Here is a 115,343-nt window from a genome sequence, read left to right on the forward strand (position 1 = left end):
TCAAGAAGTCCCCGAACTCGCACGGCTTCGTCAACCCGCGCGACATCGAGCAGATGTGGAAGGACCAGTTCGATTGGGTTTACGAAAACATGGACTATGCCGTCTTCCCGATCACCATCCACCCAGATGTGTCGGGCCGTCCGCAGGTTCTCTTGATGCTGGAACGCCTGTTCAAGCACATCGCATCCCATGAGGGCGTCAAGTTCGTGACCATGAACGAAATGGCCGACAACTATGACAAGAAGTTCCCGCGCGGTTGACCTCTGGCAGTAGATGACACAGGACGGACGGGCAGCAGGCCCGTCCGTCACCACGACGACCGGCACAGGAGAACAAGATGTGCTCGCTTTGCGGAATCCTTGGATGCGACGACCACTGGACCAATGCCATCGCGCGTCCCGGTATCTATTCCCGCAACCATAACGTCCGGTCCCGGCGGGCTGAGGAAAGCCGCCGCATGAAGGCGGTGAACGCGATCCTGTCCTATCGGCGGCTGAAGCTGGATATCTGGCAGGGGCGGTCCTATGTCGTCGCCTCGCCCACCGGAAAATCCAGCGTCTTCGAGGCCCTGTCGCATCTCTGGCCCGAGGCCGAGGCCCTGGCCGGACGCGACTTCGACCCGCTGAACGAAGAATTCATGTCCTTCATGGAGGCCCGGCCATGACCACACCCGTTCTGCTGCTGACCGGCTTTCTGGGGTCGGGCAAGACCACGCTTCTGCAACGCCTGCTGACCGATCCCTCGATGCAGGGGGCGGCGGTGCTGATCAACGAATTCGGCGAGGTGGGCTTGGATCACCACCTGCTGGACCGCATCGACGACAATGTCGTGCTGCTGAAATCCGGCTGCATCTGCTGCACCGTCCGCGGAGAGGTGGCCGAGGCGCTGGAAAACCTGAACGGCCTGCGGTCGCGCGGAGAGATCGCTTTCGACCGCGTGGTGATCGAGACCACGGGCCTGGCCGATCCCTATCCCGTGCTGCAGACGCTGACGGCCCATCCGGTCCTGCGGTCGCATTTCGCCAATGGCGGCGTGCTGACCACCGTGGATGCGGTGAACGCCATGCGGCAGGTCGAACACCGCGCCGAGGCCGTGCGCCAGATCGCCGCCGCCGACCGCATCGTGCTGACCAAGACCGACCTTGCCGATCCGGGCGACGAAGCGGCCATGCGTGACCGCCTTGGCCGGATCAACCCCGCCGCCCAGATCGTCAGCGCGTCCGAAAGGATCGAGGCGATCATCGGCGCCTTTGGTCCCACGACCTTCGTGGTCCCTGCTCGCGGGCATGACTGCGACGATCATTGCGATCACGGACACCACCACCACCACCATCATCACCACCACCACGACGAGGCGCTTGGCGTCACTAGCTTTTCGCTGGTCATCGACCAAGCGGTCGATTGGACCATGTTCGGAACATGGCTGACGCTGCTGCTGCACAAGCACGGCGACAAGATTTTCAGGGTAAAGGGCATCCTTGCGCTGGAGGGCGAGGACCGCCCCATCGCCGTGCATGGCGTCCAGCATCTGGTCCATGCGCCCACCCATCTGCAAAACTGGCCCGAGGGACCGCGTCAATCGCGCCTCGTCTTCATCATGGAAGGGCTGTCCCCCGAGGTGCTGCGCCGGTCCTTCGCGGCCTTCACGGGTATCCCGGCGGTCAGGGCGGCTGCATGACCGACCGACCGCTGCGCATCCTGACGACCGAAATCCAGCCCTGGCGTCTTTTGAAGGATCGCGCCGAGGCCGATCTGGGGTTCGAACTGGAATTCATCGAGACGGATTTCAACAGCGCCCAACGGACGGCGGCGCTGGATCCCTCCAGCTATGACATCTATGACCAGTGTTTCCACAATCTGGATATCGTCTGGTACTGGCGCGCCATCCAGCCGATCGAGACGCGGCGGATCCGCAACTGGTCCGATCTGGACGAATTTCCCCGGGTATCCGGATCGCAGGGGCGGACGAGAATGGGCGATGTGCCTGCCTCGAAGCTGTTCGTGCAACATGACATGACCCTGTCGGGCAGTCCGACGGGCCGGGTCTCGATGCTGCCGACATTCCATAATTTCGACAGTTTCGCGGTCGAATCCTCGGATATGGACGTGGATCGCGACGTGACAAGCTGGGCCGATCTGCTGGACCCGAAATGGGCCGGTCGCATTGCCTTGGTCGACGAACCGGCCATCGGTCTTTTCGATCTGGCGCTTGCGCTGTCGGCGTCGGGCAAGATGCAATTCGAGGACATGGGCAATATGTCGGTCGAAGAGATCGACGAGCTTGTCGAACACGCCCGAAACCTGATCCTGAGCGGGCATCTCAGCCCCTTCTGGTTGCGGGCAGGCGAGCCGGTCGAACGGTTCATGTCGGGCGAGTTGAAGCTTGCCTCGATCTGGTCGCCCACCATCGTCGAGATGAAGCGTCTTGGACTGAAGGTTCGGCAGGCCCGGCCCATGGAGGGGTATCGCGCGTGGCATGGCGGCATGTGTCTGTCGCGCAATCTTGAGGGTCGGGCGCTTGATCGGGCCTATGACTGGCTGAACTGGTATCTAGATGGCTATGCGGGTTCCGTGGTCGCGCGGCAGGGCTATTACATGTGCGCGCCCGAGCGGGTGCGCGCGTATCTGTCGCAAGCCGAATGGGACTATTGGTACGAGGGGCTTCCCGCCACCGAGGTCCTGAACGACAATGCGGGTCGCCCGGCGATCCGCGTCGGCGAGGTCCGATCGGGGGGCTCGCGCATGGATCGCGCGCGTCATGTGGCGATCTGGAACTCGACCATGGACGAACACAATTATGTCGTGCGCCGATGGGGCGAACTGGTCGGACTTGCCGCGACCAGATCGCGTCCGAACCGGCGCGCAAGCTGAAAGACGAACCCATGAAAAACGTGATCCTGATTGCAACGGGCGGAACGATTGCATCCGCGGCTGACACATCCGCCGGTGCGGTCAATGCCAGCCTGAACGGGCAGACGCTGCTGGCCAGCCTGCATGCACCCCTGCCGGACGTCACCGTGACGGTCGAGAATTTCGAAGCCGCCGGCAGCTATGCGCTGGACCTTGCGACCATTCACAGGCTTTGCGCGCGGATCGACAAGGTGCTGTCGGATGACGGGGTCGATGGCGTGGTGGTTACCCATGGCACCGACACGATGGAGGAAAGCGCCTTTCTGGCCTGGCTTCTGGTCACCTCGGACAAGCCGGTGGTCTTCACCGGGGCGCAGCGCCATGCGGGTCAGCCCGATACCGACGGGCCGCGCAACATCCATGATGCGATCACCGCGGTTGCCAGCGGGGCACTGACAGGCGTCGGGCCGGTGATCCTGTTCGAGGGCGACATCCACGGCGCGCGATACGTGACCAAGGCGCATACGTCGCGCGTGGATACGTTCCGCTCGGTCGGGCATGGCAAGCTGGCAGAGGTGGATTGCGGGGAAACCCACCTTTATGCGCGTCCGGCCCATACGCGCCCCAAGCTGGCGACGCCAGTGATCGATCCGGATGTGGAAATCATCGCGCTTGGTCTGGGAACGACACCCCGGTTGATGGCATTGGCCGCCGATGCGGGTGCCACCGGGATCGTCCTGTCCGCCTTCGGGCGCGGCAATGCCCCCATCGGCTTTGCCGATCAGGTCTCTCGTCTGGTCGATACCGGATGTCCCGTGATCGTCGCCTCGCGCTGTGATGAAGGCCGGACGCGCGCTGTCTATGGCATGGACAGCGGCGGTGTGACGCTGAAAGAAAACGGCGCGATCTTTGCGGGCGATCTGTCGGCCCTCAAGGCGCGCCTGATGCTTGCGGTGCTGATCGGCAATCAAGCGGGCCTGAACGATATCGAAAAAGCGTTTTTGACGATGTGATGCCCTTGCAGGGCTGGCTTGCCTGTCCGAATCTCGGCGCCGATCACGTTCCGGCCGCGACCTTGTGCAAGGTCGCGGCCAAGTTCGTGCGATCGGACGGACAGGCGGGGATCGCTTGCGCCTTTGGCTGGCCAGCACATCGCGTGATCAGGCCAGCGCCTGTCGCATCCGCTCGATACTTTCGGCGCGTGCCTTCCGTGCCGCCAGCGCCTGATCCATGTTGACGCGCTGGAATTTGACCGCCGCATTCGGTTGCAGCTGGCCGATCAGGTCCATATCGGCCGAGATCACCGCCCCAAGGGTGAAATAGCCGCCCCCCGACACCGCATCGCGGTGCAGCACGATCGGCTCCAACCCGCCGGGCACCTGGATCGAGCCATAGGAATAGCAGCCGTCCACGATGTTCGAGGGGTCCGACCCCGCGCCGAAGGGCTGGGGCCGTTCGATAAACTCCATCGGTCTGCCGCCGCGGAAGCGATAGCCCATGCGGTCGGCCTCGGGGGCGACGGTCCAGGCGTCGTCAAAGAAGGCCTGCTGGCTTGCCTCGGTCAGCCGGTGCCAATAGAGGCCGGGCAGCACCCGCAGCGTGGCGGGCTTGTCAGGATGGCGGCGCAGATCGCGGGGGACGCTGCGGCCCTCGGGCGCGGGGGTGGCCTGTCCCACGGGGATCACATCGCCCGGCTGGACCGGCCGGCCCTGAAATCCGCCAAGCGCCCCGATCGCATAGGTGGACCGCGATCCAAGCGCCATCGGCGTGTCGATGCCCCCCGAAACGGCGATATAAAGCCGCGCGCCCTGTTTGAGGAAGCCGAAGGACAGCACCTGCCCGGGCTTCACGTCGAAACTGGTCCAGGTCTGGCGTGCCTCTCCGTCCAGCTTGACGTCCAGCTCGGCCCCGGTGACGGCCACGGACATGGCGGCACCGAACCTGATCTCGGGGCTCATGAAGACGGCTTCCAGGCAGGCGGCGCCTTCGGGGTTGCCGACCAGCAGGTTGGCCGCGATCAGCGCCTGACGGTCCATCGCCCCGCCTTCGGGAATGCCAAGGTGGAAATAGCCCGGGCGACCAAGGTCCTGAACGGTGGTTGCCAGTCCCGGCTTGACGATCTCAAACGTCATCGAGCGCCTCCATCAGCTTGGCGTTGAAGCCTGTCATGTCGTTGTTGAAGGCATCCAGATCGAATTCCACCTGCGCGATGCGGGGGCGATAGCTGCCTTCCTCGACCTGCTTGGCAATCGCGTCGTGTTCGGCGCGGTCGATGGGCTTCCATTTGACGATGTCGCCGGGACGGAAGAAGACCATGAAATCCTTGAGATAGCTGATCTTCTGTTCCGGATCGAAGATCGGCATGGGGGTGATGCCGAACATCTGGTATCCGCCCGCGCCGCGCACCGAATAGATGCAGGAAAAGCAGCCGCCATAGCCCACGGTCAGCTTCGGCGTGTCGGTCCGGGGGCGCAGGTATTTCGGCACCTGCAACTGCCGTTCCCGCTCGACCAGCTGATAGAGGAAGGGCAGGCCCGAGACGAAGCCCACCATCGACACGAACCAGGGCTGCGAGTGATGCGCGGTGATGAAATCGGCAACGCTGTCGAAACCGTTGATCCGCGCGGCATAGTCCAGATCCGTCCCCGAGGGGTCCTGGTGACGCTCGCGAAAGCGTATCAGCGTTTCATGGGTCCAAGGGTCCTCGTAGAAGACCGGGATCTCGATGATCCGCGTGTCCAGGCGCTTTTCCTGGGCGCGGGCCTCGCCCTCAAGTTCCTTGATGCGGGCCATCATCTGGTCGGGCGCGATGACATCAGGGTCGAAGCGCACCTCGAACGAGGCATTGGCGGGGCAGATCTCGGTCACGCCGGGGATCTCGGCCTCGCGGACCAGTTTTGACAGGGACAGGCCGATGAAGAAGGCGTCCAGCGACATCTCGTCGTCGATCTCGACATAGACATGCTCGTCGCCGCCATAGGTATAGCGCGTTTTCAAGCCGCGTCTCCTTTCGTAGTCAGGTTTCCCGCCTCGAGCCATGGTTCGAGCCATTGGGTATGGAAGCTGCCGGCGCGGACATCGGGGTCGGCGGCCAGCGCCAGATGCAGCGGCGCAGTGGTCTTGGTGCCCTCGATCCGCAATTCGGTCAGCGCAACGACCAGCTTGTCTATGGCCTCGTCGCGGGTGGGCGCATGGACGATGACCTTGCCCAGAAGGGAATCGTAGAAGGGCGGGATCTGGTAGCCCTCGGACAGGAAGTGGTCGAAGCGCACGCCTTCGCCGGTGGGCTCGACCAGGGTCGTCACCTTGCCGGGCCAGGGCATGAAGTTCATGAAGGGGTCCTCGGCGCACAGCCGCACCTCGATGGCATGGCCGCTGCGGGTGATCTGGTCCTGCGTCATCGACAGTTTTTCACCGCCGCAGACGCGGATCATCTCGGCCACCAGGTCGATGCCGGTCAGCATCTCGGTCACGGGGTGTTCGACCTGGATGCGGGTGTTCATCTCGATGAAGAAGAATTCGCCGCTGGCCTCGTCATACAGATATTCCAGCGTCCCCGCGCCGCGATAATTGACCGATTTGGCCAGCGCCACCGCCGAGGCGCAAAGCCCCTCGCGCGTGGCGCCGTCCAAACAGACGGCACCTGCTTCCTCCCAGACCTTCTGGCGACGGCGCTGAAGCGAGCATTCGCGTTCGAAGCAATGGACCGCGTTTTCGCCGTCGCCCAGAATCTGGACCTCGATGTGGCGGGGCGACAGGATCGCGCGTTCGATGTACAGCCCGCCGTCGCCGAAGGCCGCCTCGGCTTCGGTCCGGGCCTGCGGGGCCAGCGATTTCAGTTCGTCCACGGTCTGGGCGATGCGGATGCCGCGTCCGCCCCCACCGGCGGCGGCCTTGATCATCACCGGAAACCCGATGCGTTCGGCCACCTCGAGGGCGCTGGCGACATCCTCGACCCGCCCGTCCGATCCGGGAACCACCGGCACGCCCGCGGCCTCGGCGGCCTGGCGGGCCGCGACCTTGTCGCCCATCCGTTCGATGGTTTCGGCCGATGGGCCGACGAAGATCATGCCCGCCTCCTCGACGGCGCGGGCAAAGGCCGGGCTTTCCGATAGAAAGCCGTAACCGGGGTGAATGGCATCGGCGCCGGTCTTCTTGGCCGCATCGACGATGGCGGCGATGTTCAGGTAGCTGTCTTTGGATTTTGCCGGTCCGATGCAGATCGCTTCGTCCGCCATCTTGACGGCCAGCATCTCGGCATCGGCTTCGGAATGGGCCTGAATGGTGTGGATGCCCAGCACACGGGCGGCGCGGATGATGCGCACGGCAATCTCGCCGCGGTTCGCGATGAAGAGTTCTTGATCGCCATGGCTTATTCCACCTCGGCCAAGGTATCGCCCGCCATGACCGGAGCGGCGCTGTCCACGGTGTATTTCACGAAGGTGCCCGCGGTTTCGGCGGTCACCTGAATGAAGGTCTTCATCACCTCGATCAACCCGATCACGTCCCCTTCAGCCACGGCGTCGCCCGGGGTCTTGTAGGGCGGCTCTTCGGGCGAGGCCTGATGATAGAAGATGCCGGGCAACGGAGATTGAATGTCGGCCATGATGGTATCCCTGTCTGTTGTTCTTGTCGCGCGGCTCAGGCCGCCTGGATCACTGCCGAAGACGGCGCGATCGTGATGTTGTTGGCGGTCAGTTCGCGGCGGATCGCCTGACCGATCTGCACCGCGCCGGGCGTGTCGGAATGGAAGCAGATCGACTCGAACTCGATCTCGATGTCCTGTCCGTCTACGGTTTCCACCTTGCCTTCACGGCAGGCGCGCAGGCATTTGCGCGCGATCGCCTCGGGGTCGGGCCGCCCGACCTTGCGGGTGAAGACGATCGAGCCGTCGGCCCCATAGTCGCGGTCGGCATAGAATTCGCGCACGACGGGTTGGCCCAAGCGCTTGGCGATGGCATAGGTCTTCGAGACATCCATGCAATAGATGATAAGATCGCCACTGATCGCGGCCATGCTTTCGATCATCAGGCGCGACAGTTCCTCGTTTCGGGCGGCCTCCATGTAGAGCGCGCCATGCGGCTTGACATGCTGCAGGCGGATGCCGTGGCGGCGTCCGAATTCCCGCACCGCGCCGACCTGATAGATGATGTCGTTGACCAGTTCCTCGGGGGTGGTGTCGATGAAGCGGCGGCCGAAACCCTGAAGGTCGCGATAGCCGGGATGCGCACCCAGACCCACGCCGTAATGATTGGCCAGCTTGATCACCCGGTCCATCGAGTTGGGATCGCCCGCATGAAAGCCCGCCGCGATATTGGCCGAGGAGATCAGCGCCATCAGCTCCTCGTCGGGGGCCTCACCCAGGGTCCAATGCCCGAAGCCTTCGCCCATGTCACAATTGAGATCGACAATCATTCGCATCACGCATCCCTGGATTTCGTGTTTCGCCAAGGATGCGAAGGGGTGCACGTTTTTGTAAAGTTCAATTATCTGGTATCGCATTATCGGAAAATCAGAACGGATTTCAGCCGCGATCCGCCCGGAATTCAGGCGTCATGCCCAAGAAATATCGCGGGTGTTCGTTTTGGGTGCGATGCGCGATCATGGTATCGAAAAATCCGATAACCGGGCGGCAGGTTTTCCCGAAAGCTGGCAGACCGATGAATGTCGCCCCCGCCACAAGGTCCAGACGATGAACCTCAGACAGTTGAAATACTTCCTCGCGACCGCCGAACTGGGGCAGGTCAGCCGCGCCGCATCCGAGCTTTCGATCTCGCAATCCTCGGTCACCTCGGCCATTCGGGAACTGGAACAGACCCTGGGCGCGACCCTGTTCACCCGCACCGCGCATGGCATGGACCTGACCCCGACCGGGCGCGACCTGCTGAGCGCGGCGCGAGACGTGATGGAAAAGGTCCAGATCGCCCGCGATATCGGCCAGAACCATTCCGAGGTTTCAGGCACCATCAACATCGCCGCCACCTATACCGTCTGCGGCTATTTCCTGCCCTATCATCTGGACCGGCTGGCCCATCGCTTTCCCAACGTGACAATCAACATTAGCGAGCTGAACCGCGAGAGCATCGAGGAGGGGCTGATCTCGAACCGTTTCGACGTCGCGGTGATCCTGACCTCGAACACCTCGAACCCAGAATTGGCGACGCAGACGCTGCTGCGGTCGCACCGACGCTTGTGGGTGCCGCAGAACCACCCGCTGGCAGGCCGCGAATTCGCCTCGTTTGAGGAGGTGGCCACCCATGACTACATCATGCTGACGGTGGATGAGGCCGCCAATACCTCGATGAAATACTGGGGGCCGACGGGGCTGGTGCCCAAGGTCCGCATGCGCACATCTTCGACTGAGGCGGTCCGCTCGATGGTGGCCAACGGGCTGGGGGTGACGATCCTGTCGGATATGGTCTATCGGCCGTGGTCGCTGGAGGGGCGGCGCATTTCGACCGTCGTGATGGAGCGCGATATCCCCTCGATGGATGTCGGACTGGCGTGGCGGCGCAATCAGGAAATGCCGGAGGCGGTGAAACACTTCGTCGATTACTTCCGCCAAGCCTATCTGTCGCCCCAGATCGCAAACACAGTCTGGAGGGGCTGATTTTCCCAAAACCGCTAATGGACCGTCCCTGACCAAGCCTGAGGGTATGGTAGTTTGCTGCCATGCCAGATGCGTCGATCCAGGCGGTCCAGCGTACCCGGTCTGCGCGTATCCTGCCAAGTCAGTCCTGAACTAACGATTGAATGCTGGACGCTATAGTGGCGGTCTTGAAATGCTTCCACAGTTAAGTGCCTCCGTTGAAGTGATCCACCTTTTAAGAGGATGGCGAGGTGCATTGGCAAGCGACAGAAGCCCAAGAATATCGTGCTGAATCTTAGGCAAGTGTCTTGCCGCCAAGGCAAGGTGGTCTGCGGCCTGCACCGCAATCAACTTAGACGGTTGAACAAGCCCGAGACTGAAAATACCCGGCCAAAGCGCATGGTGTCGGATTGGCCTTGCACCATATGATCCGGGCCGAGGCTACAATGGGAAACCTTCAAACCCTTGATGCCGCAGGCAGTGCATTGATCACGTACGGCAGATTGTTAGCGAATTTAAGCGTCGCGTCCTTAGCGCATTGGGTCGCATCGCTTGACGCCGCGCAAACTGTCCCGCTGTCCGGAGAGTTCGGACGCCGTTGATACCGCATGATCATCGGTATGCTGAATAACAGGGTCCGGCATGTAAATCACGTGCGCATCGGACTGATCCGGCGGCGGGAGGGGCCGAAGTTCCGGCAATGCAACCGCAATCTTCGGACTTGGGTTTAAAACCGGTTTGCTGAACAAGTCATTTTGGCAAAGTAGCGGGGTCAACTTTTTCCGCAGTTTCCCGTGAAGGTCGTAGCAGGTTGAAAGTTCGGCAGATCGCTAGCCTGCTGGGTGCTCTGAGTAGGTGGGACGTAAGATCGCCACAGTTCGTTGTTCAGCGATGAGAAAGAACGGACGACTGACCTACTGGTCGGTCTGACCGACGTGGGCATGACGCGGGGATTGGGGTGTGCTTTCTGCATCGGCAATACGTCAACGGTCACCCTCAGAACCAAAGATCGGTCTTTAAGATCCACTGCGCCTTGATGCTCAAGCTGTCGGTCAAGACGCGCAAGGGCCCGTGGTGAGCGGTGCCGAATGTTATAGCCGTGGCCGAGAAGCCGAATGCAACCTTGTCGATGGACTTAATGGCCGATCGTCTGGCTGACGGCCGCGCCTTTGGGTCGCCGAACTTGCTGGGCGACTTGCACAGGGAAGGTTTGGGGGCAGAAAGATGGATTTCTCGTTGCCCGCCGAACGTACGATCCCGAGTCTCGGCCGTGTCATCGGATGGCAAGCCCCAGACTGTCGCCGTTTGGATGCCAGTAGATGCGCGATTGGTTCGGGCACCACTGGCAATGGTCCCGTACACATCAGTCATTGGCTGCCAAGATGAGCAGGGAAACAGGTATTGCTGTGGCACTGATTCAGCCGGGGCTTGTTTCAACAGTACACCCAAACCGGACGCGGTGATCGTACGGCCCGGCATAATTGGCCGAATCTATGCATTATGCAGCAGCATCCAGAACGCCCACCAAGCAGTGCCTCTGGTCTTGCGGCAAAGGCCGCCCGAACATGGGCATCGCTGCCCCTACACCTGCATCAATACCGAATGTTCAGGTTCCACAACAACATCCCGTTGAAACGGGCGTAAGATATCAGCTTTCGTGGTGCTTACGAAATGTCACGCTCTTGGATGTGACCGCAGCGCCAGAGATCCCGCTTTGCAGGATGCCAGGCCCGAGATCGCCATCGATCATGCAGGTCCGTATTCGCGGCAGAGAGTTTTAGCTGCCTTGGGCCAGCTTGTTCTGGGTCTTGTTCCCCGGACGCTCGACGTGACGCGCGGCGGGGCCGTTCAGCGCCTGATACCATGCGGGTTTCTGAGCCGGCTCTTTCCGGGCCGTCTTTGCAGGATTGCGTTTGGCTTTGGGTTTTTTCGACGTGGGCATTGGGTATCCTTTCTGGATCTTGGGCTTCGTTTAGTAGGTTTCCCGGCGGTTGCCTATGTCTGAATGTCGAAAGATGTTACGACCGGTCCGTCGAGGCTGGAACGCCTGATATTTACCATGACGGACCGTATGGTGCTGCGGGGCGGGGCGGGGTGGGGCGATCAGGCGGTGGCCAAACCCTTGCGTGATTTAGACAAGCGCAGGTTGTCCAGCGACAGCAGCGTGTCATGCTGGCGGGCAATGAACAGGCCAAGAACCGCGCCCATGATGGGCAGCCCTGCCATGAACAGCAGGTTCGATCCTTCGGCCAGCGGCATCAGGATCGAACCGGCCGTTGCCACCGTCGAACCAAGGTGCAGCAGCGCGCCTGCGCCGTAGGTGATCGTTTTGAAAAGGCCCAAAATGATGGCCAGTGCCAGCAGGACCTGCAGCCCGCCAAAGATCACCGCGCTGGAGGATGCCAGTTGCTCGATCCCGTAGTATTTGGCGAACAGGCCAGAGGTTGCCTCGGTGTTTACGATCTTGTTTGCGCCCCATGCCATCAGAAACAGGCCGAATGTGACCCTTGTCAGCAGCAATGCCAATCGAACGGTAGAATGCATGATCAACCCTCATCTTCCTTGTGGTCCGCGTTAGGCCACAGCGAACATCCGGGTCGCCCCGAATGTCCAATGTGCCGACATCCACTTCGACAGCGGGATGGCGCGTGTTACAGTCCGTCGGTAAAAATTTGACGCTTGTCTGGTAAGGGAGATGTATTTCGACAGCAGCCCGTCTCCGGCACGGAACAAGGCGAAACCCTGCTGAAGCTGTGAAAACCTCCCTTGGTCGTTGGACCATCAAGGCTTCCTATGGCGCGCCATATCTGTCGATGCACCACGACCAGATGGCATCGACCGCACCGCCCGGATGTGGCGATCGCTTGCGCAGCAGGTAAAATCCGGTGTCGGCATCAAAACCGGCACTGCCAAGGTTGATCAACCGTCCCGCCGCAAGGTCGGCTTCGACGAAGGCCTGGCATGCGATTGCGATGCCTTGCCCCGCCAGCGCCGCGTCCAGCGCCAGGGACGTCTGGTTGAACGTGGCACCCGGCAGCTTTTCTTTGGTCGCGAAGAACCTCGACCAATAGCCATAGGCGTCATGCAAAAGCGGCAGCCGCGCGATCTGGTCAGGGGGCGGCGCGCCTGCCGCCTTGGCGACCAGATGCGGGCTGGCGACCAGAACCAGTTTCTGCGGAAACAGGAAGCGTGCCTCCAGCGCGGGCGGGAAGGGGGGACGGGTTTCGCGCACCGCAAGGTTGACCCGGTCGCGGTCGAAATCCGACACGGCAGTCGTCGCCACGGTGCGAAGTTCGACGGATGGCAGCGCCATCTGCAGGGCGGACAGCTGCGGGATCAGCATCTTGGTGGCAAAGGTGGGCGTGACGCTGATGGTGACCACGCCCGCGCGGTTTTGCAGCCGGTCCGTGGCGGTCGACAGCAGATCGAAGGCGCGCGACAGATCGGCCAGATAGCCGCGCCCTTGATCGGTCAGCGCAAGGCCACGCGGCAGGCGGTCGAAAAGGGTTATGCCCAGATGATCCTCCAGCAGGCGGACCTGTTGGGCCACCGCGCCCTGCGTCACGCCCAGCTCCTCCGAGGCGGCACGAAAATTCAGATGCCGCCCCGACACCTCGAAGGCGCGGAGGGCGTTCAGCGATGGCAGGGACCTGCGGGAAAACGGCATCTTGATCCAGTAGTTTTTCTATAGCTTAGGTCGATTTTATCTTGCGCGTAAGGCCCGTCGTGATCAGCCATGATGTCTGCGACCCATTATGCCCGACCGCTGTTCATCCGTGGGCGGGCGTCCGATCTGAAACAGGACCGCCATGACCGCCCATCGCCAGCTTTTGATCCCGACATCCTATTCGGTCGTCCTTGCCGTCAGCGGCACGCATCTGATCAACGACCTGATCCAGTTCCTGCTGCCGGCGCTGTATCCGGTGCTGAAATCGCAATATGCGCTCAGCTATTTCCAACTGGGGCTGCTGACGCTGGCCCAGCAGATCACCGCCTGCGTGCTGCAGCCGGTCATGGGGCTTTACGGTGATCTTCGGCCCAAACCCTATATGCTGGCGATCTCGATGGCGGTGGTGGCGGTGGGCGTCCTGATGCTGGGGCTGGCCGGTTCCTTCGGAATGCTGCTGGCGGCGTCGGCAGTGCTGGGCATCGGTTCGGCGCTGTTCCACCCCGAGGCATCGCGCGTCTGCCGCATGGCGTCGGGCGGCAGGTTCGGCTTTGCGCAATCCAGTTTTCAGGTCGGCGGCAACACGGGAACCGCCTTGGGACCGCTGGCAGCGGCGCTGTTCGTGTTGCCGTTGGGGCAAATCAGCACCGTCTGGTTCGGTCTGCTGGCCGTCGTCGGGGTGATGATCCTGATCCGCATCGCGGGCTGGTTCACCGAACATCAAAAGGCGCTGAAGGCGGCAGGCACCCCGCGGGTCGAGGCATCGCGGCTGCCCAGATCACGCCTGATCCTGGCGTTTGCGGTCATCGGCGCGCTTCTGCTCAGCAAGTTCGTCTTTATCGAGACCTTCAAAAGCTATTATACCTTCTTCCTGATCGAACGCTTCGGCATGGAGATCCGGCAGGCCCAGACCATCCTGTTCATCTTCCTTGGTGCCGTGGCCTTGGGGACATTCTTTGGCGGCCCCATCGGTGACCGGATCGGCCGCCGCAGGGTGATCTGGGTGTCCATCGTCGGCGCCCTGCCGTTCGCACTGCTGTTGCCCCATGCGAACCTTGCCGGTGTCATCGCGCTAAGCATCGCGGTCGGTCTGATCCTGTCCTCGGCCTTTTCGGCCATCGTCGTCTATGCGCAGGAACTGATGCCTCAAAAGGTCGGCATGGTGGCGGGCTTCGTCTTCGGCTTTGCGTTCGGCGTCGGCGCATTGGGCGCGGCAATTCTGGGGGGGCTGGCCGATATGATCGGCATGCAGCAGGTGTTCAACTACCTCTCGGCGCTGCTGTTCTTGGGGTTCCTGACGGCCCTGCTGCCGGATGTCGAGTAAGACGCCAGATGCCGCGTCGCGAACCCTGTGTCAGCTGTGTTTTCCAATGCGCGCTTGGCTTCATGCTGGGCGAGACCAACATGTTATTGGGGCGATAGGCCAGCAGACAAGGCTCCAGTTCGCCTGTGGTGATCCGAAGCTCGAACCCGGGCCGGTTCAGGATCAGCGAACCGGGGGCGTGGATGGCCGCGTCATTTTCGGACCAGGTGCCGGCGCCCCAGATATGGCTTTCCCCGATCTTATCGTCGCTGTGCTGGGGATAGGTCGTGTTCGGCGCCAAAAGCACGAACCCCGGAACCAGTTGCTCGGCCTGCACGGCACCTTGGGCAGAAGCTTGGTCCATCTCGCGAACTCCGCGCGGCTCAGGTTGCGATCGGGACGACGATACGGCCACGTACGGCCCCCTCAAGGAAGCCCGGCGCGGTCTCGATCACCTTTTCGAACGGCAGCTCGGTGATAATATCGTCCAGTTTGGCAAGGTCGAGATCGCTTGCCAGCCGTGACCATGCCTCAAGCCGGTCGTCGCGGGGACACATGACGCTGTCGACCCCGGCCAGCGTCACGCCGCGCAGGATAAAGGGCGCGACCGAAGCGGGCAGATCTATGCCCGCCGCAAGGCCGCAGGCCGCGACCACGCCGCGATATTTCATCATCGACAGCATGTTCGCCAACACGTTGCTGCCTGCCACATCAATGCCACCGGCCCAACGTTCCTTGGCAAGCGCGCGGATCTTTCCGGTCAGTTCACTGCGGTCGATCACCGAGACCGCCCCCAGCCCGCGCAGGTATTCCGCCTCGGATGCGCGACCGGTCACGGCGACGACCTGATAGCCCTTCGCAGCCAGCAGCGCTGTGGCGACGCTGCCTACGCCCCCCGCCGCACCGCTGACGACGATCTCGCCTTTGTCCGGCGTCACGCCCTGCCGTTCCAGCGCCATCACGCAAAGCATCGCCGTATAGCCGGCGGTCCCGATCGCCGCAGCCTGCCGCAGGTCGATCCCCGCCGGCAGTGGCACCAGCCAGTCGCCCTTGACCCGGCCGCGTTCGGCCAGGCCACCCCAATGGGTCTCACCGACGCCCCAGCCATTCAGCACGACGCGGTCGCCCGGCTTGTAATCGGGGTGGCTGCTTTCGGCGACGATGCCGGAAAAATCGATGCCGGGTACCATCGGGAATTTGCGCACGACCGGCGCGGCACCGGTGATGGCCAGCGCGTCCTTGTAGTTCAAGGTCGAATAGGAGACGTTGACCAGAACATCCCCGTCGGGCAGCTGCGTTTCAGGAACGTCGGTTATTGAAACGCTCTGCGTGTCATCGGGTTTTTCGATCAGGATCGCCTTCATTCAGATATCCTTTCCATTGCCGAAGTCTTGTTTTCAATCAGCTGGATGAACGTGGTTGCAAAGCGGCGCAGGGGGTCGGGGCGCAGTTCCAGCTTGGCGCGCAGCACCGCGCCCTCCCATCCGATCCAGAAGGTTTCGGCCAGATCGGCCGGGCAGTGGTGCGTCGCGATCTGGCCTTGCGCCTGCGCCATGCCAAACAGCCGCGCCGTGCGAAGTTCCCAGCCTTGCAGCACGGCCGTCAGCGCATCACGGAATTCGTCCGGCAGCGCCCCCATTTCCTGACCAAGATTACCGATCAGGCAGCCCCGCCGAAAACCATGCCGTGCCATTCCATCTTCGGCGTTCTGGGTAAAGACGCGGAGGCGATCGAGCGGCTTTCGGCCTTCATCCAGAAAGGCCCGATCCAGCAGCGTGGTTAAATAGGTGTCATATGCACCGACAAGGACAAGGCCGAAGTCCGCCTTGTTGCGGAAATGGTGATAGAAGCTGCCCTTGGGGACGCGCGCTGCCATCAGGATCTGATCGACGCCGACCGATGAATAGCCGCGCTCGGTCAGATGCTCGAGCCCGGCGCGGATCAACTTCCGACGCGCCTCGGAGGCATCCGGCGCAGCGCGCGGGCGGCCACGGAGGGGCTTTTTATCGGGCAACTGAGAGGGATCTGGCTGGGTCATGAATTATTTATTAGACGAAGCGGTCTAACAAATCAATCTTCGCCGTGCGTGGTTGTCGCGGTTGCCCGCGCCCATCATGGCTTGCCTGCCCGACAGTCAGTGGGGAAGGTGCCCAGAAATACTTGTCTGCGTCATACCGGGTGAAGTCATTTGCAAGATCCAAGGGGGCGAAGCGGATCGGTTCGTCCCAAGCGCGTCCCGGCATATGCGGGACTGCAGACCTAATACATGACCGTGAACAGCGTCACGTCAGTCGGCAGTCCAGCTTGGAACCGATTACTGCCGCGGGCGATCAGCCAGCCGTCCTTGCGGGTCATCTGGGCCACCACCTGCAACGTCGGGGAGGCCGCGATATCTGCGGGCATGGGGATCGAGAAGGCGATCTTGCGATTGCCGCCGGTGCTGGTCACCTGGGCTTTCGCGGCGCGACTGCCGGTCAGCTTGGGAAAGGCGGGATCCTCAAGAAAGACCTCGATCCGGCCTTTGGGGATGTCGGCGTCGCCTTCGAACGTCAGGACGATGTCGATGTCGCGGGGTTGCGACGCGAAACTGCCGGCGGCCATCAGGACGGATGTGGCGCCGAGGCCCAGCATCATCGTGCGACGGGTGATCCGGTGGGTCATGGCGCGCGTCCTTCGGTTGCGGCGTAATCAAAAAGAGGGGAGCACGAATGCCCCCCTCTTGTCACTTGTCAGACGATCACGAAATCCGATGCCGACATGTTCAGCGATGCGCTGAGCTGTGCAAACTGGATTGCGGCCATGTCGCCGGTGCCATCGGCATCATAGGACAGCGACCCGGTGTTGCTGTCATAGATGATGCGGTCGTCGGCATCGAAGGACAGCCCCGTGGTATTGCTGACGAAGACATCGGCCGACAGGGCGCCTTCGGCCCCCAGATCGGTGAAGATGAAATCATCCAGCAGGATCAGGTCGTTGCCGTTGCCGAAGTCGGTGATGCGGTCGACATTGTCCTCGCCAAGCGTGGTCGAGAAGCGGAAGCTGTCCGCGCCCGCATCGCCCGACAGCGTGTCCATGCCAAACCCGCCGTCCAGCAGGTCTTTGCCATTGCCACCGCGCAGCTTGTCATCGCCCGCTTCGCCCGGCTGCACCTGCGCAGGCGGGAAATCGACCGAGACGTTCAGCTTGTAATCCGACCCCTCGGGGATGGATTCCGACCAGCCGTCGCCGGGGGCGTCGGGCGACCAGCTGCCTTCCACGATATAATAGGTGCCGGTTTCCTGCGCCACGAAGACGGTGCTGGAATCGCGGTTGCTGTTGGAACCGGGATCGCCGCCGCCGTCGTCGTTCTGGGCGACGATGTTGCCTTCGGCATCCAGCAGCCGGACCCAGCTGTCATGGACATTGGGATCGGCGATGCCGTCGATGTCGATGGTCATGACGGTGCCCGCAGCCAGGTTGATGCTGTAGTAGCCGCCCTGACCGTTGCCGGTGGCATTGACCGTGGTGTGCAGCACCGTGGTCGCGTCGAAGATGTCGGGATCGGCCGCCAGCGAGAAGTTGTCCGAGATGTCGAACGCCGTCTCGATCGAGTTGTTGGCCGCATCCGCGTCAAGCGTGGCATAGCCGCTGCCCATGCCGGGACGTGGCACGGCATCTTCGCGCGCACCGAAATCACCCAGCAGCGTGTCGTTGCCGGCACCGCCCTTGATGATGTCGTCGCCGCCCTGTCCGGTCAGGACGTTCGCGCCGTCATCGCCGGTGATGCGGTCCTTGAAGCCGGTGCCCGACAGATTCTCGATCGAGATATAGCGGTCGCCGCCATTGCCGCTGCGGTCCAGCATCAGGCGGATGCCGCGGTTCGCGTCGGAATAATCTGCCGTGTCGTTGCCCGCGCCGCCGTTCAGGATGTCCGCGCCACCGCCACCGGTCAGCGTGTCATTGCCCGCGCCGCCGATCAGTTCGTTCACCCCTTTGGTACCGATCAGGCGATCGTCATAGGCCGAGCCGACGACGTTTTCGACATCGACGATGATGTCATGGCGGATCAGCGTGCCACGGCCCACGATCTGGACCGGACCATCGGCCTCGCCGCCATTGGCCGTACCTGCGGCCAGATCGACGGTGACGCCGGTTTCGCTGTCGGCATAGACGACGGTGTCATTGCCCGCGCCGCCGTTCAGGTAATCCTGACCCGCGCCGCCGATCAGAACGTCGTCGCCGCCCTCGCCGTACAGCACGTCGCCATCGTTGCCGCCATCAAGGGTGTCGTTGCCGTCGCCGCCGTTGAAGTAATCGCCGCCGCCGCGTCCCCAGAAGTGGTTGTCGGCATCGGTGCCGATGAAGCGGTCGATGCGGTCATCGGACCCGATCAGGTTCTCGATGCCATAGAATGTATCGCCCGAGGCCGTGCCGCCGCTGGCGACGTTGGTTTCCAGGTTCACTATCAGCTGGAAGGGGCTTTCGTGGCTGTAATCGACCGTGTCGATGCCCGCGCCGCCGATGAAGACGTCGATGCCGTCCTGACCGGACAGCATGTCGTCGCCGTCGCCGCCATTCAGGATGTCGTTGCCCGCACCGCCGAAGATGGTGTCATTGCCATCGCCGCCGAACAGCGCATCACCGCCATCGTCGCTTTCGGTCTGATCCTCCAACTGGGACACCGGAATGGTGTTGTTGATGTCGCGGCTGGCCAGGGAATCGCGCCCGCCAATGATCAGGTCGTCGCCGCCCATGCCATAGATGGTGTTGCTGCCCGCGCCGCCGTCCAGCGTGTCGGCGGTATCCTCGCCGAAGATGATGCTGTCCAGCGTCGTGTCGCCGATGATCGGCGCAGGGCCGTCTTCGGACATGCCCGCCGCCTGCAACGAGGATTTATCGGCATAGATGATGTGTTCGACATTGGCGATCTTGCGGATGTTCAGGTCGCGCGACAGCAGGACCACCGTGTCATCGCCGCCGTCCTTCTCCTCGCGCACGATGTCATCCATGGAATCGACGTAATAGACGTCGTCGCCGCCATAGCCGGCCATGCTGTCCGCGCCTTCGCGGCCATCCAGAATGTTGTCGCCGTCATTGCCGATCAGCACGTCGTCGAACTGGCTGCCGATGCCGTTCTCGATGTAATATTCGGTCGCGTCGTCGTTATGGCCCGCATAGATCGAGATGTTGTTGCGGTGGCCGTTGACGCTGGAAAATTCACCGGCGCGCAGGTCAAGGATGGTGCCCGCGGTCGAGCCGGAAAAGTCGATCGTATCCGTGCCGCCCGTGTCGTGGATGACGAAGCCGATGTCATGCTGCATCCCCGACGACGTCAGCAGATAGCCGTATTCGCTGCTGCCGAAGCCATAGGTGTTGTCGCCGGTGTTCAGGTCGATCTTCTGGAACGTCCGCACCCCGTCCTCGTCCACGGTCGAGAAGAAGCGACGGTTGATCGCCTCGATATCGGCCATCAGCGGCGTCACGGCCGACCAGCTGGAGCGTTCGCCCACATCGATGCCGTCGAAATAGGACATGACGCTGTATTGCTGGCGGTCATAGCTCCAGGTGGCGTTGTTCAGATAGTTGATCTGCACGCCGCCCGGGCCGCTGTAATTGTAAAGACCGGGGTGGTTCAGGCCGAATTCATGGCCGAATTCATGCACGAAGCTGTCGAAGACATAGCCGCCGATGTCGGTCTTGTTCGGCTCGGTATCGTGGAAACGCTGCCCGATGCTGACATAGCGGTTGCTGGAAAAGGCGCTGCCGTCGCTCTGCTCGCCCAGTTCGGGGCTGACGACTTCCATCCAGTCGGTCGTGCGGTCGAAGGGCGTGTCATAGACGATCTCGAACGTCATGGGCGTCACCGAGGCCCACATGGTCAGCGCACCCACCGCGGCCGCCTGATAATCGGGGTGATCGTTCAGCTCGGACACGTTGATGCGCAGCGGTTCCGCCGCGATCGCAGGCGTCAGATCGCGCCGCAACGCCCCGACGTAATCAAGGAAAGCTTCGTAATCGTCGCTTTTGCCAAAGGGATCATCCGGAGACTGGTCGTTGATCCACCACTGGTTCTGGGTCTGGCCTGAGTTCGGCATCGTTTCTCTTCCCTGTCTTGCAACCAAAAGTAATTTCGATTGATTTTTTTATGTCTGACAGGGATCGTCCGCACGGCCTGCCAAACTGATGTTTTGCAGATCATGCAACCAAGTTTTTTATCTGTCCATTGATCATTTGATGCCTGCACGGGCTTATTTGCCCCGCAAAATCAGCTTGGTAGGCGTACTTAAAAATTTATCCAATATATTCATGGCCATAGTTTCTGATGATGACCACGCGTCAAGGCAGTCGATCACGCCGCCCCGGTATGGCGCTGCCCAGTCCACTTGAGGTTGAAGCAGGACGACCTGCGGGCCAATCGGTCAGACGTCCATGCCACCCTTGTTCACGCCCGTATCAGTCGCTTTGCTGCACCCTTGCATGTGCCGCGCCGGAAGTCGCGGACCCGTCCGATCTTGGGCTCAGATCCGTTGAAGGGTGGGACCAGACCGCCCCGCGGGCGGTCTGAAATCTTTGGCCTGTCGATGATTACCTTCGCATCGCCAGACGCTCACGCAGGCTGCAGGGCATCCTTTGATATCGGATCTGGCACAGCCACCACATCCGGCCCGGATGCCGCCAGTGAAACAACGCGATCCGCAGTGCGGTTGACCAATGCCGTGTCGTGGCTGACCAGCATCATGGCGCAGCCTTCCGCCCCCAAGGTCTGCGTCAGGATTCCAATGACATCGGCCTGCGTGATCGGATCAAGGCGCGAGGTCGGCTCGTCGGCAAAGACGAAGGCCGGGCGGGTCAGCAGGATGCGCAGGATGGACAGGCGCTGCAGTTCGCCACCCGAGACCGCGCCGGGTCGCCGGTTCAGCAACAGGTCCGGCAGGCCAAACCGCTCCATTAGGTCGCCGATGCGGGCAGGGGGCTGGGCGTGCAGGCCTGCGACATCGGCCAACGTGCGGCGCAAGGTCTGTCGCGCGGGAAAGGCGCTGACGGGGTCCTGATAGAGCTTCTGGAAGGCTGTCGCGCGACCCGTCCCACGCGACACCCGCCCGGATTTCTGCGCATGCAGCCCCAGGATCACGTCGCCCAAAGTGCTCTTGCCGCAGCCCGAGGGGCCGGTGACGCCCAGCACCTCGCCCTCGCGGATCGCGAAGCCGAGGTTTTCGAACAGCATGCGGTCGCCCCGCGCCGCGCTCAGCCCTTCGGCCCGGACGATTTCCGCGCCGGGAACCGCCGGTTCGCGCCGCGGCCAGCTTTCGGGATCGGCGGCGATCAGGCGGGCGGTGTAATCGGCGCGGGGGGCGGTCAGCACGTCGCGGGTGGCTCCGGTTTCCACAAGGCTGCCCTTGCGGATCACCATGATCTGCCCGCCCAACCGGCGGGCAAGCGCGAGGTCGTGCGTGATGACGATCAGCCCGCCGCCACGCGCCATCTCGGTCATCAGCAGGTCGGCCACGTCGTCGCGCATGGCAGAATCCAGCCCCTTCGTCGGTTCGTCCGCGATGACGATCCCGGCGCCACCCGCGCGGGCGGCGGCGACGGCGACGCGCTGTGCCATGCCGCCCGACAGCTGATGGGGCAGCTTGTCGGCGGCGTCCTGCAGCCCCAAGGCCGCCAGATCGGCTTCGGCGCGCTGCCGGGCCTGCGCCCGCGGCAGGCCGCGCACCAGCCGATGTGTCTGGGCCACTTGCGTGCGTGCCCGCATCAGGGGGTCCAGCGACAGCCACGGCTCCTGCGGAAGGACGGCGATCTGGCGGCCCCAGAGGCTGCGGAAGCGGTCAGGCCGGGCCGCATCGAAGGTCTGTCCGGCCACCCTGATCCGGCCCGTGGCGGTCAGATCATCGGGCAGGGTGCCCATCAAGGCCTGCGCGAACAGGCTTTTTCCCGACCCGGTTTCGCCCAGGATGACCAGCGGCTGTCCGGCGTGCAGGTCGATGGAAAGCGGGTCCACCATGGTCGTTCCGCCGTGGCGGACGCTGATTTCAGTTGCACTCAGCAGGGTCATGCGCGGCGGCCTCCGGCCAGAAGGGTCAGGCCCAGAAGCAGGGCAAAGGTGGCGATGACGGGGGCCAGCAGGGCGTGCGGGGCCTCTTGCCAGTAAGGCATGGTCTCGACCATCATCAGCCCCAGCTCGGGGGTTGGCGCCCGCATGCCGACGCTGACGAAGCCGAGGGCCGCGATGGCCATGATGGCGGTGGCGACGCCGAAGGCGCCCGCCGTCAGCATCATCGGGGCGATCTCGGGCCACAGATGGCGGCGGAAGATATAGCCCGGCCCGAAGCCCAGCAGCCGCGTGGCCTGCACCGCGGGCGATGCCAGCGTGTCGCGGACCGCCGCGCGGGTCAGGCGAAAGAACTCGACCCACAGGACCAGCGTCAGCCCGATCCAGAAGCCGATGGCGGTCGAGGGCATGACCGCAAGCACGATCAGCACCAAGAGCAGCCCCGGCAGTGCCAGCAGCGCATCGGCCAGCGTCGTCAGGATGCGGTCCACCCAACCCTTGCGGGCGGCGGCCAGTGTGCCCAGCAGCAGGCCCAGGGTCCCCGCCGTCACGACGGCTGCAAGGGCGATGGCGGGCGACAGACGCAGCGCAAAGGCCAGCCGGTGAAAGATCGAGCGGCCAAGGTGGTCGTATCCCAATGGCGCCCCCGCCTCGGGGCCGGACAGCGCCTTCAGCAGCGATTGCGCATAGGGGTCGCCGGGCACGATCATCGGGCCAAGGATGGCGAAGGCCAGCGTGCCACCGACCAGCGCGGCGGCGATCAGGCGGGCGGGTGCGGGTGTGTTGATGGTTGCAAGCCTCATGCCGTTCCCCTTGGATCCAGTTTGGCGACCAGTCCGTCGATGCCAGCATTCACCAGCACGAACCCCAGTCCAAGCGCCAGCGCGGTTCCCTGAACCATCGGCACGTCGCGGGCAAAGATCGCATGGACCAGCGCATGACCGATCCCCGGCCAGCCAAAGACGGATTCGACGATCACGACGCCCTCGACCAGCGTAACGAACTGCAGGCCAAGATAGGTGACCAGCGGCACCGCGACATTGCGCAGCCCGTGCCGCAGCAGCACCTGCCTGCGCGACAGACCCTTCCATTGCGCGAAATCGTAAAAGGGCATCGCGGCGACCCGGGCCATCGCGTCGCGGGCGATCCGGGCGTTCACCGCCGCCAGACCAAGCGCCAACGTGACGGCAGGCAGCACGAAATGGCGCGCCTCGCCATGACCGGCGGCGGGCAGAACGCCCATCCCGACGGCCAGCACAAGGATCAGCACGAGCGCCAGCAGGAACTGCGGCACCGCGCGCAGCCCGGTCGAGAGGACAAGCAGCACCCGATCAAGGACGCCACCCGGACGCAGGCCCGCCATGATCCCAAGCGGAGGCCCGATCAGCAGCGACAGCGCCAGCGCGATCACCGCCAGTTGCAGCGATGCGCCCAGTTGGTGCGCGACCTCAGCCACGACGGGGTTGCCGGACACCAGAGAATTGCCGAAATCCAGCCGCGCCAGATCACCCAGCCAGCGCAGCAGGGCGGGCAGAGCGGGGCCGTCCAGGGCCAGCTCTTGCCGCACGGCCTCGGCGGCTTCGGCGTTGACCTTGTCGTATCCATAGCGATGGGAGGCGATCCGCCAGGCCATGTCGCCGGGCAGGGATCGCATCATGGCGAAGGTCGCGGTCCCGATCAGAACGGCCACCATCAGCGCCTGCACAAGGCGCAGGGCAAGCGGTCTCATTCCGACCTCTGCAGGTCTTGCAGGCCGAAGCTGCGCTCGAAGGGATCGACGGTCACGCCCCGCAGGTCCGAAGCGGCGGCAAGCGTCTGCTGATACCACGCGATGGGGATGACCGGCAGATCGGACTGCAGGATGCGCACGGCTTCGGCGCGGTCGGCATCCGTGCCACCATCCCGCGCAATGCCCTTGACCAGATCGACGAAGGCAGGGTTTTCCCAATTCATCGCCCCCCAGTCACCCGTCGGTGCGTAATCGGAAATGACCGTCCCGATCGGGTCCGGGATCAGCGAGAAGTTCCGCGCGATCAGCCCCAGATCAAGCGAGCCGTCCTGATGCCCCGCCGGAATTTCCGAGGAATTGGTCGCGTTGATCGTCAGCTCGACCCCGATCTGGCGGAACTGCTGTTCCAGCACCGCGGCGATCAAGGGAAGCTCGGGGCGGTCGGGATAGGTGGTCAGGGTCAGGGCGAAGCGTTCACCGTCGCGCGTCAGGATGCCATCGTCGCCCTTGACCCAGCCAAGCCCCGCCAGAAGCTGCGCTGCCGCCGCAGGATCATAGGCAAGCGGTTCGATGTCGTCGTTGTGCCAGCCCGCGACCGAGGGCGGGAACAACTGGTCCGCCCCTTCGGGATAGCGCAGCACCGCTTGGGCGATCCCCTGGCGGTCGATGGCCAGACTGAGCGCCCGACGCGCCTCGGGCTGCGACAGCGCCGGATGGCCCGCGTTCACCTTCAACAGCAGCGTGCGGGGGATGGCGACCGAATGGACCTTCACCGCATCCGACATGCCCAATCGCGCGACCGAGGCCGGGTCCAGACCAAAGACGACATCCGCATCGCCCGATTGCGCCATCAGCGCCCGCGTCTCGACCCGGCTGACGGCGTCATAGGCGACATCGGCGATGAACGGCTGCGCGCCCCAATAACCGTCGAAGGCCGTCGCATCCAACGACAGCGGCGGGGCGAAATCCGTCACGCGATAGGGCCCGGTGCCGATCACGTCGCGCGCCTGCCCGTCATCGCCATAGGCCGCAGGGGCCATGATCTGCGTCCCGAACTCGGCCAGATAGGCGGGCAGGGCGGCGCGGGGTTCGCGCAGCCGGATGACAACCGCCCCGTCCCCGGCGGCGATACCTTCGATGGGCAATGAGGCAAGCGAGCCGGGCTTGCCCATGGCGATGGTCAGCGCCTTCACGACCGCGTCTGCGTCCATTGGCGTGCCGTCGTGGAACACCACACCCTGGCGCAGGGTGAACCGCCACGTCAGATTGTCGTCCGACACCGCCCATTCGGTCGCAAGACCTGGGGTCAGCCGTCCTTGGGCATCGGCATTGACCAGCGTTTCGGTAATGCCCATCCGGGTGAAGACATAGCCGCTGGTCGAGGGTTCGGCGCCCTGTATCTCGAACTGGGCGGCAACGGTCAGGGGGGCCTCCGCCTGCGCGAATGCCTGCGTCGCCGTTAGAAAAATCGCGACCAGCGCGGAGGTTGTCGATCGTATCATGGTCCTGTCCCATCTTGCCAATGTCGCCCGGAGGCTTTGGCGATCAGGTATGATATATCATAACGTTCAGCAACCGTTTTTCGGGTTTTGGCGCGCTTGATGTCGTGCCCGCCGGTTGGTTCATGGGCTAAGGACGTTCTGACGGAACAGCGACGCGACCGGTCAATTAAAGACCCGAACCTAGCCCGATATCGATGACCGGCATGCCTTTCCCGGCCTGTTTCGGATCAACCGCCCGTCCGGCGCTTACGCAGCTTGGATGCCTTTGCAGGTTTCGGCGTCGTCGGGGCACGGTGACCAGAGGGTCAGGAATTCGAAGCCGCTTAGCGGAAGCGCAGCATCTGCGGCGTCAGTTCGGAAACGGTTTTCACACCCATCAGACGCATGTCGCGGGTGATCTCGGCGGTCAGCTGCGACAGCATCCGTTCGACCCCCGGCTGACCGGCCGCCGCCAGCGCATACAGATAGGCGCGTCCCAGACCAACGGCCTTGGCGCCAAGCGCAAGGGCCTTGAGGACATGGGTGCCCCGCTGGACGCCGCCGTCGATCATGATGTCCATCCGGTCGCCGACGGCCTGCACGATCTCGTCCAGCTGGTCGAAGGCCGTGCGCGATCCGTCCAGCTGGCGCCCCCCGTGGTTCGACAGCACGATCCCCGCGCAACCGATATCGGCTGCATGGCGGGCGTCCTCGGCGCTCATGATACCTTTCAGGCAGAAGGGACCGCCCCATTCGGTGACCATGCGGGCGACATCGTCCCAATTCATCGCGGGGTCCAGCATTTCGGTGAAATAGCGCCCTATGGTCAGCGCGTCGCCCTTCATGTCGATATGCGCATCCAGTTGCGGCAGGGAAAAGCGCTCGCGCAGCAGATAGTTCAGGCCCCATGCTGGCTTCAGCCCGAATTGCGCGATGCCTGCCGGTGTCAGACGGAAGGGGATCGAAAAGCCGCTGCGCAGGTCGCGTTCGCGATTGCCGCCGGTGATGCTGTCCACCGTCAGCATCATCACATTGATCCCGCTGTCCTTGGCCGCCTGCATCATCGCGGAATTCAGACCCCGGTCGCGGTGGAAATAGAACTGATAGACCTGCGGGGTGGAATGCCGGGCCGAGAGCTCGGCCATGGACACGGTCCCAAGCGAGGAGACCCCGAACATGGTCCCGAAACGCTCGGCGGCGGCAGCGGTGGCGCGTTCGCCCTGATGGTGGAACAGCCGCTGCAATGCGGTCGGCGACAGATAGACGGGCAGGTCGATTTTCTGGCCCATCACCGTGGTCGAACAGATCGACCTCGGACACGCCGCGCAGGACGTTGGGCACCAGATCGCAGCGCGCAAAGCTGTCGCTGTTGCGACGCAGGGTCAGTTCGTCATCGGCGCCTCCGTCGATGTAATCGAAGATGGGCCGGGGCAAGCGTCGCTGCGCAAGGCGCCGGAAATCATGGAAATTATGGCAGTTGTTCAATCGCATTCGAGGTCTTTCACATGCTGTGCCCATCGCGCCGCATAGGCGCGTATCGGTGCAGGGTCGGCACAGGTGACGGGCATGGTTCGGGGCAGGGGCGCATCAAGTCCCGACAGCATCGCCGCCCCGACGCTGGTCCCCGTGGCCGAGGCCGCGATGCGGACCCCGGGTCGCAGGGCGGCCAGCATGGCGGTGAAATCGGTGTTGCGGGCAAAGGGGCCCTCGACGATGACCGGCCCTTGGGCGCCGACCAGCGACAGGCAGGTATCGGTCATCAACGCCAGATACCACGACAGCGCCAGCATCCGCGCGCCATCAGTCGTGGGCTGGCGGGTCCAGGCGTGGTGGCGGGCCTGGAAGGGTCCGCTGTCATTCACGACCGCGGGCAGCAGGGCGAGGCCCGACAGAACCTCGGCGCGGTCGGCGGGGGTGGGGATGGCATCGCAGCCGTCGCGGATGATCTCGTATTCGCGGCCCCCCATGAAGCGGGCCGAGGGCACGGGCTGCCCAAGCGCGTTGACGTTCACCAAGGTGTCGCGGGCGGGGTCCAGGACCGGCGCATCGCCCCCAACCGCCATCGCGATCACCCAGGTCCCGGTCGAGACGACGGAAAACGGCGCCCGCTGCGACAGGATATGCGGATAGAGCGAGGCATTGCTGTCGTGGATCCCGCAGGTGACCGGAACCTGCGGCGACATGCCCGTCCGCGCGGCGATCTCGGCGCTGATGGTCCCCAGCACCGCATCCGCGCGACGGGCGGGTGCGATCTTGCGGGTCAGATCCAGCCGTTCGACCAGCGTGGAAAACGCGCCCCGCTGCGGGTCCCACAGATCGGTGTGACAGCCAAGCGAGGTCACATCTGTCGCCAGCTGCCCCGTCAGGCGAAAGCCCCAGAACTGCGGATAGGTCACGACATGCGCCACGCGATCCCGCAGCGTCGGGTCGCTTTCGAACTGCCAGAACAGCTGCGCCCCAAGGTTCAACCCAAGCGGCAGACGCGGGGAGCCGGTCTGTGCAAAGGGCGGGCGGATGGCGTCATAGGCCGCGGCCATGCCGTCCGGTCCGTCGTGTTCGTAATCCAGCATGGGCACGGCCAGCCGGCCATCGCGATCCAGCAGGACCGCACTGGCGCCATGGGTCGTGACCGCGATGGCGTCGATCCCGTATTCGGCCTGAAACGCGGTCAGGTGGTCAAGGAAGAATGCCCAATGCCCCTCCAGGTCAAAGCTGGGCCAGGGCGGGCCGGGTAGCACCCGGTTGGGGCGCGTGACGACCGCGATTTCGCGCAGCGTCAGGCCGTTGACCAGCGCCAGCTTGGCATTGGTCTTGCCGACATCGATCACCGCGACATGGCGGGAATGGGGATCGGTCATGGCATCATGAAGACGGTTTCGAGGTCGATCTGACGCGGGCGGTTGTCGGGGTGCGTCTGCATCAGGTCGGCCATGTGATCCCACCAGCGCCGCATCACCGGCGCGTCGGCCAAGGCAGCCATGCCGTGATCGGCCCTGCGCCACAGGACGCCGAACAGCGCATTGCTTTCGGGGTCGTGGTGGATCGAGTAATCCTGCACCCCGGCATCCCGCAGCAGCGCGACCAGTTCCGGCCAGATGGCGTCATGGCGACGGCGGTATTCGTCAAGGCAGTCCGGGTTCAGGACCATGCGAAAGGCGTATTTCTCCATCACCTGCTCCTCAGTCTGGACCACAGCCGCGGCAGGGCGATCACCCCGATCAGCAGCAGGCCGATGAAGATCGACATGACGATGCCCGGCACGTTCAGCAACCCCAGCCCGAAGGTCACCAGCCCCATTACGAAGGCCGCGATCACCACGCCGCCGATGGTGCCCGACCCGCCCAGGATATTCACGCCGCCAAGGACGACCATGGTGACGACCTCCAGCTCCATCCCGCTGGCGATGGACGACCGGGTTGACCCGAGCCGCGATGTCAGGCAGACCGCCGCCAGCCCCGACATCAGGCCGGTCAGCAAGAACAGGATCATCTTGACCCGCGCCACCCGGATGCCGGAAAACAGCGCCGCCGTGGGATTGTTGCCGACCGCAAAGACCGCGCGGCCAAAGTTCGTCCGGTGCAGGATGACGGCATAGACCACCGCAAGCAGCGCGAAGATCACGAACTCGACCGTGATCACCCAGAAGGCATAGCCCTGTCCGAAGACCGCGAAGCTGTCGGGATAGCCGCGGAAGGCACCGTCGCCCAGGATGATGAAGCTGATCCCGCGAAACAGGCTCATGGTGCCGATGGTCACGACGATGGATGGCAGGCCAAGGCGCGTCACCATCAGCCCGTTGAACCCGCCGCAGATCAGGCCGGTCGCAAGCCCCGTCACCACGATGACCGGCGTCCCGAAGCCCGCCTGCATCGCAAGCCCCATCGCCGTGGATGCCAGCGCGATGATGGCGGCGACCGACAGGTCGATCTCGCCCGCGATGATCAGCAGGGCCATGGCAAAGGCGATCATCGCCTTTTCTGTGAAGTTGAAGGTCGCGTCCGACAGGTTCCAGGGATCAAGGAAATAGGGCGAGGCGAAGCTGTTCAGGATGAAGATGCCAAGGGCCACCAGCAGCAGCAGGCTCTCCCAGCTTTTCAGCACGCGGCTGATGGGCGTGGACAGCTGGTCGGGGATCTTGCGGCCCGCGTTCGTGGTGATGCTCATGTCGCCTGCCCCGCCGATTTCAGGATGATCCGCCCGCGCGAACGGCCCGACCTTGAATTGAATGTCACGGCGATCAGGATCGCGGCGCCCGAAATCGCCAGTTGCCAGAAGGGCGAGATGTTGACCACCGGCAGCGCGTTCTTGATCACGCCAAGAAACAGCGCCCCCAGAATGGTGCCAAGGACCGTGCCGACGCCGCCCGCGATGGATACGCCGCCGATGACGCAAGCGGCCACGACGTCCAGCTCGAACCCGCCGGCAATATCGACATAGGCGACCGCATAGCGCGAGATCCATAGATAGCCCGCCAACCCCGCCAGCGTCCCCGAGATGACGAAGGCACGGAACTGCGCCCGCCCTACGTCGATGCCGGTATAGACGGCGGCATGGGGGTTGTTGCCGGTGGCATAAAAGCTGCGGCCCATGGGCGTGCGCGCCATGATCAGCGCCATGCCTGCCGTGACAAGGATCGCCAGCCATCCCAGCACCGGCAGCCCCAGCATCTGGGCGCGCGGAAAGCCGGTGAAGGCTGGCGACATCTCGTGGCTGTTCACCCATGCGCCATCCGACAACAGGAAGATGATGCCGCGATAGATGGTCATCGTCCCAAGGGTTACGACGATGGGCGGGATGGCCAGCTTCCAGACCAAAAGACCGTTCACCGCCCCCATCACCGCCCCGCAGGCCAGCGCGACGATCAGGATGACCGCGACGGGCAGACCGGGAAGGGCGACGTTCAGCATGGCGCAGATCATGCCGGTCAGCGCCAGATTGGCCGCCACCGACAGATCGATGCAGCGGGTCAGGATGACGACCATCTGGCCAAGCGCCAGGATCATCAGCGGCGAGGTGTCGTTGAAGACGGCCATCAGGTTCGCCGGGGCGACAAAGCCCGGGAAGCGCGTGGCGATCAGCGCCAGCAGCAGCAGGATGGCGCCCGTCAGGATCGCCTCGCGCGATTTCAGCATGCTCATGCGGCTTGCCCCCTTGCGCTGTCGGTGATGCCCGCCGCGTGGCGGACAAGGGTTTCGGGGGTCAGGTCGTCGCCCTGCAGCTGGGCGGCGATGCGGCCTTCGCGCATGACGATGACGCGGTCGGACATTCCCATGATCTCGGGGATCTCGGACGACACCATGATCACCGACAGCCCCTCGGCCGCCAGCTCGGACATGAAGTCGTGGACGGCGGCCTTGGACCCGATGTCGATGCCCTTGGTCGGCTCATCCAGGATGATGACCTTGGGACGCGTCGCCAGCCACTTGGCGATGACGACCTTCTGCTGGTTGCCGCCCGACAGCGCGCCGACGCGCGTATCAAGCGAGGCCGCGCGCAAATCCAGCCGTTCGACATACCGCCGCGCCAGCGCGAATTCCTGCGCCATCCGGGTAAAGCCCGACCGCGATGTCTGTCCCAGGGACGGCAACGTCACGTTCTGGAAGATCGGCATGTCCAGGATGGCCCCCTGCTTGCCGCGATCCTCGGGGACATAGACGATGCCTGCCGCGATCGCATCGGCGGGGGATCGGATCACCCTGATGGTCCCCTCGACCCGCGTGACGCCCTTGGTGGGCCTGGTGATGCCGATCAGGCTCTGCATGAATTCCGACCGGCCCGCGCCGACTAGGCCATAGAAGCCCAGGATCTCGCCCTTGCGGAGGGTGAAACCGATGTCGTCGAATTCGGTCGGATGGCAGTACCCCACGACCTTCAGCACCTCGTCGCCGATGACCGAAGCGCGCTTGGGATAGATCTGGTTGACCGAACGGCCCACCATCATCTGGACCAGCCTGCCTTCGTCCATCTCGGACATCAGGCCCTGCCCGACGAACTGCCCGTCGCGAAAGACGCACCAGCGGTCGGCGATGCGGAAGATTTCGTCGAACTTGTGGCTGATGAACAGGATCGCCTTGCCCTGCGCCTTGAGGGTCTCGACCAGAACGTAAAGCTCCTCGATCTCCTTCTGGCTCAGCGCAGCGGTGGGTTCATCCATGATCACCACGCGTGCATCGACCGACAGGGCACGCGCGATGGCCACCAGATGCCGCGATGCGATGCCGAGGTCCTTCAGCCGCGCACCGGCATCGATTTCGGCGCCGATGCCGTCCAGCAGGGCTTGGGCCTTTCGGCGCATCGCCTTGGTGTCGATCAGGCCGAAACGCCCGCGCGGGGCATGGCCCAGAAAGATGTTCTCGGCCACGGTCAGCTCGTCGAACAGCACGGTTTCCTGATGGATGGCGGTGACGCCCTGATCCGCCGCCGCCTGCGCGGAAGGGAAGCTGACCTCGGCCCCGTCCATCAGGATGCGCCCGCCGTCGGGCTGATAGATGCCGGTCAGGGTCTTGACCACGGTCGATTTGCCGGCCCCGTTTTCACCGACAAGGGCGGTGACCTGCCCCGCATGCAGGTCCAGATGCACGCCGTCCAGCGCCTTGACGCCGGGAAAAGTCTTGGTGATGGCATCAAGCGCCAGCAGGGGCTGCCCGGTCGCTGCCACAGAGCGTTCGTTCATCTGAACCTCGCTTACCGTCAGGGTGAATGGCTGGAAAAGGGCGGCGCCATGACGCGCCGCCTCGACGCAAGGATCAGAAGATGTCCTTGAATTCGTCGATGTTGCTTTCGTCATAGACGAAGGGGTCCGCCATCGCGGCCGAGTTCGTCTCGTCCAGCGTCACCGATCCCATGCGCCCGATCGGGATCTCGGCGCCGGGTTCGGCCTGGGCATCGCCCTTGGCCAGGTGATAGGCCATCATCGTGGCGGAATACCCCAGATCGATCGGGTTCCAGATCGCAAAGCTTTTCGAGGCCCCGCTTTCGATGGCCCCGGCCATTTCCGAAGGCAGGCCCAGACCGGTGACGTTCACCTGACCGACCTTGCCCGCATCCACCACCGCCTGCGCGGCAGCCACGATCCCGACCGAGGTCGGCGCGATGATCGCGTCCAGATCGGGGTGCGATTGCATCAGGCCCTGCGCCTCGCGATAGGACTTATCGGCCAGATCGTCGCCATAGACGGTGCCGACGACGTCGATCCCCGGATAGTCGCCCATCACCTTCATCATCTCCTCGATCCAGATGTTCTGGTTGGTCGAGGTGGTGGTGGCCGACAGCAGGCCGACCTGACCGCCGTCGGGCAGTTCATCGGCGGCCAGCTTGATGATCATATTGCCGATCAGCGGGTTCGACGAGGGGTTCAGATGCGCCATCCGCCCGTCTTCGGCCACGCCGCTGTCCCAGCTGATCACGGTGATGCCGCGCTGCATGGCCTTCTTCAGCGTGGGGACCAGCGCATCGGTGTCATTGGCGGAAATCGCGATGGCATCGACGCGTTGGGCGATCAGCGAATTGATCACCTCGATCTGGCCTTCCGCAGTTGTGTTGGTCGGGCCGGTATAGATGATCTCGACACCGCCCAGTTCCCCGGCGGCCTCCTCGGCACCCTTTGCGGCGGCCTCGAAGAAGCCGATGCCAAGCGCCTTGGCCACTACGGCGATCCGCATGTCTTCGGCGGCGGCGCCTTGCGCCATCAGTCCGGTTGCCATGGCAGCCGTCATCGTCAGTTGCAAGATACGGTTCATGGTGTCCTCCCTTTGAACCTCCCAGTTCGAAAGCCGGTCAGCCGGCTGTCGTGCTCTCCCTTGTCGGGGCGGATGTCGCCACGATCAGCTTCACGTCCGCGCTTTCCACCATCGCGGCGGCGCGGTCGCTGATCCCGTCGTCGGTGATCAGCACATTGATCCGGTCCAGCCCGCACAGCACCAGCGAGGACCGATTGTCGAATTTGGTCGAATTTACCAGCAGCACCAGCTCATCCGCCTGACCGATCAGCTTCTGCTCGGCCTGGATCAGCAGCGGATCGGCCTCCATCAGCCCAAGCGGGCCGACGCCCTGCGCGCCCATGAACATGCGCCGCGCATAGAAGTTGCGGGTCACATCGTTGTCGAAGGGCGACAGGATGATGTTCTGTTCGCGATAGATCGTGCCCCCCGAGAGGGTGATCGTATTGCGCGAATGCTTCAGCAGATGTTCCGCGATGGGAAAGGAATTGGTGAAGACCTGCAGGCGGCGCGATGCCAGCGGATGCACCATCTGAAAGGTCGTCGTCCCGCCGTTGATGATGATCGGGTCGCCGTCCTTGCACAGTTCGACGGCCGCACGGGCGATTGCGCGCTTCTGCTCGATCATGATCGTTTCGTTGATCGAGAAGGGCTTGCCTGCCAGCGCCGGAACATCGTTGGGGTTCAGCGCCTCGGCGCCCCCCCGGACGCGGCGCAGCTGTTTCATTGTGTCGAGCGCAGCGATATCGCGTCGGATCGTCGCCTCGGATGCGCCTGTCAGGGCACAGAGTTCCGCCACCATGACGACCGGCCGGTCCTCGATGGCTGACAGAATGATCCTCTGGCGTTCTTTCTCGTGCATTGCGCTCCTCATTTGGGAACATTGCGAAGATTTCCGCTCAGTGTCAATCATTTTAAATCAATAAATGACTATTACGCCTGTGTATGATCGCTAATGATTGAAAATGATTGACATGGGGCGGCATCGGCTTCAGTTTCGCGAAGAACTGTTCTTACAGAGCGCCCACCCGGAGGAGAATACCGATGACGACCATGGATCAGAAGCTGCACGGCCAGTTGCATTCGCTGTGGGACGACAAACGTGCCGCCGGCATGAGCGAACCTGAGAAGCTGCTGTATCGGTCGAACCTTCTGGGGTCGGACAAGCGCATCACGAATTACGGGGGCGGCAATACCTCGGCCAAGGTCATGCAGGCCGATCCGCTGACGGGCGACCAGACCGAGGTGCTCTGGGTCAAGGGGTCGGGCGGGGATGTCGGCTCGATCCGGATGGAGGGCTTCGCGACGCTGTATATGGACCGGCTGCGCGCGCTGAAGGGCAAATACCGCGGCGTCGAACATGAGGATGAGATGGTCGCCCTGCTGCCCCATTGCACCTTCAACCTGAACCCCCGCGCGGCCTCCATCGACACGCCTCTGCACGCCTATGTGCCCAAGGCGCATGTCAACCACATGCACCCCGATGCGATCATTGCCATCGCCGCTTCTAAGAATTCGCAGGACCTGACCCGCAAGGTCTTCGGCGATCAGATCGGTTGGCTGCCGTGGAAGAAGCCGGGCTATGAACTGGGGCTGTGGCTGGAAAAGTTCTGCATCGACAATCCCGATGCCAAGGGCGTCATCCTTGAGTTGCACGGGCTGTTCACTTGGGCCGATGACGCCAAGGATTGCTATGAGCTAACGCTGGCCATCATCAACCGCGCCATCGATTTCTTCGACAGCGAAACCAAGGGCAAACCGGCCTTTGGCGGGGCGGTTCACAGCGCGCTGACCGCCGATGCGCGCCGCGCCGTGGCGGCCCGGCTTATGCCCGCCATTCGCGGCTTCGTGTCGGGCAATCAGCATATGGTTGGCCATTTCGACGACAGCGATGCGGTTCTGGAATTCGTCAATGCCCGCGACATGCCCGATCTGGCCGCCTTGGGAACATCCTGCCCGGACCACTTCCTGCGCACCAAGATCCGTCCTCTGGTCGTGCACTTCGATCCGGCCCGCGAAAATCTGGATCAGGTTCTGGCGGGGCTGGCCGAACAGATCGCCGCCTATCGTGATGATTACGCGGCCTATTACGACCGCTGCAAGCATGACGACAGCCCGGCCATGCGCGACCCGAATGCGGTGGTCTATCTGGTGCCGGGCGTGGGGATGATCACCTTCGCCAAGGACAAGGCTACGGCCCGCATCTCGGGCGAGTTCTATGTCAATGCGATCAACGTCATGCGGGGCGCCTCCAGCGTGTCGGAATATTGTGGGCTGCCCGAACAGGAAGCCTTCGACATCGAATACTGGCTGCTCGAGGAAGCCAAGCTGCAGCGGATGCCCAAGCCGAAATCGCTGGCGGGGCGGGTGGCGCTGGTCACGGGCGGGGCGGGCGGCATCGGCATGGCCACCGCCGAACGCTATCTGTCCGAAGGTGCCTGCGTGATGCTGGCCGACATCAACGATGATGCCTTGGAAAGCGCGGCGACGGCGTTGTCGGGTCGCCACGGCGCGGACGTCGTGCGGACCGTCCAGATGAACGTCACCAGCGAAGCGGCGGTCGCCGCGGCCTATGACGATCTGGCGGTGGAATATGGCGGCATCGACATTCTGGTGTCGAACGCCGGCATCGCCTCATCTGCGCCCATTGAGGAGACCACGCTGGATCTGTGGAACCGCAATATGGCGATCCTGTTGACCGGGTATTTTCTTGTCTCGCGGGCGGCCTTCGGCGTCTTCCGGACGCAGGGCATCGGCGGCGCGGTCGTCTTTGTCGCCTCGAAGAACGGTCTGGCCGCCAGCCCGAATGCCGCCGCCTATTGCACTGCCAAGGCGTCCGAGATCCATCTGGCCCGCTGCCTGGCGCTGGAAGGCGCCGAGGCCGGTATCCGTGTCAACGTCGTCAACCCCGACGCCGTCCTGCGCGGCAGCCGCATCTGGGAGGGTGAATGGCTGGATCAGCGCGCCTCGACCTATGGCACCGACAAGGACGGCCTCGAGGAGATGTACCGCCAGCGCAGCCTGCTGAAACGCCCGGTCCTGCCCGAAGATATCGCCGAGGCCGCCTATTTCCTGGCGTCGGACCGCTCGGCCAAATCGACCGGCAACATCATCAACGTGGACGCGGGCAACAAGGAAGCCTTCACGCGCTAGGCCGATAACCCGCAGCGGATGGGGGCAGGGAGGCAGCGCCCATCCGCGCCGTCGCATGATACGAAATAGGGCCGGCGCACTCATAATCGCGCCGATGGGAGGATCACATGATTTCCAAGGACATCATCGCCGCCGAAAACGCGGCCCGCAGTGCCGATTTGCGCGCAGATTACGACGCATTGGGCGCAAGGCTGGCGCGCCGCGGCATCGACATCGAGGCACTGACCGAAAAGGCCGCGCGCTTTGCCGTGGCAGTGCCCAGCTGGGGCACCGGCACCGGCGGCACCCGCTTTGCCCGCTTTCCGGGGCGGGGCGAACCCGCTAACATCTTCGACAAGCTGGACGATTGTGGCGTCATCCACCAGCTGACGCAGGCCACCCCCAACGTTTCGCTGCACATCCCCTGGGACAGGGCCGAGCCTTCGGATCTGCTGGCCAAGGCGCAACAGGTCGGCTTGGGGTTCGACGCGATGAATTCCAATACCTTCAGCGACACGGGCGATGCGCACAGCTACAAGTTCGGCTCGCTGTCGCATGTCTCGGCGGAAACGCGGGCGCAGGCGGTGGAGCACAACCTTGAATGTATCGAGATCGGGCGCAGGCTGGGGTCTAAGGCGCTGACGGTCTGGATCGGCGACGGTTCCAATTTCCCCGGGCAGACCCATATGGGACGGCAGTTCGACCGCTATCTGGCATCGATGAAGCAGATCTATGCCGAACTGCCCGAAGATTGGCGGCTGTTTTCGGAACATAAGATCTATGAACCGGCGTTCTATTCGACGGTGGTTCAGGACTGGGGCACATCGCTGCTGACCGCGCAGGAATTGGGCGAAAAGGCGATGTGTCTGGTCGATCTGGGCCACCACGCCCCCAATGTGAACATCGAGATGATCGTCTCGCGCCTGATCCACGCGGGCAAGCTGGGCGGCTTCCACTTCAACGACTCGAAATATGGCGACGATGATTTGGATGCCGGCACGATCGAACCCTATCGCCTGTTTCTGGTCTGGAACGAGCTGGTCGATGCCGAAGCCAAGGGACTGGACCTGTCGCATATGATCGACCAGAGCCATAACGTCACCGACCCCATCGAAAGCCTGATGATTTCCGCCATCGAGATCCAGCGCGCCTTCGTGCAGGCTTCGCTTGTCGACCGAGCCGCGCTGTCGGGGTTCCAGGACGACAACGACGCACTGATGGCCTCGGCGACGCTGCGGGCGGCTTTCCGCACCGATGTCGAGCCGATCCTTGCTATGGCACGCGAACGGGCAGGCGGGGCGATCGACCCGGTCGCGACCTATCGCGCTGCGGGCTATCGGGCCAAGGTGGCTGCCAAGCGTCCAAAGGTTCAGGGCGGCGGCGGCGGGATCGTTTAAGGGCGATCCGGCAAAGGACGCTTTGGGGGCAGGCGGGTTGCGTCAGTGGTCAATGTTTGACAGATGGCGCGGGGCAAACGCACCATCCCTCTCCGGTTGGACCATCGCGGGGACAGCTATAAAGATCGATGCGGGAAACGGTCTTTGAAACCGCCAAGGTCGGGTTGATCCGGCCCGTCACTTGGCAGGCCCGCCTGCGTGCCAAAGCTGCCGTCGCCAAAGTGCCATCGCCCTTGGACGAAAGACGTGCGATGTGGTTTGAACGCTCTTTGCCAAGGCCAATGGTGCGGGTGGCCGGGCTGCGGCGCCACCAGCCCGTCGTCATCCCACGGCTGCAAACTGCGGCCATGGATGGTCGGAACGCAGCAGGCAGAGCCGCATCCCAATATCTCTATCCTTTGGGGGAAGAAATACGCGGCACCGCACCCGCCTTTCGCATCGTTCACTCCCTATGCGGAGGGATAACTGACTTTCATGGATAAAATCTGATACTTGATATGCAATCGCACAGTTGTGCTCCGCTTTTTGTACGTAACAGGTTCAGGTGACGATATGCCCATGTCCTATAGTGATCAGTTCTACCTGATCGATCCGTTTGCGCCACCAGCAGCTGGCACTGCGTTGAATGTCCTATCCCTCGAACTGACCGATCAGAATGACGATGGGACCATTGGCAGAGGCCAAGGCGATATCGTTGACGGCTCGCTTGTGACGGCATCGTTTCCCGGGGATACCGTGACAGTCAGCATTGCCGGATCAGGCAATGTGACGGTTATCGGCAGTACGTTCTATCTGGAAGATGGGCGGAGGGTGTTCACCCCTACCGATGGCACGGTGCTGCAGCCGGGCACCTTTGTCTCGTCGACGGCCGTCAGCGGTAATACCCCGACTCCGGTATTGTCACTGGGGCCCCCCTGTTTCGTCGCAGGTACGATGATCCAGACGGAAGACGGTGAAAAACCCGTCGAAAGCCTGACACCTTCGGACGTCGTTCTAAGCCATGAAGGCGAAGGAATTTCGCTGCGACTTCTGCTGAACAGGACGATCAACGCAGGTGAACTGGCCAGAAATCCCAAGTTGCGGCCGGTCAGGATCATGGCAGGTACGATGGGCAATGGATTGCCCAAGCGTGATTTGCTGGTGTCCCGTCAGCATCGTGTGTTCATGAAGTCGAAAATCGCCAAGCGGATGTTCGGTCGCGCCGAGGTGCTGATCCCGGCGATAAAACTGACCTCGCTTCCCGGCATCTTCGTCGATGAAACGGTTCAAAGCGTGGAGTACTATCACATCCTGTTCGATAAGCATGAAGTCATCATCTCCGAGGGCGCCCCGACCGAAAGCCTCTTTACCGGTCCGGAAGCGTTGAAGGCGATTAGTCCGGAAGCGCGCGACGAAATCATCGAATTGTTTCCCGAAGTTCAGGACATTGATTACAAAGCGGAACCGGCCTTCTACATTCCCACCGGCCGCGAGCAGAAACAACTTGTCGCCTCGCATCTTGCATCGGAAATTCCAATTTCCTGATGGCTCCAAATCGCCGGAGTTGGGCGGTCAGGTTTTGGGAATTCTGACGGATAGGGAAATGCCTTGCGGTATGCCGCGCGGTTTATAACCTTACCTTAGGTAGGGTCTAAAATGGGTGCTGGGGCTGCCAACAAGCGCAACGAACGTCACCGGCGCGGCTCAGTTCGGCAGGGGTCAATAGGCTGTCGGCGCGGACCTGCACCGTCTCGACAGCGACAGCCGGGGTGAAGGCGTCGGGACGTTCGTTGCGGATGTTGGTGGCTGCGCTGACAGCGACAGGGCGAGGTTGTTCATGGGCCTGGTCTCCGGTTTTGCATCTGATGGGGACGTTCCTCCCGCCCCCATGTAGCGTTGCTTGTGCAGACCGATACGCAGCACCAGACCCCTTCATTCCAGTACCATGATCAAGTTTCTGAAAATGGCAGGTAAGTCAGCCAAGCAGGCGGATCCGAAACACGGGGCTATTCACGAATACCGAGGTGGTCCCCAAAAACCGAACACGAGCATAAGCTTGGATTTGCTGTCTGCTGATCTTCATCACGGGGAGGCACCTCAGATACCTTTGGGTTTCGCGATCTTGGGAAGTTCGATGTTGATCTCAAGGCTGGACATCTGATCGCCGCGCTCCATGCGGACGTTGACGTCGGTATCCCCGATCGGCACATACTTTCTGATCGCCGCGACGATGTCGCGCTGCAGCATCGGCAGGTAATCGGCCTCGGCCGCGCCACTGCTGCTGCGTTCATGCGCCAGAAGGATCTGCAGACGGTCTTTGGCCGTCTGTGCGCTCTTGGGCTGCTGTTTTTTGCGGGCGAAACTGAACAGGCTCATGATGCACGTCCAAACAGTCGCTTGAACAGACCGGCGCGACGCTCTCCCTGGATGCGCATCTCGACCTGTTTCCCGGTCAGGCGCAATACCGCATCCTCATAGGCTTGGGCCGCAGCCGACGGTCCGTCCAGCACGACCGGCGTACCGACATTCGAGGCCTTCAGGATCGCCTTGCTTTCCGGAACAACGCCCAGCAGCGGCACTGCCAGAATTTCCAGAACGTCCTCGATCGTCATCATCTCGCCGTTGTTGACGCGCGTCTCGTCATAGCGCGTGATCAGAACCTGCGCCTTGATGGGATCGGATCCTTCGGTTTCGGCCCGTTTGGTCTGGCTGCTCAGCAGGCCCAGCACGCGATCGCTGTCGCGCACCGAGGACACTTCGGGGTTGGTGACGACCACGGCCTCATCGGCGAAATGCATGGCCATCTGCGCGCCATGTTCGATGCCGGCAGGGCTGTCGCAGATGATATAGTCGAAATCGGACCGCAGTTCGGTCAGCACTTTTTCGACGCCGTCCTTGGTCAGCGCATCCTTGTCGCGGGTCTGCGAGGTCGGAAGGATGAACAGGGTATCCAGGCGCTTGTCCTTGATCAGCGCCTGCTTGAGCTTTGCATCACCCTGAATGACGTTGATGAAGTCGAAAACCACGCGGCGCTCGCAGCCCATGGTCATATCCAGGTTGCGAAGCCCCACGTCGAAATCGATCACGACCGTCTTGAAGCCCTGCTTGGCAAGCCCTGCCGAAATCGCCGCGGAGGAGGTCGTCTTTCCAACGCCACCCTTCCCCGAGGTAATCACGATCACCCGACCAAGTGGCGGGTTGCTCTTCGGTTCTGTCGTCATGCGATCACCTCCATGCGAAGTTTTTCATCCTCGAGATAAATATGCGTGCAGCCTTGGCCTACGGCAGCGTCAAGCGTCTCGCTTGTCTGATAGAGCCCGGCAATCGCGACCAGTTCGGCATTCAGGCTCTGGCAGAAGATATGTGCGTTCTCATTGCCATGACAGCCCGCCATGGCGCGACCGCGCAGGCGGCCATAGACATGGATATTTCCCGCAGCAATCAGCTCGGCCCCGGAAGCGACCGATCCGATCACCGTCAGGTCGCCATGTTCCGCCACGATCATCTGACCCGAACGAACCGTGGAGCGGATCACCTTGTTTTCCACCGCGCGCGGCGCCTCGGTCGCTACTGCGACCGCAGCCGCAGGGCCCGCGTCGCGCGGCAATGGCGCATCGCGCCCCGTCGTCACATTGATCAGACCCAGTGTCTGCAGCATCTCCGCATCAAGGTCGTTCGCGTTCTGGACGCCGAAGACCCGCAATTCGCGCCTGCGCAGATTTTCCACCAGATCACGGATGGCGTCGATGTCGCGAAAGCCTTTGGAATTGCCAAGATCCAGCACCATGGGCGCGCCAAGGAAGAACTGAGGCGTTTTCAACAGCTGTTCATCGACCTGCCCGAAGAACTGGTCGCCCGCGCTTTCACTGTCGATGCGAAGAACCAATGCCGTCAGGAAGCGGCCCCGCACCTGAAACGCGGCGACGCTGGCCGGCATCGGGTTATGCCTGGACCGTGGGTTTCGAACTGACACGGCGAACTCTGCTCCTGCTCTTTGGGCGGATCGCGACTCGGGGGCGCACCGCTCTTGTTTCATGTCCTTTTTCACGAACTGATGCCGGGTGGAAGGAGCGGTTCGCATTTAGAGCAGGAACTTGCCATTTTCAAAGCGCGAAGGGCCTGTTGGCCACCTTGGCACCGGACAGGCTGCCAAGGCCTTTCCCGCAGGCAACAGGGCGGGTCGTGACATTCAAGGTCACGACCCATCGACGTCAGGCTCCGCGAGGCAACCTTGGCAATAGGCAACCTGTGCCGGTCGCCAGATGTGCAGATGCCGCGTCAACTTCCCTCAAAAGCCATCGCCGTCCACATGTGGATGATCTGCGCATTTTGATTGGTGTATCTTCATCCACTGCAAAGGTTTGGATATGAATGCTGATCTGCCCCCCATCGGTCCCTCGGTCATAACGAGAGTCTGCGGGTTCGTGCATTGCAGCCCTGATTGCCACCGCAAAGGTCAACAGGGTTGAGCCCTTTGCCTACGTAAAGGCTACCTTGGAAGCCGTGGCCGCCGGTCACCCGCAAGCGAGGATCGACGATCTGCTGCCTCGGAACTTTAAACTATCAAGCTAAAAACAAGTGAGGCGGCGCTGCCGCTTACGGTTCAGTGGGAAGATGCCCAGAATCTGCACGGTAGCCATTGTGGAAGGGACACAAGAGCCTTGCACGCTGACAGCATTCCTCAAAATCTGCTATCTTGGCTTGCAGTTAATAATCTGAGTTATGACATATAAATATCAAGGTTCGTCACGTGGCATAGACCAGCGGATATTTTGCACAAGCATGGTATCCACTGGTGCTTCGAACTTCATACGCGTGTGGCGTTCAAAGAGTGAGATGTGGAAACTATAAGTTGTAACCCATGATCATCCCAAATGCGAAAAATGCGTTCCGACGCAAACTGGCCGAATTTGCAAAATGGTCGGCTATTTGATCCACCACCTTGATACAGATCAATATGCGGAAATGGGAATGCGTTATACCTGACGGGCAACCTGATCAAGGATGACCCCGATGAAGAACGCAACTGTTCTGGTAGTGCTGGGACGCACCGCCAAGCCTGCCGATCTTGAGCCGCTGACCGAGACAGCGCGCGACCGCAATCTGCACCTGATCGTGTTGATGCTTGGGGTGATGCCGCAGATCCCGATCTACACCTTCGGCATCGGCGAAAGCGGATCCTTTTCGTTGCCCCTGGGCTGGCAGACCGAAGTGGATGAGGCGAACGCCCGGCTGGAGGTGCTGCGCAACCAGATCTCAGACTATCTGGCCGATCAGGGGGCCAGCGCCGAGGTGCGCGTCGCCAGCGGTCAGGCCGCGATCCTGCCGGGCGCCGTGTCGCATGCCGCGCTGACCTGCGATCTGATCGTCATCGGCGACGATCTGCGTCAGGATGCCCCCCTGTTCAACGATGTCATCCGCGCCGCCCTGTTCCGGTCGGCAGGCGGGGTGATGCTGAACGCGATGGGGTCGGCTAAAGCCCTGCAACCCGCCTCGGTCTTCGTGGCGTGGAAGGCGGGCATTCCCTCGGCCCGGGCGGTGCATGCGGCCATGCCGATCTTGCGCACCGCGAAGAATGTCGAACGTCGCGCTGTTCGATCCGGTGATGAACAAATCCGGCGATGGGGAAAACCCCGGCTCCGACGTGGCTGCCTGGCTGACCCGTCAGGGCTGTCATGTCGCGGTCCAGCAATATCCAAGCGGCGGCGAGGAGATCGGCAAGGTCATCATGCAGCGCACCAAGGAAACCGGTGGCGATCTGATCGTCATGGGTGCCTATGAACATTCCCGCCTGCGAGAAGTGGTCTTTGGCGGAACCACCCGCACGCTGATCGAACAGCGCGACTGTCCGGTGCTGTTGTGCCACTGATCCCGAACGGGAAACCGTCGGCAGAACAGCGGGCACGCTGTCCGTTCTGAGGCCGCCGGTGTCGGATGCCGCCGCGCGGAAGGCTGGCAAATGTGGCCGATCGTCGGGCAGGCCAGCCATCCGTCTGCACGGTCATGGAAACAGCGCGGGACCGATCTGTTCTGACACATGCTGCCGCACGGTGGTTCAAACCGGATGGGGATACGGCCCGGGGGTTGATCCAGATCAAGGCGTGTGGCGCACTCGGGTGCCATCTTCCGGGCAGGACAGACCGAGCCGGAACGACCTTTATGGATGCTGCCCCCGCCACCCTTCGCCGCAGGTCATCCATGATCCAGCCTTCGATGCATCTGACCGTCTACCAAAAGGGCGATCTTGTCATCCTGTCAGGCGATCTGGTTGTCTGGACCTTGGGCCAGTTACCGGTGCTGCAGGAAGCCCGGATCGACCTGTCCGCCCTTGCCCGTCTGGACACCGCCGGCGCGTGGGAGCTGGCGCGCCGGCGCGCGGCGGGGGCGGCACTGATCGGCTTGTCGGCACAGCATGCCGACCTGCTGGCCACGGTGACAGCCGCGCTGCCTGTTGCCGACCCGCCGCCGCCCGCCTTTCCTGCATGGCGGCGCGTGTTGCAGGCGACGGGACAGCGGGTGACCGGCGCAGGCCTCTATCTGGTTCATCTGGCCGAATATCTGGGCCGGACGTTGGCCGCGCTTGCACGCGCGCTGCGCCATCCGACGCGGTTTCCGCTGACTGCTCTGGTCCATCACGCGCAGGAAACCGGCCTGCGCGCGGTGCCCATCGTCACCGTCATGTCGTTTCTAATCGGCGTTGTGCTGGCCTTTCAGGGGTCCGACCAGTTGCGCCAGTTCGGGGCCGAGGTCTTTGTGGTGGACCTGATCGCGATCTCGATCCTGCGGGAACTGGGCATCCTGCTGACCGCCATCGTGGTGGCAGGGCGCACGGCCTCGGCGCTGACGGCGTCCATCGGGTCGATGAAAATGCGGCAGGAGATCGACGCGATGCGCACCCTGGGGCTGGACCCCGACATGGTGCTGATCTTGCCTCGCGTTCTGGCGCTGGTGATGGTGCTGCCGATACTTGGGCTGATCTCGGCTGTGGCGGGGCTGCTGGGCGGTGCGGTGATGGCCTGGGTTGAACTGGGCATATCGCCCGCCGTGTTCCTGGCGCGGCTGACGGATATCAGCGTGACCCATGTGATCGTCGGGCTGGCCAAGGCACCGGTCTTTGCGCTGATCATCGGGGTCATCGGTTGTCACGCAGGCATGCAGGTGGGCAAGGACGCGGAATCCTTGGGACGGATGACATCCTCGGCGGTGGTCAGTGCGATCTTTGCGGTGATCATCGCGGATGCGGCGTTCTCGATCTTCTTTGCGCGGGTGGGGCTGTGAGCAACGCCGTCGTCCGGGTGCGGGGTCTGCGCACGCAATTCGCCACCCATGTCGTCCATGACGGCCTGGACCTGGACCTGAACCGAGGAGAGATCCTGGGCGTCGTTGGCGGGTCCGGCACGGGCAAATCCGTCCTGCTGCGCGCGATCGTCGGGCTGGACGCGGTTCAGGGGGGAACCATCGACGTGCTGGGTAATCGCATCGGCGCGCTGTCCGGTCCCGACCGCAGCGCGCTGGAACAGCGGTGGGGGGTCATGTTTCAGGACGGCGCGTTGTTTTCGTCCCTGACCGTGCGCGAGAATGTCGAGGTTCCCCTGCGCGCCGTTCCCGGGCTGACCGATGCGCAGCGCTGCGGTCTGGCGGAACTGAAGATCGGCATGGCGGGCCTGCCGTGGAAGGCCAATGACGACATGCCCGCCGATCTGTCGGGCGGCATGCGCAAGCGCGCCGGACTGGCCCGCGCCTTGGCCCTCGACCCCGAGATCCTGTTTCTGGACGAACCTACCGCCGGTCTGGACCCCATCGGGGCATCGGCCTTCGACCGGCTGATCGTCACGCTGCGCGATGCGCTGAACCTGTCGGTGTTTCTGGTCACCCATGATCTGGACACGCTGCATGCCTGCTGCGACCGGGTTGCGGTTCTGGCCGAACGCCGCGTGCTGACCACCGGCACGATGGCGCAGATGCTGGATGTCGATGACCCCTGGGTCCACGAATATTTTCACGGACCGCGTGCGCGCGCCGTCACGGCCAAGGATTAGACGCATGGAAACCAAGGCCAATTATGCGCTGATCGGCGCCTTCACCATCGCGGGCTTTCTGGGGATACTGGGGTTCGTGCTGTGGTTCGCGCAGCTGCAGCTGGACCGGCAATTCGCCTATTACGACGTTTATTTCCCCGAAGTCTCTGGCCTTGGTCCCGCATCCGAGGTCCGCTTTGCGGGCCTGCCGGTCGGGCGGGTCGTGGACATGCGGCTGGCGCCCGGCAACCCCCTGCCCGTGCGCGTCCGCATCGAGGTCATTCTGGACACTCCGATCCGCAGCGACAGCACCGCCGCGCTGGAGGTGCAGGGCGTCACCGGCGTGGCGCTGGTCGCGATCACCGCGGGCTCGGCCCGAACGCCCCTGCTGCGCGACGCCGAAGGTACCGAGGTTCCGGTCATCGCCTCCAGCCGGTCGGCGCTGCAAACGCTGACGGATGAAGGCCCGCAGATCATCGCGCGCCTCAGCCTGGTGGCCGAACAGCTGACGCAGATCCTGGGACCGCAGAACCAAGGGCGGGTGGCGGCGATCTTGGACAATGTCGAACGCTCCAGCGGCAATCTGGACCTGGCGCTGGCGGATATTGCGGCGGCGACCGACGCGATCGGGGTGGCGGCGACGGGCATCGCGGCTTTCGGGAACCAGATGGAGGGGTTGGGCGACAGTGCCACCATCACGCTGGACCGTTTTACCGATGCCGCCACGCAGGCGCAGACGACGCTGGACCGGGTGGACGGCTATGTTCAGGGCGATCTGGCCACCCTGACGCAGGAATTGCAGCGTGGCGCGCAAGGCCTCGGCGATCTGGTCGATCGTGGCCGATCCAGCCTTGACGGGTTGGACAAGGCGCTGGCCGCAGGGACCGGGGCCTTTGACACCGCACAGCGCGTGATGGGTGATCTGACGCCCGTGGCCGCCGACCTGCGCACCACCCTTGGCGCGATCACCACCGCCATGGCGACCCTGCCCGATGATCTGCCCCGCATCAGCGCCAGCCTGCGCGCGGCATCCGACAATGCGGCGGCGGCTTTCGCGTCCCTGCGCGGCGTGCTGGACGGCGCACGTGGACCGGTCCAATCCTTTGCCGGCGACACGCTGCCGCAGATCACCCGCCTGTCGCAGGACATGCGCGCGCTGGTTCAAAACATGGATCAGCTTGTCTCGACCCTGCGGCGCAACCCGGCGCAGCTGCTGTCCGGCCCCCGCACCCCCGAATTCCGCAGATGAGGTTCCCCATGCGCCTGCCCACCGCCCTTCTGATCGCCGCCACGGCCACTCTGCCCGGATGCGGCGCGCTGTCCGCGCTGCAGGGTGAACCGGACCGCGACCTGTTCGAATTGCGCGCCCCCGCGGCGCTGTCCTGCCCCCGGTCCCGCGTGGGCGAATTGGTGATCGAGCCGCCCAAGGCGCGCGGCACGCTGGACAGCAATCGCATCATGATCCGCCCCTCTGTGCTGCAGACGCAATATCTGCCCGATGCGGAATGGGGCGACACGGTCCCCGCGATGCTGCAACGCCTGCTGGTGGAAAGCCTTGGCGCGACCGGCAGTTTCGACCATGTCGGTCGCGCGCCCCTGGGCCTGTCGGGCGACGTGGCGATGATCAGCGAGATCCGGGATTTCAACGTCAACCTTTCCCCCGACGGCACGCTGATCCGCCTGAGCGTCGAGGCGCAGCTGGTCGAGGAGATGGAGGCAAGGGTCATCGCGCGCCGCAGCTTTGCCGCAACCGTGGCTGCCGCCAGCACCCGCACCTCCGATCTGATCCCGGCTTTCGACGCCGCCACGCGACAGCTGATCGGCCAGATGACCGCATGGACGCTGACCACCGCCGGCGTGGACCCCGACACATGCCGCCGGTCGTGAACACGTACCATCCTCCGCGTTTGCCTGCTTGCACCGGCAGGGCGTCGGAAGGATGCTGATCTTGGTCCGGGATCGTCTGAAAACCGCCCTGCTGGCCATTGCCGCATTTGGTCTGGTCGCCGGTCTGCTGCTCTGGACGGCGGGCTTGGGCGATATGGCCACACTGGTCTGGTCGGCGGGCGTCATTCCCGTATTGGCGGCGCTGGTGGTCGAAATCATCCGCAGCCTTGCGCGACGGGAGGTCGGCCTTGATATCGTGGCCGCGCTGTCGATGTCGGCGGCGCTGGTCTTTGGCGAAACGCTGGCGGCGGCGGTGGTCGCGCTGATGTATTCGGGCGGGACGTTTCTGGAAAGCTTCGCCCAGGGCCGCGCACAGCGCGAGATGTCGGCCCTGCTGTCGCGCGTGTCCCGCACCGCCACCCTGCACCGCGACGGCCAGCTGACCCAGGTGCCGCTGGACGACATCGTCCCCGGCGACCTGCTGCTGATCCGACAGGGCGAGGTCGCACCCGTGGACGGCACCGTAGCCTCGGGGAACGCGATGATGGATCAATCCGCCCTGACAGGTGAATCCCTGCCCGTCCGCCTGTCCCAAGGCGCCACCGTCATGAGCGGCGCGACCAACGCGGGCGAGGCTTTCGATCTGCGCGCCACCCACCGCGCCGCCGACAGCACCTATGCCGGGATCGTGCGGCTGGTTCGGGCGGCGCAAAATTCGCGGGCACCGATGGCCCGGCTGGCGGACCGGTATTCGCTGCTGTTTCTGGGGGTGACGGTTGCTCTGGCAACCGCTGCGTGGTGGTTCACGGGCGATCCGATCCGCGCGGTGGCCGTTCTGGTCGTCGCCACCCCATGCCCGCTGATTTTGGCCGTGCCGGTGGCGCTGGTGGCGGGCCTGTCGCGCGCGGCACGGTTCGGCGTGCTGATCAAGGGCGCCAAACCCCTGGAGGCGATGGCCCGCATCAGCACGCTGATCGTGGACAAGACCGGCACGCTGACCGATGGGCGGCCCCGGATCGTATCAATCCATGCGACGGGCGGGATGCCCGAAGATCAGGTCCTTTATTTCGCGGCCGCGCTGGATCAGCTGTCCCAGCATCCGGTGGCACAAGCCGTGGTGGCCGCCGCCCGCGCCCAAGGGGCGGCGCTGCCCGTCCCCGCCGATGTGGTCGAAACCCCGGGCGAGGGCGTGACCGGCACTGTCGATGGCCGCGCGGTCGTGGTCGGCGGCACGGGCTTTGTGGCCGCGCGGTCGGGGGGCGCGCCATGGGATATGGCGGCGCAGGAACCCGGGGCGGTTCTGGTTGCAGTGGCGGTCGATGGGCGACCGGCGGGTTGGCTGGTCATGGCCGACAGCCTGCGCGCGGGCATCGGTGATCTGCTGACGGGGCTGCGCCATCAGGGCATCGCGCGCATCGTGCTGGCGACAGGCGACCGGCACGCAGTCGCAATGTCGGTCACCCAAGGCCTGCCGCTGGACGCTGTCCATGCCGATCTGACGCCGGATCAAAAGGTGCTGCTGGTACTGTCGGAACGCAAGAACGGGCCGGTGATGATGGTGGGCGACGGCGTGAATGACGCCCCCGCGCTGGCGGCCGCCGATGTCGGCGTGGCGATGGGTGCACGCGGTGCCGCAGCCAGCGCCGAGGCCGCCGATGTCGTCCTGCTGGTCGATCGACTGGACCGGCTGCCGCCCGGCCTTGCGGTGGCACGCGGCGCGCGCCACATCGCGCTGGAAAGCGTCATCGCCGGGATCGGCTTGTCGGTCATGGGGATGATCGCGGCCGCCTTCGGATATCTGACGCCCGTGCAAGGCGCCTTGTTGCAAGAGGTGATCGACGTGGCCGTCATCCTGAATGCCTTGCGGGCGCTGGCCATCGACACCGGACAGCCCGCCGAAACCGTCTGATCCCCCTGGAAAACGCGGCAAGGCTGCTTTGCATCAGTCCGCGCCCCGCGGAACCCTGTCAGCATGGGCGCATGCCTCTGGATCGGAGCCGCACCCTTTCCAAAGGCCCCAGCCCTGACAATTACCACAGACCGGTCGCACCCGTCGTTTTCAAGACGGTGCCCGCAGGGGTGGATTGCCGGGCCAAGATCAAGGGACCGCTGCGCATTGCCGTGATCGCGCTTCACGGCGGCCACAGCGCAATCCCGAAACCGACAGGATGCCGTCATGTTCCAAAACGCCTTTGCCCCCCGCTCTGTCAGGGGCATGTTCTTTACCCCGAAACTGCGCGCAAACCGCCCGCCATGGTCGGACACGGCACCGGTTCGCGCGGAACTGTTCGGGTTCGAACGGCTGGAACAACATGCGCTGACCCTGGCCGCCGATCAGACCGTGACCGATCACCCGCCCCGGGTCATGTCGCTGCACAAGCGCCTGTCCGACAATGCGCGCGCCCTGAGGGCCGCCTATCGCGACAACGCCCAGGACGCCGCCGCCGGTCGGCCGACCGTGCCTGCCGCCGACTGGCTGCTGGACAACTACCACCTGGTCGAGGCGCAGATCCGCGAAATCCGCATCGATCTGCCCCCGCAATATTACCAGCTGCTGCCCAAATTGGAGACCGGCCCCTTCGCGGGCTATCCGCGCGTCTTCGGGCTGGCCTGGGCCTTTGTCGCCCATACCGACAGCCATTTCGACGCGTTGGCCCTGCGCCGCTTTCTGGTCGCCTATCAAACCGTCCAACCCCTGACCATCGGCGAGCTGTGGGCTGTGGCCATCACCCTGCGCATCGTGCTGGTCGAGAATCTGCGCCGTCTGACCGACCAGATGGCCTGTGGCCGAGACCAACGGCAAAGGGCCGATCTGCTGGCCAACCAGATCCTTCGGCCCGGCCAGACCTATCGCAACCTGTTCCCCGATCCCCCCGGCGCCACGCCGATGAACGAATTGTTCGCCGCCCAACTGGCCGAGCGTCTGCGCAATCTGGACCCCAGAACCACCCCGGCCATCACATGGCTGCAGGACCGGCTGACCGCGCAGGGGGCCTCGATCGACAGCGTGGTGCGCCATGCGCAGGAACGCTTGGGGGCCTCGAATGTCACGCTGCGCAATGTCATCACCGGATTTCGCAGCCTGTCCTCGACCGATTGGAACGACCTGTTCGAGGATGTCAGTCTGGTCGAGGCCCGCCTGCGTCAGCATCAGGGCTATGCGGCGATGGATTTCGCCAGCCGCAATCTTTACCGCAGCGCGATCGAGGAATTGTCGCGCGGCAGCGACCGCCCGGAAACGCAGCTGGCCGACATGGTCGTGGCGCTTTCCGCAGACGCCACGCCCGCGACGCCGGCCAGTGATCCCGGCTGGCATCTGATCGACCGTGGCAGGCCGACGCTGGAACGCGCCATCGGCTTTCGGCCTCCGCCACGGTTGTGGTTGCGCAGGCTGGGAAAGACCGCGGGGCTGCCGGGCTATCTGGCGCTGATCGCGGGCGGGACGACGGCGCTGTTGGCCGTGCTTGCGTGGCTGATGCAGGGCGGTGTCATCTGGCCATGGTTGCTTGCGATGGCGATGCCGCTTTGCGGGCTGGCCATCGCGCTGGTCGATCTGATGGTCGCACGTTCGGTCGGCGCGGCGCTTTTGCCGGGGCTGGACCTGCGCAAGGGCGTGCCCAGGCACCTGCGCACGCTGGTGATCGTCCCCGTCATCATGACCGACCCCGAAGATCTGCGCCGCCATCTGGACAGTCTTGAAATCCACCACCTGTCCGGCACGGGCGGTGATCTGACATTCGCGCTGTTGACGGACGGGGCCGATGCGCCAAGCTGCCGGATGCCCGCCGACGACGAACTGCTGGCGCTGGCCACGCGCCGGATCGCGGCACTGAACGTACGCCACGCGGCAGGCCCTGCCGGTCCGCGTTTTCTGCATCTGCACCGCGACCGCCAGTGGAACCCGCATGAGGGCATCTGGATGGGCTGGGAACGCAAGCGCGGCAAACTGGTCGAGCTGAACCGCCTGCTGCGGGGGGCGACCGATACCAGTTTCACCCCCCATCCGGCCCTACCCGATGACGTGCGCTATGTCATCACGCTGGATGCCGACACCCGCCTGCCCCGTGATGCCGCAGCCCGTCTGATCGGCAAGATGGCGCATCCCCTGAACCGGCCCCAGATGGATGCGGCCCAAGGGGTCGTGACCGCAGGCTATGGCATCTTGCAACCGCGCGTGACGCCAGCCCTTGGGGCGGGCACGACCGCCTATCTGCGGGCGACATCGGGGCCGGGGGGGATGGACCCCTATGCCTCGGCGGCGTCGGATGTGTTTCAGGACCTGTTCGGCCAGGGGTCGTTCACCGGCAAGGGCATCTATGACATCGATGCGTTTCAGGCGGCGATGCAGGGCCGGATCGAACCCGACAGCGTCCTCAGCCACGACCTGCTGGAGGGGGTCTTTGCCCGCGCGGGCCTTGCCTCGGATATCGAGGTGGTCGAGGCCTTCCCCCCCCGCCATGATCTGGCCGCCGCCCGCCAGCATCGCTGGACGCGGGGCGACTGGCAACTGGCGGGGCGCATTATCGACCCCGCCACCCCGGTGCTGGGACGCATCAAGATCGCCGACAGTCTGCGCCGGTCGCTGATGGCACCTTTCGTGCTGGCGGCGCTGCTGGCGGGATGGATGACGCCGCATCCGGGGGCGGCGACGCTGCTGCTGTTGGCGGTGATGGCCTTGCCGGTGATCCTGCCCGCCCTGCTGGGCATGGTCCCCCGCGGCCCGGCGCCCGATCTGCCCAGCCATGCGCGGCAGTGTCTGGATGACGGGCGCGCAGCATTGGGGCAGTTGGCCCTGACGGTCAGCTTTCTGCCCGACACGGCGTGGCGCATGGGTGATGCGATCCTGCGCACCCTTTGGCGGCTGCGCATATCGCGGCGGCATCTGCTGGAATGGACCACCGCCGCGCAGGATCAGGTCGGCCCCAAGCCGGACCTCGGCATGCTGGCGCGTCGCATGTCAGGGGGGCTTGTGCTGACCCTGGGCATGGCGATCGCCGTGGTTCTTCTGGCCCCCGCTGCAGTCCCGCTGGCGCTGCCATTCGTGCTGCTGTGGCTGTCCGCCCCGCTGATCGCCCGCGCCACGGGGCGCGCTTTGCCGACCGCCACCAAACCCCTGACGCCTGACGCCGCACGTCACCTGCGCCTGACCGCGCGCCGCACATGGCACTATTTCGAGACCTTCGTCACCGCACGTCATTCCCACCTGCCGCCCGACAACCATCAGGAAACGCCCACGCCCCTGACAGCCGCGCGGACCTCGCCCACCAATATCGGTCTTTATCTGCTGGCCTGCGTGGCGGCGCGGGATTTCGGCTGGATCAGCCTTCGCGATGCCGTCACCCGTCTGCAGCAGACGCTGGAAACCGTCACGCAGCTAGAGAAACTGAACGGCCATCTGTTCAACTGGTATGACACGACCGATGGCAGCGTTCTGGCGCCACGCTATGTCTCGACCGTCGACAGCGGCAATCTGGCCGGACATCTGATCGCCCTGTCCCATGCCTGCGAGGAATGGGCCGCAGACCCCGCACAAGACGACCGACAGGGTCTGCTGGACACGCTGGAACTGGCGCATGGCTGGACCGATACCGCCCTGCTGGACCAGATCGAGGCTGCGATCCGCGCGCCCCGTCCGGAATGGGCCGCCATCCAGCGGCTGACCGGCAAGGCGGGGCGCGATTGCGTCTGGCTGGCCGCCCTGCATGACCGCGCGGTGGCGCATTTGGCCGATCCCGATCCGGACCTGAGCGCCCCCTTGCACGACCTGGCCGTGCAGGCCCGCGCGCTGGCTTGGGGCATGGATTTCACCTTCCTGCTGGACCCTGAACGCAAACTGTTGTCGATCGGCTTCAATCAATCGGACAACACGCGCGACGAAAGTTGTTACGACCTTCTGGCCTCCGAGGCGCGGCTGGCCAGCATGTTCGCCATCGCCAAGGGCGATATTCCCGCAACCCATTGGTTCCGGCTTGGCAGGCCTGCGGTGCCGTTGCGCGGCGGGGCGGTGTTGGGATCATGGTCGGGGTCGATGTTCGAGTACCTGATGCCGATCCTTGTGATGGATGAACCCCCGGGCAGCCTGCTGGACCAGTCGAACCGCCAGTCGGTCGTGGCCCAGCAACGCTATGGCCTGCGTCGGGGCGTGCCTTGGGGGCTGTCGGAATCCGGCTTCAACGCGCGCGATCTGCAGATGAATTACCAGTATTCCAGCTTTGGCGTGCCCGAACTGGGCCTGAAGCGCGGGCTGGAGGCCAGCCTGGTCGTCGCCCCCTATGCGACCGCGCTGGCGGCCATGGTGGACCCGCAGGCCGCAGCCCGGAACCTTGACCGGCTGGCGGCCCTTGGTGCGATGGGGACCTATGGCTTCTACGAGGCGCTGGATTTCACCCCCCTGCACCGGCCTGCGGATGAACCCGTGGCCGTGGTGCACAGCCATATGGCGCATCATCAGGGCATGACCATCGTGGCCATCGCCAATGTCCTGCAAGACGGTCGGATGCGCCGCCGCTTCCACGCCGAACCCGCGATACGCGCCGCTGAACTGCTGCTGCAGGAACGCATTCCGCGCAATATCCCCACCGTTTCGGACCGGGTCGAGGCCAGCGCCGCCCGCGCCGACACCCTGTCGCAGGATATGCAGCGCATGGCCGTGATCGAGGGGAAGACGACGGGGCCCGCGATGACCCATATCCTGTCGAACGGCCGGTATTCCGTCACCCTGACCGCCACGGGCGGCGGCGTCAGCCAATGGGGGCCGATGGCGGTCACCCGCTGGCAGGGCGACCCGAACCGCGATGATGGCGGCACCCGCATCTGGATGCGCGATGTGAACACAGGGCGACTGACCCGCATCGGCGGCGCGGACCCCGCCGATCACCACCGCGTGGAACTCTATGAGGATCGCGCCCTGTTCCTGCGTCAGGATGGCCAGCTGTCAACCAAGCTGGAGGTTCTCGTCTCGGGCGAGGATGACGCCGAGGTGCGGATGCTGACCCTGACCTCGGCCTCGCAGGTGCCGGTGACGCTGGACCTGACCTCTTATGCCGAACTGGTTCTGACCACGCCGCAGGCCGATGCCGCCCATCCCGCCTTTGCCAAGCTGTTCGTGCAGACCGAATACATGCCCGAATATGGCGCGCTGATCGCCACCCGCCGCCCCAGGACCCCCGATGAGCCGGGCATCTGGGCCGCCCATTTCGCCGTGGTCGAGGCGACCCAGCAAACCCCGATGCAATATGAAACCGACCGCGCGGCCTTTCTGGGCCGCGACAACGACCTGCGCCACGCCGCGGCCCTGCAACCTGGCGCGGCGCTGAAGGGCGGCATCGGCACCGTGCTGGACCCTGCCTTTGCGCTGCGCCACCGGATCGTCATCGCCCCGGGCGGGGTGGCGCGGCTGGCCTTCTGGACCGTCGTGGCCGACACGCGGGCAGGTCTGATCGACCTGATCGACCGTCATCATGATCGCAACGCGGTGGATCGCGCGCGGACGCTGGCCTGGACGCAGGCGCAGGTCCAGCTGCGCCATCTGGGCATCACAACCACGCAGGCGGCGGCATTCCAGGCGATGACCGCGCCGATCCTGCATCCCGATACAAGGTTCCGCGCGCCTGCCAGCGATGCCGCCACGGGCAAGCAATCGGTTCTGTGGTCGCAAGGTATTTCGGGCGATTTGCCGATCGTGCTGCTGCGTATCGGGGATCAGGCCGATATGGCGCAGGTCCATCAGCTGCTGCTGGCGCAGGAATACTGGCGCATGAAGCGGCTGCCCGTCGATGTGGTGATCCTGAACGAACACCCTGCATCCTATGTTCAGGACCTGCAATCGGCGGTCGAATCCGCCCTGCGCGGAGCCCGCCCGCGCGCCTTGGCCGATGCACCCGGCGGGCAGGTCCATGCCCTGCGCCGCGACCTGCTGCCCCCCGAGGTGACCGACCTGCTGCTGGCCACCGCCCGTGTGGTTCTGGTCGCCCGCCACGGGCCGTTGGCCGATCAGGTGGCGGCCTTTGCGACGCGGCCTACCCCCGCCATGCCCATGACACGCCCGCCGCAGCATCCGCCCCCTGTGGGTGATGCGGCTGCAGGGCTGGCGGAAACGCTCGAGTTTTTCAACGGCACCGGCGGCTTTGCCGATGACGGGCGCGAATATGTGACCATTCTGGAACAGGGCCACGCGACCCCTGCGCCATGGATCAACGTCATCGCCAATGACGGTTTCGGGTTTCATGTCTCGGCCACCGGCGCGGGCTGCACATGGGCCGAAAACAGCCGCGAGAACCGCCTGACGCCCTGGTCCAACGACCCCGTCACCGATCCCGCGACCGAAGCCTTCCTGATCCGCGACGACGAAAGCGGCGCGCTTTATTCCCCCACCGCGCGCCCCTTGCGGGCCAAGGGTCGCCATGTCGCGCGCCACGGCATGGGCTATAGCCGGTTCGAACATCAGGCCGGCGGTCTGGCGATGGATCTGCTGCAATTCGTGCCGCTTGATGCCCCCGTCCGGCTGTCGCAGCTGACATTGCGCAACCTTGGCACGCAGCCGCGCCGCCTGACGGTCATCACCTATGCCCGGCCCGTCATGGGCGTCACCGAAGGCACCTCGACGCCCTTCGTGGTGACGGCCCGCGACGACGAAACGGGTGCCTTGATGGCCCGCAACCCGTGGAACGTGGCCTTTCCCGACCGCGTGGTCTTTGCCGATCTGATGGGCGCACAGACCGCCATCAGCGGCGATGGCGCGGGTTTTCTGGGCAGGGAGGGCGATCTTTCTGCCCCCGCCGCCCGCCTGTCGGGCCGCTTGGGCGCGGGGCTGGAACCCTGCATGGCGCTGGAATGCCCGGTCGTTCTGGCGCCCGGCACATCGGTGCAGGTCTGCCACATGCTGGGGCAAGCCGCCTCGACCACTGCGGCCCGCGCCCTGATCAACCGGATGCGTGTTATCGATCCCGCAGACCTGCTGGAACAGGTTCGGGCGCATTGGCAGACCGTCACCAATACGATCAAGATCAAGACCCCGGACCGCGCGATGGACATCATGGTCAACGGCTGGCTGCCCTATCAGACGCTGGCCTGCCGCATCCAGGCCCGCGCGGCCTTCTATCAGACCAGCGGAGCCTATGGCTTTCGCGACCAACTGCAGGACGGCATGGCAATGACGCTGGCCCAGCCTGCGCGGGTGCGCGACCACCTGCTGCGCGCCGCCGCCCGCCAGTTCCCGCAAGGCGACTTCCAGCATTGGTGGCTGCCCCATTCGGGCGCGGGCGTGCGGACCCGCATCTCGGACGATTGTGTGTGGCTGGCCTATGCGGTGGCCGAATATGTCGGGGTGACGGGCGATCTGGCGGTGCTGGATCAGGACCTTCCCTTCCTTGAGGGACGTCCCCTGAAAACCGGCCAGCATGATGCGTTTTTCCAGCCCGATATCTCGGCGACGCGTACGACCCTTTGGGGGCATGTCGCCTTGGGTCTGGACCGCGCAATCGCGTTCAGCGGCACCCTGGGCCTGCCGTTGATCGGCACGGGCGACTGGAATGACGGCATGAACCGCGTGGGTCAGGACGGGCGCGGCGAGAGTGTCTGGCTTGGCTGGCTGCTGCTGGATACGCTGCACCGGATGGCGCATCTGGCCGATACCCGCGACCCCACCGCCGCCACCCGCTGGCGCGCCCATGCGCACGCCCTGAAACAAGCGCAGGAGCGCCACAGCTGGGACGGCGCGTGGTATCGCCGCGCCACCTTCGACGATGGCAGTTGGCTGGGGTCGGACAGTTCGCCCGCCTGCCGGATCGATTCCATCGCGCAAAGCTGGGCGGTGCTGTCGGATGCCGCCGATCCCGAACGCGCCGCCCGCGCCATGCAGTCCCTGCAGGAACAGCTGGTCATTCCCGATCCGGGTCTGATCCTGTTGTTCACTCCGCCATTCGACGGGACGGATGCGGGCGGCGATCCGGGCTATATCGCGGGCTATCCCCCCGGCCTGCGCGAAAACGGCGGGCAATACAGCCATGCCGCGATGTGGGCGATCATGGCCCATGCGCGGGCGGGAAACGGCACCGAGGCCGCACGCCTGCTGGCCATGGTCAACCCGATCAACCATGCGCTGACACCCGATGACACCGCCCGTTATCGGGTCGAGCCTTACGTCGTCGCCGCCGATATCTATTCGGTCGCCCCGCATCTGGGGCGGGGTGGCTGGACATGGTACACCGGATCATCGGCATGGATGTATCGCGCCGCGACCGAAGGAGTTCTGGGCATCCGGCGTCGCGGAGGCCATATCGTGATCGCACCCTGCCTGCCCGACGACTGGCCGGGGTTTTCGGCCCGCCTGCGTATCGGCGGCACCGAAATTGCGGTGACCCTGCGCCGCGACGCGATGCAGGACGGCCCGGATGTCCGGGTCTGCGCCTTTGTTCCATTGGACGGGGGGCATCATGACGTCACCCTTGTCTTGCCGGTCAGCCCGCGGGTGACCATGTGACGGCAATGCGAGGCCAAAAGATCAAGGGGCCGCAGGGTGCCCCTTGTCCCCGACCGGCCGCGCGGATGCGGCCCTTGATACGCATCCCAGGTCGCATGCCGTCATTCAGCCCGTGGGCATCGACGACCTTGCCGCCGTGACCCGCGGCATCGTCTCAGGGTCAACGCACCGAATTGCCGCCGGCAATGATGTTGTTGATCAATTTTGCAACGGCCCGGTGGTCTTCGGTCGCGGCCGGCGGGCCGGTGACCTTTTCGTGGGCGGCGGCGGCATCGCGCAGGATGCCCATGATCTCGTGTTCGGGCAGCAACTTGTGATCGTTCATCGCAAGCAGCAGTGCCTCGCAGATCGACAGGGCGGCCTGACCTGCGTGCTCGTTTGCCGTGGACATCCGGGTATTCCTTTCATGGCATCGTGAAACGGTCAGATGCTTGGGTACATCTTGCAGGAACTGTCCTATACTGGGCTGATTGAGAGTAGTCTTCGGTCCGATTTCGTATCGATCAACCCGTTGGGGCCAAGAGCGATGACATCGATCCACGACAGCCCCCTGGTCCGCAAGCTTTCGGCTTTTGTCGCCTTGTCCGAGAATGAGCTGGGCGTCCTCGAACGCTTGCACCAACGGCGCCGATCCTTCGTGGCGGGGCGGGATATGGTGCATCAGGGGCAATCCGAACAGACGGCCTATATCCTGTCGCAGGGTTGGGTCTGTTCCTACAAGATCCAGCCGGATGGCACGCGCCAGGTTGTCGATTTCCAGATACCCGGAGATTTTCTGGGACTGCGAAGCGTCCTTCTTCGCACCTCGGATCACAGCTTCGAACCCATTGTGGATATCGAAGCCGCCGAAGTGTCGGCAGAGCATCTTCTTGATGCTTTCGCACAAACGCCCCGTCTGGCGACGGCCATTCTCTGGGCCGCTTCCCGCGATGAGGCGATGGTGGTCGAACATCTTGTGGGAATAGGCAGGCGGAACGCCGACGCCCGGATGGCGCATTTCCTGCTGGAACTCTGCGCACGGCTGTCGCTGGTCAACATGGGAAGCAGATCGGGATACGATTGCCCGCTGACGCAGTATCACCTTGCCGATGTGCTGGGACTGAGTGCGGTCCATGTCAACCGGGTGCTGCGGCATTTGCGGGAACAGGGGCTGGTCACATTCCGCAATGGCGAGGTCGCCATCCACGATTATCGCGGGCTGGTGGCGCTGGCCGAATTCGATCCTGCGTATCTGGATCAGGCGGGACCGTTGCTGAAATGAAAATGCGCCACTGCGTCAGAGGCAGGCAGCCCCGGTGATGGTATAGCGGCACATGCTGTCGAACGCACATTTGCTGCGACTTGAGGACATTTTTCAGGGGGATATCGTTTGTTGCGACCCACGCCTGCTGAATTGCCGGGAAATCCTCGAAAGGGTGCCTTCCTCAGTGGGCGGAAGATGCCTTGATCCGATCACATTCAACCAAGATGCGTCATACGTATCTTAGCCTTTATGCGCAGGTCGCACCGAAGACCGTTCCTTGGTGTACGTTCGGGGAAAAAAGAAGCGCGCAGAGATGGTTTCTCGGTGTGAAACAGCACGTCCACACGCTTCTCGCGTCACTCGGAACAATCACCGCCAGATACGCGACGGATGGGCCAATCTAATGGCCAAGACGCCCATGGCGCACTGATGCAGGTAAGCCTGGTGACGATACGTGAAATACTGCGCTGCATCACCGCGGGACGGGTCGAAAAGCCCGACGATTGACGCCTTGACCGACATGCTTTCAGACGGAGGGTGCCTGTTGGTGTGATATCCGAAGCCATCTGCCCTCATCCTGAAGATAGGTGGACGCGCATAGAGCCTCATAGATGGGTATGGCGGGCTTTTCCGCGGAAACCTGATAGGTCAGGATGACAATATCACCATGGCGCACCGCGCTGCGTTCAACCATGCTGACAGAACGCCAACCGGTGTTGCGTTCAAGATGATCCCAAATCAGGTCACCTTGCAGAATACCCGGTGGATAAGGGACGATCATGACGGCATTTGCTGCCGTCGTGGCGCGCGCATTCTTCAGCCCGTTGGTCCAGAAGCCTTCCTCAAGGTTCCAGAGATCCGTTTCCTCGGCCTCCGACAGGATTTCGGTCTGCTGTCTTTTCCGGTCCGCGGCTTTGACGCGCAAGGTGGACATTGTCATTCGCCCGATCCCGAACTGATGACGAACGCCAGCCGGATCATTACGAAAATAAGCAGGGGAACCAGCCAGATCAGCCCGCTGTTTCCCCACCGGCCATCGGTGATCAGCGACGTGGCCCGCTTGATGGACTGGGTTTGCGGGTTTCGGGGCAGCAGTCGGCTAAGATTGCGGGCCATCTGGGCGCGATCGTTTTCCAACGCCGGAACATCCCACGAGCGCGCCAACAGCAACCCGATCCTCAAGCGTGCGGCGTCATGCCCAAGCGCCACAAGCTCGGCAGTTTCGGTCCATGGATCAAGATTGAGACGCGCCAATGTTGAAAGCACGGTGACCGACTGACCATTTCGATCCTCGCCGACTGGCGCATAAAGAAATTGATCGAACTCTGGCGGATGAGGATTAAGACGATTTTGGCGATCCATCGGCGTTCCTTTCAGCATGTGCCGGAACGTCCCGTTTGCCTTCGTCGCCTTCGGGCAGACACGGCATAAGGCCATGAGAGAAACATTCAGGGCATTCCCCTGTCTTAACCGCCGTCGCAATGTGCCGCGCTGATACAGGTCAGTACCGTAGGTTGTCTTGCCAACACCGCGGATTCACATCAGGCTTTTGGCATGAGACCTCATGTCGGACGAAGAACAGGCCTTCTTAAATGGGTTCATCCTCGCCATCCGCACCCCGAACGGAGGCAAAACCGTCTCGTACCTGATGGCATATTCTGCATCGCACAAACCGGGGCTACATGGCACGATCTGCCCAGAAAGTTCGGCAAATGGCCGAGCGTCTACCGCCAGTTCCGGCGCCGGACATTGGCCGCGCTCTGTGAGGTATCATGGAAGCCCAGAAACAAAGCGCGGCCATCCACACCGTTAATGGCGTTCCAATGCTTCGGCGGTTCCCCCCCCCCGAAGGCTTTAGCTTTTGCAAAAAATGAGCTAGCGGCCGCCAGTTCGTCCAGCTTTGCGTAGAGCTTCTTCACTCGAACCGCGTCAATCTCGGGCTTCTTGCGGTCCCCGTGCCGGAACACCCTAGACGCAGTTGCAAGCAGGGTTCGCTTCCACTGATGGACTATCGTCGGATGCACACCGAACCGGCTGGCCAGCTCAACCTTGCCCTTGAACTCATGCGCATGCTGCCTGCGTTTCGACATCTTTGACCTCCTTCTCGTAGAAGACCAGCAGACTGCAAATCGTAGCTTTTATCAGTGTCCGAATTTCCAGGGGTAGCTCAATCCAAAGTAATCGTTATCGACGTTTGACCAGCCTTTCGGCGGCTGTGCAGACGACCGAAATGCCTTTGGATCATGCTCAAGCCGATGAATGAAAGTATCTGCGGTCCAGGAAGCAACACCAACAGCGCAGGCTTAAATTTCGACGCATGCCGTGCATTAACGGGATGCAGGGATCCAAGAGCCCTCTTGTGATAATCCGACGTGCCTGGCGTTTGGAAGGAGCGGCAGCGAATCCGTCAGTCCTTTCAGCAATCACGTATAATTCTGACACCGCTTTGACTTGAACTTAGCAGGATCGATGTTTCGCTTTAGGTGATGCCGGGAATGCCGCGTTCCCTGCTTCAGGTCGCTGCCTCGGTCGTTATGCTTTGTCCGCACCGCTCTGCGCCCGATACCGAAAGGGGGCAGGACAACCTTTCCAGACGACCGCCACCGCGAATACCGCGACCGTCTCAAACGTGGGTTTTGCCGAAGGTGAAGCGCGCCCCGGATTTGCTGCAACCAGCAGGTATGCTGCCGCGCCACCGCCCGTAAATCTTATTTGCGAGGATCGCCTGGCCCTTCGTCGGCTTTCACCCTCCGCACCATTCATAACCCCGACATTTCGTGACAACTCACGATGCGTCAAGTCGCCTGATCGCTGCTTCGAAAAGACCTGTCACGCCTTTGCATCGGCATCCTTCAGATTTGCAGCATTGCCGCGCAAGGGTCCAGGACGTGGTTACTGCACCCTTGCCCGTTCCGTCTGTCGCAGCATTTCCGTGAAGACCGAGACCTTTGCGGCGCGGAACTTCGATGCAGGCAGAACCACGAAGATGCCCCCTTCGGGCAGCCGCCATTCGGGCAAGACCTTTGTCAGGGTGCCTGACATCAGATGGTCGCGCACCAGATAATCCGGCAGGATCGCCAGACCCGCACCCTCTTTCACGGCGGCCATGATGGCGGGGGCACTGTCGATCGAAAGATCGCTTTGCAGTCTTGCGGAAACCGTGTCGCCGGAAGCGCTTTGGAACACCCATTGCAGCGGGTCCGAGAGCGCCTTGTTCGCGATGAAGGGCCGGTCGGCAAGATCGTCCGGATGTCGGATATGATCGAACTGACCGAAGCTGGCGCCGACAAGCAGCTGCCTGAAACCGCCCATCTTGCGCGCCAGCAGGGTGGAATCGCGCAGCCAGCCGATCCGAATGGCCAGATCAAGATCCCCTGCCATCAGATCGCTATGATCATCGCCAAGATACAGCTCGACCTGACAATCAGGGTATTGGCGCCGGAACCTCGCGACAAGCGGAGCTATGACGGCCGTGCCGTAATCATGCGGGGCGGTCATGCGCAATACGCCCACGGGATGTTCCGAAAGCTGGGACATCTCGCTGAAGGCCTCCTCGGCCTGATTCAGGATCGACGTGCAGCGCGTGTAGAACAGCCGACCCGCCCCCGTGGCGCTGACCTTGCGCGTGTTGCGCACCAGTAGCGTGGCCTTCAGCTCCTGCTCCAACTGGGTCACCTGGCTGCTGACCACGGCCTTGGTCACCCCAAGGCGGTCTGCGGCTTTGGTGAACGATCCGGTTTCCACGACCGCCGCGAAATAGGCCAGCCGGTTGAGGTTATGGGTTTTCGACATGCGCCCACTGTTACGCTTTGGCATACGATCTGTCAAAATAGTTTGTCTTATCGCAGGTAATCGATGCGCCTATATCTGGGTCCAAGGAGACAGACCATGACACAGACTGCGATACTGCATTACCTTTTCGACCCGCTTTGCGGATGGTGCTATGGGGCGTCCGCAACCATCGGCGCGCTGGCAAAGCACCCCGACATCGACCTTCGACCGCATGCGACCGGGCTGTTTGCCGGCAACGGCGCACGCCCGATGAAAAGCTTTGCAACGCAGGCTTGGGCGAATGACCAGCGCATCGCAAAGCTGAGCGGTCAGCGGTTCACCGAGACCTATCGCCAGCAGGTGTTGGGCGACGACGACGCGTCATTGGACTCGACCGTGACGACGCTGGCTGTCGCTGCCGTCGCCGACAGCGCACCCGATCGCATGATCGAGGCACTGTCGGTCCTTCAGGCGGCGCGCTATGTTGATGGCAGGGATGTGACCTCGGCCACGGTCGTGGCGGAGGTGCTGGCGGATCTTGGGCTGGCGGATGCCGCGGCGCGCGTGCTGGCCCCTGATGCGGGTCTTGCCGATCTGGTTCGCGCGCAGACCGCCGAGGCCCGCAGTTTGATGACGACCCACGGACTGCAAGGCGTTCCTGCCCTTGTCGCCGAGGTCGATGGAGCTCGCCGTGGATTGGACGCCAGCGTGCTTTATTCCGGACCCGACGCAGTATTGGCCGCCCTCGGGCGTGGCTGATCCCATCATATCGAAAGGACAACCAAGATGAACCGCAGAGATCTTCTGAAACTGACCACCGCGGCTGGCGCAGCCGCCCTGATGGTACCCGGCATCTCGTTTGCAGGGGCGAACGGCCTGACCTGGACCCATTTCCCCGCAGGCGAAAACGGCTTCTTCCGGGCGCCTGTTCTGGTGCAGGGCGCGACCGAGGCCGTGCTGATCGACGGCGGCTTCACCCTGCCCGATGGCCGCGCACTGGCTGACGAAATCAAGTCCACCGGCAAGACCCTGACCACGATCTATATCACCCAAAGCGATCCCGATTTCTATTTCAGCCTGCGCCCGATCACCGAAGCCTTCCCCGAGGCCCGCGTCGTCGCAGCCAGCGAAACCGTTGACGCCATCAATGCCAATGTGGCGAAAAAGGTCGAAACCTGGGGCCCGCAACTGGGTGAAAGCGGTCCGGCGACAGTCGCGGATGTGGTCATTCCCGAAGCGGACGACACCAAGACACTGACAGTTGACGGCCATGCGATCGACATCGTCCCCGTCAACGGGCTGGCCAACCGCCGCTACCTCTGGGTCGAGGATCTGCAGGCCGTGTTTGGTGGTGTGATGGTGTTCTCGGGCACGCATGTCTGGACCGCGGACACGCCGACCAAGGAACAGCGCGCTGCATGGATCGCCAATCTGGACGCCATCATCGCCCGCAACCCGAAGGTTGTCGTGCCCGGCCATATGACGCCCGAGGCGCCGATGGGGCTGGACGCGGTAGAGTTCACCAAGGGCTATCTTCTGGCGATCGAGGAAGAGCTGGACAAGGCAGATGGTTCGGAAGATCTGATCGCCGCGATGACCGCCCGCTATCCTGATCTGAAAATGGATGTCGCGCTGAACGTTGGTGCCAAGGTCCTGACCGGCGAGATGGACTGGGGCTGACCCGTTTCGCGGCCTGCGCCGTCCGTAGAGCCTGACGCAAGAGTGCGGCCAAGTCATTCTGGCCGCACTCGCTTGGTTTCGGATACGCGCGTTTTGCCGAACCGAGCCATTTATCGATCCAGTTGAAAATGTGCGCTGCATCGATTTCCGAACATCCGCGTGTGCCTGTGGCCTGAATTCCCCAGCATGCAGACAGAGGCACTCGCACTTTCAGGTCAGCGACAGACGCTTGATGAAGACGTCATCCATATGGTGGCCCCTGCCGTTCATCGAAATGCGGATGCCGGACCGGCACGGGCGGTCCGTTCAAGCAATAAGCTGATCTTGAATCGCTATCGACAAACGGCCCTGTGGCCGGTGACGATCCGGAACGGATGCCGCCCCGTTGCCGACGCGGACAGGCGACATTGTGGCGTTTCGCCGCCGTGATCACATCATGGCAGGCAGCCAGAGCGAGATTTGCGGCAGGGCGACCAGAATGGCCAGGCTGACCAGCATCGCGATCCAGAACGGCATGACGCCCCGGAAGATATCGATCAGCGGGACGTCCTTGGCCACGGATTTCACGATGAAGACGTTGATCCCGACCGGCGGAGAGATCAGCCCCATCTCGAGCGTCAGAACCACCAGCACCCCGAACCAGATCGGATCGATGCCCAGTTGCAGCACGACGGGCATGAAGATCGGCAGGGTCAGGACCAGCATCGCCAACCCCTCGAGGAAGCACCCCAGGACCAGATAGATCGCAAGGATGATGATCAGTGTGCCGTAAAGGCCCAGATCCAGCGCCACTAGCAGGCGGCTGACCTCGGATGGCAGATGGCTGAGGGCGACGAAGGGATTGATCAGATGCGCCGCGATCAGGATCAGCATCACCGATGCCGTCGTGACGATGCTGCTGCGCGCGGCCTGCCAGAAGTCGCGCAGGCTCAGCGTGCCGCTGACGGCCCCGATGACGATGACCAGTGCCGCCCCCACGCCCGCCGCCTCGGTCGGGGAAAAGATGCCGCCATAGATGCCGCCGATGGTGATCAGGACCACGATCAGGATCGGGATGGCCCCGACGAAGGCGCGGCCCTTTTCGGCCATGGTGGTGGCCGGTCCCTTCGGCCCCAGTTCGGGCCGGATGGTGCACAGGATGGTCACGGTCAGCAGGAAGGCGGTCAGAAGCAGGATGCCCGGCAGGATACCGGCCATGAACAGGCGACCGATGCTTTGCTGTGTCAGGATCGCATAGATCACAAAGCCGGTTAACGGCGGGATCAGGATGCCCAAAGTGCCGCCCGCGGCGACGACGCCGGTGGACAGGCGCGGGCTGTAGCCGAAGCGGTCCATCTCGGCCAGGGCGGTGCGGCCCATGGTCAGCGCTGATGCGACGGATGATCCCGAAAGCGCCGCGAACCCGCCGCATCCGATCACGGTGGCCGAGGCAAGCCCGCCCCTGACCTGACCGATGCAGGCATAGGCCGCATCGTAAAGCCGACGGCTCATCCCGGTGATACTGGCGACATTGCCCATCAGGATGAACAGCGGCACCACGATCAACTCGGCGTTGGAGGCAAGCGAGAAGGTCTCGGATGCCAAAAGCCCGGTGGCGGCCTGCAGCCCGTTCAGGATCCATATGCCGCCAAAGCCGACCGCGAACATGGCGAAGGCGACCGGAATGCGGACCAGCAGCAGCACCAGAAGCAGGGCAAGCCCTGTGGTCCCAACGAAGACGGGGCTCATGGCATATCCTTTGCGGGATGCGTGTCGCAGGTTTGCCCCCTCGCCAGCATGACCGCACGCAGCAGCATGGCGACCGAGGTGATGACGGCGAATGCGCAAAGCGCATATTGGAACCACGCCGTCGGCAGGCGCAGCAGGTTCGTCGACAGGTTCAGCATCTGGCTCAGCCGTGCGCTTTGAAAGACGGTATAGGCGATCAGCATGAAAATACCCGATCCCAGCAGGGCCGACAGGATGTCCAATGCGCGGTTCAGCGCCGCCGGAAAGGAACCTTCGAAAATGTCCACGATGATATGACCGCCGACCCGGTCACACAGCGCCATGCCGCCAAAGACGATCAGCACCATGGTCATGGTGATCAGATCCTGCGATCCGTAAAGCGGATGCCCGAAGTTGCGGCCAACCACGTCGAGGATGATCACGCCCACCACGAACAACAGCCCCGCAGTGCCGATGAAAGCGGACAGGCCGATCAGCCTGTCCGTCAGTTTCCGAAGCGCGGCCAGCATCAATCGCCCCGCATGGCCGTCAGTGCGGCATCGCCACCGACATTCTGCACATAGGTATCGGTCACTTCGGTCAGGGCGTCGTCAAATGCCTTGGCATCGTCGCCTTCAAGGTCGATGACAGTGGTGTCCGCCGACTGACGCGCCGCTGCCAGTGCGGCATCCGCAGTCGCGACCCAGGCCTCTTCGGTCAACTTCGAGATCTCCTCGCCCTTGATGGCGTCGATCGCGGCCTTGGCGTCGTCGGACAGACCGTCATAGGCGGATTTGTTCATGACCGTATAGAAGGTCAGGCGGCCAAGGTTGGGCCCGGTCGTGACGCTGCCCACGACCTCTTGCAGCTTGAAATCGGACAGGACCGAGGCACCGCTGATCACGCCGTCGATCAACCCGGTCTGCAGACCGTTATAGACCTGCGTCATCGGGATCTGCACCGGCGTTGCACCCAGGGCTTCCATGGCTTCGGCGGAAATCGTGCCCGCCACCCGCATCTTCAGGCCGCGCAGATCCTCGGGGGTGCGCACCTGCTTGTCGCGCATCATCAGGATGTTCGGCTCGGCCCCCCAAAGGGCGATGACCTCGGTCCGGGGATATTCGGCGGCAAGTTCCGTGTCATAGGCGCGCCACAGGGCGGAATACCCCGGCTGGCCCAGTGGCAGCGCGCCGGGCAGTTCGGGGATCATGCTTTTGGGAAACTGCGACGAGGTATAGCCCTGCAGCCCCCACCCCATGTCGGCCGTCCCCTGAATGACGCGGACGAACTGATCCGCAGGCCCCGCGCCCAATTCGCCGCCATGGAAGGCGCGCAAGGTGACGGCACCATCCGTGCCCTCTTCGATGGCTTTGGCCAAGGGCTCGATCTGGGCGGCGTTGATGGTGTGCATGGGCGGTGCCCAATTGGCGTATTTCAGTTCCTGAGCCTGAGCGGCGCCACCGATGGCAATGGCGACGACCGGTCCGAGGACAAGCGACTTCGAGTTCATGGTTTCTCCCTCCCTGATGCGCCCCCGCCTGTCGCGCAGAGGTCGCGTAGCATGTTCATTGCAAGGCGCGCGGTCACGCTGCGGCAAGTTCCTTCACCTGTTCCAGACTGACCGACGCATGACCTGACAAAAGCCGACGCGTTTTCATGTGAACGCCAGCCTTGTCGATTGTCTCGACGGCCGCAACGCCCTTGGCGTCCAGCCGCGCCACGATGCCGTCGGATACGACCTCCTCCGTCGCCTCCGGACCGGCAAAACCCGCGATCTGCAGTTTCTTGTCGCCCTGATCCGACCAGAACCACGGCACTGCGGCATAGGTGGCATCCTGCCCCTTGGCGATCCGCGCCGCGATCAACCGCGCATGATCGGTGGCGGCCTGCACGCTTTCCAACCGGATGTGGCGTCCACTGCGCGGATCGGGGAAGCTGGCGCAATCGCCAAGCGCCGAAATGGCCGGGTCCGAGGTCCGCAGGCTGGCATCGACCCGGACGCCATTGTCGACCGTAAGACCCGCTTCGCTGGCCAGTCCGGTGTTCGGGCGTACCCCTGCGGCCACCAGAACCAGATCGGCGGCGATGGTGGTCCCATCGGCCAGCGCCACTCCGCCACCATCGACCCCCACGGCGGGTTGCCCCATGTACAGCGCGGTCCCCCATTCGCCGTGCAGCCGGGCGAAATGATGCGACATCAGTGGCGACAGAACGCGCGACATCAGACGCGGCGCGGCCTCGATCACGGCGACCTTGTGGCCCTGCTTGCCGGCAGCCGCGGCGAATTCGAGGCCTATGAAGCCGCCACCGATCACGGCGATCCGCCGTTCGGTCCGCAACATGTCGCGCAAACGGCCCGCGTCCTGCAGGGTCCGCAGGTCGCAGGCCAGATCCAGCCCGTCGATCGGCGGGCGCAGGTTGCGCGTCCCCATCGCAAGGATCAGGTGGTCATAGGGCAGGCGCCTCGGCCCGTCCGCGCCATGAACGACGACCTGACGGGCGGGACGGTCGATCTGTTCCACGACGGCTTCCGGCAGATAGGTGATGTCCTTGGCGGCAAAGAAACTTTGCGGGCGCAGCGTCAGCGCCTCGGCGTTGCCATCGACCAGATAGGCCTTGGACAAGGGCGGGCGTTGATAGGGCAAACCCGGCTCGGCGCCGATCAGCGTGACGGGATCGGCAAAGCCTTGCTGGCGCAGACTGATCGCGGCCTGCAGGCCCCCCTGCCCCGCGCCGACGATGATGACGCCGGCGCGGGTCAAATCTGATCCTCGGGCAGATGGACGACCAACCCGTTCAGATCGGGCGTCAGCTTGATCTGGCACGACAGGCGCGACCGGTCGGTCAGCTCGGATGCGGCGCCTTCCAGCATGTCGTCCTCGCCCTCGGCCCGCGGGCCGGTGCGGTCCTGCCAATCTGCATCGACATAGCAGTGACAGGTTGCGCACATCATCGCCCCGCCGCATTCGCCGACGATCCCATCGACGTCATGGGTCACGGCGGCATGCATGACCGATGTGCCTTCGCGCGCATCGACATCCGTGCGGGTGCCGTCGGCGGCGACATAGGTGACCTTGACCATATCTTTCTTCCTTCCTGTCTGCCTTGGCCTGCGCGCTCAGTTCAGCACGACGGGCAGGTTGATCGGCCCGCGAAAACCAAAGCCCTTCCATTCGACCGCCTCGGGGTCGGTCAGGCGCATGTCGGGGAAGCGGTCGAACAGCATCGGCAGGATGATCTTGCCGACGGTGCGACGCGCGACATGGGCGCCCGCGCAGTGATGGGGGCCGTTGCCAAAGGCCTGATGCGGGTTCTTGTCGCGGAAGACGTGAAATTCCTCGCCGTTTTCATACAGATCCTCATCCCGACAGGCCGAGGCCTGGACGGTCATCACGGTATCGCCCTTGGGAATGTCGAAACCGCCCAGTTGCGTATCTGCCGTCACCAACCGGGAACTGACCTGAATGGGCGCGACCCATCGGATCGCCTCTTCGAAGGACTTGCCCCAGGCTTCTTCCGCGCGGACCTGTTGCAGCTGGTCGGGGTTGGTCAGCAAGCCGAACAGCACGGTCGCCAATGCGTCGCGCGGTTCGTTGATGCCGCCGCCGATGGCGATTTTCAGGTTCGCATGGATCTGGCTGATCGGCAGGGGATCGGCTGCGTTCAGCATCACGGAAAATGCCGATCCGTCAGGGTCTGCCATCCGCTGCGGGCGCAGGGTCGCAAACAGCGCGTCCATTTCGTCATTGGCCTGGTCCGAGGCCGCAAAGGGTTCGGGGCTCCAGCCGAAATTTCCCGCGCCGTCGATCAGCCGTTGCGACCAGCGCTGCATCTGTTCGTCGGTGGCCTCGGGGATGCCCAGAATATGCGCCAGGATGCGCGCGGCCAAGGGACCGCAAAGCTGGGTGAACAGATCCACTGTTTCCCCCCGTGGCAGGCGCGCGATGTATTCCGCCGCCAGCCGTTCATAGAGCGGACCCCAATCGGTCTGGATGCGCTTGGGCGTCAGCGCGGGCATGATGGCCTTGCGCTCGGCCATGTGGGCGTCGCCGTCCTTGCGCATCAGGGTATGGGCACGGAACGCCGGCTTCATCGGCGTTGCGGGATCATCGCTGCTGAACAGGACCGGATCGTCCTTGACCTGCTTGGTCAGCGTCGCCTTGGTCAGCAAGGTGCGCTTGACGGAGGCCACCCGCAGCACAGGGCTTTGCGCGCGCAGCCTGCGATAGACCGGATAGGGATCGGACGTCAGCCGATCCAGCGAAATTTCCGTATCCAGCGGTGCCAGCGGCATTCTGTTCCTCCTCATGCTCCCGCCGGTGACGATATGGGGAAGATGATTGCCGAACCAGCAGATGAAACTATTATATGCCATCAATGAATTTGATGGAGCTGCTGTGTCCACCGACCCCCGGAACCTTGATTTCATCGCTTTGGAAACGCTGCGGCTGGTGCATGACCTCGGGTCCTTCACCGCCGCGGCCGAACGTCTGGACGTCAACCAGTCGGCTGTCAGCTATACCATCGCCAAGTTGCGCAGCAGCTTCGGCGACCCGCTGTTCGTACGCGAAGGCGGCAGGCAGGTGCCAACGCAGCGCTGCGAACGCTTACTGGCGCAGACATCGCAGATGCTGGACCTGCTGGACCAGATGGCACAGCCTCAGGTCTTCGATCCGCAGGTCTCGACGCAGTCGGTGACGATTGCCTGCAACTATTACGAACGTATCCTGCTGATCCCGCGGATCATCGCAGAACTGCGGCGTCAGGCACCGAACATCTCGGTGAATGTCATCAACGCATTGGGCGACGGCCATCACCGTTTGTTGCAGCAAGAGGCCGACGTGCTGGTCGGTCCCTTCACCCGTTCCGGAAGCGGCTTTCATTCGCGGCGGCTCTACTCTGAAGAATACGCCTGCCTGATGGACCCCGGACATCCGATAGCGGGTCAACGGCTGACGGTCAACGAATACCTGTCACTGAGGCATGTGCTGATCAACTATGGCGGCGGCTGGAAATCAGCCTATCTGCAACAGCTCGAGGCCGCAGGTCACCAGCTGGTCCCGACGCTTACCGTTCCCAGCCCGGCTGGCCTGGCCGAACTGATCGCAGGCTCGAATTTGGTCGCAACCCTTCCCCGCCGCCTTGGCCAGAGAATAGCCGAACAGCTGGCCATCAGCCCCTGCCCGTTCGGTGGGGCCTTCGATCTGTCGGTCGTCTGGACGGCGCGCACCCATGCATCGGCCATGCACATATGGCTGCGCAGTGCCATTCTGGCCGCGATCTGACGCTGCTGTCCCATCTAGGACATCCCGCTTTATCCATTAATTCTAGCAATTTATGATAAAAACCTCTTCGTTAATGAAAGGGTGGTTTACGGGTTAGTTTCGTCATGGAAGCGCCATGACCAACCATGCCGTCAAAGCCGCAATGATGAGGGCCAGCCCGACATCGATGGTGTGGATGGCCCCGCCATTTGCATCGACTTTGCGAAGGGGGGACCGTCAAGCGCGCACCCAAGGGGAGCCATTTTTGGACACGGCCATCGTCATCAACACCGATCGGGCAAAAAGTGCGGAACTCTCTGGTTCGGACTGCCAACCTTGGCCCGTTCCCGCAGCGTGAAGGAAATGTTCGGGCGGCGCTGGAAGGTTGGCAACCGGTATCGCGCAGGCTCTTTGACCTATGCGCCATGGCCGGGATCAGCGCGCGACCGGGGGGCGTAGAAAGGTTGCGTCAGATCCGGCACCGGATTGGCTTGCCCTTATGCTTGCCCGCTAGGGCTTGTTGACGTTCAGGATTTCTATCTGACGTGAGTTCTGATTTAAGGTTGCAACCAGAGGAGAGCAACCTTGTCTCGACGTGCCCCGACCGACGCCCATTGAATCCTTGTACCTTGGCAAGCAAACCGACCCCGGCCTGACAGGACACGATCCGCGGTTGTTCGTGAAAGCGGTCGTGCGGATCGTGCGAACAGGTGCGCAGTGGCGTGAATTTCCAGCTGGAGTTCGGGCATTGGAACTCGGTCTTCAAACGCTTCCGACGGCAAGTCAAGGCCGATATATTTTATAACGATTTTAGGGATTTATCTTCTGCCCCAACCTCGAATACGCGCTGATCGACGACTCCATCGTCAAGGTTCACCGCTCGGGCCATGGCGCTGAAGGGGGACCCAGAGGCAGGCCATAGGGCACTCGCGCGGCGGCGGTATAACCAACAAGATACTGGCGTTGACCGACAGCTTGGGTAACCTCGTCGACTTCAGCCTCATGGCCGGGCAGCCGCATGACATACGCGCCGTGCCGGAATTGATCGAAGGTCATGCAAAACAGATCAGAGCTTCGCCGCCTTCATCTGACTCGCGGCGACAATCAACCAACTCCGATGGACGTCAATAGGCCCTAGCTTTTGAAATGCTCACCATTGCTTTGGTCCTCTGCGTAGCGCAAATGATCCGGAGTTGATTGCCCGAGGCGACAGTTGCAGGAAAACCTTTGCCTGAGACGGAAGTGACCAGCCGTGCCGGTATCAGGCCGACACAACTCCGAGATGCTCGGGCTCAATCCGAAGTGATGGCACAGAGACGGCATCACTGTGGAACGGGACAGCCAAGACAAACCCAACTGCCCGGTGACTTCATCAAGGCGCAGCCGCAAACTGGTCGCATTTCCATACCGTATGCAAAGTCGGGCGTTCTTAAGCACTGCCTGACAGAGCCAGTTCATCCCCGGACGATGGCGATGTAGAGCGGATGAACCGTCGGATCCAATATGTCACGGTCAAATGTTCACAGGACGGCGATCCACTCTTGGCGATCCCTGATCGAAAGCATGGAATTTTCAGCCGTATCGCTAGTATGCGCACAGGTCAGCCACCTTCGCGCAGAGGATAGATCACCTGTCCGTCTTCCTGCCCACGTGGCCATTGGCCGTCGCGGCGCAGCCTGACCTGATCCTGCCAGCCGCGCGGGCTGATGCCGATATGGCGCTTGAACAGCCGCGAGAAATAATAGCTGTCGGAAAACCCCAGCCTGTGCGCCGTCTCGGTAACCGAGAACCCGCCTTCCAGGAATTGCATCGCCACCTCCATCCGCTTGAATTCCTGGTATTTCGCCGGGGTGCTGCCCAGCTTGCGGCGGAACTCTCGGCGGAAGTATTCGGCGTTATAGGGGGCGGCGGCCACGACCCGTTCGGCCAGCCCCGGTTGCAGCGGATCGGCGGCGATCTGGGTGGCGGCCATGGTGATGGCCATGGAAAGCCCCTCGGCATCGTCCAGCGCGGCATCGCCCGGTGTGCTCCAGGCGATGAAGGCATCCTCGATGAACTCGGTCAGGATGACCATGAAGGCGTGATGCATCATCAGCGTGGTCGAGCCCGAGGGCGCGGTGGCACGGTAATGCCGCACAAGCGGGCCGATCATCGGCCAGCGTGAAAAGCGAATGACCCGCCGGTGCCGCATCCGCCCCAGCAGGTCGTGGCGCCCGAACAGATCCAGCCGGAAGTGCTGGGCAAGGCCCGCATAGACCTTGTCGGGGTCGGGGTTGCGCCCCTGGAACCGCGTGCCAGCGGGGATCAGCATGGCCATGCCCGGCGCCAGGCGGATGCGTTCGTCCTGCACGATGTATTCGCCCGCCCCTTCCAGACAGACGACCAGATCGTGGACCGTGTTGACCTTGTCGATGGACCAGCTGTGGGAATGCAGCATGCGGATGGCCGAGCGCGTCAGCGTCAGGTCCAGCGCGCGGGGCGGAATGCCCGCCAGCACGCCCGCCCTGATCCCGGCCACCATCTGATCATGTTCGGTTTCGTCCATCATTTTCTGCATTATCGTCAATTCAACCCGGGACCATTTGCAGCATACTAGCAGATCAGATCGCCCCTGTCGCGGTCACCGCCGTTCGAATCGAGGGAGGAGCGATTTGATGACGCAACCAGAACCTGGCCCCCGCGCCCATTCCGGAGGGCTGTGATGGAGAGCCCGCGCATGGGTCTGCTGTACCTGGCCCCCTATCTGATCGGCCTGCTGGTCTTTACCGCGATCCCCTTCGTCGGCTCGCTCTACCTGGCCTTCACCGATTACAACCTGATCCAATCGCCCGTCTGGTCCGGGCTGGACAATTTCCGAGAACTGCTGAACGACCGCACCTTCATGCGGTCGCTGCGGGTGACGCTGCTTTACGTCTTTATCACGGTGCCGCTGAAGCTGGCCTTCGCGCTGTTCATCGCGGTCATCCTGAACTATCGGCTGCGCGCCATCGGCTTCTTCCGGACGGCCTATTACGTGCCTTCGATCCTGGGCGGTTCGGTCGCCATCGCGGTCCTGTGGCGCTATATCTTCGCGGATGCGGGGATGGTGAACATGGTGCTGTCGGGCATCGGGCTGGAGCCGCTGAACTGGTTCGGCGATCCTGTCAACGCGCTCTTCACCATCAGCCTGCTGCGCACCTGGCAGTTCGGCTCGGCGATGGTGATCTTCCTGGCCGCCCTGCAGGCCGTGGACAAATCGCTCTATGAGGCCGCAGCCATCGACGGTGCGAACAAGTGGCACAGCTTCGTCCACATCACCCTGCCGCTGATCACGCCGGTCATCTTCTTCAACCTGATCATGCAGATGGTCCAGGCGTTCCAGGAGTTCAACGGCCCCTACATCATCACCGGGGGCGGGCCGCTGAAATCGACCTATCTGCTGCCGCTCTACATCTATGATGAGGCCTTCAAGAACTTCAACATGGGCTATGCCTCGGCGATAGCCTGGGCGCTCTTCGTGATCATCATGGCGCTGACCGTCATCGCCTTCTGGTCGTCGAAGAAGTGGGTCTATTACGCCGGCGACAAGAGGAGCTGACATGGCCGATATCACCACATCGCTTCCCGAAACCGCCACGCCCGCCGCGGAAATCCGGACCATGCGCCTGCAGGCCGTCATCCGCTATACGCTGCTGACGGTGGTGGGACTGGTCATGCTCTATCCGCTGATCTGGCTGATCGGGGCGTCCTTCAAGACCAACTCCGAGATCTTCGGCTCGATCGGCTTCATCCCGCGCGAACCCACGCTGGAGGGTTACGTGAAGGGCTGGCAGACCTCGACGCCTTATACCTTCGGGCGGTTCTTCTGGAACACCTTCCTGATCATCCTGCCCAAGACCGTCTTCACCGCCATTTCCTGCGCGCTGGTGGCTTACGGCTTCGCCCGGTTCGAATTTCCCTTCAAGCGCGTGCTGTTCGCCACGCTGATCGCGACGCTGCTGCTGCCGAATGTGGTCACGCGCATCCCGCAATACATCCTGTTCCGGGACATGGGCTGGCTGGACAGCTATCTTCCGCTCTGGGTGCCCTCGGCCTTTGCGGGCGATGCCTTTTTCGTCTTCATGCTGGTCCAGTTCCTGCGCGCCATCCCCCGCGACATGGAGGAAGCCGCCCGCGTGGATGGCGCCAACAGCCTGCAGACGCTGATCCACATCGTCGTGCCGATGCTGTTCCCGGCGCTGATCTCGGTGATGCTGTTCCAGTTCATGTGGACCATGAACGACTTCCTTGGACCGCTGATCTATCTGTCCTCGGTCGAGAAGTTCCCCGTCAGCCTGGCGCTGAAACTGTCGATCGACACGACCGAGGCCTTCGACTGGAACCGCATCCTGTCGATGTCGGTCCTGGCGCTGCTGCCCGCGCTGGTCGTCTTCTTCATGGCCCAGAAATACTTCATCGAAGGCATCTCTGCCGGTGGGGTGAAAGGATAATCCGATGGCTCGTCTGCAGATCCGCAATCTTGAAAAGACCTATGGCAACAGCTTCAAGGCCGTCCACGGGATCAACCTGGACGTCCGGGACGGGGAATTCATGGTCCTCGTCGGCCCCTCGGGCTGTGCGAAATCGACGACGCTGCGCATGATTGCGGGGCTGGAAAGCATCACCGGCGGGCAGGTGATGATCGGCGACACGGTCGTGAACCGCCTGCAACCGGGCAAGCGCGGCATCGCGATGGTGTTCCAGAACTATGCGCTCTATCCGCATATGAAGGTGCGCAGGAACCTGTCCTTCGGGCTGCGCCTGCAACGCGCATCCCGATCCGAGATCGAGCGCCGCACCGCCGAGGTCGCCCGCATCCTTGAGATCGAGCCGCTTCTGGACCGCCTGCCCAAGGAACTCTCGGGCGGACAGGCGCAGCGCGTGGCGCTTGGCCGGGCACTGATCAAGGAACCCAAGGTCTTTCTGTTCGACGAACCGCTGTCGAATCTGGACGCCAAGCTGCGGGCCTCGATGCGGGTCCGGATCACCGAATTGCACCGCCGCCTTAAGGACGAGGGCATGCCCTCGACCGTGGTCTATGTCACCCACGACCAGACCGAGGCGATGACCATGGGCGACCGCATCTGCGTGATGAAGGACGGTCGCATCATGCAGGTGGCCGACCCCAAGACGCTGTACGACCGCCCCGCCAACGCCTTCGTCGCGGGCTTCATCGGCAGCCCCGAGATGAACCTGATCGAGGGCCGGCTGGAGGGGTCCACCTTCCGCGTGGGCGACCAGAGCCTGACCCTGCCTGCCGAGCTGATGGACCGCCTGCGCGGCTGGTCCGGCGCGGCAAGGCTGGGCATCCGCCCCCAGCATCTGCGCCTGAACGCCGGGCCGGGTCTGCTTAGCCGCGTCGCGGGGGCCGAATTCATGGGCCATGAGGTCGTGCTGCACCTGGACGTGGCGGGCACGCGCATGGTCGCCGTCCTGCCCGCCGCCGATTACGCCGCGCTGGACCGCGGCGCCGAGGTGACGCTGAGCCCGGAACCGGGCTGCGCACATGTCTTCGACAGCGCGGACGAGAATGTCTCGCTGCCCGTGCTGAACTGAGGGAGGGGAACCCGATGAAGCTTTTGACCACGACGATCCTTGCGGCCGGTCTGCTGACAGGCGCAGCCCATGCCGAAGACCTGCGCATGTCATGGTGGGGCGGCGACGCCCGCCATGCCCAGACCCGCGAGGCGCTTGCCGTCTGCGGCGAAAAGCACGACCACGATGTCGCCGCCGAATTCACCGGATGGGCGGGCCACCAGGAACGCATCACCACCCAGATCGCAGGCCGGACCGAGGCCGACATCATGCAGATCAACTGGCCGTGGCTGCCGCTGTTCTCGCCCGATGGTACGGGCTTTGCCGATCTGCGCGACCATGCTGACACGATCGACCTGTCGCAATGGACCGACGCACAGCTGGCCGGAGGCGAGATGAACGGCGTCTTGAACGGCCTGCCCGTGGCTGAAACGGGCCGGGTCTATTTCTTCAACAAGACCGTCTTCGATGCGGCGGGTCTGCCCCTGCCCTCGACCTGGGACGAGGTCCGCGCCGCCGCGGGCAAGCTGGGCGAGGGCGTCACCCCCTTCGAGGCGCAGGGGCTGAACGCGATCTTCCTCGTCTCGACCACGGTGACGCAGATGACCGGCAAGGATCTGATCGACCCCGAAACCACCACCGTCGCCTGGACCCCCCAGGAACTGGCCGCGGGCATCCGCTTCTATCTGTCGCTGGTCGAGGATGGCGTGATCCGCAGCTGGCAGCAGGTCGCCTCCGAAGGCAACATCGAGCTGTTCGAGATGCGACCCTGGGCCGAAGGCCGGATCGCGGGCACCTATGAATGGGACTCGGCCTATGCTAAATACGCCGATCCGCTTGGCGATCAGGAACTGGTCCCGGTCCCCATGCTGCAGGTCGAGGGCGCGGTGAACGACGGCACCTATCGCAAGCCCTCGATGCTGTTCGCGATCTCGGCACGGTCGCAGCACCCCAGGGCCGCCGCCCAGATTATCGACTGCCTGCTGAACGACGCGGATGCCATCGACATCCTGTCGGATTCGCGCGGCATTCCCGCCAGCCGCACCGCCGCCGAGCGTCTGGCCGCAGAAGGGCTGATCGACGCCAATGTCGTCGCCGCCCACGATCTGGTGCAGCAGGGACAGGGGCCGGTACCCTCGCCCCTGAGCGAACACCCCAAGGTGCGCAGCATCTTCGGCGACTACCTCGAGGCGGTCGCCTATGACCAGATCGGCCCCGAAGACGCCGCAGCCGAGATGATCGACGAGATCGACCGCGCCTTGCGCAGCTTCCGCTGATCCCCGTCACCCGAACGATCCGGCGGCCGCGCGCCGCCGGACCCCGCAAGGAGCCTCCGATGACATTGCACCTCGTGGCGGCGACGCCGCGCTCGGTCGCCCTGCGCCTGTCGGTGCCGGGGGGGCTGTATCACCTGCCCCGACCGCTGGAGTGGCATCTGACCGGACCGGATCTGGACCGGCGCGGCACGACCGACCGCGTGGTGACGCCCTTCCACGACCTGCCCCCCGGCACCCCCCTGCGCATCGCGGTTCAGGGTTTAGTGTCCCTGATGCTGACCACCCCACCCTGCGCGGGTGCGGTCACGCTGCGCGACCCAGCCCACGCCCAAGCGATGCTGGACGCGCTGCCCGATGGCGGCACGCTGATCGTGCCTGCGGGGCGCTGGCAGGTGGCGCCGCTGCTGATCCCGTCGCGCCGCCATCTGTATCTGGCCGAGGGGGCCGAGCTGGCCGCCCCCGACCATCGCGACGGCTGGCCGCTGCTTGACCCCGCCCAAGGCGGCAGCTGGGAGGGTCTGCCCGACATCTGCCATCGCGCGATCCTGACCGCGCTGGACGCCCGCGACATCACCATCACCGGACCGGGCCGCATCGACGGCGGCGGGTCGCGCGGCGACTGGTGGAGCTGGCCCAAGGACACCCGCAACGGGGCACGCCGCGCAAGGCTGCTGCATCTGGTCGGCTGTCGGAACGTCACCGTCCTTGGGCCCACCGTCGCCAATTCGCCCAGCTGGACCATCCACCCCTTCCGGTCGCGCGACCTGACCTTCGCGGCCATGACGGTCGAAAACCCGCCCGACAGCCCCAATACCGACGGGCTGAACCCCGAAAGCTGTCAGGACGTCACCATCGAGGGGCTGCGCTTTTCCACCGGCGACGACTGCATCGCCATCAAGGCGGGCAAGCGGGGCGACGACGGCAATGGCGACCACCTTGCCCCCACCCGCAACATCGCCATCCGCCACTGCCTGATGGAGCGGGGCCACGGCGGCGTCGTCATCGGATCCGAGATGTCGGGTGGCGTCACCGATGTCCACGTCAGCCATTGCCGGATGGCGCAAACCGACCGCGGCCTGCGCATCAAGACTCGCCGCGGGCGGGGCGGAGAGGTGGCGCGCATCACCCTTGCCGATTGCCATATGACCGATGTCGATACGGTGCTGGCGATCAATGCGCATTACTTCTGCGACCACGACGGCCATGATCCGCAGGTCCAGTCCCGTGCCCCCCTGCCCGTGACGCCGCTGACCCCGCAGATCCGCGACATCACCCTGACGCGCCTGCATGCCGAAGGGGTGCGCCTGGCAGTCGCCGCCTGCCTCGGCCTGCCCGAGGCGCCGGTGCAGGGCGTCACCCTGCGCGACATCACGGCCAGCTTCGCCCCCGCGCTGCCCGCCCCTCCGCTGATGGCCGATGGCGTCATGCCCGTCAGCGGCGCCTTCATCATGGCCGAGCATTGCGCCATCGACGCCCCGTCCGACATGCCCCACGGCCCCCTGACCGCCAAGGATTTCGCCCCATGCTGAGATATTTCGACGCCTATGCCACCCGTTACCGCCCCTACAAGGGCGGCGCTTGGTGCTATGAGGACGGCTGCATCTATCGCGGGCTGGAACTGCTGTTCGAGGCAACCGACGAGGACCGCTGGCGCGACCACCTGCTGCGGCTGGCGCTGGCGCAGGTCGATGCCGAGGGCCAGATGGCGGGCTATGACCCGACCGATTACAACATCGACAACATCCTTGCGGGGCGGGTGCTGTTCGCGCTGGACCGCTGGACGGGGGATCCGCGCTGGATGCGGGCGGCGCGGCGCTTGGGCGATCAGCTTGCCGATCATCCCCGCACGGCGGGCGGCAGCTATTGGCACAAGCGGATCTATCCGCATCAGGTCTGGCTGGACGGGCTGTACATGGGGCTGCCCTTCCAGATCCAGCTGGGGCTGCATCAGGGCGACCAGCGTCTGGTGCAGGATGCGCTGTCGCAGCTGCGTGATGCCCTGGCGATGACGGCGCGGCCCGACGGGCTCTACGCGCATGGCTGTGACACCTCGGGGGCGCAGGATTGGGCGGACCCCGTCACCGGGCAGTCCCCCGCCGCATGGGCGCGGGCCATCGGCTGGCAGGCGATGGCGCTGGTCGATACGGCCCGTCTGATCGGCCCTGCAAGCTTTGCGGCATCCGGGCTTCTGGCCCCCACCCGCGCGCTGCTGACCCGCATCATTGGCCTTCAGCGCCCCGACGGCGGCTGGCTGCAGGTGATCGACCAGCCGGAGCTGCCGGGGAACTACACCGAAAGCTCGGCCTCGGCGATGTTCGCCTATGCGCTGAACGCGATGGGCGATCTGCCCGGCGCAGGGGATGCGGCGGATCGCGCGATGGGGTTCCTGGCATCGCGCCTGCACCATGACGGCGCTGGCGCGGGCTTTGGCGGCATCTGCCTTGTGGCGGGCTTGGGCGGGTTTTCGGGTGTCTATCGTGACGGCACCCCCGCCTATTACCTGACCGAGCCGGTGGTCGCCGATGACGCCAAGGGCACCGGCCCGCTGATGATGGCGGCCGCCAGCAACACCGCCGCCATGATCGCGCTAAACCACTCCGGTATCGGAAAAGCCGAAATATCAGAACAACGCGAATGACCACCAGAACGCGATCGCCATCCATTAAACGACTATCAACAGATCAAAAAACAGCGCTGCCAGGGGTCTGTTCAACCGATGCAGCACATCGGCGTCGTTCGACCTCTTTGCCTGATCTTCGCGCCACCCTGCCATTAGGTCATCTGAGCACATGCTTGTTCCCGTGATCAGCGCCTGACCGCCGACATGATGCTGGTTCGGTGCAATTCCGATCTGGTTATCTCACAGGCATGCCTGACGGATTCCGGATCAGATCGAGGGCGTGAGCTCCATCCGAGATGCCATGCCGTCGGCCCACATACGATGCGTCACAACCGCGATCCGGCGTACTGATGCGACCATGGCTCTCTTCCGGCCCCGGGGTTCAGCAGCGCGAGCACCCTACCTTCTGGGTCATGGCCCTGGGCCCCGGTTGATCATGGCCGTCGCGGCCTGACGAAACCTGCGCGTCAGGTTCGCTCACCTGTCCTGGTGAAGCTGACGAATACATCCCGGTTGCTAGACCGATTGCGCGACGGCGTTAAGTCCACTCAACGGCTACCGCACTATCAAAGATGTAAAGCGGGGGCGTAGGCTGGCGGGCAAGCCAAACAGCGCGCGCAGGCTTCCTTGTCAACGTCCTAGAGCAGACGTCCCATGATCGCCGCAAAGCTAAGAGGGCGAGGCTGGTTCATCATTCCGACCGCGGGTCGCAATACATGTCGAACAATTACAAGGAAAGGCGGGCATGCGGGCATCAAGCCCTCCGTCGGCAATCGTCAGCGACAGCTGTGACAATGTTCTGGCGAGGACCATCAACGGTCTTATCAAGGCCGAGGTCATTCATCGTCGAGGACCGCGGCGCAACTTTCGAGGCTGTCGAATACGCCAGGCTGAACCGGGCGGATTGTTCGAACGACCGCCGCCTGCCCGAGCGGCTTTGGAACGTCCCTCCGGCGGACGCAAAGGCAAAATTCTACGCATCTTTGCAACCCGCATAGGTGGTTGCGCAACTGATCGTCATCACCCACCGGCAACCGCGGTGTGGTTCAGACCACCGTTCGAAGTTTACGGAGCGCTGAATGTGCTTGGTGCCCGTCGATACCTTCAACCGATAGGCAACCGGGCATGAACCCGCGGCAGGCTACAGTGACAGATCCTCGATGATTTCACCGCGGACACCTTCCAGCGGCCCATCTTCGGTGTGTCGAACGAGATAGTCGTAGGCGGCATCATGGGTGTCGAAAGTCATGGGGGCATCTGTCGCGCTGAACTCTCGGCCGTGGTGCGACAGCTTCATATGGGGCGCTGCGCCCATGGCTATGACAAATCTCGGCATCTGTACTCTCCTCGGTTCGGGATGGCCGGCAGCGGACATGGCCGCACGGTCACCCTGCCCTCGGCAACGCGGAACGGTGCCGAAACGACCCATCTGCTTGAACGACATTTTTACCGGACCTTCCATGTTCGATGCGCTTGTGCCCCGAAGCAGATAGCCTGCTGCAAACTGGCCAATCAGTGCATGATCGGGACAACGGTGCAGTTTTCCCCAGGCGGAGGACGCAGCATCGTTGACCAGGCGTCGCCTGATCTGCGAATAATGGCGCAGCTGCGATGTCAGCCTCTCTGGCTATTTCCAATTCCGGGACATGATACGATGACGATCACGCATCAGGACGAACTGGATGGCCTGAGGAGGATCGGCCGGATCGTTGCGAACACCATGCACAGGATGGCTGCGGCCATGGAGCCCGGCATGACCACCCGTGAGCTTGACGGCATCGGTCAGGACCTGCTTGAGCGGGAGGGCGCGCTGTCAGCCCCCAAGGCCACTTACGACTTCCCCGGCGCGACCTGCATCAGCGTGAACGAAGAGATCGCCCATGGCATCCCCGGCGATCGCAGGCTTGTTGCGGGTGATCTGGTCAACATCGATGTCTCGGCCTCTCTGAACGGCTATTTTGCCGATACCGGAGCCAGCTTTTGCCTTGGGTCGGTGCCGCCGACCCTTGACCGGCTCTGCCGCGACGGAAAGCGCGCGATGCGGATCGGCATCGCTCAGGTGGGCCACGACAAGCCGCTGGCCGGGATCGGTAATGCCATCGGCGCTTTCGCGTCCAAGCGCGGCTATACGCTGATCCGGAACCTGGCCAGTCATGGCGTGGGCAGGGCCCTGCACGAGGCCCCCGAAGAGGTTCCGACATGGCCCACCAAAGGCGACAGGCGCCGGATTCACGACGGCCTGGTGCTGACGGTCGAGCCGTTCTTGTCGCGGGGTGGACAATGGGCGATCCAAGGGGCAGATGACGATTGGACCCTCCATAGCCGGCCAGCCGCATCCGTCGTGCAATACGAACATACCGTTGTCGCAACCCGCCGCGGCGCCATCATTGTCACCTTGCCGGGCTGACCGCGCAGCCATTCGATCACCGACAGGAGGTGCCCCCTGCCCTTGCCCCAGCCATCTTCCGATCAATGCATCGGCGTCATCTCGGACACGCATGGCTTGCTTCGACCCGAGGCTTTGGCGGCGCTCGATGGCGTGAACCGCATCCTGCATGCGGGTGATATCGCGGATCCTACGCATCTTGAAACGCTGGCGCGCATCGCCCCGGTGACGGCCATCCGCGGCAACATCGACCGCGGTGACTGGGCCGAAGCGCTGCCCGAAGCCGTGACCCTGACCATCGGCGGCCTGCGGGTCCACATGATCCATGACCGCAAGACCTTGCGCGCCGATCCGGATGCCGAAGGCTGGGACGTCGTGATCTCGGGCCATTCCCACAAGCCGGGCATCGAGGACAGCGGCAGCACCCTTTGGCTGAACCCCGGCGCGGCCGGCCCTCGCCGCTTTCGCCTGCCGATCACGCTGGCCTACCTTTGGGAAGAGGCCGGCCGCCCCCGCGCCTTGATCCACACCCTGTCGGTTTAAGGCGCTTCCGGCCGAGCCAGTGCGGGTCAATTCAGCCGTCAGGTTTCCAGGGTACCAGCCACCAATTCAGAACCCGATCCCACCGCCTTGGGTCAGGATTGCGCCTTCCCATCGTTGCCCATGCCGTTCGTTTTGCAGACGAAAACAGCTTCACCTGCGTGGCCAATGGCCGCATCTGTGAACGCAATGCCCCGCACGGCGTTGTTGGTCTTCGCGCGTGTCACGAAAGGCCTGCCATTGTCCCCGATCATTCTTGTCGTCTCAAGCGAGACGGTTTCGCAGCAGAACGAGCGCCGCAGCTATGCCGGTCAGGCCTCGCATGAGAGTTATGCCGCCGCCCTGCGCCGCCTGCGTCCCGGGATCGCGCTGGAGACGGCCTCCTGCTTCGAGGCGGGTGACATCCCTGATCCAGAACACCTCGGCGGCATCATCTTTGCCGGCTCTCCCATCCAGATGCACAAGGACAGCGCCGAGGCCCGCGCTGCAGCACGGTTCATGTCGCAGGTGTTCGACGCCGGAGTGCCCGCCTTCGGATCCTGTGCCGGTCTGCAGATCGCCGCGGTGGCCGCAGGAGGCGAAACCGGGCCGCGCCGCCCCGGTGCAGAGGTCAGCTTTGCCCGCGACATCACCCGCACCGAAGCGGGCGTCCGGCATCCGATGCTGGACGGCAGGCCCGCCACATGGACGGCGCCCGCCATGCATTCCAGCGTCGTGACCCGTCTGCCCGCCGGAGGGACCAATCTGGCCGCAAACCCCGACACGCCGATCGAAGCCGCCGAGATCCGTCACGGAAGGGGCATCTTCTGGGGCGTCCAGTATCACCCCGAACTGTCGTTGAGCGAGATTGCCGCCTCGACGCTTCATCAGGCGGAAGATATCATCGATCAGGGTCTGGCCCGCGATCGGCGTGACCTCGACGACATGGCGGCCCGACTGCGTGACCTTGACGATGCGCCCGCGCGGGTGGACGTCGCTTGGCAGCTGGGCCTGAACGCCGAAATCTCGCTTTTCGAACGTCGCACCCGCGAGATCGACAATTTCCTGAACGCGGTCGAGAAAGACATCCTCCGACCCACCTGAGGGCAAGCCAACACATCGGTTGCCGGGGCGCGTACCCGCCGCTGATGCCAGCCCGAACGCATGAAGCAACCCCATCCCGGGGGACATCAACACCGAGGGACAAATGACAAAACGCATCATCTTTACAGGCGGAACAGGCAAGGCCGGCCGTCATGCCGTGCCCCATCTGCTGGACAAAGGCTACCAGATCCTGAACATCGATCTGAAGCCACTGGACCTTCCCGGGGTGAACACGCTGATCGCCGACATCACCGACAGTGGTCAGGTCTTCAACGCCTTCACCACCCATTTCGGCTTTGACGGCTTCGACAAGGGCACACCGCCCAAGGCGCCGGACGCCATCGTGCATTTCGCCGCCGTGCCTCGGGTGATGATCCACCCCGACAACACGACGTTCATGCAGAACACCATCGGCACCTACAATGTGCTGGAAGCGGCGATGAAGCTGGGCGTGCGCAAGGTGATTTTTGCAAGTTCGGAAACCACCTATGGCGTCTGCTTTGCCGAAGGCGACAAGGATTACCACGCCTTCCCGCTGGAAGAGGATTACGACAGCGATCCGATGGACAGCTATGGCCTGTCCAAGGTGGTCAACGAAAAGACCGGCCGTGCCTTCGCGATGCGCTATGGCGCCGATGTCTATGCCTTGCGGATCGGCAACGTCATCGAGCCGCATGAATACGCGAACTTCCCCCAGTATCTGGCCAACCCGATGAGCCGCAAGCGCAACGCCTGGAGCTATATCGACGCCCGCGATCTGGGCCAGATCGTGCATCTGTGTCTGCAGAAGGACGGGCTTGGCTATCAGGTGTTCAACGCGGTGAACGACACCATCACCGCCACGATGCCGACAGCAGAGTTTTTGGCGAAATATGCCCCAGATACGCCGATCAACCGGCCCATGGGTCAGGATGAGGCCCCCATCTCCAATCGCAAGATCCGTGAGATGCTGGGGTTTCAGGAAGCGCACCCTTGGCGGAACTATGTGAAGATCTGATCCGATCTTCTGTCCATCCCAATCGGTCGCAGCGGCGACGCTGCGGCTGACCAGCCCGCATTAAATCGCCGCAATGTCGTGGCATCGCTGGTGGCAGGAGGTGGGCGCATTCAGCCCGGTCGTCGGAAGCTATCGATCTTCCGTGGTGCCGAATGTCGCTGTGTCTTTGACGAAATCTGCGGGGGATGCAGAGCCGTGCCGGTCCTGCCGAAGGTGGTGGATGGAACTTCGGTTCCTTTATCCGGATCTCGTCTGCTTTCGATGTGCTAAAAAACGCGTGCCGCGCGTGTCTTGTTTCTCGCGGTAGCAGGCGATCAACCACGCTTTCGGCCCAAGGCAAATGCTCGCATCGCCAATCCGTGGATGGTCCGGAATGGCGCCGTGCAGCCTTGGCATCCGCGCTGCATGGAACTTTCATAAGTCGCAAGAGGCGTATGTGATGAGCGGCCAGCCTGGACAAGCCAGCCGCCGACCAGGTCACAGCCTCAGCTTGCGCCTGCTCTCGATACTGCGCACGGCAAAGCTTGTCGCCTGACCGATCGTCATCCCAAGCGCTATGCAAGTCACGACGATCGACCTCGCATCGCGGGCATCCTCGGTCAGGGAGGCATCGCCGGAACCATGCGCCTCGGTGGGGTGACTCATTTTCCGGCCCGTGCGACCGCGTTGGACACAACATCTTTCGTGCTGGGTGCAGCGGCGGTTGTCTTGGGCTTTTCCTTCTTGGGCTTTTTCTCGTCGCGTTTACGCTTGTTCATGCCCTTGGCCATGGTCGGCTCCTGTAAAGCCGTCGAATGTTCGACGGACTCGCCACATTAGACCTTTCCCGGAAGATAGATATGAAAATCATTCAGGGCGGACATTGTGACGATGGTATTGCCGACATCACGTCTTTTCTGCGTGGTGACCAACCCTTCACGGACAGCTTCATGTTCCGGTTCACGACGTGCCGGCCATGGCCAAGGTCAGGGCCGGCGCCTCGGGAAGCTGGCCCAGTTGAGCCAGAACGGCGGCCTCGGTGACATCATCGGCAAGTTCATCCGTCCACACCCTGAGCGTTTCCAGCGTGTAGTTCCCGAAGGAGGTGACCATGGCGCCATCCGCCGCGTCGCGACCACGCACCATCAGGATACGGCCGATCCGCGGGGTGTTGTACCGGGCATCGAATGTGTACCAGCGATCCTCAAGATAGACCTCGAACCAGGCGCAGAAATCGCCGGGTCCCGATGGCGGAACGCCGATATCCCCCAGATAGCCGCTGGCATAGCGCGCCGGGATGTTCATGGCGCGGCACAGCGCGATCGCCAGATGTGCGAAATCCCTGCAAACGCCCGTCGCTTCGGTCATCGCCTGAACCGCAGTTTTCGTAGGACGGCCGAATTTGTATCCGAAGGTCAGATGATTGTGGACGAAATTGCAGATCTCCTGCACCCGCGCCCAGCCAGGCCGTGTCGTTCCGAAAAGATCCCAGGCCTGCTGCATCAGAACATCGGATTCGCAGTATCGGCTGGCCGTCAGGAACGGGAGCGTTTCGGGCGGAAGATGCGCGATCTCATGCTGGCGTGCGTCCCAATTGAAGACATCGGGCTGCCCGTCGATCTGGATCACATCGTCGGACCATAGCCGCGACTGGCCTGCCGACGGTACCAGCCGTGCCCGGCGATTGCCGAACGGGTTGACAAATTCTTCGACTGGCATCTGTGGTTCCGTCAGGACCTTGTTCGCACCAAGAATACGCCCGGCCACCGAGGGGTGCGGCGAGAGTGCAAGGATAAGCGGAACTGGCGTCGGAGAGTTGATGACGATTTCGAAACCGAAGCGGATGAACATGTCGTGCCTCCTTACGAGGGGCAATTACGGGATGCGGAGAGTGCTCCGGTGCAGCCTCGGCAAGCACCGGATCAGGCCATCCACGACGATAAGGCCAAGTGTCGATGTTGAACGTCCTGCACCGCGTCCAGTCTGTTTTTTGGGCCGACAGTTTTCGGGTTTGGCTGCAAGACGATACGTCCCCGGGACGGGCACGATGGGCGGTTTTGCTGTTCCAGAAGATGCTTGCCCTTGCTGCCAAACGGCAGTTTGACACGATCGGTAACGCCGTGGCTCGGGGGTCGTTCCCCAAACCTCTGGATGAACTCGGAATCACCAGCGAATTGAAGGTGCATCGCTGTGGTTATGAAGTACCGGACAGCTTCATGGCATCATGCGCAGGTCATCAACGATTCCCATATGGGCTGGATGAGCAGATGAACTCATTCCACCGCTATTGTCAGCCTCCCGGCTGCCAAAGGGTACGTGGCTATCCAGTCAATACGATCGTAGGGCGGCTGTAGGCAGTCACGCATCGCCGCTCCGGCATTCGCTGTCGCAACCACCTATGTCGGCGGTAAATTCCCGGCTTTGGTCCACAACCGTCGGGCGTGAGAGCGGCGCCATCTGCGCCGGGATCGACGCGACCGGCCCATTTGCGGCTGGCCGTGCTCGTATAGCAGCGCCCGCAACGCATTCACATCTGCGGTCCGGTGATGCACCAGGCGCTCCTAGGCACGGATGACCGCTATTCGACTGTTTTGGGTTCCATGAAACGCATCTCGGGCTGGCGTACCACGATGACGATCGCCGCTGCATTGAACGCGTCAATTTTTCTCCCGCGACACAACGGGGTGCGCGTAGTGCGGTGCGATCAGCCTCACTTCTAGCCCAAGAGTTCCAATCTCACGGGCTCAAAAATATGCGCCGCCGCACGCCTAAAAGATTACCATGCCGGTCTCTTGCTGCGTCATGAACACGGGGAATTGCTTCCGCCACAGCGTCTTGCGGAACTGGATCTTTACCTGTCGAAGGGCGCATGAACTTGAAAAACTGCCTTTGCCAGATCGACCCCGATCATCATGTTCTTCATCTTGCCGTCCTCCTCGGCGCGTGGCGTTGAACACCACGACCTTGGGATATTGCGATGCCGGCAAAAGAGGAAGCCATCCGACCCGTCCTGCCGATATGAAGAACCGGACAGCTTTGCATTCGGCAGACAAATACCATCGGCGGCGATCAAGCCAGCGGAGCCGCTCAGTCCCAGTAAGCAGCCGCCAGAAAGTCCCGCTTGGCGATACCGCGTGCAAGAAGATGCTTGCGTGCCTGGCGGGCCAAAGGCGAACGACCCGCGAACCAGACAAAGCCCTTGGGCGGCAGGTCGATCAGAACCAACCTTTCCAGCAAATCCTGACAACGGGTGATGCGGGGATCACCTGCAAAGCGTTCCAGATCCGCGATGTCTGCATCGACATAGGCGCGCACGGGACCATCGATGACGACATCCGCCAGATCAAGTATACGGGCGATCGCCGGCAGTGCGGTCTGATCCCCGAACAAGGTCAAAGCCTGCGCCTCTGGGCACCATCCGCCGCCCGGTCCGATGATGGCAACCTGCGTGCCGGGCTTGACGGTCTCGGCCCATTGGCATGTCGGACTGCCATCGTGGCGGAAGATGTCGAAATCGATCCAATCACCCCCCTGCCCCGCCACGGTATAGACGGGCCGATGCAACTGATCATCCCCCGTCGGCCAGATCGTCCGTCCGGTCGGACCGACAAACGGCCAGACGGGTGCACGACCTTCAGGTGGCAGCAGCAGGCGGAAGTGCAGGCTGTCCTGACCAAAGCGCGGCGCATCGGGACCGTTCAGACGCACCCGCAGGAAGTTGGGGCTAATGGCGCTGATGCTGGACACCTGCATCAGCGACAGACCAGGGGCCAGAGCGCCTTCGTCGACATGGTCCCATGTGATCTCCAACCCGGCTTCGACAAAGATCTCGGTTGCACTGTCTTGCAGATTACCGATCAGCCGCGCCTCGGGAGCCAGCAATTCGACCTGCGCACCATCGGTTTCGGCAGTCAATCGCAGCTCGCATCCCCAGACAAACAGGCTGAGAACGCCCGGCGTTTCGGTCAGGGGTGCATCCCATGCACTGGCGCGGGCCTTCAGCGCCGCAGCCGCCGCCCCCGATGCGCGCGGGATGGTGCCCACACGGCGATGACTGGACATGAATGACATGAGGCCCCTTCCTTTGTCTCCGTATCTGCGATTTCAAAGTAATTTTGTCAACTAATATTGGAGGCCTGCTTGGCGGCTTTGCAATCTGAAAATTGCATGGATGTTCCGGACATCTGCAAGGAATTTGACCGTGATATCGGATCGTGGGCCGCGATGGCCGAAATCCTGACCGCATGCTCTTCGACAGACGACACATATCTTCGGACCGGCGCTCCTCAAGAGCAGGGATCGCCACGACCCTTCGATCACCCGCCTGCCGACCAGCGACCGCGCGGCTGTCGACGGTTGTTTTTGCCTTGGCAAATGGTCGCGTTTGGTACCGAAGAATTACGAGCCTTGTTCGGAGTTACAGATGTTGGGCGGTTGGTATCTGGTCAATGCGCCCTTCCGTGTCTCGACACAGAAACCCATGTCCATGGCGTGTAAGGGCTGTCAGCTGAGCGCCTTGCGATTGTGCCGGCCCATGATGAATACCAGATGCAGGACCTTGGCGCATGTGGATGTGGCTGATGTGGGGATAGCAAGCCTATCGGTAGAGGTGATGGACCGGCCTTCAGGAAGTGAACGTAAATCTTGCTGGTCCTGGGGTTTCAGGCCGGATCGGCACAAGATGCATGCGCTTCATTAGCCGACGACCTTGGCGGCGTCCGCCTTGAAATCTCTCGCGTTGCATATGGCGGGCCATTTGCCGTTAGGCTGGCGATAAGGAACTGGGCGCGCCAGCAACAGCCACTTGCATCGCCGTCATACGGATCAGCCCTTGGACAATGGCCGAAGCTCAGCCACCGGTCCGAATTCCTGCCTCTGCCTCTGACAGCCCGTGTCGCCCCAAAGGCAGCATCAGTGGCCTGCCCGAAGCGGGGTCGCATATGACCATATTGTCCAGACCGAAGACCGCCCTGACCATATCCTGCGTCAGCACCTGAACCGGGGTGCCTGTGGCGTGGATCGCGCCCTTGCACATGGCGACCAGATGATCGGCATAGCGCGCCGCAAGGTTCAGGTCGTGCAGCACCATCACCACCGTCGTTCCGCGCGCGCGGTTCAGATCGACCAGCAGGTCCAGAACCTCGATCTGATGGCAGATATCCAGATAGGTCGTCGGCTCGTCCAGCAGCAGCAGGTCGGTCTGCTGCGCCAGCGCCATCGCGATCCAGACCCGCTGACGCTGTCCGCCCGATAATTCATCCACCGCGCGGTCGGCCAGATCCTGCGTGCCGGTCGCCTGCAAGGCCTGCGCGACGGCCTGATCGTCGCGGGTGGTCCAGCGTGACAGCATTCCGTGATGGGGGTGGCGACCGCGCCCGACCAGATCGGCGACGGTGATACCCTCGGGGGCGATGGGGGTTTGCGGCAGCAGGCCCAAGGTCTGCGCCAATTGCCGTGCAGGCATCGCATGGACCGATCGACCGTCAAGCAGCACCTGACCGGCACTGGGCTTCAGCAGCCGCGACATGGTGCGCAGCAGAGTGGATTTTCCGCAGGCATTCGCCCCGACAATCGCCGTAATCTGCCCCGACGGGATGGCCAGATCCAGCCCCTGCATAATCAGCCGGTCGCCATAGCCCGCCGAAAGATCATGCGCCGAAAGTAAATGCTGGGTCATCAGTTTGCTCCGGTCTTGTTGGCGCGGATGATCAGGAAAATCAGATAGGGTGCGCCCACCGCGCCGGTGACGACGCCGACGGGGTATCTGCCGGGCAGCAGGAATTGGCCCGCGTAATCGCCCGCCAGAACCAGAAGCGCGCCGACAAGCGCGGCAGGGATCAGCACCGATCCGCGGGTGCCGATGATCCGCACGGCGATGGGGCCGGACAGAAAGGCCACGAAGGCGATGGGGCCGGTGACGGCGGTGGCCACCGCGATCAGCCCGACCGCCGCCATTGTCACCACCAGCCGCGTGCGGGCCACATCCGTGCCGAGCGCTGTCGCGGTATCATCGCCAAGGCCCAGCATGCCCAGATTGCGCGTCTGCCCGATCAGGATCGTGCCGAAGACCGCCAGCGCCAGCGCCAGCCACAGGGCCTGATCCAGCGTGGCGCCATTCAGGCTGCCGGTCAGCCAGCGCATCGCCTGTTGCAGATCCCACGACGGCGCTTGCGTCAGCAGATAGGCGATGGCGCTTTCCAGCATCGACGATACGCCGATGCCGACAAGGATCAGCCGCGCGCCCGATATGCCATTGTTGAATGACAGGCCAAAGATCAGCGCCGCGACACCCAGCCCCGCGATGACCGCACAGGCCGCCACCCAGGGACCGTCAAGCGATAGCGCGACGATGGCAAAGACCGCCGCCGCGCTGGCACCGGAATTGATGCCGATGATATCGGGGCTGGCCAGCGGATTGCGCAGCATCACCTGAAACGCCGCTCCGCCCAGACCGAAGCTGAAGCCCGCCAGCACCGCCAGCACCGCGCGGGGCAGGCGCAGATGCCCGACCGTGAAGGATGCACCGGGCACATCCGCGCCCAGCAGGACGCGCAGGACATCCTGTGGCGGGGTGAAGGATTGTCCCAGCATCAGGCAAAGCGCAAAAAGGGCGGTCAATATGGCCAGAAGAGCGGTGACGACCCTCCGGTATCCGGCAATGCGGAGCCTGCGCGACAGGCGCAACTGATCATGGGTCGCCTGCATGGTCACAGCCCCCGGATGCGCTGACGGCGCACGATCCAGATGAAGAAGGGTGCACCGATCAGGGCGGTGACGATGCCGACCTGCAGCTCGGCCGGGCGAACAAGGATGCGGCCAAGCGTGTCGGCCGCCAGCAGCAGGCCCGCGCCCACCAGCGCCGACATCGGCAGCAGCCAGCGGTAATCCACGCCGGTCAGCATGCGGCACAGATGCGGCACGACCAGCCCGACGAAGCCGATCGGCCCGCAAATCGCCGTCGTCGCGCCGCAAAGCAGAATGGCCGACAGCGCCGCCAAAGCCCGTGATATTGCGGTGTTTTCACCCAGCCCGCGGGCCAGATCCTCGCCCAGTGCCAGCAGGTTCAGACGGCGAGCGGTCGGGATGGCCAGTGCGAAACCCACGATAAGAAAGGGCAGCACCTGCGTGATGCCTGCGAAGGTGGCACCGCCGACGCCTCCGATCTGCCATGAACGGACGCCGCCCGCGATATCGTTGCGCGGCAGGACCACGGCGATCACCATCGATGACAACGCGACCGAGGTCGCGGCCCCCGCCAAGGCCAGCTTCAAGGGGGTCGCGCCGCCACGCCCCAGTGATCCGACGGCATAGACCAGCACCGCCGCTGCACCCGCGCCAAGGATGGCCGTCCAGACATAGGCGCCAAGTGTGGACATGCCGAACCATGCGATGCCGATGACGACGGCCAGTGATGCGCCCATGTTCACGCCCAGGATGCCCGGATCGGCCAGCGGATTGCGGGTGACGCCCTGCATGATCGCACCCGCCAGCCCAAGCGCCGCCCCCGCCAGAACGGCCAGCACCGTGCGGGGGATGCGGGCGGCAATGGCAGCCTGCGCGATATTCTGGCTTTGCCCGCGAAGGGCCGCCAGCATGTCGTCCAGTCCGACATTGCGGGTGCCGATGGCGATGGACAAGGCGCATAGCAGGGCCAGCACCAGCAGGGCCGCGCCCAGCCAGAACCCGCGCCCGCGCTGCGCTGCCGTTATGTCAGCCGTAGTCGTCATTGCGATTTAAGCGCGGCTTCGGACAAGCGCGCGACATAGTCCGGCAGCAGATAGGGGATCGCCAGCGGCGTGGGGTTCGCGGCGGCGGCTTGCGGGCCGCTGCCCAGCATCACGACCGCATCATTGGCGACGGCAGGCATGCGCGATAGCAAGGGATCGGCCTTCATCAGGTCCAGCATATCCTGCCCGCCGTAGGTCACAATGATATCCACATCGTCGAAGATATCGACCCGTTCGGCGCTGACCGACCCCGAGAACTGGCCCGGCTTGGTCGCCTCGACGACGCTCTCGGGTGAGGTCAACCCAAGGTCGCCGAAGAACTGCACCCTCGCGTCATTGCCATTATAGAAATTGACGACGCTAAGGTCGGTGGGGTCTAGATGGGTGACGAACATGGCCGTCTTGCCCGCGATCTCGGGGTGGGCGGCGGTGGCGTCGTCGATCAGGGCCTCGGTCCGGGCGATCAGGGCGTCGCCTTGGGCGGCCATTCCCATGCCGGCGCTGTCAAAACGGATCATGTCACGCCAATCGGTCGTCCATGCCGATTGCGGATAGGCGACCACGGGGGCGATCATGGATAGCGTGTCATAGTCGGACTGGCTCAGCCCCGAGTAGGCCGCCAGAATGACATCGGGCCGTGATGCGGCAACGGCCTCGAAGTCGATGCCCTCGCCTTCGTCGAACAGGGGCGGAGCGTCGGCACCCAATTCCTTCAGCCGTGCGCTGACCCACGGCAGGATCCTGTCGTCGTCATCGTCACCGAACCCCGCACCTGCAAAGCCGATAGGGATAACACCGAGGGCCAGAGGAACCTCGTGATTGGCCCATGCGACGGTGGCGATGCGTTGCGGTTTGGCGGGGATGGTCGTTGTGCCAAGCGCATGGTCGATGGTCATCGGGTAACCGGTATCCTGCGCGGCAGCGGGCAGCGGGATCGCCTGCATTGTCATGGCGGCCAGGATCATCGCACCAATAGGGAATTGAACTAACACTGACGATACTCCGTTGAAACCAAATGCTTTAAGATTACGATTATGCGATAGCGCAACCGTTTGCGTCGCATTTTAGCGACAGTTGCAGAGTTTCTGACAAAAATGATAAGAATAAGCAAGACGATTGCTTGGCCCAAGTCTAGAAGGTCTGCACAGCGACCCGTTGGGGCGCGTGCAGACTCTGCGCAGTCAGCCGCCGGCCGGTAGCCAGCACAAACAACAAACCAGATTTGCGGAACTTGAACATGTCGATCATGACGAAAAGCGGCCCTTTCACGGGCATGCAGGGCAGGATGCTGATTGCGGCACTGCTGGGGTGCAGTTCGGTCATTGCCGTGTCGGCCACGGGCGCGTGGGCGCAGCAGACGGATGACGGTGTCATCATCTTGGAGCCGATCGTGCTGCGGGCCGACGGCGATCAGCCGGGGTCGATCGTGGCGATGCAATCGGCGGGGGCCGGCAAGATACAGACCCCCTTCCTTGACAGCGCCGCATCCGTGTCCGTCATCACCGAAGCCGAAATCAAGCAACGCGGCGCGGAAACCGTCGAAGAGGTCCTCTCGTATACGGCGGGGGTCGTCACCGACCAATATGGCGCGGACGACCGCTTTGATTACTTCAAGGTGCGCGGCTTCTATCCCAATGCCTATCGGGACGGATTGTCGCTTGGAAACCCATTCGGCAGCGTCCGCGAAGAGGCCTATGCCTTTGACCGGGTCGAGGTTCTGAAGGGCGCGAACTCGACCGCCTTCGGCGTGTCCGACCCCGGCGGTTCGGTGAATTACAGCACCAAGCTGCCCAAGACCGAACGCTTTGGCGAGGCCTATGTCACCGGCGGATCGAACGACCGCGCCGAGGCTGGTTTGGATGTCGGAGACAACCTGACCAAGGATGACACTCTGTCCTATCGCCTGACGGCGAAGGTCCGCGATGGCAAATCGGAATACGAGGCTTCGCGCAATGATGAGAAATTCCTGATGGGTGGCCTGACGTGGCGCCCGACCGATGCCACCAAGCTGAGCGTTGTCGTCGATGTTCTGGACCGCGACGCGGTTCCGGGCAGCGGCGGTTTCCCCATCGGCACGGATTTCGACCGGAGCGAGTTTTTCGGAGAGCCTGACTTCAACTATCGTGGCACAGATCGCACCACGGCCAGTGTGATGTTCGACCATGATTTCGGCGGCGGCCTTAGCGTCGGTACGAACCTGCGCTACAGCGATACGGCCAGCGATTTCGGCTATGCCTATGTCTCGGGGAATTCGGGTGTGGGCACCATCGCCAATCGGGCCTTCTTTACCAGCGACAACAAGGGTCATCAGCTGATCGTGGATGCGCGGCTGCAATATGACACCTATTTCGCGGATGTGGACAGCCGCAGCCTGTTGGGTATCGAATACAGCAAATCAAGCCAGTCCGAGACGCTTGGCTTCGGCGCGGCCCCCGATATCGATTGGGTGAACCCCGTCTATACCGGTGCGCCCGACAGCGTTCCGACCATCACAGATACGTTCACCAGACAGCGAGGCAGGGCGATCTATGCCCAGCAGGACCTGACCTTTTCCGGCAGATATATCGCTTCGGTCGGGTTGCGGCATGACTGGCTGGACAGCACGGAAACGAACCACCTGTCGGGGGTCATTGGCAGCAGCGACATCAGCGAAACCACGGGGCGCATCGGTCTGACCTATAAGGCCACGGATGAGGTTTCGGTCTATGGCAGCTTTGCCCAATCCGTCGCCCCCGCCGAGCTGGGCCTGGAACCCGAACGCGGCGAGCAATACGAGCTGGGCGTCAAATACGCCCCCTTGGCCAATCGTGCCATCTTCAGCGCGGCGATCTATGACCTGACCAAAGATAACATCACCCGCACCGACCCCGCCACCAACCTGCAGTCCACCATCGGAGAGGTTCGCGTCCGCGGTCTGGACCTCGAGGCGAAGGCCGAAGTGACGCCCAACATGACGCTGACCGCGGCCTATTCCTATATGGACAGCCAGATCGTCCGGAACGGTACGGCCGGAAACGAAGGCAACAGTCTGGCGCTGGTTCCGGAACATTCGGGGTCCGTCTGGATGCATTATCTGGTCGATGGCAACCAGACCCGCGGCGACATGACCTTCGGTCTGGGGGCGCGCTATGTGGGTGGTTACGAATATGACGACGCCAATACCGCATCGACGGGCGGTCATGTGATGCTGGATGCGTCGTATGCCTATCAGGTGAATGAACAGACACAGCTGTCCGTGCATGTCAGCAACCTGACGGATATGAAATATTCGGCCTATGGCGGGTTGTACGCGGATTTCTATAACGCGGGCCGCGAGGTATCCGCCACGCTTCGCCGCAACTGGTAAGTAGTTTCGACCCCACCCGTCTTCGCGGATGGGGTCGGAACGCCAGGATCCGGACATGGTCTTGATTGCAGCCAAAACAGGACGGTTACTCCCGGTGTTATACCAGAGAAATAGGTTTTACGACGCCTGTTGTAACGCGTAGCGACCCGTCTCAAAGCTTTCAGACAACGGAACAAGATCTTGATATGATAGCGCCTTTTATGGCGGCGCTGATCATATTTAGCAGTCTTTTTGCAGGGCGTCCGGCCGGGATGCATGCTTTCATCGCTCTGTCTTGCAGCGCTATTCCCAACCGGTCGGCCTATGGGGGGGGTGTCAGGAAAAGCCGCTGCGGCAGTATCATTACTGACCTGTCCTGCCGGGATTGAGAAAGGGACAGGTTCAACCTTTGCCATCTGTGATGGCGTGCAGCTTTGCATTCCATTCTCGGGACAAACTCTCCCTCTGGCAGTTTTTCCGAGAACCCTTTTGTTCGACCCATCTGACGATCACGCCCCCACCTGTGCACGCAGACTGCAGGCCGCGGGGTGCATCTTCCGATAGGTCACATCGATTAAGACAATCTTCTTAACAGCGTTCTTGACGGCCAGGACCACCGCGATCCGGGCAGAGACCCCGTTATCGCTCCAGGGCTTCCAGCGACTATGAAGCATTTTCGCTGGCCCTTATTCTCTGTCTCGGCATTCTCACAACCAATGGCATTTATGCCCGCAGATCGTGAACGCATGAACGTCCATGGTTCGTATGAAGAAAGGCAAGGAAGGCCAGCCGTCTGTTCTTCGGTCAACCAGAAAAGGTTGCACATGGATCAGGTGTCCTTCCGAAGCCTGAATCACACAAAAGGACCGGAACCGATGGGTCTGGGGTCTAATCGACGGTGGACGAAGAATCCTGTTGCAGGGTGTTCGCCTCCAATTCCAGAAAGTAGTCGAATATTTCGGGCACGTTGCCATTGCCCATCCCCGCATCGACAGCAGCCTGCAAATTGCTGGATGTGCCCTCGGCGATCATGGCGCGGGTGCCCAGGCTTTCCGTCATCTTAAGGAAATAGCCAAGATCCTTATTGGCATTGCTGATCGAGAAACCCAGATCGCTGACTCCGTCCACTGCATAGTTCTTGCAGAAGGTCATGAAGGGCGAATTCGAGGGCCCACTGGACATGATGTCGTAAAGCTGGGCACGGTCCACACCCGCGCGTTCGGCCACGGCAAAGGCTTGGCTCATGGCGCAGACGGTGGTCATGCCCATGAAGTTGTTGATCAGCTTGGTCGTGTGACCTGCGCCAAGCGCGCCAAGGTAATAGACGTTCTCGCCCTGCTGATCCAGGACCGGCTTGACCTTGTCGAAGGTCTGCTTGTCGCCTGCGGCCATGATGTTCAGCAAGCCGTCGGTGGCATGGGCCGGGGTGCGGCCAAGCGGGGCATCGATCATGCCAGCGCCCTTTTCGGCCAGTGCCGCGCCGATCTTGCGGGTCGAGTCCGGGATCGAGGTGCCGAAATCGATTAGGGTCGCGCCTTCGCGGATGCCAGCCAAAATGCCGTCGTCACCATAGACGACCTTCTCGACGACCTCGGATGTCGTCAGGCACAGCATGACGATGTCGCTGGCCGCCGCCAGTTCGCGGGGCGAGGATGCCGCACTGGCATTGCCGCGGGCAAGGACCGCCTCTACGGCATCCTTGTTCAGATCCATGACGACAAGCTGGAAGCCCCTGCGCTGCAGGTTTTCGACCATGTTGCTGCCCATGAGGCCAAGGCCGATGAAGCCGATGACAGGTTTGTTCATGTCGGAATATTCCCCATTTTGCTGGCTTTGGGTGGAATGGTTCACAGGAAATCCTCACGGTGGGGGGTGAAGATGTCCAAAAGCGTCCCAGCCTCAAGGCAGGTGGCGCCATGTTCGATATCGGGCTGCTTATAAAGCGAATCCCCCGCCGAAACGGTGTAGGTCTTGTTGCCCACGGTGAATTCGAAGCGCCCCGATATCACATAGGTGATCTGTTCATGCGGATGGTGGTGCAATGCCGCGACGGTTCCGGTTTCGAAATGCACCTCGACGCACATGACGTTGTCGTTGAAGGCGGCGACCTTGCGCGTCAGCCCGCCCCCGGCGTCGAAACGCCTGTTGTCCTGCGCGGGGAAATAGTTCTGGACGGTCATCATGGGTTTCCTTGATTTGCGGCGCGGCATGCGGGCGGGCGCCTCATGTCTTGGCCAGTTTCTTCATCACCACGCGGAAGGTGTTTTCATCGGCGTCGGTGAAATAGAGGTCGGCGTCATAGCCCTGATCATCCAGGAAGTGGAAAATCCGCTTGGGGCTTTTCAAGCCATAGGGCACCAGCAGCGTGGCAATGCGGTGACGCGTGGCCTTGGGATACTGAACGTGCAGGCAGGTGCTGACGGGCAGGCCCTCGATCTCGGCGGGGTCCACGTCGGGAAAGCCGGTTTCCTGCGTCAGGGTGGGCTTGCCAGCCTCGGACCAGATGACCTTGCCATAGAAACCCGCACGTTCGCCGGTATAGCGGAACGAACTGTTGCCCAGATCATAGCGGCCATTGGCATGCAGCAGCCAATCCACGCTGACAGGCGTATCGGCATCGACGCTGTTGACGATGACGAAATAGCTGTTCTGGACGAAATAGACCTCACGCTCGGCCAAGGTCACTTCGGGAGAAAGCGAACGATAGGCCGCCGTGGCATCGCCCTTGATATAGACGTGATCGCCGCGGTCTTCGGCAGTGATGATCCGGCCCGATGCGGCCATGGCGCGGGCCTTGTCCTTTTCGGCGTATTGGCCTTTGCCGTCGATCAGAATGGCGTTCTTGGACCGTGTCTGGCGGCGCCAGTTCTGGTGCATGGTCGAATTGAAGGCGACGTAATAGCCGGACTGGATGGCCAGATCCTCGCCAAAGCCGGCCATGCAGAAGGCGTTTTGGTCGCCATGACTGTGACTGACCGAACCGAAGCGGCTGGACTTAAAGACGAACTGGATGTGGTTGTCGGGGTCGGCCATCGCGTGCTGAATGCCCACCCAGCCAATGCCCTTGAACCAGCGCATGCCGCCTTCGGGCACGGTGGGTTCGACAAAGGGAAAATCGGTGCGGAAGGTCAATTCATCGAAATTCGTGTCCCACCAGCCCCAGTTATAGAAGGCCCCTTCGGTCCCGGGGTTCAGTGCCAAGTTGCGATCGCAATACCACTGATAGGCGCCATTGCCGGTCACGCCCGCAAACTGGCGCATGTTCAGGCCGGTCTTGATGCACGGCAGATCGCCTTGGGTGCTGTCGTCGCCGAAGGTCGCGCGACGGGTATTGGGTGCCTTGCAGAACAGTGGGAAATCACCCGTGTTCTGGAAGAAGGGCCGCTTGTACAGATCCAGACCTGCAAAGGATTTCAGGCGGTTGGCGGCCTCGATCAGATAGGCCATGCCCATCATCCAGTAGTTCGTGCCCTCGGCCCACCCGCCATCATTGTCGCCCCAAGGCGAATAGACGGTGAACAGGAACTCGATGCAGTAATCCAGCCATTCGCGGGCCTCGTCTGCATCGTCATCCCCAAGCAGCGCGATACAGGCAGGCACCAGCGTCAGCGACACGGAACGCACCGCGTGGCTGTCATAGGGGAACAGGTGGATCTTGGCGTTCAGCATCGCATGGTCGGCGATGTCGCGGGTGCGTTCCAGCAGCGCCGCGCGCACGGTGGCGCGCTGGTCGTCATCCAACTGGTCGTGCAACCAGTCATAGCCCCACGCCAGCGCATTGGTGACGCGATATGCCCACTCATCCGTATAGGCGCGCGAGGTGACGCCCATCGGGTCCCAGCTGGCGATCTCCAGCAGCCATTCCTTGGCGCGGGCCAGCATCTGCGCGTCATCGGTGACCTTGCCGCCGATCGCCAGATGGCGTGTGGCATAGATCGCCTCTTGCAGGTCGATATAGGTCTGGCGCCAGACCGGCGCGGTGCGCTTGTGATCGGGATAGCCTGCGGGTTCGGACATGACCGGACGCTCCATCCACGGCAGCACCGATTTCGCGTAGAAGTTCGACCATGTGCAGTGATCGGGATCGGCGGCGACATCCTTTTTGAACTGCGCCAACCGGTCGGCATCCAACCACAGACGCGGATGGCCCTTGGGCGCATCGGCAAAGCGGCCGGCGCGCCCAATCAACGGCGTCTGCGGCAGGTCCGCACTGATCTGGAAGCTGCGAGTGCTGCCCCAGGCACTGATCGGCGCGCCGGTCTCCGGGTCGCAAACGGCATAGGACCAGTGATAGCTGCCCGTTTCCAGCGCCTTGTCGGGGGTGAAGAAATTCACCGGGATGCGGCTATAGGTGATGGTCTTTCCGGCCGGAAAATCCTTGTCCGGCGAAATGCGCAGGACATAGGTGGCCTCATCCTCGATCACCGGGAGCCATGTGAAACGGGGGGGATTCTCGACGACATCGCTGTCGGTTTCGGGCGCATATTGAATGGTCAGGCGTCCCGCCTTGGGCTCATCGAGCATGGGTAATGACTTGCCGGGCATCGGGCAACTTTCTGATTGAACTATCTGAGAATTCGCGCGGCCATGGCGCGGGCCGCGCAGGATCTGTGTACGATCTGGCTGTTGGGCCTAGTTATACTGACGCTGATAGGCCGTATTCATGACCTCGATGACCTGGGGGTAGCCCATCTTGTCCAGCGTGCTGACATAGCTGTCCCATTCGGCTTCGACATCGCCCGACCCAAGGATCCACGCCTGTTCGCGTTCCAGCATGTAGGTGCGGATCGATGGCCAGTATTTGTCATAGACGGCCTGTTCTTCGGGGGTGAAGGCCACGCCCAGAAACTGGTCGATCAGCAGGTCGTTGGCGGCATAAAGCTCGATCCCCTTGCGGGCTTCTTCCGACGTCCACTGCAATTCATAGCGGTAATCCATCCAATAGCCGCGATAGATCTGCGCGCCTTCCAGATACATCTGGTTGTTGACCGGCATGTCGCTGTTCAGGACCTCGGGCTTGAAGGTCGGCTCTCCGTTGACCATGTCCCACGTTTTTCCTTCGACACCGAAGTTAGACAGGTTGCGGCCTTCTTCGGTGAACCAGAAATCGAAGTATTTCACCGTCTCGACCGGATGTTCGTTCATATAGCTGATTGCCCAGCCATCGGGTTTGACCGGCGTGCGGCGATGTTCCTCGACCCGCTTGCCCGATACCGATGCGGGGGGCAGGAAGGGCACGAAGTTGAAGCCCTCGATCAGTTCGCGCAGCGGCACGTTGTACCCCGAGGTCGAGGCGAACCAGTCATGGGTCATGCCGCCCAGGTTTTCCGACAGCAGATAGTCGCGCGATGACGATCCGCGGGTAAAGATTTCAGGGTCGATCAAACCTTCGGAATACCACTGCGCGATGTTCTTGATGCCGGTGCGATAGGCCTCTTGCGCATAGGGGTGAACGACCTTGCCTTCGTCATTGACGTAGAAGTCGTGATGGGTGTCAGAGCCTGACGAACGACCGTCCCACAGCGTCAGAAGGCGTCCGATTTCTTCCCATTCGCGGGCGAAGAAGGGGATCTCGTCCTTGCGGCCATTACCGTTGGGATCGTCATTGCGGAATGCGGTCAGCACGTCGTGCAGTTCATCGACGGTCTGCGGCTGCTCCAGCCCCAGTTTGTCCAACCAGTCCTGACGGATATACCACGCTCGCCCGAATTCCCCATCGGGCAGATAGGGGATGTAATAGTAATTCCCGTCTGCCGCCGTTATGGATTCCAACAGTTCGGGGTGTTCGTCCCAGAATTTCTGGATGTTCGGCGCGTGTTCGGCCACCAGCTCGTTCAGCGGCACGAAGGCGCCTTCAGGACCGTATTGGTTCACGGGCTGCTGGATCAGGTTGCCGCCCACGATGTCGGGCAGATTGCCCTGCGCGATCATCAGGTTCATCGCCTCGGCGGCGTCGGTCGTGTTGCGGCCTGCGGTGGCATCCTTCAGATGGATACCGGTCATTTCACGGGCGGCTTCCTCGACCGGATAGACATCGCTTGGCGAACCGCCAACGCCATAACCCTGCGCGCGGGGCCAGTGCATGTGGATGGTCAGTTCCAGCGGTTCGTCGACGACGCGCAGGTGATCGTCGGCAAAGGCCGGTGCGGTCATGGCCGTGGTCGCAAGCAGGGCCAATGCGGCTTTCGGAATACTCATAGTCTCCTCCCGTTTGAACGTATGGGTCATTCCTTCACGCCTCCCAGCAGGATGCCCTTGTTGAAATATTTCTGCATGAACGGATAGATCAGCAGCACCGGGATGATCGAGCAGACGATAATCGCCGCGCTGACCGTCTCGAATGAATAGCTTGAGGTCAGCAGCGTCGATGCGAATTCCTCGTCATCCGACAGTTCCGCAATGACCTGGCGCAGATAGACCTGCAGCGGGATCTTGTCCTCGCTTTGCAAAAGGACCATCGCCCAGAAAAAGCCGTTCCAGCGCGACACGATGCAGAACAGTGCAACCGTGGCGATGGCGGGCTTGGAAAGCGGCATATAGACCTTCCACAACACCTGGAATTCATTGGCACCGTCCATCCGGGCGGCCTCTTCGAAGGATTGCGGAATGCCCTCGAAGAAATTGCGCAGCAGGATGATGTTGAAGCCGTTGACCGCGAAGCCGATGATGATGCCCAGATAGCTGTCCAGCAGGCCAAGATCGCGCATGTTAAGGAAGAAGGGGATCAGGCCGGCGTTGAACCACATGGTGAAGGCCACCATCAGGTTCCAGAACCGCCGCCCGTAAAGCTGGGGCCGCGACAGCGCATAGGCGCCGGGGATGATGAAGGCCAGGCTCATCAAGGTGCCGAAGATCGTATAGATGAAGGTGTTCTTGTAGGAACTCCAAAACAGCGGTTCCGACAGGACGCGCTTGTAGGCCTCCAGCGTGAAGCCGACCGGTGTCAGGATGACGTTGCCGGCGCGCGCCTCGAATCCGGTGCTGAACGACAGCGAGGCCATGTAGATGAACGGGTACAGCGTTGACAGCGCGAAAATGCCCAGCAGCACCATGTTCATGATGACGAACATCCGGTCGCCGCGGGAATAGAGGTTCATGTTCTTCATGATCAGCTCCTGTTCACCAAAGCGAGGTGCGCGAATAGCGCTTGGCAACGGTGTTGGCAGTCATCACCAGGACAAAGGCCACGACGGCGTTGAAAAGCCCGGCGGCGGCGGCAAGGTCGTATTGGCCGCCCTGAAGGCCCTGGCGATAGATGAAGGTGTTCACCACATCCGCCGTTTCATAGGTGGCGGGCTGATACAGCAGGATGATCATCTCGAAGCTGACTTCCAGCATGTTGCCGATGCGGATGATCAGCATGATGATGATCGTCGGCAGGATCGAGGGCAGCGTGATCTTCCAGACCATCTGCCAGCGCGAGGCCCCGTCCACGACCGCGCTTTCGTAAAGCGTGGGTGAAATACCCGCCATGGCCGCAAGATAGACGATCGACTGGAAGCCTGCCTCTTGCCAGATGCCGGTGCCGACGAAGATGGGGCGGAACCATTCGGGCTTGGTCAGGAAATAGACCGGATCGACCCCGAACCATCCCATCACCGTGTTCACGATCCCCGCCGATGGCGAAAAGGCCGTGATCACGATCCCCGCGATGATCACCGACGAGATGAAATGCGGAAGATAAACAATGGTCTGCGCGGTCTTCTTGAAAGTCGCGTTGAGGACTTCGTTGAACATCAATGCCAGCAAGATCGGCACCGGAAATCCGAATAACAGGCTGTAAAAGCTGATGATGACGGTGTTTTTCAGCGCCCTCAGGAACTGGTCGTTGCCAAACAGCGTGTAGAAATGTTCCAGCCCAATCCAGGGACTGCCTGCCACACCGCGGAAGATGCTGTAATCCTTGAAGGCAATCTGCAGCCCGTACATGGGCTTGTACAGGAAGACCAACAGCCAGATGATCGTGGGCAGCAACAACAAGTACAGCTGCCATTCGCGTTTCAGGTGGTCGCCCACACGCTGGACACGTCCGGGGCGGCGATGACGTTGCGCCTCGCGCGCCTCGATGACCAATTCCTCGGTGCGGGCTCCTCCGACTTCGGGATCGTTGCTCATTCTTCCAACCTCTGTCCCGACAACGCCCGTCCGGTCTGCGCGTCGAACACGCGGATCAGATGGGGCTGGATGGTAAAGCCGGAAAAGTCGCGCAGGACCCGCATCTGGCCCACGGTTTCCGTGCGAACGACAAACGGTTGACCGGCCAGCGTGGTGTGGATCAGCGCCTCTGAGCCGAGCGTTTCAACCAGTTCGGCCTGCAGGTTGACGCGGTCGGTCTGTTCGCTGCTGGCGGCTTTGACGAATTCCGGGCGGATGCCGATGATGATCTCTCGGCCTTCGGCATTTTGCAGATCGGGCAGCGGGGACAGTGCGATGCTCTGGCCATCGAATTCGGCGCGCGGGCCATCGGGACCTGCCGCCACGCGGGCCTTCACCATGTTCATCGGGGGCGATCCAAGGAAGCCCGCGACGAAGGTGTTGACCGGGTTCAGGAACAGCTCCATTGGGGAACCCACCTGCTCGATCCGGCCGTCGTGCATGACGACGATGCGGTCTGCAAGGGTCATCGCCTCGACCTGGTCATGGGTGACATAGATGCTGGTCGCGCCGAGGCGTTTGTGCAGCCGCTTGATCTCGGCGCGCATCTGGGTCCGCAGCTTGGCATCAAGGTTCGACAGCGGCTCGTCGAACAGAAATACCTTGGGGCGGCGCACGATGGCACGACCCATCGCGACCCGCTGGCGCTGACCGCCCGACAGATCCGCGGGGCGACGCTCCAGATAGGGCGTCAGGCCCAAAATCTTGCCGACCTCATCGACCGAGGCGGCGATATGTTCCTTGCTTTCCTTGCGGATACGCAGGCCGAAAGCGATATTGTCCGCGACGTTCAGATGCGGATAAAGCGCATAGTTCTGGAACACCATCGCCACATCGCGATCCTTGGGCGCGACGCGGTTCACATGGCGGCCATCGATAGTCAGATCGCCGTCTGTGATCTCCTCCAGCCCTGCGATCATTCGCAGCGTCGTCGATTTGCCGCAGCCGGACGGCCCGACCAGCACGACGAATTCCTTTTCGGCGACCTCAAGATCGATCCCGTGCACCACGGTCACGGCGCCATAGGCCTTGACGATACCTTTTAGGTTAACTCCGGACATTGTGTCTCCCCTGATGCGCCGCCTCCCCGCAGCACATTGACGCCTGAAGGCTGATTCGCCTGTCTACCAAACTGGTATACTAGTAATTGCACTGGTATACCAGTATTGATCGCGCTAGTCTGGGTCAAATCGCGGTCCGACCCGCTGCCGACAGGATTCGCCGCGCCGAGACGGCCCGTCCCAAGGCAGAGGTCTGTCGGGCTGATATGTTCAGGAAAAACGGAGACCATCGCATGGCTCAGCCACATCACGAAGAAGGGCGCCGTCCCCGTGTGGACGACATCTTCGACTTTCTGCACCAGGAAATTCTGGCGCTGAACCTGCGCCCCGGCGACAAGATATCCGAGGCCGATATCGCCGCCCGGTTCAATGTCTCGCGTCAGCCGGTCCGCGACGCCTTCAGTCGCCTTGCCAACCTGGACCTGATCCTGATCCGCCCCCAACGGGCAACCGAGGTCAGGCGTTTTTCCATGCGGGAGATCGCGAAATCACGCTTCGTGCGCCTGTCGGTGGAAACCGAGGTTCTGCGGCGTGCAGCCCAGCATTGCGACAAGACCGGCGCATCCCGCCTGACGCGCGCGATCTCGCGGCAAGAGAAAGCCGTCGCGGACAGGGATGTCGAAAAATTCGGAGAGCTGGATTACGATTTCCACCGGATGCTGTGCGACATCGCCCATGCCGATTTCGCCTTCGATGTGATCATGGCCGAAAAATCCAAGGTCAACAGGTTGTGCATGCTGGGCCTGTCGAAAGAGGACCGGATGCCCGAACTGGTCGATGATCATCGCGGCATCGCCGAGGCGGTGATCGATCATGACGCCGATCTTGCGATCCGGATCGGCAGGCGTCACCTGTCACGTCTGGACGACACCATCCGCAGCATCACGGCGTCGAACGCGAATTATTTCGAACCCCCCGAGGCATAGGCGCCCGACAGGCGCTGTTGCCAACGCCTGCGCTGCCGTTTCCCGGCCAGCGCCTATTTTGAATGTCCCTTGCCAATGTCCCCCATATCCCCCTGCCCGCCCGTCAGCACCGGCCCCACCGCCCGAAATGTCTTTGCCTTGGCGTGGCCCATGACGATCAAGGCGATCTTCCTGCATGGAACGGTCGTGATCGATACCTATCTGGTTGCCGCCCTTGGCGAAACGTCGCTGGCCGCGGTCGGGCTGGCCGCGGCCATCGCAGGTTTCGCCCTGGGGGCGATTCAGGCGTTTTCCAGTGCCATGCAGATCCGCACGGCGCAGGCATTCGGCACGGGCAATCAGGTCTTTCTCAAGTCGGCACTTGCCTCGGGGATGGTCGTCAACCTTGCCGTGGGGGTGCTGGGCCTTTTGGCCATCCTTGTCTTCGGCGCGCCCCTGATCAACGCCCTTGCCCCTTCGACCGAAGTCGCAACGTTGGCGCGCAGCTATCTGGGCATCTTCCTGCTGGTCATTCTGGGCGAGGCGGTGGGGCAGTGCATCTCCAGCTATCTGAATGGCTGCGGCGAAACCAAGGTGCCGCTCTACAGCCTGTGCTTGTCGGTTCCGGTCAACATTCTGACCAGCGTCGCCTTGATCCATGGATATTGGGGGCTGCCAGCCTTGGGCGTGTCCGGTGCCGCAATCGGCAGTGTGGTTGCGGTTGCGGTGCAGGTGTCGTTTCTGGGGGTCAGGCTGATCATCGCGGCAGGGCATCTGCGCCATATTGCCGGGTGGCGTGAAAACGGCTTTCCGCGCAGCCTATTGCGTCATCTGGGATTTGCGCTGCCCATCGCCGCGACCTTTCTCAGCGCCGCCATTTCGACGCAGGTTTGCGCGTTGATCTATGTCCGCATGGACCTGAGCGATTTCGCCGCCCTGACCTTGATCGCGCCATGGATCCAGGTAACGGGGACCATCGGCATGCAGTGGGCCATTGCGACAGGCATCATCGTCGCTCAGCTTTTGGGTCAGGGATGCGAAGCCGCCCGGTTGCAGCATTTTCTGTCCCGCGCATGGCGCGCGTCTTTCGTCGCCTCGGCCGGGGTTGCGCTGCTGTTGCTGATCCTGTGCCTGTCGGCTGACATGCTCTATTCGAACCTGTCGCTTCAAACACGCGACATCGTGCTGGCATTCCTTCCCATCGTCATTTTGCTTCCCTTCCCCAAAGGATCGAACGCGATCTGCGGCAACACGCTGCGGGCCAGCGGCGACACGATCTATGTCATGAACCTGTTTGTCGCGGCGCAATGGCTGTTCCGGGTTCCCGTGACGGCGATTGCGGTCATCTGGCTTGATCTTGGTGCCGTTTTGGTCCTGTCGATCCAGTTGTGGGAGGAGATCATAAAGTTTCCCGCGTTTCATCGCCGTATCCTGAGCGGGAAGTGGAAAAATCGCTCATGGTGATTTGCCCCGCTGCAAAATGATCGCTGTCCGGTGTTGCAGCCTACTTCGATTGTTCCAAGGGCCGCCCGTCTTGCGCGACGATATTGAAGTCCTCATGCCAACGGCGATGGGGGTGGATCGCCACGTGTTGTTAACCCGCCCGAAGCCTGTGAAATCGACCGCAACGGTTACCGCGCTGGCACCACACCAACGACCGCGCATCTGTGGGCGGCTATTTATGCCAACCATGCACAGTTCAGCCGCCTGCGGGCATTTTAGCTGGGAAACAGGATTGCTCAGACCATTTATTTCTAATAAACATGAAATATGGAAAAGCATCGTGCCCTGAACGCCTTGTCTGCCCTATCCCATGATCTGCGTCTGGATATCTTCCGTCTGCTGATCAAGGCCGGTCCGTTGGGCATGGCCGCGGGCCAGATTGCAGACCGTCTGGAGGTGCGGTCGAATACCCTGTCCAACAACCTGACGATCCTGACTTCGGCCGATCTGATCCGTTCCAACCGCGAAGGGCGGTCGATCCGCTATTTCGCCCGGATGGAGACGATGCGCGGCCTGCTGGCTTTCCTGATGGAGGACTGCTGCGGCGGCCATCCGCATCTTTGCCAGCCGGTTCTTGACCAGATCGCCTGCGATTGCTGATCGCCCCCCCGATTCACCACATGCCAAGGCACGATCAAATGACAGATATGACAGGTCCCAAGGACAGCCCGATGGGCATATTCGAACGCTGGCTGACGCTTTGGGTCGGGCTGGCGATGCTGGCGGGGCTTGCGGGGGGTGTGCTGGTACCGGGCTTGGTGCAGGCCGTCGCCGCAGCCGAGATCGCATCAGTCAATCTGGTCGTCGCCGTGCTGATCTGGGCGATGGTCTATCCGATGATGGTCAGCGTCGATTTCGGCGCCGTGGCCGGGGCGTTTCGGCAGCCAAAGGGTTTGGTGATCACGCTGGTGGTGAACTGGCTGATCAAACCCTTCTCCATGGCGCTGCTGGCGGTGCTGTTCTTCGATTACGTCTTTGCCCCCTGGATCGCGCCGCAGGACGCACAGCAATATATTGCCGGACTGATCCTGCTGGGTGCGGCGCCCTGCACGGCGATGGTCTTCGTCTGGTCGCAGCTGACGCGCGGAGATGCCACCTATACGCTGGTGCAGGTTTCGGTGAACGACCTGATCATGGTCGTGGTTTTCGCACCGATCGTGGCGCTGCTGCTGGGCGTGACCGAGATTGCGGTGCCGTGGCAGACGCTGGTGCTGGCCACCGTCCTTTACGTGGTGCTGCCTCTGACAGCGGGACTGGTGACGCGACGCTTGCTGTCTAACGCCGCGCGGATCGACGCATTCGCGGCACGCGTCAAGCCGTGGTCCATGATCGGGCTTGTTGCGACGGTCGCGATCCTGTTCGGGCTGCAGGCCGGGACCATTCTGAACCGGCCCGTCGTCATCGCGATGATCGCAGTGCCGATCCTGATCCAGAGCTATCTGATCTTTGCCATCGGCTATGGTGCCGCCTTTCTGCTGGGGGTGCCCCATCGGATCGCGGCCCCCTGCGCGCTGATCGGAACCTCGAACTTCTTCGAATTGGCGGTCGCAGTCGCCATCAGCCTGTTCGGCCTCGGGTCGGGGGCGGCGCTGGCAACGGTGGTGGGCGTGCTGGTTGAGGTGCCGGTGATGCTGTCCCTTGTCGCCTTTGCCAATCGCACGCGCCGCCGCTTTCCCCAGACCCACCCATGATCGTCATCCATCACAATCCCGCCTGCGGCACCTCGCGCAATGTGCTGCGATACATTCGCGCGGCAGGCATCCAGCCCGTCGTGATCGACTATCTGTCCGAAGGCTGGACCCGCCCGCAACTGCTGGCGCTGTTCGCGGCAGCGGGCCTGACCGCACGCGAGGCACTGCGAACAACGAAATCACCCGCCACCGAACTGGGACTGCTGGAAGCTGGCGTCACCGAGGAACAGATATTGGACGCAATGTTGGTCCATCCCGTTCTGGTCAACCGCCCCATTGTGGCCTCGCCCAAGGGTGTCCGCCTCTGCCGCCCGTCCGAGGCTGTGCTGCCATTGCTTGATCGCTTGCCGACCGGCCCGCTTTACAAGGAAGACGGGCATATGATCCTGAACCAGAAGGGTGAAATCCTTGACTGACCTGCCGAACCTTGAACCCACCTGCTTTGACGCCATCGACCCGCAGCAATTGTTCCCCGCCACGCGCAGCACCCATGCGCCGCGCATCCTGCTGCTCTATGGCTCGCTTCGCGAACGAAGCTTTTCACGCTTTTCGACAGAGGAGGCAGCACGCCTTCTGACCGCTTTCGGGGCCGAGCCACGCATCTTCGATCCAACCGGCCTGCCCCTGGCCGATGCGACCGAGGCCGACCACCCCAAGGTGGCCGAACTGCGCGACCTTGTCGGCTGGTCCGAGGGCATGGTCTGGTGTTCCCCCGAACGACACGGCGCGATGACCGGCGTCATGAAGACGCAGATCGACTGGATCCCGCTGTCACTTGGCGGCGTGCGCCCCACGCAGGGCAAGACGCTGGCGGTGATGCAAGTTTGCGGGGGCAGTCAAAGCTTCAACACCGTCAACCAACTGCGCATTCTTGGTCGCTGGATGCGGCTTCTGACGATCCCGAACCAGTCATCCGTCGCCAAGGCCTGGGACGAATTTGATGAGGCAGGCCGCATGAAACCCTCGCCCTACTATAACCGGGCCGTCGATGTGATCGAGGAACTGGTGCGCTTCACCCTGCTGACCCGTGATATCAAGGACCACCTTGTGGACCGCTATTCCGAGCGCGTGGAAAACCACGAAGAATTGTCAGCGCGCGTGAACCAGTCGAAGGCAGTCTGACGGCGGCAGGCCGTCAAAGACGTGGCGAAGCGACCGACAGTTTGGTCCCGCCTCTCTGCCGCATCGATAGCCTTCTTGGGCCCGCGGGGCGGCATACATTAGGGATAAAGTCGGGCGGAGCGGATCACGGCACGAGAGGCGAGATGGAAGCGGATGCTATTTAGTCTGAAATTTCATATGTATACGTCTTCTACTTCATGCCACGCAGATCCCATCAGCGAGACAGTGATCCCGTCCCGACGCAGGCTGATCGTGGCACCTTGATGGCGGCTGAAGACCCGCCCGTGTACGATCATTCGTGTCTACGGTCAGTCAAGTTGATCTCGAATTTCACGCGACTGCGCCGATCGCCTCACAGGCCACCTTTGCTATGCTGATAGGGCCAAAGACGCGCGAAACTTCGATCCTCGACGTCCAGCGGGACAACAGCAGGCGCTAATTCCAAAGTCCCTCTGGTCGCAGATCGCCTCTGTGGTACCGTCCTCAAGGGGGGGTGCATATGGTAAGGGATGCTCGGCATGTCGAGGAAATCGGACGGGTCCTAGAGGGCAGCCATACGAACCGCGACAGCTTCATTTCCGCATCGTGGCGGCGATGTGTCGAACTGTACGGCATGGACCCGATGCGCAGTGATCCGGCGTATATCGTAACCGAGACCGAGCTGCGCGACCATCGCAAGCAGGCCGAATGGCTGATCGCCGCGGCACGCTCGGGTCTGCAGTCGCTGTTCCGGCAGGTTGCCGGGCAGAATTACGTGCTGCTTCTGACCGACGCCAAAGGGGTCTGCGTCGATTTTTTCGGCGATGATCTGTTTACGGACGACCTGCGCCGTTCCGGTCTTCACCTTGGATCGAACTGGTCCGAAAATCTTGCCGGCACCTGCGGGGTCGGCGCCTGCATCGTGACGCAAGCACCGGTGACCGTGCATCAAGACGACCATTTCGGGAATGCCCACACTGCCTTATCCTGCACGGCCGCGCCGATCTTCGACAGCTTGGGACAACTGGCGGCGGTTCTGGATATCTCTCTGTTGCGTTCGCCCGCACCCAAGACAAGCCAGAACCTGGCGATGACCCTTGTCACCGCCGCCGCCCGCCGCGTCGAAATGGCCAACCTGATGGCCGAGAGCCCGCGGGATTGGGTCCTGCGCCTGTCCTCCAGCCCCGAGTTTCTGGATGTCGACCCCGAGGCCGCAATCCGGCTGGACGGGTCGGGCCGCGTTCTGGGCTATACCCGTGCGGCCCGGCACCTGTTCCCCGAGGGCAGCGTGATCCTTGGCAGTCGGATCGATCAGGTGCTGGACGTCAGTGTCGATGATCTGCCCGACCTGATGCGCGACCGTCCGACGGAAGAACGCGTGATCCAGATGCGCGACGGCGGCGGCCTGTTCGGTCACGCCATTGCGCCCAAGGCGCCCCGCACCCCCTTGCAGAACAACCGCAGAGACGGCGCATTGGCCGGATTGACCGGCGGCGATCCGGCCATGACCCAACTGCTGTCCCAGGCCGAGCGACTGGCCCCGGGTCGGGTGCCCCTGCTGATCACCGGAGAGACGGGCACCGGCAAGACCCGGCTGGCCCGCGCGATCCACATGACAAGCAAATCGCAGGGCTTCATCTCTCTCTCCTGTGCCGGATTGGAACCGCAAACGCTGGCCGAGGCCTGCGGGAACGTCGTCGATCCCACCACCTTGCTTCTGCGCCGGATCGAGGATCTGCAACCGGACACGGCTGCCGCCTTGGGTGGCCTTCTGGACCAGCAGCCGGATTTACGCACCATCGCCACGACCTGCGTCGATCCGGCGACGCTTGGCCTGACGCGGCCGGTCTTCCACCGTCTGGCGGGCTGCACCCTGACGGTGCCACCACTGCGGATGCGCCGCGATCTTGGTTGGCTGATGTCACGCCATCTGGTCCGTCATGCCGCGGGCGCGATGCGTCTGTCGCCCTCGGCGCGGGCCGAGCTGATGGGGCGGCGATGGCCGGGCAACATCCGCGAACTGGAGCAGGTTCTGGATGTCGCGGCGGCCTTCTGTGTCGGTCCGGTCATCGACCTGCCCGACCTGCCCGACACCGGCCCCATCCCGCAGCACGACGATCCGCCCGCGCTGGCGGGCACATCGGAATGTCTGGAGGATGTCCTCGAGGCCTGCGCCTGGAACATGGCTTGCGCCGCGCGTCGCCTTGGGGTGAACAGATCCACCATCCTGCGACGGATCCGCAAGGCCGGTTTGCGCGCGCCCGGCTGAGCGGTTGCGCGGATGTTGCGCACGCAACATGCCGCATCGCAGCGGTCTTATTTTCCCGACCATTCCGCTTTGCGATGTAGATCGCGCTGCCTCCGCATGGCGATACTTGTCCCAAGCTGCGCACAGAGGAGGAGTTGCAATGCTTGATTCAACGACGACCACACAGACCCAGGACATGCTGGACCGCCTGAACGCCGCATTGGAGGGTGGCGATATAGACCGGGTGGCAGCTCTCTTTGCGACCGACAGCTATTGGCGTGATCTTGTGGCGGTCAGCTGGAACCTGAAGACGGTCGAGGGCCCTGCCGGTGTGACCGACATGCTGCAGAACCAGCTGGAACATACGCGTCCGGGGAAATTCGCGATCCAATCGGGCGAAATGCCCGCCGATGAGGGCGGCGTCATCACCGCATGGACAACATTCGAAACCCGGGCGGGCCGTGGGTGGGGTCTGATGCGGATCCGCGATGGCAAGATCTGGACATTGCTAACCGCGCTGCAAGAGCTGAAGGGGTTCGAGGAAAACCGCGGCACAAGGCGCCCCATGGGCGCAGAACATGGCGCCGCCAAAAACCGCAGTTCATGGAAAGAACGCCGCGAGGCCGAAGAGGCCGATCTGGGCTATGGCACGCAGCCCTATGTTCTTGTGATCGGCGGCGGACAAGGCGGGATCGCCCTCGGTGCGCGACTTCGTCAGTTGAACGTGCCCACCATCGTTCTGGACAAGCATGACCGGCCCGGCGATCAGTGGCGCAGCCGCTACAAGTCGCTCTGCCTGCATGATCCGGTCTGGTACGACCACCTGCCCTATCTGAAATTCCCGGACAACTGGCCGGTCTTCACGCCCAAGGACAAGGTGGGCGATTGGCTGGAAATGTATACCAAGGTCATGGAGATCAACTATTGGACGCGGTCCGAGGTGACCAAGGCCACCTATGACGACGCGGCCGGCAAATGGACGGTAAAGGTCAACCGCGACGGCAAGACCGTCACCCTGCAACCGACGCAGCTGGTTCTGGCCACCGGCATGTCGGGCAAGTCCTTCATGCCGCAATTTCCCGGCATGGACAGCTTCAAGGGGACAATCCAGCATTCCTCGCAGCACGACGGGCCGGATGACTGGGCCGGCAAGAAGGTCGTGGTGATCGGCTCGAACAACTCGGCCCATGACATCTGTGCCGCGCTTTGGGAAGGCGGCGCCGATGTGACGATGGTCCAGCGATCCTCGACCCATATCGTACGCTCG

At 62.9% G+C, this 115,343-nt stretch carries 102 protein-coding genes and 4 pseudogenes (2 of these 106 only partly in view); 46 read left to right on the forward strand and 60 right to left on the reverse strand.

Going from position 1 to position 115,343, the window contains the following annotated elements:
* The 5 genes from SJY40_RS16315 to SJY40_RS16335 form a co-directional block, all read left to right on the forward strand.
* Positions 1-260, forward strand: partial view of a polysaccharide deacetylase gene (locus tag SJY40_RS16315; protein ID WP_378949216.1) — the 3' end only. 619 nt of this gene lie to the left of the window's left edge; only the last 260 of its 879 coding nucleotides appear in the window; the start codon falls outside the window, past its left edge; its stop codon occupies positions 258-260.
* Positions 261-337: 77 nt separating this feature from the next.
* On the forward strand, positions 338-664 hold the full coding sequence (locus tag SJY40_RS16320) for a hypothetical protein (protein WP_378949218.1): 327 nt from the start codon (positions 338-340) through the stop codon (positions 662-664).
* Positions 661-1,677, forward strand: coding sequence for a CobW family GTP-binding protein (locus tag SJY40_RS16325; RefSeq protein ID WP_378949221.1), 1,017 nt, complete (start codon positions 661-663; stop codon positions 1,675-1,677). Before SJY40_RS16320 ends, SJY40_RS16325 begins: the two co-directional genes overlap by 4 nt.
* The gene (locus SJY40_RS16330) at positions 1,674-2,870 is read left to right on the forward strand and encodes a PotD/PotF family extracellular solute-binding protein (protein WP_378949224.1); all 1,197 of its coding nucleotides are present in this window, start codon (positions 1,674-1,676) and stop codon (positions 2,868-2,870) included. Before SJY40_RS16325 ends, SJY40_RS16330 begins: the two co-directional genes overlap by 4 nt.
* An 11-nt stretch (positions 2,871-2,881) precedes the next feature.
* Complete coding sequence (locus SJY40_RS16335; protein ID WP_378949227.1) at positions 2,882-3,862, forward strand: asparaginase; 981 nt, start codon at positions 2,882-2,884, stop codon at positions 3,860-3,862.
* 147 nt (positions 3,863-4,009) lie between these two features.
* Here the strand turns inward: SJY40_RS16335 and SJY40_RS16340 are convergent, their stop codons facing one another.
* The 5 genes from SJY40_RS16340 to SJY40_RS16360 are packed head-to-tail and all read right to left on the reverse strand — an operon-like array spanning position 4,010 to position 8,270.
* Positions 4,010-4,981, reverse strand: coding sequence for a biotin-dependent carboxyltransferase family protein (locus SJY40_RS16340; protein ID WP_378949230.1), 972 nt, complete (start codon positions 4,979-4,981; stop codon positions 4,010-4,012).
* On the reverse strand, positions 4,971-5,846 hold the full coding sequence (locus SJY40_RS16345; RefSeq protein ID WP_378949233.1) for an allophanate hydrolase subunit 1: 876 nt from the start codon (positions 5,844-5,846) through the stop codon (positions 4,971-4,973). The genes SJY40_RS16340 and SJY40_RS16345 overlap by 11 nt, the downstream gene beginning before the upstream one ends.
* A complete protein-coding gene (locus tag SJY40_RS16350; protein WP_378949610.1) occupies positions 5,843-7,225 on the reverse strand; it encodes an acetyl-CoA carboxylase biotin carboxylase subunit in 1,383 nt (460 codons plus the stop codon). Before SJY40_RS16350 ends, SJY40_RS16345 begins: the two co-directional genes overlap by 4 nt.
* A complete protein-coding gene (locus SJY40_RS16355) occupies positions 7,222-7,455 on the reverse strand; it encodes an acetyl-CoA carboxylase (RefSeq protein WP_378949236.1) in 234 nt (77 codons plus the stop codon). Before SJY40_RS16355 ends, SJY40_RS16350 begins: the two co-directional genes overlap by 4 nt.
* 35 nt (positions 7,456-7,490) lie before the next feature.
* Positions 7,491-8,270: a 5-oxoprolinase subunit PxpA gene (locus tag SJY40_RS16360; protein ID WP_378949239.1), complete on the reverse strand. Its 780-nt coding sequence runs from the start codon at positions 8,268-8,270 to the stop codon at positions 7,491-7,493.
* 271 nt (positions 8,271-8,541) lie between these two features.
* Between SJY40_RS16360 and SJY40_RS16365 the strand changes: the two genes are divergently transcribed.
* Entirely contained in the window at positions 8,542-9,459 is a 918-nt protein-coding gene (locus tag SJY40_RS16365) for a LysR family transcriptional regulator (RefSeq protein ID WP_378949613.1), read from the forward strand.
* Between the two features lie 1,756 nt (positions 9,460-11,215).
* On the opposite strand, the gene SJY40_RS16370 is transcribed toward SJY40_RS16365, so the two are convergent.
* From SJY40_RS16370 to SJY40_RS16380, 3 genes are all read right to left on the reverse strand, one after another.
* The gene (locus SJY40_RS16370; protein WP_378949242.1) at positions 11,216-11,380 is read right to left on the reverse strand and encodes a hypothetical protein; all 165 of its coding nucleotides are present in this window, start codon (positions 11,378-11,380) and stop codon (positions 11,216-11,218) included.
* Positions 11,381-11,541: 161 nt separating this feature from the next.
* A complete protein-coding gene (locus SJY40_RS16375) occupies positions 11,542-11,982 on the reverse strand; it encodes a hypothetical protein (RefSeq protein WP_378949245.1) in 441 nt (146 codons plus the stop codon).
* 247 nt (positions 11,983-12,229) lie between these two features.
* Positions 12,230-13,105: a LysR substrate-binding domain-containing protein gene (locus tag SJY40_RS16380; protein WP_378949248.1), complete on the reverse strand. Its 876-nt coding sequence runs from the start codon at positions 13,103-13,105 to the stop codon at positions 12,230-12,232.
* Positions 13,106-13,247: 142 nt separating this feature from the next.
* Here SJY40_RS16380 and SJY40_RS16385 point away from each other — a divergent pair, with 142 nt between their 5' ends.
* Complete coding sequence (locus tag SJY40_RS16385; RefSeq protein WP_378949251.1) at positions 13,248-14,429, forward strand: MFS transporter; 1,182 nt, start codon at positions 13,248-13,250, stop codon at positions 14,427-14,429.
* Here the strand turns inward: SJY40_RS16385 and SJY40_RS16390 are convergent.
* From SJY40_RS16390 to SJY40_RS16475, 18 genes and pseudogenes are all read right to left on the reverse strand, one after another.
* Positions 14,365-14,772 (reverse strand): dimethylsulfonioproprionate lyase family protein, encoded by a 408-nt coding sequence (locus SJY40_RS16390; RefSeq protein ID WP_378949253.1) that lies wholly within the window; start codon positions 14,770-14,772, stop codon positions 14,365-14,367. The two genes, SJY40_RS16385 and SJY40_RS16390, sit on opposite strands and share 65 nt — an antisense overlap.
* A 19-nt stretch (positions 14,773-14,791) precedes the next feature.
* Positions 14,792-15,772 (reverse strand): MDR family oxidoreductase, encoded by a 981-nt coding sequence (locus SJY40_RS16395; protein ID WP_378949256.1) that lies wholly within the window; start codon positions 15,770-15,772, stop codon positions 14,792-14,794.
* Positions 15,769-16,446, reverse strand: a complete 678-nt coding sequence (locus tag SJY40_RS16400) for a TetR family transcriptional regulator C-terminal domain-containing protein (RefSeq protein WP_378949258.1) — start codon at positions 16,444-16,446, stop codon at positions 15,769-15,771. The genes SJY40_RS16395 and SJY40_RS16400 overlap by 4 nt, the downstream gene beginning before the upstream one ends.
* A 221-nt stretch (positions 16,447-16,667) precedes the next feature.
* A complete protein-coding gene (locus tag SJY40_RS16405; protein WP_378949261.1) occupies positions 16,668-17,069 on the reverse strand; it encodes a hypothetical protein in 402 nt (133 codons plus the stop codon).
* Between the two features lie 68 nt (positions 17,070-17,137).
* A complete protein-coding gene (locus tag SJY40_RS16410) occupies positions 17,138-20,482 on the reverse strand; it encodes a M10 family metallopeptidase C-terminal domain-containing protein (RefSeq protein WP_378949264.1) in 3,345 nt (1,114 codons plus the stop codon).
* Between the two features lie 512 nt (positions 20,483-20,994).
* Entirely contained in the window at positions 20,995-22,443 is a 1,449-nt protein-coding gene (locus SJY40_RS16415; protein ID WP_378949267.1) for an ABC transporter ATP-binding protein, read from the reverse strand.
* The gene (locus SJY40_RS16420) at positions 22,440-23,243 is read right to left on the reverse strand and encodes an ABC transporter permease (protein WP_378949270.1); all 804 of its coding nucleotides are present in this window, start codon (positions 23,241-23,243) and stop codon (positions 22,440-22,442) included. The genes SJY40_RS16415 and SJY40_RS16420 overlap by 4 nt, the downstream gene beginning before the upstream one ends.
* Entirely contained in the window at positions 23,240-24,169 is a 930-nt protein-coding gene (locus SJY40_RS16425) for an ABC transporter permease (protein ID WP_378949273.1), read from the reverse strand. Before SJY40_RS16425 ends, SJY40_RS16420 begins: the two co-directional genes overlap by 4 nt.
* Positions 24,166-25,671, reverse strand: coding sequence for an ABC transporter substrate-binding protein (locus SJY40_RS16430; protein ID WP_378949276.1), 1,506 nt, complete (start codon positions 25,669-25,671; stop codon positions 24,166-24,168). Before SJY40_RS16430 ends, SJY40_RS16425 begins: the two co-directional genes overlap by 4 nt.
* Before the next feature lie 323 nt (positions 25,672-25,994).
* Complete coding sequence (locus tag SJY40_RS16435) at positions 25,995-26,939, reverse strand: alpha-hydroxy acid oxidase (RefSeq protein WP_378949279.1); 945 nt, start codon at positions 26,937-26,939, stop codon at positions 25,995-25,997.
* 73 nt (positions 26,940-27,012) lie between these two features.
* A pseudogene (locus tag SJY40_RS16440) lies at positions 27,013-27,168 on the reverse strand (hypothetical protein); the annotation flags it as partial.
* Positions 27,132-28,508 (reverse strand): FGGY-family carbohydrate kinase, encoded by a 1,377-nt coding sequence (locus SJY40_RS16445; protein ID WP_378949282.1) that lies wholly within the window; start codon positions 28,506-28,508, stop codon positions 27,132-27,134. The gene SJY40_RS16445 and the pseudogene SJY40_RS16440, both read right to left, overlap by 37 nt.
* Entirely contained in the window at positions 28,505-28,819 is a 315-nt protein-coding gene (locus SJY40_RS16450; RefSeq protein ID WP_378949285.1) for an L-rhamnose mutarotase, read from the reverse strand. The genes SJY40_RS16445 and SJY40_RS16450 overlap by 4 nt, the downstream gene beginning before the upstream one ends.
* On the reverse strand, positions 28,819-29,814 hold the full coding sequence (locus SJY40_RS16455; protein WP_378949288.1) for an ABC transporter permease: 996 nt from the start codon (positions 29,812-29,814) through the stop codon (positions 28,819-28,821). The genes SJY40_RS16450 and SJY40_RS16455 overlap by 1 nt, the downstream gene beginning before the upstream one ends.
* Positions 29,811-30,788, reverse strand: coding sequence for an ABC transporter permease (locus SJY40_RS16460; RefSeq protein ID WP_378949291.1), 978 nt, complete (start codon positions 30,786-30,788; stop codon positions 29,811-29,813). Before SJY40_RS16460 ends, SJY40_RS16455 begins: the two co-directional genes overlap by 4 nt.
* Positions 30,785-32,323 (reverse strand): sugar ABC transporter ATP-binding protein, encoded by a 1,539-nt coding sequence (locus tag SJY40_RS16465; RefSeq protein WP_378949294.1) that lies wholly within the window; start codon positions 32,321-32,323, stop codon positions 30,785-30,787. Before SJY40_RS16465 ends, SJY40_RS16460 begins: the two co-directional genes overlap by 4 nt.
* A gap of 73 nt (positions 32,324-32,396) precedes the next feature.
* A complete protein-coding gene (gene rhaS, locus SJY40_RS16470) occupies positions 32,397-33,365 on the reverse strand; it encodes a rhamnose ABC transporter substrate-binding protein (RefSeq protein ID WP_378949616.1) in 969 nt (322 codons plus the stop codon).
* Between the two features lie 61 nt (positions 33,366-33,426).
* Complete coding sequence (locus SJY40_RS16475; RefSeq protein WP_378949296.1) at positions 33,427-34,230, reverse strand: DeoR/GlpR family DNA-binding transcription regulator; 804 nt, start codon at positions 34,228-34,230, stop codon at positions 33,427-33,429.
* A 191-nt stretch (positions 34,231-34,421) separates the two neighbouring features.
* On the opposite strand from SJY40_RS16475, the gene SJY40_RS16480 reads away from it, so the two are divergent.
* The 3 genes from SJY40_RS16480 to SJY40_RS16490 all read left to right on the forward strand — a co-directional run bounded on the left by SJY40_RS16480 (position 34,422) and on the right by SJY40_RS16490 (position 39,421).
* Positions 34,422-36,521 (forward strand): bifunctional rhamnulose-1-phosphate aldolase/short-chain dehydrogenase, encoded by a 2,100-nt coding sequence (locus SJY40_RS16480; protein WP_378949619.1) that lies wholly within the window; start codon positions 34,422-34,424, stop codon positions 36,519-36,521.
* Between the two features lie 107 nt (positions 36,522-36,628).
* Positions 36,629-37,897, forward strand: a complete 1,269-nt coding sequence (gene rhaI / locus SJY40_RS16485) for an L-rhamnose catabolism isomerase (protein ID WP_378949299.1) — start codon at positions 36,629-36,631, stop codon at positions 37,895-37,897.
* Positions 37,898-38,449: 552 nt separating this feature from the next.
* The gene (locus SJY40_RS16490) at positions 38,450-39,421 is read left to right on the forward strand and encodes a Hint domain-containing protein (RefSeq protein WP_378949302.1); all 972 of its coding nucleotides are present in this window, start codon (positions 38,450-38,452) and stop codon (positions 39,419-39,421) included.
* A 552-nt stretch (positions 39,422-39,973) separates the two neighbouring features.
* Here SJY40_RS16490 and minE read toward each other — a convergent pair.
* Genes minE through minC form a run of 3 tightly spaced genes read right to left on the reverse strand, consistent with a single transcriptional unit; the run spans position 39,974 to position 41,813 of the window.
* Positions 39,974-40,252, reverse strand: a complete 279-nt coding sequence (gene minE / locus SJY40_RS16495; protein WP_378949305.1) for a cell division topological specificity factor MinE — start codon at positions 40,250-40,252, stop codon at positions 39,974-39,976.
* Entirely contained in the window at positions 40,249-41,097 is an 849-nt protein-coding gene (gene minD, locus SJY40_RS16500) for a septum site-determining protein MinD (RefSeq protein ID WP_378949307.1), read from the reverse strand. Before minD ends, minE begins: the two co-directional genes overlap by 4 nt.
* Positions 41,094-41,813, reverse strand: a complete 720-nt coding sequence (gene minC, locus SJY40_RS16505; protein ID WP_378949309.1) for a septum site-determining protein MinC — start codon at positions 41,811-41,813, stop codon at positions 41,094-41,096. The genes minD and minC overlap by 4 nt, the downstream gene beginning before the upstream one ends.
* A 503-nt stretch (positions 41,814-42,316) precedes the next feature.
* On the opposite strand from minC, the gene SJY40_RS16510 reads away from it, so the two are divergent.
* The 9 genes from SJY40_RS16510 (at position 42,317) to SJY40_RS16550 (ending at position 58,261) form a co-directional block, all read left to right on the forward strand.
* Positions 42,317-42,448: a transposase domain-containing protein gene (locus tag SJY40_RS16510; protein WP_378949622.1), complete on the forward strand. Its 132-nt coding sequence runs from the start codon at positions 42,317-42,319 to the stop codon at positions 42,446-42,448.
* Between the two features lie 441 nt (positions 42,449-42,889).
* Positions 42,890-43,657, forward strand: coding sequence for a hypothetical protein (locus SJY40_RS16515; protein WP_378949312.1), 768 nt, complete (start codon positions 42,890-42,892; stop codon positions 43,655-43,657).
* Entirely contained in the window at positions 43,605-43,745 is a 141-nt protein-coding gene (locus tag SJY40_RS16520; protein ID WP_378949315.1) for a universal stress protein, read from the forward strand. The genes SJY40_RS16515 and SJY40_RS16520 overlap by 53 nt, the downstream gene beginning before the upstream one ends.
* Before the next feature lie 329 nt (positions 43,746-44,074).
* Positions 44,075-45,154, forward strand: coding sequence for an MlaE family ABC transporter permease (locus SJY40_RS16525; protein WP_378949318.1), 1,080 nt, complete (start codon positions 44,075-44,077; stop codon positions 45,152-45,154).
* A complete protein-coding gene (locus tag SJY40_RS16530) occupies positions 45,151-45,915 on the forward strand; it encodes an ABC transporter ATP-binding protein (RefSeq protein ID WP_378949321.1) in 765 nt (254 codons plus the stop codon). Before SJY40_RS16525 ends, SJY40_RS16530 begins: the two co-directional genes overlap by 4 nt.
* Positions 45,916-45,919: 4 nt before the next feature.
* Positions 45,920-47,143: an MlaD family protein gene (locus SJY40_RS16535; protein ID WP_378949323.1), complete on the forward strand. Its 1,224-nt coding sequence runs from the start codon at positions 45,920-45,922 to the stop codon at positions 47,141-47,143.
* A gap of 8 nt (positions 47,144-47,151) precedes the next feature.
* Positions 47,152-47,781 (forward strand): ABC-type transport auxiliary lipoprotein family protein, encoded by a 630-nt coding sequence (locus tag SJY40_RS16540; protein ID WP_378949325.1) that lies wholly within the window; start codon positions 47,152-47,154, stop codon positions 47,779-47,781.
* A 61-nt stretch (positions 47,782-47,842) separates the two neighbouring features.
* Positions 47,843-49,690: a heavy metal translocating P-type ATPase gene (locus SJY40_RS16545; protein WP_378949328.1), complete on the forward strand. Its 1,848-nt coding sequence runs from the start codon at positions 47,843-47,845 to the stop codon at positions 49,688-49,690.
* A 267-nt stretch (positions 49,691-49,957) separates the two neighbouring features.
* Positions 49,958-58,261, forward strand: a complete 8,304-nt coding sequence (locus tag SJY40_RS16550; protein ID WP_378949331.1) for a GH36-type glycosyl hydrolase domain-containing protein — start codon at positions 49,958-49,960, stop codon at positions 58,259-58,261.
* Between the two features lie 160 nt (positions 58,262-58,421).
* Here the strand turns inward: SJY40_RS16550 and SJY40_RS16555 are convergent, their stop codons facing one another.
* The gene (locus tag SJY40_RS16555; RefSeq protein WP_378949334.1) at positions 58,422-58,652 is read right to left on the reverse strand and encodes a hypothetical protein; all 231 of its coding nucleotides are present in this window, start codon (positions 58,650-58,652) and stop codon (positions 58,422-58,424) included.
* Positions 58,653-58,787: 135 nt separating this feature from the next.
* Between SJY40_RS16555 and SJY40_RS16560 the strand changes: the two genes are divergently transcribed.
* Entirely contained in the window at positions 58,788-59,522 is a 735-nt protein-coding gene (locus tag SJY40_RS16560; protein WP_378949337.1) for a Crp/Fnr family transcriptional regulator, read from the forward strand.
* A 508-nt stretch (positions 59,523-60,030) separates the two neighbouring features.
* On the opposite strand, the gene SJY40_RS16565 is transcribed toward SJY40_RS16560, so the two are convergent.
* The gene (locus tag SJY40_RS16565) at positions 60,031-60,444 is read right to left on the reverse strand and encodes a hypothetical protein (RefSeq protein ID WP_378949340.1); all 414 of its coding nucleotides are present in this window, start codon (positions 60,442-60,444) and stop codon (positions 60,031-60,033) included.
* Positions 60,441-60,866, reverse strand: a complete 426-nt coding sequence (locus tag SJY40_RS16570) for a hypothetical protein (RefSeq protein ID WP_378949343.1) — start codon at positions 60,864-60,866, stop codon at positions 60,441-60,443. The genes SJY40_RS16565 and SJY40_RS16570 overlap by 4 nt, the downstream gene beginning before the upstream one ends.
* A gap of 202 nt (positions 60,867-61,068) precedes the next feature.
* Between SJY40_RS16570 and SJY40_RS16575 the strand changes: the two are divergent.
* Positions 61,069-61,271 (forward strand): annotated as a pseudogene (locus SJY40_RS16575) (transposase); the annotation flags it as partial.
* Here the strand turns inward: SJY40_RS16575 and SJY40_RS16580 are convergent.
* Both SJY40_RS16580 and SJY40_RS16585 read right to left on the reverse strand, forming a co-directional pair.
* Entirely contained in the window at positions 61,229-61,594 is a 366-nt protein-coding gene (locus tag SJY40_RS16580) for a transposase (protein ID WP_378949633.1), read from the reverse strand. The pseudogene SJY40_RS16575 and the gene SJY40_RS16580 overlap by 43 nt on opposite strands.
* An 802-nt stretch (positions 61,595-62,396) precedes the next feature.
* Positions 62,397-63,296, reverse strand: a complete 900-nt coding sequence (locus SJY40_RS16585) for a LysR family transcriptional regulator (protein ID WP_378949346.1) — start codon at positions 63,294-63,296, stop codon at positions 62,397-62,399.
* A gap of 96 nt (positions 63,297-63,392) precedes the next feature.
* Between SJY40_RS16585 and SJY40_RS16590 the strand changes: the two genes are divergently transcribed.
* Positions 63,393-64,034 carry a DsbA family protein gene (locus SJY40_RS16590; protein WP_378949349.1) on the forward strand — a complete coding sequence of 214 codons (642 nt, stop codon included), beginning with the start codon at positions 63,393-63,395 and terminating at the stop codon, positions 64,032-64,034.
* Between the two features lie 27 nt (positions 64,035-64,061).
* Positions 64,062-64,955 (forward strand): MBL fold metallo-hydrolase, encoded by an 894-nt coding sequence (locus SJY40_RS16595; RefSeq protein ID WP_378949352.1) that lies wholly within the window; start codon positions 64,062-64,064, stop codon positions 64,953-64,955.
* 429 nt (positions 64,956-65,384) lie between these two features.
* On the opposite strand, the gene SJY40_RS16600 is transcribed toward SJY40_RS16595, so the two are convergent.
* From SJY40_RS16600 to SJY40_RS16625, 6 genes are all read right to left on the reverse strand, one after another.
* A complete protein-coding gene (locus SJY40_RS16600) occupies positions 65,385-66,683 on the reverse strand; it encodes a TRAP transporter large permease (protein ID WP_378949355.1) in 1,299 nt (432 codons plus the stop codon).
* Positions 66,680-67,192, reverse strand: coding sequence for a TRAP transporter small permease (locus tag SJY40_RS16605; RefSeq protein WP_378949358.1), 513 nt, complete (start codon positions 67,190-67,192; stop codon positions 66,680-66,682). The genes SJY40_RS16600 and SJY40_RS16605 overlap by 4 nt, the downstream gene beginning before the upstream one ends.
* Complete coding sequence (locus SJY40_RS16610; protein WP_378949361.1) at positions 67,192-68,172, reverse strand: TRAP transporter substrate-binding protein; 981 nt, start codon at positions 68,170-68,172, stop codon at positions 67,192-67,194. Before SJY40_RS16610 ends, SJY40_RS16605 begins: the two co-directional genes overlap by 1 nt.
* Before the next feature lie 73 nt (positions 68,173-68,245).
* On the reverse strand, positions 68,246-69,424 hold the full coding sequence (locus SJY40_RS16615) for an FAD-dependent oxidoreductase (protein ID WP_378949364.1): 1,179 nt from the start codon (positions 69,422-69,424) through the stop codon (positions 68,246-68,248).
* Complete coding sequence (locus tag SJY40_RS16620) at positions 69,421-69,744, reverse strand: 2Fe-2S iron-sulfur cluster-binding protein (RefSeq protein WP_378949367.1); 324 nt, start codon at positions 69,742-69,744, stop codon at positions 69,421-69,423. The genes SJY40_RS16615 and SJY40_RS16620 overlap by 4 nt, the downstream gene beginning before the upstream one ends.
* Before the next feature lie 36 nt (positions 69,745-69,780).
* Positions 69,781-70,956 (reverse strand): cytochrome P450, encoded by a 1,176-nt coding sequence (locus SJY40_RS16625; RefSeq protein WP_378949369.1) that lies wholly within the window; start codon positions 70,954-70,956, stop codon positions 69,781-69,783.
* A gap of 103 nt (positions 70,957-71,059) precedes the next feature.
* Here SJY40_RS16625 and SJY40_RS16630 point away from each other — a divergent pair, with 103 nt between their 5' ends.
* Positions 71,060-71,947, forward strand: a complete 888-nt coding sequence (locus SJY40_RS16630) for a LysR family transcriptional regulator (protein WP_378949372.1) — start codon at positions 71,060-71,062, stop codon at positions 71,945-71,947.
* A gap of 1,579 nt (positions 71,948-73,526) precedes the next feature.
* Here the strand turns inward: SJY40_RS16630 and SJY40_RS16635 are convergent.
* A complete protein-coding gene (locus SJY40_RS16635; protein ID WP_378949375.1) occupies positions 73,527-74,483 on the reverse strand; it encodes a helix-turn-helix domain-containing protein in 957 nt (318 codons plus the stop codon).
* Positions 74,484-74,627: 144 nt separating this feature from the next.
* Between SJY40_RS16635 and SJY40_RS16640 the strand changes: the two genes are divergently transcribed.
* The 7 genes and pseudogenes from SJY40_RS16640 to SJY40_RS16670 all read left to right on the forward strand — a co-directional run.
* Entirely contained in the window at positions 74,628-75,503 is an 876-nt protein-coding gene (locus SJY40_RS16640; RefSeq protein WP_378949378.1) for a carbohydrate ABC transporter permease, read from the forward strand.
* A 61-nt stretch (positions 75,504-75,564) separates the two neighbouring features.
* Positions 75,565-76,395, forward strand: coding sequence for a carbohydrate ABC transporter permease (locus SJY40_RS16645; RefSeq protein WP_378949625.1), 831 nt, complete (start codon positions 75,565-75,567; stop codon positions 76,393-76,395).
* Between the two features lie 4 nt (positions 76,396-76,399).
* A complete protein-coding gene (locus tag SJY40_RS16650) occupies positions 76,400-77,500 on the forward strand; it encodes an ABC transporter ATP-binding protein (protein WP_378949381.1) in 1,101 nt (366 codons plus the stop codon).
* Positions 77,501-77,514: 14 nt separating this feature from the next.
* Complete coding sequence (locus SJY40_RS16655; RefSeq protein ID WP_378949384.1) at positions 77,515-78,756, forward strand: ABC transporter substrate-binding protein; 1,242 nt, start codon at positions 77,515-77,517, stop codon at positions 78,754-78,756.
* 59 nt (positions 78,757-78,815) lie between these two features.
* The gene (locus SJY40_RS16660; protein WP_378949387.1) at positions 78,816-80,285 is read left to right on the forward strand and encodes a glycoside hydrolase family 28 protein; all 1,470 of its coding nucleotides are present in this window, start codon (positions 78,816-78,818) and stop codon (positions 80,283-80,285) included.
* Entirely contained in the window at positions 80,279-81,394 is a 1,116-nt protein-coding gene (locus SJY40_RS16665; RefSeq protein WP_378949390.1) for a glycoside hydrolase family 105 protein, read from the forward strand. Before SJY40_RS16660 ends, SJY40_RS16665 begins: the two co-directional genes overlap by 7 nt.
* 569 nt (positions 81,395-81,963) lie before the next feature.
* Positions 81,964-82,374, forward strand: a pseudogene (locus SJY40_RS16670) (IS3 family transposase); the annotation flags it as partial.
* A 143-nt stretch (positions 82,375-82,517) separates the two neighbouring features.
* Here SJY40_RS16670 and SJY40_RS16675 read toward each other — a convergent pair.
* Positions 82,518-82,820: a hypothetical protein gene (locus SJY40_RS16675; protein ID WP_378949393.1), complete on the reverse strand. Its 303-nt coding sequence runs from the start codon at positions 82,818-82,820 to the stop codon at positions 82,518-82,520.
* A 210-nt stretch (positions 82,821-83,030) separates the two neighbouring features.
* On the opposite strand from SJY40_RS16675, the gene map reads away from it, so the two are divergent.
* Together map and SJY40_RS16685 are read left to right on the forward strand one after the other, a co-directional pair.
* Positions 83,031-83,783 carry a type I methionyl aminopeptidase gene (gene map / locus SJY40_RS16680; RefSeq protein WP_378949396.1) on the forward strand — a complete coding sequence of 251 codons (753 nt, stop codon included), beginning with the start codon at positions 83,031-83,033 and terminating at the stop codon, positions 83,781-83,783.
* Between the two features lie 42 nt (positions 83,784-83,825).
* On the forward strand, positions 83,826-84,305 hold the full coding sequence (locus tag SJY40_RS16685) for a metallophosphoesterase family protein (RefSeq protein ID WP_378949399.1): 480 nt from the start codon (positions 83,826-83,828) through the stop codon (positions 84,303-84,305).
* 92 nt (positions 84,306-84,397) lie between these two features.
* On the opposite strand, the gene SJY40_RS16690 is transcribed toward SJY40_RS16685, so the two are convergent.
* Positions 84,398-84,529, reverse strand: coding sequence for a hypothetical protein (locus SJY40_RS16690; RefSeq protein ID WP_378949401.1), 132 nt, complete (start codon positions 84,527-84,529; stop codon positions 84,398-84,400).
* Positions 84,530-84,542: 13 nt separating this feature from the next.
* On the opposite strand from SJY40_RS16690, the gene SJY40_RS16695 reads away from it, so the two are divergent.
* Together SJY40_RS16695 and SJY40_RS16700 are read left to right on the forward strand one after the other, a co-directional pair.
* A complete protein-coding gene (locus SJY40_RS16695; RefSeq protein ID WP_378949404.1) occupies positions 84,543-85,385 on the forward strand; it encodes a type 1 glutamine amidotransferase in 843 nt (280 codons plus the stop codon).
* A gap of 103 nt (positions 85,386-85,488) precedes the next feature.
* Positions 85,489-86,382, forward strand: coding sequence for an NAD-dependent epimerase/dehydratase family protein (locus SJY40_RS16700; RefSeq protein WP_378949407.1), 894 nt, complete (start codon positions 85,489-85,491; stop codon positions 86,380-86,382).
* Positions 86,383-86,859: 477 nt separating this feature from the next.
* Here the strand turns inward: SJY40_RS16700 and SJY40_RS16705 are convergent, their stop codons facing one another.
* The 3 genes from SJY40_RS16705 to SJY40_RS16715 all read right to left on the reverse strand — a co-directional run bounded on the left by SJY40_RS16705 (position 86,860) and on the right by SJY40_RS16715 (position 88,212).
* The gene (locus tag SJY40_RS16705; RefSeq protein ID WP_378949410.1) at positions 86,860-87,027 is read right to left on the reverse strand and encodes a hypothetical protein; all 168 of its coding nucleotides are present in this window, start codon (positions 87,025-87,027) and stop codon (positions 86,860-86,862) included.
* The gene (locus SJY40_RS16710; RefSeq protein WP_378949413.1) at positions 87,024-87,152 is read right to left on the reverse strand and encodes a hypothetical protein; all 129 of its coding nucleotides are present in this window, start codon (positions 87,150-87,152) and stop codon (positions 87,024-87,026) included. Before SJY40_RS16710 ends, SJY40_RS16705 begins: the two co-directional genes overlap by 4 nt.
* A 169-nt stretch (positions 87,153-87,321) precedes the next feature.
* Positions 87,322-88,212, reverse strand: coding sequence for a transglutaminase family protein (locus tag SJY40_RS16715; RefSeq protein ID WP_378949416.1), 891 nt, complete (start codon positions 88,210-88,212; stop codon positions 87,322-87,324).
* Between the two features lie 104 nt (positions 88,213-88,316).
* Here SJY40_RS16715 and SJY40_RS16720 point away from each other — a divergent pair, with 104 nt between their 5' ends.
* Positions 88,317-88,715, forward strand: a complete 399-nt coding sequence (locus tag SJY40_RS16720) for a hypothetical protein (RefSeq protein ID WP_378949419.1) — start codon at positions 88,317-88,319, stop codon at positions 88,713-88,715.
* Positions 88,716-89,212: 497 nt separating this feature from the next.
* Here SJY40_RS16720 and SJY40_RS16725 read toward each other — a convergent pair whose 3' ends face one another.
* The 6 genes from SJY40_RS16725 to SJY40_RS16750 form a co-directional block, all read right to left on the reverse strand.
* A complete protein-coding gene (locus tag SJY40_RS16725) occupies positions 89,213-89,434 on the reverse strand; it encodes a hypothetical protein (protein ID WP_378949422.1) in 222 nt (73 codons plus the stop codon).
* A gap of 14 nt (positions 89,435-89,448) precedes the next feature.
* Positions 89,449-90,423 (reverse strand): siderophore-interacting protein, encoded by a 975-nt coding sequence (locus SJY40_RS16730; protein WP_378949425.1) that lies wholly within the window; start codon positions 90,421-90,423, stop codon positions 89,449-89,451.
* Between the two features lie 787 nt (positions 90,424-91,210).
* The gene (locus tag SJY40_RS16735; protein WP_378949428.1) at positions 91,211-92,038 is read right to left on the reverse strand and encodes an ABC transporter ATP-binding protein; all 828 of its coding nucleotides are present in this window, start codon (positions 92,036-92,038) and stop codon (positions 91,211-91,213) included.
* Positions 92,038-93,066, reverse strand: coding sequence for a FecCD family ABC transporter permease (locus tag SJY40_RS16740; protein WP_378949431.1), 1,029 nt, complete (start codon positions 93,064-93,066; stop codon positions 92,038-92,040). Before SJY40_RS16740 ends, SJY40_RS16735 begins: the two co-directional genes overlap by 1 nt.
* A gap of 2 nt (positions 93,067-93,068) precedes the next feature.
* Complete coding sequence (locus SJY40_RS16745) at positions 93,069-94,088, reverse strand: FecCD family ABC transporter permease (protein WP_378949434.1); 1,020 nt, start codon at positions 94,086-94,088, stop codon at positions 93,069-93,071.
* Positions 94,085-95,032 carry an ABC transporter substrate-binding protein gene (locus SJY40_RS16750; protein WP_378949628.1) on the reverse strand — a complete coding sequence of 316 codons (948 nt, stop codon included), beginning with the start codon at positions 95,030-95,032 and terminating at the stop codon, positions 94,085-94,087. The genes SJY40_RS16745 and SJY40_RS16750 overlap by 4 nt, the downstream gene beginning before the upstream one ends.
* 302 nt (positions 95,033-95,334) lie before the next feature.
* On the opposite strand from SJY40_RS16750, the gene SJY40_RS16755 reads away from it, so the two are divergent.
* Positions 95,335-97,434, forward strand: coding sequence for a TonB-dependent siderophore receptor (locus SJY40_RS16755; protein WP_378949437.1), 2,100 nt, complete (start codon positions 95,335-95,337; stop codon positions 97,432-97,434).
* A 68-nt stretch (positions 97,435-97,502) separates the two neighbouring features.
* On the opposite strand, the pseudogene SJY40_RS16760 reads toward SJY40_RS16755, so the two are convergent.
* From SJY40_RS16760 to SJY40_RS16795, 8 genes and pseudogenes are all read right to left on the reverse strand, one after another.
* Positions 97,503-98,239 (reverse strand): annotated as a pseudogene (locus tag SJY40_RS16760) (IS5/IS1182 family transposase); the annotation flags it as partial.
* A 62-nt stretch (positions 98,240-98,301) separates the two neighbouring features.
* Positions 98,302-99,264, reverse strand: coding sequence for an NAD(P)-dependent oxidoreductase (locus tag SJY40_RS16765; protein WP_378949440.1), 963 nt, complete (start codon positions 99,262-99,264; stop codon positions 98,302-98,304).
* Positions 99,261-99,593, reverse strand: coding sequence for a cupin domain-containing protein (locus SJY40_RS16770; RefSeq protein WP_378949443.1), 333 nt, complete (start codon positions 99,591-99,593; stop codon positions 99,261-99,263). The genes SJY40_RS16765 and SJY40_RS16770 overlap by 4 nt, the downstream gene beginning before the upstream one ends.
* Before the next feature lie 43 nt (positions 99,594-99,636).
* Complete coding sequence (locus tag SJY40_RS16775) at positions 99,637-101,937, reverse strand: DUF4962 domain-containing protein (RefSeq protein WP_378949446.1); 2,301 nt, start codon at positions 101,935-101,937, stop codon at positions 99,637-99,639.
* A 108-nt stretch (positions 101,938-102,045) separates the two neighbouring features.
* Entirely contained in the window at positions 102,046-103,611 is a 1,566-nt protein-coding gene (locus SJY40_RS16780) for an extracellular solute-binding protein (RefSeq protein ID WP_378949449.1), read from the reverse strand.
* A 26-nt stretch (positions 103,612-103,637) separates the two neighbouring features.
* Positions 103,638-104,519 (reverse strand): carbohydrate ABC transporter permease, encoded by an 882-nt coding sequence (locus SJY40_RS16785; protein WP_378949452.1) that lies wholly within the window; start codon positions 104,517-104,519, stop codon positions 103,638-103,640.
* A gap of 13 nt (positions 104,520-104,532) precedes the next feature.
* The gene (locus SJY40_RS16790) at positions 104,533-105,528 is read right to left on the reverse strand and encodes an ABC transporter permease (protein ID WP_378949455.1); all 996 of its coding nucleotides are present in this window, start codon (positions 105,526-105,528) and stop codon (positions 104,533-104,535) included.
* Positions 105,525-106,628 (reverse strand): ABC transporter ATP-binding protein, encoded by a 1,104-nt coding sequence (locus SJY40_RS16795; RefSeq protein ID WP_378949457.1) that lies wholly within the window; start codon positions 106,626-106,628, stop codon positions 105,525-105,527. The genes SJY40_RS16790 and SJY40_RS16795 overlap by 4 nt, the downstream gene beginning before the upstream one ends.
* Positions 106,629-106,861: 233 nt before the next feature.
* Here SJY40_RS16795 and SJY40_RS16800 point away from each other — a divergent pair, with 233 nt between their 5' ends.
* From SJY40_RS16800 to SJY40_RS16840, 9 genes are all read left to right on the forward strand, one after another.
* Positions 106,862-107,554, forward strand: coding sequence for a GntR family transcriptional regulator (locus SJY40_RS16800; RefSeq protein WP_378949460.1), 693 nt, complete (start codon positions 106,862-106,864; stop codon positions 107,552-107,554).
* A 75-nt stretch (positions 107,555-107,629) separates the two neighbouring features.
* Positions 107,630-108,997: an MATE family efflux transporter gene (locus SJY40_RS16805; RefSeq protein ID WP_378949463.1), complete on the forward strand. Its 1,368-nt coding sequence runs from the start codon at positions 107,630-107,632 to the stop codon at positions 108,995-108,997.
* 70 nt (positions 108,998-109,067) lie between these two features.
* Positions 109,068-109,325 carry a hypothetical protein gene (locus SJY40_RS16810; protein WP_378949466.1) on the forward strand — a complete coding sequence of 86 codons (258 nt, stop codon included), beginning with the start codon at positions 109,068-109,070 and terminating at the stop codon, positions 109,323-109,325.
* Positions 109,304-109,636 carry an ArsR/SmtB family transcription factor gene (locus SJY40_RS16815; RefSeq protein WP_378949469.1) on the forward strand — a complete coding sequence of 111 codons (333 nt, stop codon included), beginning with the start codon at positions 109,304-109,306 and terminating at the stop codon, positions 109,634-109,636. Before SJY40_RS16810 ends, SJY40_RS16815 begins: the two co-directional genes overlap by 22 nt.
* Before the next feature lie 38 nt (positions 109,637-109,674).
* Positions 109,675-110,727 (forward strand): ACR3 family arsenite efflux transporter, encoded by a 1,053-nt coding sequence (gene arsB, locus SJY40_RS16820; protein WP_378949472.1) that lies wholly within the window; start codon positions 109,675-109,677, stop codon positions 110,725-110,727.
* Positions 110,724-111,143: an arsenate reductase (glutaredoxin) gene (gene arsC, locus SJY40_RS16825; protein WP_378949475.1), complete on the forward strand. Its 420-nt coding sequence runs from the start codon at positions 110,724-110,726 to the stop codon at positions 111,141-111,143. The genes arsB and arsC overlap by 4 nt, the downstream gene beginning before the upstream one ends.
* Complete coding sequence (gene arsH / locus SJY40_RS16830) at positions 111,136-111,849, forward strand: arsenical resistance protein ArsH (protein ID WP_378949478.1); 714 nt, start codon at positions 111,136-111,138, stop codon at positions 111,847-111,849. Before arsC ends, arsH begins: the two co-directional genes overlap by 8 nt.
* Positions 111,850-112,348: 499 nt before the next feature.
* Complete coding sequence (locus SJY40_RS16835) at positions 112,349-114,097, forward strand: sigma-54-dependent Fis family transcriptional regulator (protein ID WP_378949481.1); 1,749 nt, start codon at positions 112,349-112,351, stop codon at positions 114,095-114,097.
* A gap of 139 nt (positions 114,098-114,236) precedes the next feature.
* On the forward strand, positions 114,237-115,343 hold the 5' portion of the coding sequence (locus SJY40_RS16840) for an NAD(P)/FAD-dependent oxidoreductase (protein WP_378949484.1). Its footprint extends 693 nt past the window's final position; only the first 1,107 of its 1,800 coding nucleotides appear in the window; it begins with the start codon at positions 114,237-114,239; its stop codon lies beyond the right edge, outside the window.

This window comes from Paracoccus sp. R86501 (assembly GCF_042466435.1).
Taxonomy (GTDB): domain Bacteria; phylum Pseudomonadota; class Alphaproteobacteria; order Rhodobacterales; family Rhodobacteraceae; genus Paracoccus.

Coding starts and splice junctions, on each gene's coding strand:
- SJY40_RS16320 (WP_378949218.1), top strand. CDS start 338: ATGTGCTCGCTTTGCGGAATCCTTGGATGCGACGACCACTGGACCAAT.
- SJY40_RS16325 (WP_378949221.1), top strand. CDS start 661: ATGACCACACCCGTTCTGCTGCTGACCGGCTTTCTGGGGTCGGGCAAG.
- SJY40_RS16330 (WP_378949224.1), top strand. CDS start 1,674: ATGACCGACCGACCGCTGCGCATCCTGACGACCGAAATCCAGCCCTGG.
- SJY40_RS16335 (WP_378949227.1), top strand. CDS start 2,882: ATGAAAAACGTGATCCTGATTGCAACGGGCGGAACGATTGCATCCGCG.
- SJY40_RS16340 (WP_378949230.1), bottom strand. CDS start 4,981: ATGACGTTTGAGATCGTCAAGCCGGGACTGGCAACCACCGTTCAGGAC.
- SJY40_RS16355 (WP_378949236.1), bottom strand. CDS start 7,455: ATGGCCGACATTCAATCTCCGTTGCCCGGCATCTTCTATCATCAGGCC.
- SJY40_RS16360 (WP_378949239.1), bottom strand. CDS start 8,270: ATGCGAATGATTGTCGATCTCAATTGTGACATGGGCGAAGGCTTCGGG.
- SJY40_RS16365 (WP_378949613.1), top strand. CDS start 8,542: ATGAACCTCAGACAGTTGAAATACTTCCTCGCGACCGCCGAACTGGGG.
- SJY40_RS16370 (WP_378949242.1), bottom strand. CDS start 11,380: ATGCCCACGTCGAAAAAACCCAAAGCCAAACGCAATCCTGCAAAGACG.
- SJY40_RS16375 (WP_378949245.1), bottom strand. CDS start 11,982: ATGCATTCTACCGTTCGATTGGCATTGCTGCTGACAAGGGTCACATTC.
- SJY40_RS16380 (WP_378949248.1), bottom strand. CDS start 13,105: ATGCCGTTTTCCCGCAGGTCCCTGCCATCGCTGAACGCCCTCCGCGCC.
- SJY40_RS16385 (WP_378949251.1), top strand. CDS start 13,248: ATGACCGCCCATCGCCAGCTTTTGATCCCGACATCCTATTCGGTCGTC.
- SJY40_RS16390 (WP_378949253.1), bottom strand. CDS start 14,772: ATGGACCAAGCTTCTGCCCAAGGTGCCGTGCAGGCCGAGCAACTGGTT.
- SJY40_RS16395 (WP_378949256.1), bottom strand. CDS start 15,772: ATGAAGGCGATCCTGATCGAAAAACCCGATGACACGCAGAGCGTTTCA.
- SJY40_RS16400 (WP_378949258.1), bottom strand. CDS start 16,446: ATGACCCAGCCAGATCCCTCTCAGTTGCCCGATAAAAAGCCCCTCCGT.
- SJY40_RS16405 (WP_378949261.1), bottom strand. CDS start 17,069: ATGACCCACCGGATCACCCGTCGCACGATGATGCTGGGCCTCGGCGCC.
- SJY40_RS16410 (WP_378949264.1), bottom strand. CDS start 20,482: ATGCCGAACTCAGGCCAGACCCAGAACCAGTGGTGGATCAACGACCAG.
- SJY40_RS16415 (WP_378949267.1), bottom strand. CDS start 22,443: ATGACCCTGCTGAGTGCAACTGAAATCAGCGTCCGCCACGGCGGAACG.
- SJY40_RS16420 (WP_378949270.1), bottom strand. CDS start 23,243: ATGAGGCTTGCAACCATCAACACACCCGCACCCGCCCGCCTGATCGCC.
- SJY40_RS16425 (WP_378949273.1), bottom strand. CDS start 24,169: ATGAGACCGCTTGCCCTGCGCCTTGTGCAGGCGCTGATGGTGGCCGTT.
- SJY40_RS16430 (WP_378949276.1), bottom strand. CDS start 25,671: ATGATACGATCGACAACCTCCGCGCTGGTCGCGATTTTTCTAACGGCG.
- SJY40_RS16435 (WP_378949279.1), bottom strand. CDS start 26,939: ATGGGCCAGAAAATCGACCTGCCCGTCTATCTGTCGCCGACCGCATTG.
- SJY40_RS16445 (WP_378949282.1), bottom strand. CDS start 28,508: ATGACCGATCCCCATTCCCGCCATGTCGCGGTGATCGATGTCGGCAAG.
- SJY40_RS16450 (WP_378949285.1), bottom strand. CDS start 28,819: ATGGAGAAATACGCCTTTCGCATGGTCCTGAACCCGGACTGCCTTGAC.
- SJY40_RS16455 (WP_378949288.1), bottom strand. CDS start 29,814: ATGAGCATCACCACGAACGCGGGCCGCAAGATCCCCGACCAGCTGTCC.
- SJY40_RS16460 (WP_378949291.1), bottom strand. CDS start 30,788: ATGAGCATGCTGAAATCGCGCGAGGCGATCCTGACGGGCGCCATCCTG.
- SJY40_RS16465 (WP_378949294.1), bottom strand. CDS start 32,323: ATGAACGAACGCTCTGTGGCAGCGACCGGGCAGCCCCTGCTGGCGCTT.
- rhaS (WP_378949616.1), bottom strand. CDS start 33,365: ATGACGGCTGCCATGGCAACCGGACTGATGGCGCAAGGCGCCGCCGCC.
- SJY40_RS16475 (WP_378949296.1), bottom strand. CDS start 34,230: ATGCACGAGAAAGAACGCCAGAGGATCATTCTGTCAGCCATCGAGGAC.
- SJY40_RS16480 (WP_378949619.1), top strand. CDS start 34,422: ATGGATCAGAAGCTGCACGGCCAGTTGCATTCGCTGTGGGACGACAAA.
- rhaI (WP_378949299.1), top strand. CDS start 36,629: ATGATTTCCAAGGACATCATCGCCGCCGAAAACGCGGCCCGCAGTGCC.
- SJY40_RS16490 (WP_378949302.1), top strand. CDS start 38,450: ATGCCCATGTCCTATAGTGATCAGTTCTACCTGATCGATCCGTTTGCG.
- minE (WP_378949305.1), bottom strand. CDS start 40,252: ATGAGCCTGTTCAGTTTCGCCCGCAAAAAACAGCAGCCCAAGAGCGCA.
- minD (WP_378949307.1), bottom strand. CDS start 41,097: ATGACGACAGAACCGAAGAGCAACCCGCCACTTGGTCGGGTGATCGTG.
- minC (WP_378949309.1), bottom strand. CDS start 41,813: ATGCCGGCCAGCGTCGCCGCGTTTCAGGTGCGGGGCCGCTTCCTGACG.
- SJY40_RS16515 (WP_378949312.1), top strand. CDS start 42,890: ATGAAGAACGCAACTGTTCTGGTAGTGCTGGGACGCACCGCCAAGCCT.
- SJY40_RS16520 (WP_378949315.1), top strand. CDS start 43,605: ATGCAGCGCACCAAGGAAACCGGTGGCGATCTGATCGTCATGGGTGCC.
- SJY40_RS16525 (WP_378949318.1), top strand. CDS start 44,075: ATGATCCAGCCTTCGATGCATCTGACCGTCTACCAAAAGGGCGATCTT.
- SJY40_RS16535 (WP_378949323.1), top strand. CDS start 45,920: ATGGAAACCAAGGCCAATTATGCGCTGATCGGCGCCTTCACCATCGCG.
- SJY40_RS16540 (WP_378949325.1), top strand. CDS start 47,152: ATGCGCCTGCCCACCGCCCTTCTGATCGCCGCCACGGCCACTCTGCCC.
- SJY40_RS16550 (WP_378949331.1), top strand. CDS start 49,958: ATGTTCCAAAACGCCTTTGCCCCCCGCTCTGTCAGGGGCATGTTCTTT.
- SJY40_RS16555 (WP_378949334.1), bottom strand. CDS start 58,652: ATGTCCACGGCAAACGAGCACGCAGGTCAGGCCGCCCTGTCGATCTGC.
- SJY40_RS16560 (WP_378949337.1), top strand. CDS start 58,788: ATGACATCGATCCACGACAGCCCCCTGGTCCGCAAGCTTTCGGCTTTT.
- SJY40_RS16565 (WP_378949340.1), bottom strand. CDS start 60,444: ATGACAATGTCCACCTTGCGCGTCAAAGCCGCGGACCGGAAAAGACAG.
- SJY40_RS16570 (WP_378949343.1), bottom strand. CDS start 60,866: ATGGATCGCCAAAATCGTCTTAATCCTCATCCGCCAGAGTTCGATCAA.
- SJY40_RS16580 (WP_378949633.1), bottom strand. CDS start 61,594: ATGTCGAAACGCAGGCAGCATGCGCATGAGTTCAAGGGCAAGGTTGAG.
- SJY40_RS16585 (WP_378949346.1), bottom strand. CDS start 63,296: ATGTCGAAAACCCATAACCTCAACCGGCTGGCCTATTTCGCGGCGGTC.
- SJY40_RS16590 (WP_378949349.1), top strand. CDS start 63,393: ATGACACAGACTGCGATACTGCATTACCTTTTCGACCCGCTTTGCGGA.
- SJY40_RS16595 (WP_378949352.1), top strand. CDS start 64,062: ATGAACCGCAGAGATCTTCTGAAACTGACCACCGCGGCTGGCGCAGCC.
- SJY40_RS16600 (WP_378949355.1), bottom strand. CDS start 66,683: ATGAGCCCCGTCTTCGTTGGGACCACAGGGCTTGCCCTGCTTCTGGTG.
- SJY40_RS16605 (WP_378949358.1), bottom strand. CDS start 67,192: ATGCTGGCCGCGCTTCGGAAACTGACGGACAGGCTGATCGGCCTGTCC.
- SJY40_RS16610 (WP_378949361.1), bottom strand. CDS start 68,172: ATGAACTCGAAGTCGCTTGTCCTCGGACCGGTCGTCGCCATTGCCATC.
- SJY40_RS16620 (WP_378949367.1), bottom strand. CDS start 69,744: ATGGTCAAGGTCACCTATGTCGCCGCCGACGGCACCCGCACGGATGTC.
- SJY40_RS16625 (WP_378949369.1), bottom strand. CDS start 70,956: ATGCCGCTGGCACCGCTGGATACGGAAATTTCGCTGGATCGGCTGACG.
- SJY40_RS16635 (WP_378949375.1), bottom strand. CDS start 74,483: ATGCAGAAAATGATGGACGAAACCGAACATGATCAGATGGTGGCCGGG.
- SJY40_RS16640 (WP_378949378.1), top strand. CDS start 74,628: ATGGAGAGCCCGCGCATGGGTCTGCTGTACCTGGCCCCCTATCTGATC.
- SJY40_RS16645 (WP_378949625.1), top strand. CDS start 75,565: ATGCGCCTGCAGGCCGTCATCCGCTATACGCTGCTGACGGTGGTGGGA.
- SJY40_RS16650 (WP_378949381.1), top strand. CDS start 76,400: ATGGCTCGTCTGCAGATCCGCAATCTTGAAAAGACCTATGGCAACAGC.
- SJY40_RS16655 (WP_378949384.1), top strand. CDS start 77,515: ATGAAGCTTTTGACCACGACGATCCTTGCGGCCGGTCTGCTGACAGGC.
- SJY40_RS16660 (WP_378949387.1), top strand. CDS start 78,816: ATGACATTGCACCTCGTGGCGGCGACGCCGCGCTCGGTCGCCCTGCGC.
- SJY40_RS16665 (WP_378949390.1), top strand. CDS start 80,279: ATGCTGAGATATTTCGACGCCTATGCCACCCGTTACCGCCCCTACAAG.
- SJY40_RS16675 (WP_378949393.1), bottom strand. CDS start 82,820: ATGTCGTTCAAGCAGATGGGTCGTTTCGGCACCGTTCCGCGTTGCCGA.
- map (WP_378949396.1), top strand. CDS start 83,031: ATGACGATCACGCATCAGGACGAACTGGATGGCCTGAGGAGGATCGGC.
- SJY40_RS16700 (WP_378949407.1), top strand. CDS start 85,489: ATGACAAAACGCATCATCTTTACAGGCGGAACAGGCAAGGCCGGCCGT.
- SJY40_RS16705 (WP_378949410.1), bottom strand. CDS start 87,027: ATGAGTCACCCCACCGAGGCGCATGGTTCCGGCGATGCCTCCCTGACC.
- SJY40_RS16710 (WP_378949413.1), bottom strand. CDS start 87,152: ATGGCCAAGGGCATGAACAAGCGTAAACGCGACGAGAAAAAGCCCAAG.
- SJY40_RS16715 (WP_378949416.1), bottom strand. CDS start 88,212: ATGTTCATCCGCTTCGGTTTCGAAATCGTCATCAACTCTCCGACGCCA.
- SJY40_RS16720 (WP_378949419.1), top strand. CDS start 88,317: ATGTTGAACGTCCTGCACCGCGTCCAGTCTGTTTTTTGGGCCGACAGT.
- SJY40_RS16730 (WP_378949425.1), bottom strand. CDS start 90,423: ATGTCCAGTCATCGCCGTGTGGGCACCATCCCGCGCGCATCGGGGGCG.
- SJY40_RS16735 (WP_378949428.1), bottom strand. CDS start 92,038: ATGACCCAGCATTTACTTTCGGCGCATGATCTTTCGGCGGGCTATGGC.
- SJY40_RS16740 (WP_378949431.1), bottom strand. CDS start 93,066: ATGCAGGCGACCCATGATCAGTTGCGCCTGTCGCGCAGGCTCCGCATT.
- SJY40_RS16745 (WP_378949434.1), bottom strand. CDS start 94,088: ATGACGACTACGGCTGACATAACGGCAGCGCAGCGCGGGCGCGGGTTC.
- SJY40_RS16750 (WP_378949628.1), bottom strand. CDS start 95,032: ATGCAGGCGATCCCGCTGCCCGCTGCCGCGCAGGATACCGGTTACCCG.
- SJY40_RS16755 (WP_378949437.1), top strand. CDS start 95,335: ATGACGAAAAGCGGCCCTTTCACGGGCATGCAGGGCAGGATGCTGATT.
- SJY40_RS16770 (WP_378949443.1), bottom strand. CDS start 99,593: ATGACCGTCCAGAACTATTTCCCCGCGCAGGACAACAGGCGTTTCGAC.
- SJY40_RS16775 (WP_378949446.1), bottom strand. CDS start 101,937: ATGCTCGATGAGCCCAAGGCGGGACGCCTGACCATTCAATATGCGCCC.
- SJY40_RS16780 (WP_378949449.1), bottom strand. CDS start 103,611: ATGAGTATTCCGAAAGCCGCATTGGCCCTGCTTGCGACCACGGCCATG.
- SJY40_RS16785 (WP_378949452.1), bottom strand. CDS start 104,519: ATGAAGAACATGAACCTCTATTCCCGCGGCGACCGGATGTTCGTCATC.
- SJY40_RS16790 (WP_378949455.1), bottom strand. CDS start 105,528: ATGAGCAACGATCCCGAAGTCGGAGGAGCCCGCACCGAGGAATTGGTC.
- SJY40_RS16795 (WP_378949457.1), bottom strand. CDS start 106,628: ATGTCCGGAGTTAACCTAAAAGGTATCGTCAAGGCCTATGGCGCCGTG.
- SJY40_RS16800 (WP_378949460.1), top strand. CDS start 106,862: ATGGCTCAGCCACATCACGAAGAAGGGCGCCGTCCCCGTGTGGACGAC.
- SJY40_RS16805 (WP_378949463.1), top strand. CDS start 107,630: ATGTCCCCCATATCCCCCTGCCCGCCCGTCAGCACCGGCCCCACCGCC.
- SJY40_RS16815 (WP_378949469.1), top strand. CDS start 109,304: ATGGAAAAGCATCGTGCCCTGAACGCCTTGTCTGCCCTATCCCATGAT.
- arsB (WP_378949472.1), top strand. CDS start 109,675: ATGACAGATATGACAGGTCCCAAGGACAGCCCGATGGGCATATTCGAA.
- arsC (WP_378949475.1), top strand. CDS start 110,724: ATGATCGTCATCCATCACAATCCCGCCTGCGGCACCTCGCGCAATGTG.
- SJY40_RS16835 (WP_378949481.1), top strand. CDS start 112,349: ATGGTAAGGGATGCTCGGCATGTCGAGGAAATCGGACGGGTCCTAGAG.